99 protein-coding genes and 2 tRNA genes (1 of these 101 cut by a window edge) are annotated in these 114673 nt (G+C 67.2%); 34 read left to right on the top strand and 67 right to left on the bottom strand.

Translation table 11 applies throughout. From position 1 onward, the window contains the following. Nucleotides 1–373: the beginning of a cysteine--tRNA ligase gene (cysS, locus tag DPV79_RS21250; RefSeq protein WP_059493278.1), read on the bottom strand. The gene continues 1025 nt to the left of window position 1, outside the view; only the first 373 of its 1398 coding nucleotides appear in the window; its start codon is at nucleotides 371–373; its stop codon lies off the left edge, out of view. A 233-nt stretch (nucleotides 374–606) separates the two neighbouring features. Here cysS and DPV79_RS21240 point away from each other — a divergent pair, with 233 nt between their 5' ends. The 4 genes from DPV79_RS21240 to DPV79_RS21225 all read left to right on the top strand — a co-directional run bounded on the left by DPV79_RS21240 (nucleotide 607) and on the right by DPV79_RS21225 (nucleotide 3358). Beyond that, the gene (locus DPV79_RS21240; RefSeq protein ID WP_060060498.1) at nucleotides 607–1329 is read left to right on the top strand and encodes a tetratricopeptide repeat protein; all 723 of its coding nucleotides are present in this window, start codon (nucleotides 607–609) and stop codon (nucleotides 1327–1329) included. Between the two features lie 39 nt (nucleotides 1330–1368). Continuing rightward, on the top strand, nucleotides 1369–1950 hold the full coding sequence (locus tag DPV79_RS21235) for a peptidylprolyl isomerase (RefSeq protein WP_021162660.1): 582 nt from the start codon (nucleotides 1369–1371) through the stop codon (nucleotides 1948–1950). 88 nt (nucleotides 1951–2038) lie between these two features. Beyond that, complete coding sequence (locus tag DPV79_RS21230; protein ID WP_006751616.1) at nucleotides 2039–2530, top strand: peptidylprolyl isomerase; 492 nt, start codon at nucleotides 2039–2041, stop codon at nucleotides 2528–2530. Nucleotides 2531–2557: 27 nt separating this feature from the next. Continuing rightward, nucleotides 2558–3358 carry a UDP-2,3-diacylglucosamine diphosphatase gene (locus DPV79_RS21225; protein WP_021162661.1) on the top strand — a complete coding sequence of 267 codons (801 nt, stop codon included), beginning with the start codon at nucleotides 2558–2560 and terminating at the stop codon, nucleotides 3356–3358. A 58-nt stretch (nucleotides 3359–3416) separates the two neighbouring features. Here DPV79_RS21225 and cysE read toward each other — a convergent pair whose 3' ends face one another. Both cysE and DPV79_RS21215 read right to left on the bottom strand, forming a co-directional pair. Continuing rightward, entirely contained in the window at nucleotides 3417–4190 is a 774-nt protein-coding gene (gene cysE / locus DPV79_RS21220) for a serine O-acetyltransferase (protein WP_048020851.1), read from the bottom strand. 307 nt (nucleotides 4191–4497) lie between these two features. After that, the gene (locus DPV79_RS21215) at nucleotides 4498–5322 is read right to left on the bottom strand and encodes an RNA methyltransferase (protein WP_059589643.1); all 825 of its coding nucleotides are present in this window, start codon (nucleotides 5320–5322) and stop codon (nucleotides 4498–4500) included. Nucleotides 5323–5602: 280 nt separating this feature from the next. Between DPV79_RS21215 and DPV79_RS21210 the strand changes: the two genes are divergently transcribed. Further along, nucleotides 5603–6406, top strand: coding sequence for an inositol monophosphatase family protein (locus tag DPV79_RS21210; protein WP_021162664.1), 804 nt, complete (start codon nucleotides 5603–5605; stop codon nucleotides 6404–6406). Nucleotides 6407–6732: 326 nt separating this feature from the next. After that, nucleotides 6733–8355 carry an NAD(P)/FAD-dependent oxidoreductase gene (locus DPV79_RS21205; RefSeq protein WP_113046386.1) on the top strand — a complete coding sequence of 541 codons (1623 nt, stop codon included), beginning with the start codon at nucleotides 6733–6735 and terminating at the stop codon, nucleotides 8353–8355. A 117-nt stretch (nucleotides 8356–8472) separates the two neighbouring features. Here the strand turns inward: DPV79_RS21205 and DPV79_RS21200 are convergent, their stop codons facing one another. After that, nucleotides 8473–9168, bottom strand: a complete 696-nt coding sequence (locus DPV79_RS21200) for a methyltransferase family protein (protein ID WP_059589647.1) — start codon at nucleotides 9166–9168, stop codon at nucleotides 8473–8475. 494 nt (nucleotides 9169–9662) lie between these two features. Between DPV79_RS21200 and mutS the strand changes: the two genes are divergently transcribed. Next, entirely contained in the window at nucleotides 9663–12320 is a 2658-nt protein-coding gene (gene mutS, locus DPV79_RS21195; protein WP_113046385.1) for a DNA mismatch repair protein MutS, read from the top strand. After that, nucleotides 12301–13572: a hypothetical protein gene (locus DPV79_RS21190; RefSeq protein ID WP_059489131.1), complete on the top strand. Its 1272-nt coding sequence runs from the start codon at nucleotides 12301–12303 to the stop codon at nucleotides 13570–13572. The genes mutS and DPV79_RS21190 overlap by 20 nt, the downstream gene beginning before the upstream one ends. On the opposite strand, the gene DPV79_RS21185 is transcribed toward DPV79_RS21190, so the two are convergent. After that, nucleotides 13552–14100 (bottom strand): FKBP-type peptidyl-prolyl cis-trans isomerase, encoded by a 549-nt coding sequence (locus DPV79_RS21185; protein WP_042977234.1) that lies wholly within the window; start codon nucleotides 14098–14100, stop codon nucleotides 13552–13554. The genes DPV79_RS21190 and DPV79_RS21185 overlap by 21 nt on opposite strands. A 32-nt stretch (nucleotides 14101–14132) precedes the next feature. Here DPV79_RS21185 and DPV79_RS21180 point away from each other — a divergent pair, with 32 nt between their 5' ends. From DPV79_RS21180 to DPV79_RS21170, 3 genes are read left to right on the top strand one after another with little or no spacing between them, the layout of a single operon-like run. After that, the gene (locus tag DPV79_RS21180) at nucleotides 14133–15353 is read left to right on the top strand and encodes a cupin domain-containing protein (RefSeq protein ID WP_048020842.1); all 1221 of its coding nucleotides are present in this window, start codon (nucleotides 14133–14135) and stop codon (nucleotides 15351–15353) included. A gap of 56 nt (nucleotides 15354–15409) precedes the next feature. After that, nucleotides 15410–15655, top strand: a complete 246-nt coding sequence (locus DPV79_RS43765) for a hypothetical protein (protein ID WP_075122947.1) — start codon at nucleotides 15410–15412, stop codon at nucleotides 15653–15655. Beyond that, nucleotides 15585–15848 (top strand): hypothetical protein, encoded by a 264-nt coding sequence (locus tag DPV79_RS21170; RefSeq protein WP_034195863.1) that lies wholly within the window; start codon nucleotides 15585–15587, stop codon nucleotides 15846–15848. The genes DPV79_RS43765 and DPV79_RS21170 overlap by 71 nt, the downstream gene beginning before the upstream one ends. Nucleotides 15849–15961: 113 nt before the next feature. On the opposite strand, the gene DPV79_RS21165 is transcribed toward DPV79_RS21170, so the two are convergent. The 10 genes from DPV79_RS21165 to DPV79_RS21120 form a co-directional block, all read right to left on the bottom strand. Beyond that, on the bottom strand, nucleotides 15962–16738 hold the full coding sequence (locus DPV79_RS21165; protein WP_059688884.1) for an MBL fold metallo-hydrolase: 777 nt from the start codon (nucleotides 16736–16738) through the stop codon (nucleotides 15962–15964). A gap of 4 nt (nucleotides 16739–16742) precedes the next feature. Next, complete coding sequence (gene bamC / locus DPV79_RS21160) at nucleotides 16743–17888, bottom strand: outer membrane protein assembly factor BamC (RefSeq protein ID WP_021162673.1); 1146 nt, start codon at nucleotides 17886–17888, stop codon at nucleotides 16743–16745. A 111-nt stretch (nucleotides 17889–17999) separates the two neighbouring features. Continuing rightward, on the bottom strand, nucleotides 18000–18905 hold the full coding sequence (dapA, locus tag DPV79_RS21155) for a 4-hydroxy-tetrahydrodipicolinate synthase (protein WP_021162674.1): 906 nt from the start codon (nucleotides 18903–18905) through the stop codon (nucleotides 18000–18002). A 48-nt stretch (nucleotides 18906–18953) separates the two neighbouring features. Further along, nucleotides 18954–19556 carry a class I SAM-dependent methyltransferase gene (locus DPV79_RS21150; protein WP_113046384.1) on the bottom strand — a complete coding sequence of 201 codons (603 nt, stop codon included), beginning with the start codon at nucleotides 19554–19556 and terminating at the stop codon, nucleotides 18954–18956. 8 nt (nucleotides 19557–19564) lie between these two features. Next, on the bottom strand, nucleotides 19565–20767 hold the full coding sequence (locus tag DPV79_RS21145) for a tryptophan--tRNA ligase (RefSeq protein WP_011352534.1): 1203 nt from the start codon (nucleotides 20765–20767) through the stop codon (nucleotides 19565–19567). An 8-nt stretch (nucleotides 20768–20775) separates the two neighbouring features. Next, a complete protein-coding gene (locus DPV79_RS21140) occupies nucleotides 20776–21438 on the bottom strand; it encodes a site-2 protease family protein (protein ID WP_021157698.1) in 663 nt (220 codons plus the stop codon). Nucleotides 21439–21487: 49 nt separating this feature from the next. Then, nucleotides 21488–22120 (bottom strand): L-threonylcarbamoyladenylate synthase, encoded by a 633-nt coding sequence (locus DPV79_RS21135; protein WP_021157697.1) that lies wholly within the window; start codon nucleotides 22118–22120, stop codon nucleotides 21488–21490. Nucleotides 22121–22189: 69 nt separating this feature from the next. Further along, on the bottom strand, nucleotides 22190–23020 hold the full coding sequence (locus DPV79_RS21130) for a 3',5'-nucleoside bisphosphate phosphatase (RefSeq protein ID WP_042973646.1): 831 nt from the start codon (nucleotides 23018–23020) through the stop codon (nucleotides 22190–22192). 82 nt (nucleotides 23021–23102) lie between these two features. Then, nucleotides 23103–23993, bottom strand: a complete 891-nt coding sequence (locus tag DPV79_RS21125) for an alpha/beta fold hydrolase (RefSeq protein WP_059589654.1) — start codon at nucleotides 23991–23993, stop codon at nucleotides 23103–23105. A gap of 177 nt (nucleotides 23994–24170) precedes the next feature. Next, nucleotides 24171–25028 (bottom strand): ferritin-like domain-containing protein, encoded by an 858-nt coding sequence (locus tag DPV79_RS21120; protein ID WP_113046383.1) that lies wholly within the window; start codon nucleotides 25026–25028, stop codon nucleotides 24171–24173. 149 nt (nucleotides 25029–25177) lie between these two features. Here DPV79_RS21120 and DPV79_RS21115 point away from each other — a divergent pair, with 149 nt between their 5' ends. The 3 genes from DPV79_RS21115 (at nucleotide 25178) to DPV79_RS21105 (ending at nucleotide 27187) form a co-directional block, all read left to right on the top strand. Then, entirely contained in the window at nucleotides 25178–25702 is a 525-nt protein-coding gene (locus DPV79_RS21115; RefSeq protein ID WP_021157692.1) for a gamma carbonic anhydrase family protein, read from the top strand. Between the two features lie 25 nt (nucleotides 25703–25727). Then, nucleotides 25728–26678, top strand: a complete 951-nt coding sequence (gene hslO, locus DPV79_RS21110) for an Hsp33 family molecular chaperone HslO (protein WP_113046382.1) — start codon at nucleotides 25728–25730, stop codon at nucleotides 26676–26678. Between the two features lie 134 nt (nucleotides 26679–26812). After that, complete coding sequence (locus DPV79_RS21105; protein WP_113046381.1) at nucleotides 26813–27187, top strand: hypothetical protein; 375 nt, start codon at nucleotides 26813–26815, stop codon at nucleotides 27185–27187. Nucleotides 27188–27276: 89 nt separating this feature from the next. Here the strand turns inward: DPV79_RS21105 and ftsB are convergent, their stop codons facing one another. From ftsB to DPV79_RS21060, 9 genes are all read right to left on the bottom strand, one after another. After that, a complete protein-coding gene (ftsB, locus tag DPV79_RS21100) occupies nucleotides 27277–27702 on the bottom strand; it encodes a cell division protein FtsB (protein WP_043190303.1) in 426 nt (141 codons plus the stop codon). An 81-nt stretch (nucleotides 27703–27783) separates the two neighbouring features. Further along, on the bottom strand, nucleotides 27784–29067 hold the full coding sequence (gene eno / locus DPV79_RS21095; protein WP_113046380.1) for a phosphopyruvate hydratase: 1284 nt from the start codon (nucleotides 29065–29067) through the stop codon (nucleotides 27784–27786). A 106-nt stretch (nucleotides 29068–29173) separates the two neighbouring features. Next, a complete protein-coding gene (gene kdsA / locus DPV79_RS21090) occupies nucleotides 29174–30028 on the bottom strand; it encodes a 3-deoxy-8-phosphooctulonate synthase (protein ID WP_059688888.1) in 855 nt (284 codons plus the stop codon). 2 nt (nucleotides 30029–30030) lie between these two features. Continuing rightward, nucleotides 30031–31683, bottom strand: coding sequence for a CTP synthase (locus tag DPV79_RS21085; RefSeq protein WP_043190306.1), 1653 nt, complete (start codon nucleotides 31681–31683; stop codon nucleotides 30031–30033). A gap of 180 nt (nucleotides 31684–31863) precedes the next feature. Continuing rightward, nucleotides 31864–32709: an alpha/beta fold hydrolase gene (locus DPV79_RS21080; RefSeq protein WP_113046379.1), complete on the bottom strand. Its 846-nt coding sequence runs from the start codon at nucleotides 32707–32709 to the stop codon at nucleotides 31864–31866. Between the two features lie 49 nt (nucleotides 32710–32758). Next, nucleotides 32759–35251, bottom strand: coding sequence for a DNA internalization-related competence protein ComEC/Rec2 (locus DPV79_RS21075; protein ID WP_113046378.1), 2493 nt, complete (start codon nucleotides 35249–35251; stop codon nucleotides 32759–32761). A 57-nt stretch (nucleotides 35252–35308) separates the two neighbouring features. Next, nucleotides 35309–36097, bottom strand: a complete 789-nt coding sequence (locus tag DPV79_RS21070) for a TatD family hydrolase (RefSeq protein ID WP_048024070.1) — start codon at nucleotides 36095–36097, stop codon at nucleotides 35309–35311. Nucleotides 36098–36160: 63 nt separating this feature from the next. Continuing rightward, on the bottom strand, nucleotides 36161–36919 hold the full coding sequence (gene lolD, locus DPV79_RS21065) for a lipoprotein-releasing ABC transporter ATP-binding protein LolD (protein ID WP_021157683.1): 759 nt from the start codon (nucleotides 36917–36919) through the stop codon (nucleotides 36161–36163). Beyond that, nucleotides 36912–38165: a lipoprotein-releasing ABC transporter permease subunit gene (locus DPV79_RS21060; RefSeq protein WP_021157682.1), complete on the bottom strand. Its 1254-nt coding sequence runs from the start codon at nucleotides 38163–38165 to the stop codon at nucleotides 36912–36914. Before DPV79_RS21060 ends, lolD begins: the two co-directional genes overlap by 8 nt. 162 nt (nucleotides 38166–38327) lie before the next feature. On the opposite strand from DPV79_RS21060, the gene DPV79_RS21055 reads away from it, so the two are divergent. The 5 genes from DPV79_RS21055 (at nucleotide 38328) to DPV79_RS21035 (ending at nucleotide 45068) form a co-directional block, all read left to right on the top strand. Beyond that, nucleotides 38328–39392, top strand: coding sequence for a regulator (locus DPV79_RS21055; protein WP_113046418.1), 1065 nt, complete (start codon nucleotides 38328–38330; stop codon nucleotides 39390–39392). A 17-nt stretch (nucleotides 39393–39409) separates the two neighbouring features. Next, nucleotides 39410–41107 carry a single-stranded-DNA-specific exonuclease RecJ gene (gene recJ, locus DPV79_RS21050; RefSeq protein ID WP_021157680.1) on the top strand — a complete coding sequence of 566 codons (1698 nt, stop codon included), beginning with the start codon at nucleotides 39410–39412 and terminating at the stop codon, nucleotides 41105–41107. 152 nt (nucleotides 41108–41259) lie between these two features. Continuing rightward, nucleotides 41260–42364 (top strand): peptide chain release factor 2 gene (prfB, locus tag DPV79_RS21045; RefSeq protein WP_099318679.1). Its coding sequence is split into 2 segments (ribosomal slippage): nucleotides 41260–41340 and nucleotides 41342–42364, totalling 1104 coding nucleotides; the frame shifts between segments, so codons are not numbered across the junction. A gap of 84 nt (nucleotides 42365–42448) precedes the next feature. Further along, complete coding sequence (gene lysS, locus DPV79_RS21040) at nucleotides 42449–43975, top strand: lysine--tRNA ligase (protein ID WP_021157678.1); 1527 nt, start codon at nucleotides 42449–42451, stop codon at nucleotides 43973–43975. 349 nt (nucleotides 43976–44324) lie between these two features. Next, complete coding sequence (locus DPV79_RS21035; RefSeq protein ID WP_021157677.1) at nucleotides 44325–45068, top strand: glycine zipper 2TM domain-containing protein; 744 nt, start codon at nucleotides 44325–44327, stop codon at nucleotides 45066–45068. 138 nt (nucleotides 45069–45206) lie between these two features. Here DPV79_RS21035 and iscX read toward each other — a convergent pair whose 3' ends face one another. The 12 genes from iscX to DPV79_RS20975 form a co-directional block, all read right to left on the bottom strand. Continuing rightward, entirely contained in the window at nucleotides 45207–45416 is a 210-nt protein-coding gene (gene iscX, locus DPV79_RS21030; RefSeq protein WP_021157676.1) for a Fe-S cluster assembly protein IscX, read from the bottom strand. 19 nt (nucleotides 45417–45435) lie between these two features. Further along, entirely contained in the window at nucleotides 45436–45777 is a 342-nt protein-coding gene (fdx, locus tag DPV79_RS21025) for an ISC system 2Fe-2S type ferredoxin (RefSeq protein WP_011352558.1), read from the bottom strand. A gap of 88 nt (nucleotides 45778–45865) precedes the next feature. Continuing rightward, nucleotides 45866–47734 carry a Fe-S protein assembly chaperone HscA gene (gene hscA, locus DPV79_RS21020; protein WP_113046377.1) on the bottom strand — a complete coding sequence of 623 codons (1869 nt, stop codon included), beginning with the start codon at nucleotides 47732–47734 and terminating at the stop codon, nucleotides 45866–45868. Nucleotides 47735–47788: 54 nt separating this feature from the next. After that, the gene (gene hscB, locus DPV79_RS21015) at nucleotides 47789–48316 is read right to left on the bottom strand and encodes a Fe-S protein assembly co-chaperone HscB (RefSeq protein ID WP_059532860.1); all 528 of its coding nucleotides are present in this window, start codon (nucleotides 48314–48316) and stop codon (nucleotides 47789–47791) included. A gap of 94 nt (nucleotides 48317–48410) precedes the next feature. Then, nucleotides 48411–48734: an iron-sulfur cluster assembly protein IscA gene (iscA, locus tag DPV79_RS21010; protein WP_012492710.1), complete on the bottom strand. Its 324-nt coding sequence runs from the start codon at nucleotides 48732–48734 to the stop codon at nucleotides 48411–48413. A gap of 65 nt (nucleotides 48735–48799) precedes the next feature. Then, complete coding sequence (gene iscU / locus DPV79_RS21005; RefSeq protein ID WP_006481982.1) at nucleotides 48800–49207, bottom strand: Fe-S cluster assembly scaffold IscU; 408 nt, start codon at nucleotides 49205–49207, stop codon at nucleotides 48800–48802. 68 nt (nucleotides 49208–49275) lie between these two features. Beyond that, nucleotides 49276–50499 carry an IscS subfamily cysteine desulfurase gene (locus tag DPV79_RS21000; RefSeq protein WP_021157672.1) on the bottom strand — a complete coding sequence of 408 codons (1224 nt, stop codon included), beginning with the start codon at nucleotides 50497–50499 and terminating at the stop codon, nucleotides 49276–49278. 65 nt (nucleotides 50500–50564) lie between these two features. After that, nucleotides 50565–51104, bottom strand: a complete 540-nt coding sequence (iscR, locus tag DPV79_RS20995; protein ID WP_009691731.1) for a Fe-S cluster assembly transcriptional regulator IscR — start codon at nucleotides 51102–51104, stop codon at nucleotides 50565–50567. Between the two features lie 114 nt (nucleotides 51105–51218). Beyond that, complete coding sequence (locus tag DPV79_RS20990) at nucleotides 51219–51701, bottom strand: low molecular weight protein-tyrosine-phosphatase (protein ID WP_113046376.1); 483 nt, start codon at nucleotides 51699–51701, stop codon at nucleotides 51219–51221. A gap of 101 nt (nucleotides 51702–51802) precedes the next feature. Continuing rightward, complete coding sequence (locus DPV79_RS20985) at nucleotides 51803–52030, bottom strand: hypothetical protein (protein ID WP_027786967.1); 228 nt, start codon at nucleotides 52028–52030, stop codon at nucleotides 51803–51805. Between the two features lie 129 nt (nucleotides 52031–52159). Continuing rightward, nucleotides 52160–53569, bottom strand: a complete 1410-nt coding sequence (locus DPV79_RS20980; protein WP_059688893.1) for a lactate utilization protein B — start codon at nucleotides 53567–53569, stop codon at nucleotides 52160–52162. A gap of 34 nt (nucleotides 53570–53603) precedes the next feature. Beyond that, on the bottom strand, nucleotides 53604–54326 hold the full coding sequence (locus DPV79_RS20975; RefSeq protein ID WP_021157667.1) for a (Fe-S)-binding protein: 723 nt from the start codon (nucleotides 54324–54326) through the stop codon (nucleotides 53604–53606). 183 nt (nucleotides 54327–54509) lie between these two features. On the opposite strand from DPV79_RS20975, the gene DPV79_RS20965 reads away from it, so the two are divergent. Then, a complete protein-coding gene (locus DPV79_RS20965; protein WP_027786965.1) occupies nucleotides 54510–55319 on the top strand; it encodes an IclR family transcriptional regulator in 810 nt (269 codons plus the stop codon). Nucleotides 55320–55413: 94 nt separating this feature from the next. On the opposite strand, the gene pbpG is transcribed toward DPV79_RS20965, so the two are convergent. Next, a complete protein-coding gene (gene pbpG, locus DPV79_RS20960) occupies nucleotides 55414–56583 on the bottom strand; it encodes a D-alanyl-D-alanine endopeptidase (RefSeq protein ID WP_021157665.1) in 1170 nt (389 codons plus the stop codon). A 652-nt stretch (nucleotides 56584–57235) separates the two neighbouring features. Between pbpG and DPV79_RS20955 the strand changes: the two genes are divergently transcribed. Further along, entirely contained in the window at nucleotides 57236–57802 is a 567-nt protein-coding gene (locus DPV79_RS20955) for a phasin family protein (RefSeq protein WP_006481973.1), read from the top strand. Between the two features lie 198 nt (nucleotides 57803–58000). Here the strand turns inward: DPV79_RS20955 and lpdA are convergent, their stop codons facing one another. The 3 genes from lpdA to aceE all read right to left on the bottom strand — a co-directional run bounded on the left by lpdA (nucleotide 58001) and on the right by aceE (nucleotide 64464). Then, the gene (gene lpdA / locus DPV79_RS20950; RefSeq protein ID WP_113046375.1) at nucleotides 58001–59767 is read right to left on the bottom strand and encodes a dihydrolipoyl dehydrogenase; all 1767 of its coding nucleotides are present in this window, start codon (nucleotides 59765–59767) and stop codon (nucleotides 58001–58003) included. Between the two features lie 285 nt (nucleotides 59768–60052). Then, nucleotides 60053–61699, bottom strand: coding sequence for a dihydrolipoyllysine-residue acetyltransferase (gene aceF, locus DPV79_RS20940; RefSeq protein ID WP_113046374.1), 1647 nt, complete (start codon nucleotides 61697–61699; stop codon nucleotides 60053–60055). Between the two features lie 68 nt (nucleotides 61700–61767). After that, entirely contained in the window at nucleotides 61768–64464 is a 2697-nt protein-coding gene (aceE, locus tag DPV79_RS20935) for a pyruvate dehydrogenase (acetyl-transferring), homodimeric type (RefSeq protein ID WP_113046373.1), read from the bottom strand. A gap of 273 nt (nucleotides 64465–64737) precedes the next feature. On the opposite strand from aceE, the gene fixL reads away from it, so the two are divergent. The 4 genes from fixL (at nucleotide 64738) to DPV79_RS20915 (ending at nucleotide 71305) form a co-directional block, all read left to right on the top strand. Next, entirely contained in the window at nucleotides 64738–67254 is a 2517-nt protein-coding gene (fixL, locus tag DPV79_RS20930; RefSeq protein WP_042973631.1) for an oxygen sensor histidine kinase FixL, read from the top strand. Beyond that, nucleotides 67251–67889, top strand: coding sequence for an oxygen response regulator transcription factor FixJ (fixJ, locus tag DPV79_RS20925; RefSeq protein ID WP_006493245.1), 639 nt, complete (start codon nucleotides 67251–67253; stop codon nucleotides 67887–67889). The genes fixL and fixJ overlap by 4 nt, the downstream gene beginning before the upstream one ends. A gap of 244 nt (nucleotides 67890–68133) precedes the next feature. Next, complete coding sequence (gene folD / locus DPV79_RS20920; RefSeq protein ID WP_060063379.1) at nucleotides 68134–68994, top strand: bifunctional methylenetetrahydrofolate dehydrogenase/methenyltetrahydrofolate cyclohydrolase FolD; 861 nt, start codon at nucleotides 68134–68136, stop codon at nucleotides 68992–68994. Nucleotides 68995–69217: 223 nt separating this feature from the next. Beyond that, a complete protein-coding gene (locus DPV79_RS20915) occupies nucleotides 69218–71305 on the top strand; it encodes a M3 family metallopeptidase (protein WP_021157659.1) in 2088 nt (695 codons plus the stop codon). A gap of 60 nt (nucleotides 71306–71365) precedes the next feature. Here the strand turns inward: DPV79_RS20915 and dinB are convergent, their stop codons facing one another. Further along, nucleotides 71366–72559: a DNA polymerase IV gene (gene dinB, locus DPV79_RS20910; RefSeq protein WP_113046372.1), complete on the bottom strand. Its 1194-nt coding sequence runs from the start codon at nucleotides 72557–72559 to the stop codon at nucleotides 71366–71368. 136 nt (nucleotides 72560–72695) lie between these two features. Between dinB and DPV79_RS20905 the strand changes: the two genes are divergently transcribed. Continuing rightward, nucleotides 72696–73388, top strand: coding sequence for an aspartate/glutamate racemase family protein (locus DPV79_RS20905; protein WP_113046371.1), 693 nt, complete (start codon nucleotides 72696–72698; stop codon nucleotides 73386–73388). A gap of 98 nt (nucleotides 73389–73486) precedes the next feature. On the opposite strand, the gene DPV79_RS20900 is transcribed toward DPV79_RS20905, so the two are convergent. Next, nucleotides 73487–73563: transfer RNA gene (locus DPV79_RS20900), tRNA-Met, on the bottom strand. A 182-nt stretch (nucleotides 73564–73745) separates the two neighbouring features. Between DPV79_RS20900 and xth the strand changes: the two genes are divergently transcribed. Beyond that, complete coding sequence (xth, locus tag DPV79_RS20895; protein ID WP_048024087.1) at nucleotides 73746–74522, top strand: exodeoxyribonuclease III; 777 nt, start codon at nucleotides 73746–73748, stop codon at nucleotides 74520–74522. Between the two features lie 19 nt (nucleotides 74523–74541). Here the strand turns inward: xth and DPV79_RS20890 are convergent, their stop codons facing one another. From DPV79_RS20890 to glnA, 4 genes are all read right to left on the bottom strand, one after another. Continuing rightward, nucleotides 74542–76650 carry a prolyl oligopeptidase family serine peptidase gene (locus DPV79_RS20890; RefSeq protein ID WP_113046370.1) on the bottom strand — a complete coding sequence of 703 codons (2109 nt, stop codon included), beginning with the start codon at nucleotides 76648–76650 and terminating at the stop codon, nucleotides 74542–74544. An 89-nt stretch (nucleotides 76651–76739) separates the two neighbouring features. Then, nucleotides 76740–78257: a nitrogen regulation protein NR(I) gene (ntrC, locus tag DPV79_RS20885; RefSeq protein ID WP_113046369.1), complete on the bottom strand. Its 1518-nt coding sequence runs from the start codon at nucleotides 78255–78257 to the stop codon at nucleotides 76740–76742. A 46-nt stretch (nucleotides 78258–78303) separates the two neighbouring features. After that, a complete protein-coding gene (glnL, locus tag DPV79_RS20880) occupies nucleotides 78304–79446 on the bottom strand; it encodes a nitrogen regulation protein NR(II) (protein ID WP_021157653.1) in 1143 nt (380 codons plus the stop codon). Between the two features lie 160 nt (nucleotides 79447–79606). Beyond that, on the bottom strand, nucleotides 79607–81022 hold the full coding sequence (glnA, locus tag DPV79_RS20875) for a type I glutamate--ammonia ligase (protein WP_017331833.1): 1416 nt from the start codon (nucleotides 81020–81022) through the stop codon (nucleotides 79607–79609). 407 nt (nucleotides 81023–81429) lie between these two features. Here glnA and DPV79_RS20870 point away from each other — a divergent pair, with 407 nt between their 5' ends. After that, nucleotides 81430–81894: a rhodanese-like domain-containing protein gene (locus DPV79_RS20870; RefSeq protein WP_027786952.1), complete on the top strand. Its 465-nt coding sequence runs from the start codon at nucleotides 81430–81432 to the stop codon at nucleotides 81892–81894. Nucleotides 81895–82009: 115 nt separating this feature from the next. On the opposite strand, the gene DPV79_RS20865 is transcribed toward DPV79_RS20870, so the two are convergent. The 5 genes from DPV79_RS20865 to hrpA form a co-directional block, all read right to left on the bottom strand. Then, nucleotides 82010–82825, bottom strand: a complete 816-nt coding sequence (locus DPV79_RS20865) for a competence/damage-inducible protein A (RefSeq protein WP_027786951.1) — start codon at nucleotides 82823–82825, stop codon at nucleotides 82010–82012. Beyond that, nucleotides 82822–83649: an EI24 domain-containing protein gene (locus tag DPV79_RS20860; RefSeq protein WP_021157649.1), complete on the bottom strand. Its 828-nt coding sequence runs from the start codon at nucleotides 83647–83649 to the stop codon at nucleotides 82822–82824. The genes DPV79_RS20865 and DPV79_RS20860 overlap by 4 nt, the downstream gene beginning before the upstream one ends. Nucleotides 83650–83760: 111 nt before the next feature. Beyond that, entirely contained in the window at nucleotides 83761–84735 is a 975-nt protein-coding gene (locus DPV79_RS20855) for a sterol desaturase family protein (protein ID WP_059688904.1), read from the bottom strand. 16 nt (nucleotides 84736–84751) lie between these two features. Then, nucleotides 84752–85741: a YVTN family beta-propeller repeat protein gene (locus DPV79_RS20850; RefSeq protein ID WP_021157647.1), complete on the bottom strand. Its 990-nt coding sequence runs from the start codon at nucleotides 85739–85741 to the stop codon at nucleotides 84752–84754. Between the two features lie 181 nt (nucleotides 85742–85922). Then, nucleotides 85923–90131 (bottom strand): ATP-dependent RNA helicase HrpA, encoded by a 4209-nt coding sequence (gene hrpA, locus DPV79_RS20845; RefSeq protein WP_113046368.1) that lies wholly within the window; start codon nucleotides 90129–90131, stop codon nucleotides 85923–85925. Between the two features lie 23 nt (nucleotides 90132–90154). Between hrpA and argA the strand changes: the two genes are divergently transcribed. Beyond that, nucleotides 90155–91534 (top strand): amino-acid N-acetyltransferase, encoded by a 1380-nt coding sequence (gene argA / locus DPV79_RS20840; RefSeq protein WP_027786948.1) that lies wholly within the window; start codon nucleotides 90155–90157, stop codon nucleotides 91532–91534. A 50-nt stretch (nucleotides 91535–91584) separates the two neighbouring features. Next, on the top strand, nucleotides 91585–91860 hold the full coding sequence (locus DPV79_RS20835; protein WP_006478357.1) for an oxidative damage protection protein: 276 nt from the start codon (nucleotides 91585–91587) through the stop codon (nucleotides 91858–91860). 139 nt (nucleotides 91861–91999) lie between these two features. Here DPV79_RS20835 and DPV79_RS20830 read toward each other — a convergent pair whose 3' ends face one another. From DPV79_RS20830 to DPV79_RS20820, 3 genes are all read right to left on the bottom strand, one after another. Then, nucleotides 92000–93415 carry an MFS transporter gene (locus DPV79_RS20830; protein WP_059688906.1) on the bottom strand — a complete coding sequence of 472 codons (1416 nt, stop codon included), beginning with the start codon at nucleotides 93413–93415 and terminating at the stop codon, nucleotides 92000–92002. A gap of 89 nt (nucleotides 93416–93504) precedes the next feature. Next, nucleotides 93505–94701, bottom strand: coding sequence for a CaiB/BaiF CoA transferase family protein (locus DPV79_RS20825; protein WP_113046367.1), 1197 nt, complete (start codon nucleotides 94699–94701; stop codon nucleotides 93505–93507). Further along, nucleotides 94698–96449, bottom strand: coding sequence for an acyl-CoA dehydrogenase family protein (locus DPV79_RS20820; protein WP_113046366.1), 1752 nt, complete (start codon nucleotides 96447–96449; stop codon nucleotides 94698–94700). Before DPV79_RS20820 ends, DPV79_RS20825 begins: the two co-directional genes overlap by 4 nt. Before the next feature lie 174 nt (nucleotides 96450–96623). Between DPV79_RS20820 and DPV79_RS20815 the strand changes: the two genes are divergently transcribed. Together DPV79_RS20815 and DPV79_RS20810 are read left to right on the top strand one after the other, a co-directional pair. Further along, entirely contained in the window at nucleotides 96624–97526 is a 903-nt protein-coding gene (locus tag DPV79_RS20815; protein WP_059621483.1) for a LysR family transcriptional regulator, read from the top strand. A 99-nt stretch (nucleotides 97527–97625) separates the two neighbouring features. Next, nucleotides 97626–97700, top strand: a tRNA-Val gene (locus DPV79_RS20810). A gap of 128 nt (nucleotides 97701–97828) precedes the next feature. On the opposite strand, the gene DPV79_RS20805 is transcribed toward DPV79_RS20810, so the two are convergent. The 11 genes from DPV79_RS20805 to hutH form a co-directional block, all read right to left on the bottom strand. After that, nucleotides 97829–99223 carry an aspartate aminotransferase family protein gene (locus tag DPV79_RS20805; RefSeq protein WP_113046365.1) on the bottom strand — a complete coding sequence of 465 codons (1395 nt, stop codon included), beginning with the start codon at nucleotides 99221–99223 and terminating at the stop codon, nucleotides 97829–97831. Between the two features lie 28 nt (nucleotides 99224–99251). Further along, nucleotides 99252–100589: a glutamine synthetase family protein gene (locus tag DPV79_RS20800; protein ID WP_027786942.1), complete on the bottom strand. Its 1338-nt coding sequence runs from the start codon at nucleotides 100587–100589 to the stop codon at nucleotides 99252–99254. A gap of 12 nt (nucleotides 100590–100601) precedes the next feature. Then, on the bottom strand, nucleotides 100602–101408 hold the full coding sequence (locus tag DPV79_RS20795) for a gamma-glutamyl-gamma-aminobutyrate hydrolase family protein (RefSeq protein WP_048026185.1): 807 nt from the start codon (nucleotides 101406–101408) through the stop codon (nucleotides 100602–100604). A 168-nt stretch (nucleotides 101409–101576) separates the two neighbouring features. Continuing rightward, on the bottom strand, nucleotides 101577–101801 hold the full coding sequence (locus tag DPV79_RS20790; RefSeq protein WP_080982012.1) for a hypothetical protein: 225 nt from the start codon (nucleotides 101799–101801) through the stop codon (nucleotides 101577–101579). Between the two features lie 369 nt (nucleotides 101802–102170). Beyond that, nucleotides 102171–102968 carry an N-formylglutamate deformylase gene (gene hutG, locus DPV79_RS20785; RefSeq protein ID WP_113046364.1) on the bottom strand — a complete coding sequence of 266 codons (798 nt, stop codon included), beginning with the start codon at nucleotides 102966–102968 and terminating at the stop codon, nucleotides 102171–102173. A 60-nt stretch (nucleotides 102969–103028) separates the two neighbouring features. Further along, complete coding sequence (locus tag DPV79_RS20780) at nucleotides 103029–104405, bottom strand: formimidoylglutamate deiminase (RefSeq protein ID WP_113046363.1); 1377 nt, start codon at nucleotides 104403–104405, stop codon at nucleotides 103029–103031. Between the two features lie 12 nt (nucleotides 104406–104417). Next, nucleotides 104418–105641: an imidazolonepropionase gene (gene hutI / locus DPV79_RS20775; protein WP_113046362.1), complete on the bottom strand. Its 1224-nt coding sequence runs from the start codon at nucleotides 105639–105641 to the stop codon at nucleotides 104418–104420. Nucleotides 105642–105645: 4 nt separating this feature from the next. After that, nucleotides 105646–106296, bottom strand: coding sequence for a HutD/Ves family protein (locus DPV79_RS20770; RefSeq protein ID WP_060066297.1), 651 nt, complete (start codon nucleotides 106294–106296; stop codon nucleotides 105646–105648). 2 nt (nucleotides 106297–106298) lie between these two features. Next, nucleotides 106299–107987: a urocanate hydratase gene (gene hutU, locus DPV79_RS20765; protein ID WP_027786936.1), complete on the bottom strand. Its 1689-nt coding sequence runs from the start codon at nucleotides 107985–107987 to the stop codon at nucleotides 106299–106301. A gap of 38 nt (nucleotides 107988–108025) precedes the next feature. Continuing rightward, nucleotides 108026–108721, bottom strand: a complete 696-nt coding sequence (gene hutC / locus DPV79_RS20760) for a histidine utilization repressor (protein WP_113046361.1) — start codon at nucleotides 108719–108721, stop codon at nucleotides 108026–108028. A gap of 4 nt (nucleotides 108722–108725) precedes the next feature. Next, on the bottom strand, nucleotides 108726–110249 hold the full coding sequence (hutH, locus tag DPV79_RS20755) for a histidine ammonia-lyase (RefSeq protein WP_059486414.1): 1524 nt from the start codon (nucleotides 110247–110249) through the stop codon (nucleotides 108726–108728). 213 nt (nucleotides 110250–110462) lie between these two features. On the opposite strand from hutH, the gene DPV79_RS20750 reads away from it, so the two are divergent. Next, nucleotides 110463–111419, top strand: a complete 957-nt coding sequence (locus tag DPV79_RS20750; protein WP_113046360.1) for a glutamate/aspartate ABC transporter substrate-binding protein — start codon at nucleotides 110463–110465, stop codon at nucleotides 111417–111419. A 21-nt stretch (nucleotides 111420–111440) separates the two neighbouring features. Here DPV79_RS20750 and DPV79_RS20745 read toward each other — a convergent pair whose 3' ends face one another. Next, entirely contained in the window at nucleotides 111441–112196 is a 756-nt protein-coding gene (locus DPV79_RS20745; RefSeq protein WP_113046359.1) for a 4'-phosphopantetheinyl transferase family protein, read from the bottom strand. A 183-nt stretch (nucleotides 112197–112379) separates the two neighbouring features. After that, on the bottom strand, nucleotides 112380–113420 hold the full coding sequence (locus DPV79_RS20740) for an alpha/beta hydrolase family protein (protein ID WP_113046358.1): 1041 nt from the start codon (nucleotides 113418–113420) through the stop codon (nucleotides 112380–112382). A gap of 251 nt (nucleotides 113421–113671) precedes the next feature. Between DPV79_RS20740 and DPV79_RS20735 the strand changes: the two genes are divergently transcribed. After that, nucleotides 113672–114613 carry a LysR substrate-binding domain-containing protein gene (locus DPV79_RS20735; protein ID WP_113046357.1) on the top strand — a complete coding sequence of 314 codons (942 nt, stop codon included), beginning with the start codon at nucleotides 113672–113674 and terminating at the stop codon, nucleotides 114611–114613. Nucleotides 114614–114673: the final 60 nt, after the last annotated feature.

Raw genomic sequence — 114673 nt, 5'->3', positions numbered from 1 at the left:
CGAGCATCTGCGGAATGAACGCCGTCGCACGCGGCTCGATGTCGGGCCGCTGGATGCCGAGCGCGCTTTCGTCGTCGTGCATCGCGCCGATGAACCGGTCGGTCAGCGACTTGATCGTCTCGCCGTTCTCGACCGCGCGGCGGATGATCTTGTCGTCGATGTCGGTGATGTTGCGCACATACGTGACCCGGTAACCGATCGCACGCAACCAGCGCTGGACGAGGTCGAACACGACCAGCATGCGCGCGTGGCCCACGTGACAATAGTCGTATACGGTGATTCCGCATACGTACATCCGCACCTCGCCGGGCTGGCGCGGCACGAAAACTTGCTTGTCACGCGCGAGCGTGTTGTAGATGCGCAGTGATTCCATAGAGATGAACCGTGAGCCGAAGGAAACCGCCCTGGCGAAGCTCGCCCAGCGTGTGAAACGGACGGACCATCTGCTGCGGCACCGGGCCGAGCGTCCTCGTATCACACGGGGCGGTCAGGCTGCAAGCACAGCGGTGACGGCCACGAGAGGCTAAGAAAGACTGTCTGCCGCTCGCCGGAACGCGCAGACGTTTTGTTAGAATGGCTCGGAGTATAACATTCCGATTTACGCCTATGAAACCTCATCGCGGCCGCGCGCAGAGCGCTGCGACCCTCGTTGCGACCACCGTCATGGGCGTCGCGCTGACGCTTTTCGCGGCCCCGGCGGCGCATGCGCAGAAGGCCCCGGCCACCGCCGACGGCACGCCCGAAATCGACGCGTCGATCGCCGGCAAGCAGTGGAAGCAGGCGCTCGCGCAGCTCGACGCGCGCATCGCTTCGAACCCGCACGACCTGCAGGCACAGTTCAAGCGCGGCACCGTGCTGGCCCGCCTGAACCGCGACGACGACGCGATCCAGCAGTTCGTCGCGATCACGCAGGCGTACCCCGAACTGCCCGAGCCGTACAACAACCTTGCGGCGCTTTACGCGAAGCATGGCCGATACGACGAAGCGCGCACCGCGCTCGTCACGGCAACGCAAGCGAACCCGAGCTACTCGCTCGCATACGAAAACCTCGGCGATCTTTATCTGCGCCTCGCGGCCGAGTCGTACAAGCGCGCGCAATCGCTCGGCCGCACGAGCGGCGCGACCGCGCAGCGCCTCGCCGATCTCCAGAAGATCGTGTCGCCGCCGAAGGCCGCGCCGAACGCCCGCGCAGCCTCACCGGCCACGCGCGACTACTCCGACCGCGCCGCCGCGAACGTGAGCACCACCACGCTGCCGATGTCGCCGACGTTCCAGTTCAGCGGTCCGTCGGGCGCACTGGCGGCGCCGTACGTCGCGCCGTCGCAATAAGCGGCGCGGCCTTCTTTCCCTCCCAACCTGAGGATCGCAATGAAACGTCTGTTGCTGGCGCTTGGCGGCGCCGCCCTTCTCGCGACCGCGACCGCACCTGCGTTCGCGCAATCGGCTACCGCGCACCCCGTCGTGCAGCTGAAGACCTCGCAGGGCGACATCCGCGTCGAGCTCTACCCGGAGAAGGCGCCGAAATCGGTCGCCAACTTCCTCGATTACGTGAAGGCCGGCCAGTACAACGGCACGATCTTCCATCGCGTGATCAAGGGCTTCATGATCCAGGGCGGCGGCTACAAGACCAACTTCGAGGAGAAGCCGACCCGCGCGCCGATCCCGCTGGAAAGCCGCAATGGTCTGAAGAACCTGACGGGCACGATCGCGATGGCGCGCACGAGCGATCCGAACTCGGCCACCGCGCAGTTCTTCATCAACACGGTCGACAACAGCGGCCTCGACTACCCGAACCCGGACGGCAACGGTTATGCGGTGTTCGGCAAGGTCGTGTCGGGTCTCGACGTCGTGAAGAAGATCGAAGGCGTCGCGACGACCTCGCGCGGCCCGATGCAGGACGTGCCCGCACAACCGATCGTGATCGAATCGGCGAGCGTCGTCTCGAAGTAAGAACCTGCCGGCACGTCCGGCGCCTCACGCGGCCGCGTCGCACGACCGGCCGCGTGCCATTTAAACCGCCTCACCGAAGGAATTCATCATGGTTGAACTGCATACGAACCACGGCGTGATCAAGCTCGAGCTCGACGCCGCGAAGGCACCGAAGACGGTCGAAAACTTCCTGAACTACGTGAAGAAGGGCCACTACGACGGCACCGTGTTCCATCGCGTGATCAACGGCTTCATGATCCAGGGCGGCGGCTTCGAGCCGGGCCTGAAGCAGAAGCCGACCGATGCGCCGATCGACAACGAAGCGAACAACGGCCTGAAGAACGACAACTACACGATCGCGATGGCGCGCACGAACGATCCGCACTCGGCGACCGCCCAGTTCTTCATCAACGTGAACGACAACGACTTCCTGAACCACTCGTCGCCGACGCCGCAAGGCTGGGGCTACGCCGTGTTCGGCAAGGTTGTCGAAGGCCAGGACGTGGTCGACAAGATCAAGGGCGTCAAGACGGGCAACGCCGGTTTCCATCAGGACGTGCCGGCCGACGACGTCGTGATCGAAAAGGCCGTCGTGGTCTGACGCACAGCACGTAACGGAGGCACTTCGATGTTGCAGGAGAGTCCGCCGCGAAGCGTCTCCGCGGGCGTGCCGGGCGAGCGCGAATACGCGCAAGCCGCACGCCCGTTCCTGTTTCTCTCCGATCTGCACCTGAGCGAAGCGATTCCGAAGACGGTCGCCGCGTTCGAGCATTTCGTGAAATACACCGCCGACAGCGCCGACTCGGTGTTCATCCTCGGTGATCTGTTCGAATACTGGATCGGCGACGACATCCTCGACGACGATCCGTTCGCGGCCCGCATGGCCGCGCTGATGCACACGTTCTCGGAACGCGGAATTGCGCTCTACGTGATGCACGGCAACCGCGATTTCCTGCTCGGCCGTCGCTTCATGAAGGCAGCCGGTGCGATGCTGCTGCCCGACCCGTCGCTGATCATGGCGTTCGGCCAGCGCATCGTGCTCGCGCACGGCGACGCGCAATGCACGGCCGATCGCGGCTACCAGCTGTTCCGCCGCTTCGCACGCAACCGCGTCGCGCAATGGCTGTTTCTCGCGTGGCCGTTCCGCTGGCGCCGCGCGCTCGCGCAGCGCATGCGCTCAAACAGCGAAGCGGGCCGGATCCGCCCTGCTTCGGCGATTTACGATGTCACGCGTGAAGGGGTAGCCGCCCTGTTCCGGAAAAGCCGCGCGAGCGTGATCATTCACGGCCACACGCACCGCCCCGCGCGCCACAGCGAGCCGGGCGGCATTCGCTGGGTGTTGCCCGACTGGGATCTCGACCACGGCAAGCCGCGCGGCGGTTACCTGCGTGTCGACGCGGAAGGTATCCACGCGATGCCGCTCGACTGACGCGGCCGCCGCCGTCGAACCGACCTGTTGCGACCGTCAGCGACCCGCATCGATCACATTACGCCTGGCGCTCGACCGTCTTGCCTTCCAGCACCGCCGACAGCCGGCGCAGATCGAGGCGCGCTGCGTCGGCGCCCTGCAGCGTTTCCAGATGCGTGCCGAGCCGCTCGAGCGCCGCGACGATCTCGTCGACACGGCGGCTTTCCTTCGCAGCGTGATCGATCAACCCGTGAATGGCGAGCGACATCGGATCGTCGGCATTCGGCGTGATCCCGTACGCGGAGAACGCCGCGCGTTCGGGCTGCGGCTTCGGCTGTGCCGGCATCACGACGCGCGCCGGATTGCCGACTGCCGTGCCGCCTGCCGGCACCGGCTTCACGACGACCGCGTTCGAACCGATCTTCGCGCCCGCACCGACCGTGAAACCGCCGAGCACCTTCGCACCCGCGCCGACGATCACGCCGGCCTCGAGCGTCGGGTGGCGCTTCGCGCCGCGCGTGAGCGACGTGCCGCCCAGCGTCACGCCCTGATAGATCGTGCAGTCGTCGCCGATGATCGCCGTCTCGCCGATCACGACACCCATGCCGTGATCGATGAACACGCGCCGGCCGATCGTCGCGCCCGGGTGGATTTCAATGCCGGTCAGGAACCGGCCGGCCTGTGACGCGAAACGCGCGAGCCAGTAGCGCTTCGCGCGCCAGCATGCGTGCGCGAAACGATGCAGTACGAGCGCATGCAGCCCCGGATAACAGGTCAGCACTTCCCATGCACTGCGAGCGGCGGGATCCCGCTCGCGAATCGTTGCAACGTCTTCGCGCAGTCTCGTGAACATGATGTGGTCTGGGAAAAGGCCGGCGCGCATCGCCGGCAATGACCGGCCGTTATCGCGCCGGGTAATTTAGTTATGACGTTCGGCGATTGTAGGGCGAGTCGCGCACGGCCGCACGAGCCCGCGCGTTCACCCCGCCGACGGCGCGGGTATTCGGCCGGAACGCTTGCTGGCGTTGAGTTTGCGGGATGGCCGAACAGGCCGGACGATTCGGCCCGGCGCTTCCGGCGGCCGACGCAGCACCTGCCCGACAGGGAAACGGCCCCGCGCGCCGAGCCGTCCAGCGGCCCCTGCACTGCGCACCGGCCGCTTACGCGTCGCCGCCCGGTTTGCCCGATTTCAGCAGGACGTGCTTCGCGATACCGCGCAGGATATTGACCTCCTCACGCTCGAGGCCCGTGCGCGCGAACAGGCGCCGCAGCCGCGGCATCAGCTTCTTCGGGTTGCGCGGATCGAGGAAATCGAGTGCGATCAGCGCGTTCTCGAGGTGCACGTACATCCGCTCGATCTCGTCGCTCTGCGCGAGCGTGCCGGCTTCGGCCGGCGCTTGCGCCGACGGCTCGCTCGCCTGCTCGAGAAACGCGACGCGCAACTCGTACGCGAGCACCTGCACGGCCTGTGCGAGATTCAGCGAACTGTAGGCCGGGTTCGCCGGGATGTGCGCGAGCGCGCTGCACTGCTCGACGTGCTCGTTCGCGAGGCCCGTGCGCTCGTTGCCGAACACGAGCGCGATGTCGCCCGTGCCGACCTGTGCGCACGCCTGCGTGGCGGCCGCGCGCGGCGCGAGACGCGGCGGCCCGTATTCGCGCGTACGCGCGGTCAATGCGATCGACCAGTGCACGCCGGACAGCGCGTCGCCAAGCGTCGGCACGACATGCGCGGAGGCGAGGACGTCGTCCGCGCCGCTGGCCATCGCGATCGCCTCGGGATCGCTCTGCACGTGCGGCACACGCGGCGCGACCAGCACCAGACGCGAGAAACCCATCGTCTTCAGCGCGCGGGCGGCCGCCCCGACGTTGCCGGGATGGCTCGGCTCGACGAGCACGAAACGGGTGGACGTGAAGCCGCCGGACGGCGGCCGGGACGAGGCCGCGCCCGGCTCGGACGGCGCGGCGGTGATCTGCGGGGTTTCCACTACGATACGACTCGGTTCATCAGAATGGCAGTATGGTATCGCCATCGCCGCGGCAAACCCACTCGTCCGGACGGATAGTGGGGGTTTCCCCGTATTCCGGTCGCCTGAAACCGCCAAAAATCGGGTAAAATCATGCCTTTACGCGTCGCGCTCCGTGCGGCGCGGGTCGTACCCCGTTCTTTGTCAATTCGCGTCTCACCTCGCCTGCCACGCTTGCGCCGTGCCGGGCGGTTGTTCCACTTCGTGGCGGCCCGTGCCGCCGGCTACAGGATCCAGGCTCATGCATCCCATGCTCAACATTGCTGTCAAGGCTGCGCGCCGCGCCGGACAGATCATCAACCGCGCGTCCCTCGATCTCGACCTGATCGAGATCCGCAAGAAGCAGCAGAACGACTTCGTCACCGAAGTGGACAAGGCCGCCGAAGACGCGATCATCGAGACGCTGAAGACCGCCTATCCGGACCACGCGATCCTCGCCGAGGAATCGGGCGAATCGGAGAACGAGTCCGAATTCAAGTGGATCATCGATCCGCTCGACGGCACGACCAACTTCATCCACGGCTTCCCCTACTACTGCGTGTCGATTGCGCTCGAGCACAAGGGCGTCGTCACGCAGGCCGTCGTCTACGACCCGAACAAGAACGACCTGTTCACGGCCACGCGCGGCCGCGGTGCGTACCTGAACGACCGCCGCATCCGCGTCGGCCGCCGCGACCGCCTGTCGGACGCACTGGTCGGCACGGGCTTCCCGTTCCGCGAAAAGGACGGCCTCGATGCATACGCGCGCCTCTTCACCGAAATGACGCAAGCCTGCACCGGCCTGCGTCGTCCGGGCGCAGCAGCACTCGATCTCGCGAACGTCGCGGCCGGCCGCCTCGACGCGTTCTTCGAGCAAGGTATCAACGTGTGGGACATGGCAGCGGGCAGCCTGCTGATCACCGAGGCCGGCGGCCTCGTCGGCAACTACACCGGCGACGCCGATTTCCTGCATCGCCATGAAATCGTCGCGGCGAACCCGAAGATCTACGCGCAGATGATCCCGATCCTGAACCGTTACACCCGCGTGCATCCGGCGGCGGAGTAAGCCCCGGCCGCGCCCGTGCGGCGAGGCTTTCGCGCACACCGCTCGCGGGCATCGTCACGACGGCGCACCGTTCGCCTCCCGGTTGCCGGGAGGCGGGAACATCGTCCCGCACAAGGGTCGCTTCGTGCGCCTATCCTGAAGTTGCTTGAGTTTGTCGGGGCCGGTCAGCGTACTGCCGCCCACACCGCCGTTCCCGCAATGACAATAAATGGTTTGCGTGCGGGTTTGCATGCGGCACGCCCGCGCGGCGGACGACCCCGCCGGCCTGCCGGCCCCCGACCGTATCAACACCGCCACGACGCCGTGGCAATCGCATCCGAGTCCCCATGTTACGGCTAAGCGAAATTAAACTCCCCCTCAACCACCCCGAAAGCGCACTCGAGGCCGCGATTCGCGCGCGCCTCGCGGAGCTTGGCGTGGCCGCGGACGAGCTCCTCCGTTACACCGTGTTCCGTCGTGCGCACGATGCGCGCAAGCGCGCCGACATCAAGCTCACGTATATCGTCGATGTCGAAGTCGCGGACGAAGCGGCCGCGATCAAGCGCCTCGCCGGGAAACCGCATTGCGGCGTGACGCCCGACATGGCGTACCACTTCGTCACGAAGGCGCCCGAGCACGGCAATTTCCTGCGCCCGGTCGTGATCGGCATGGGGCCGTGCGGCCTGTTCGCAGGGCTGATCCTCGCGCAGATGGGTTTCCGTCCCATCATCCTCGAACGCGGCAAGGCCGTGCGCGAGCGCACCAAGGACACCTTCGGCCTGTGGCGCAAGAGCGTGCTCAACCCCGAATCCAACGTGCAGTTCGGCGAAGGCGGGGCCGGCACGTTTTCCGACGGCAAGCTGTACAGCCAGATCAAGGATCCCAACCACTATGGCCGCAAGGTGCTGGACGAGTTCGTCAAGGCAGGCGCACCGGAAGACATCCTGTATCTGAGCCGGCCGCATATCGGCACGTTCCGCCTCGTCAGCATGGTGGAAAAAATGCGTGCGTCCATCCACGAACTGGGTGGTGAAGTGCGTTTCGAAACGCGGGTCGACGACATCGAGATCGATCAGGGCAAGGTGCGCTCGCTAAAGCTCTCGAACGGAGAAACGCTGCGGTGCGACCACGTGGTGCTGGCCGTGGGCCACAGCGCGCGCGACACCTTCCAGATGCTGCACGATCGCGGCGTCTACATCGAAGCCAAGCCGTTCTCGCTGGGTTTTCGCATCGAGCATCCGCAGGGGCTGATCGATCGCAGCCGCTTCGGCAAGTTCGCGGGCCACAAGCAGCTCGGCGCCGCCGACTACAAGGTGGTCCACCACTGCAGCAACGGCCGCGCCGTCTACAGCTTCTGCATGTGCCCTGGCGGCACCGTGGTCGCGGCGACCTCCGAGCCGGGGCGCGTGGTCACCAACGGCATGAGCCAGTATTCGCGAGCCGAGCGCAACGCGAATGCGGGCATCGTCGTCGGCATCACGCCGGACGATTATCCCGGCGGCCCGCTGGCGGGCATCGCGTTCCAGCGCAAATGGGAAGAGCGCGCGTTCGAACTCGGCGGCGGAGATTACCGCGCGCCGGGTCAACTGGTCGGCGATTTCATCGCAGGCCGGCCGTCGACGTCGCTGGGCTCCGTGGAGCCGTCGTACAAGCCGGGCGTGAACCCGACCGATCTCAGCACCGCGCTGCCGGACTATGTGATCGAAGCGATCCGTGAAGCCCTGCCCCAGATCGACAAGAAGATCGCCGGCTTTGCGATGCACGATGCCGTGCTCACCGGTGTGGAGACGCGCACGTCGTCACCGATCCGGATTCGACGCAAGGACGATTACCAGAGCATGAACGTCGAAGGCCTGTATCCGGCCGGCGAAGGCGCCGGGTATGCGGGCGGCATTTATTCGGCGGCGATCGACGGCATCGAAGTTGCGCAGGCGGTGGCCCTCAGCCTGACGTCGGGACACGCGTCCTGACACGCAGGACAGAGTCGGCGTGCGAAGGTCCGTGACCCGAGTACGCCGACTTTTGCACGTTCGCCGCGCCAATCTGTTTCATCGGCGCACCACCGCGGCGCGCTTTGGGCACGCCCGTCAAAACACCCCGGGAATCAGCCGGTACCGGACCTTCGTCTTGTACGCACGATAATCGGCGTCTTCCGACAGCACCCGCTCTTCCAAACTGATTCGCCCGATCTGCAACAGCATCCAGATGCCGATCGCGAGCAGGTTTCGCGTACTGAAGTTTGCAAGCAGGAAACCGATTTCGGACAACAGGTAACCGGCATAGATCGGGTGGCGCATGAACCGGTACGCTCCTGTCGAAACGACGCCGCGATTCGCCGGCAGCAAGCCGAACGAGCGCCCGAGCGACAGTTTCGCGAACAGTTGCCACGCAATCCCGCATATTTGCCAGGCGCCCCCTGCCCACTCCGGGATCAGTTGGGTACTGGCAGTCAGCTGATAGGTCAGGCAGTAGAACGAACCACCAAGGGACAAACACACTGCAACGGGATGCCAGTCGCGCCGTTTCGGCAATTTGGCAAAAGCCGACATGCCGACGGTCAGTACCGCGGATACCAGCAGCAGGATCAGCGTGATCCGGCTCGGATCCAATCGCCACGGCATATAAATCAGATAGGCAAATACGCCCAGCACGGTCACTGACGACACGCGAGCACCAAGCTCGATCAGATTGATCCGCTCCGACTCGTCCGCAACCGTTGTAACGTGCGGCACCAGGGTACTTTGCGCGCACGCGCCCCCCGCATCCTGTATGGCCTGCTTCATGTTTGTGCCCCGAACTTACTGCGTTTTTATATATTGCCGTTTCAGACTAGCACGCTCCATTCATTGAAACTTGCCTAAGTTTCAGTTTTACGAGGTTGATTGGTGTAAGTCCCGAGAGCGTGGGCAAATATAAAGACCGACTAACTGGATTACGCGGTCTGCCAAACGTTTCACAGTTCGTAGTGTTGCCCGGACGGACGAAATCGTCTGCAGTCGATGGTAACGAGTGGCTAGTCTCCCAGGCGAAAAAGGGGCCGAATGAGAGCCGCGGATCGGGTCGCCATGCTCGAAACCGACCGGCGACGCCACGCAGCCGGGTTCGAAGCCGCCGCACGCCGCCTGACGTCCAACCACACGCGCTGATATGCGGGGCGGCGTCAGCACGCAAGGGTTCGCGCGATCGTCCGCACCTGGCCAAACGGCGAACTTCGCGCGTGCACATGGAAGCGACTGGTAAACTCGGGCAACCCAAGCAACAACTTCATGCCTGACCTATGACCACGCTGTCGCCCGAAGCCTTCGCCGGCCATACTCCAATGATGCAGCAGTACCTGCGCATCAAGGCCGACCATCCCGACACGCTTGTCTTCTACCGGATGGGCGACTTCTACGAGCTGTTCTTCGAAGACGCGGAAAAGGCCGCACGCCTGCTCGACCTGACCCTCACGCAACGCGGCGCATCCGCCGGCACGCCGATCAAGATGGCCGGCGTGCCGCATCATGCGGTCGAACAGTATCTCGCCAAGCTCGTGAAGATGGGCGAATCGGTCGCGATCTGCGAACAGATCGGCGATCCCGCCACGTCGAAGGGCCCCGTCGAGCGCAAGGTCGTGCGCGTCGTCACGCCCGGCACGCTGACCGATGCAGCACTGCTGTCCGACAAGAACGATGTCTACCTGCTCGCGATGTGCACGGGCCACAACAAGCGTGGCGTCGCGGTCAATGTCGGCCTCGCGTGGCTGAACCTCGCAAGCGGCGCGCTGCGGCTCGCAGAAATCGAACCCGAGCAGCTCGCTGCCGCGCTCGAACGCATCCGGCCGGCCGAGATCCTGACGCCGGACGGCGCAACCGACGCCGTGCCGGCAGGCGCAGGCGCAAGCAAGCGCGTGCCGGCGTGGCATTTCGACATCGCGTCGGGCACGCAGCGCCTGTGCGACCAGCTCGATGTCGCGAGCCTCGACGGCTTCGGTGCACATTCGCTGACGAGCGCGTGCGGCGCGGCCGGCGCGCTGCTGCTCTACGCAGCGGCCACGCAAGGCCAGCAGTTGCGGCACGTGCGCAGCCTCAAGGTCGAAAACGAAACCGAGTACATCGGGCTCGATCCGGCCACGCGCCGCAACCTCGAACTGACCGAGACGCTGCGCGGCACCGAGTCGCCGACGCTGTATTCGCTGCTCGACACCTGCTGCACGACGATGGGCAGCCGCCTGCTGCGTCACTGGCTGCATCACCCGCCGCGCGCGTCGGTTGCCGCGCAATCGCGCCAGCAGGCGATCGGCGCGCTGCTCGATGCACCGGCAAACGCAAGCCTCGATGCGCTGCGCAGCGCACTGCGCCAGATCGCCGACGTCGAACGGATCACCGGGCGCCTCGCACTGCTGTCCGCGCGCCCGCGTGACTTGTCGAGCCTGCGCGACACGTTCGCCGCCCTCCCGGCGCTGCGTGAGCGTATCAGCGCGATCGTTGCGAACGCGGACGCCCTCACCCGCGTCGACGCGGCACTCGCACCGCCCGCCGAATGCCTCGACCTGCTGACGAGCGCGATCGCGCCCGAACCGGCCGCGATGGTGCGCGACGGCGGCGTGATCGCGCGCGGTTACGACGCCGAGCTCGACGAGCTGCGCGACATCTCGGAGAACTGCGGACAGTTCCTGATCGATCTCGAAGCGCGCGAGCGCACGCGCACCGGCATCGCGAACCTGCGCGTCGAATACAACAAGGTGCACGGCTTCTACATCGAGGTCACGCGCGGCCAGACCGACAAGGTGCCCGACGACTATCGCCGGCGCCAGACGTTGAAGAATGCCGAGCGCTACATCACACCCGAACTGAAGACTTTCGAGGACAAGGCGCTGTCCGCGCAGGAACGCGCCCTGGCGCGCGAGCGAGCGCTGTACGACGCAGTGCTGCAGGCACTGCTGCCGTTCATCCCCGAGTGCCAGCGCGTCGCATCGGCGCTCGCCGAACTCGACCTGCTCGCCGCATTCGCCGAACGCGCCCGTGCGCTCGACTGGGTCGCGCCGACCTTCACCGACGAGATCGGCATCGAAATCGAACAAGGCCGCCACCCGGTCGTCGAGGCGCAGGTCGAACAGTTCATCGCGAACGACTGCCGGTTCGGCACCGAGCGCAAGCTGCTGCTGATCACCGGCCCGAACATGGGCGGCAAGTCGACGTTCATGCGGCAGACCGCGTTGATCGCGCTGATGGCTTACGTCGGCAGTTACGTGCCGGCCAGGTCGGCATGCTTCGGCCCGATCGACCGGATCTTCACGCGCATCGGCGCGGCAGACGATCTCGCAGGCGGCCGCTCGACGTTCATGGTCGAGATGACCGAAGCCGCGGCGATCCTCAACGACGCGACACCGCAAAGCCTCGTGCTGATGGACGAGATCGGCCGCGGCACGTCGACGTTCGACGGCCTCGCGCTCGCGTGGGCCATCGCGCGCCACCTGCTGGCGCACAACGCGTGCTACACGCTGTTCGCGACGCACTACTTCGAGCTGACGCAACTGCCGGCGGAATTTCCGCAAGCGGCCAACGTCCACCTGTCGGCCGTCGAGCACGGCCACGGCATCGTGTTCCTGCACGCGGTCAACGAAGGGCCGGCCAACCAGAGCTACGGCCTGCAGGTCGCCCAGCTCGCAGGCGTTCCGGCGCCCGTGATCCGCGCCGCGCGCAAGCACCTCGCGTACCTCGAACAGCAATCGGCTTCGCAGCACACGCCGCAGCTCGACCTGTTCAGCGCGCCGCCGGTGGCCGCCGACGATCTCGAATGCGCGGACTCGCCGGCGCTGCCCGACACAGCGCATCCGGCGCTCGAAAAGCTGCGCGACATCGATCCCGACGATCTCAAGCCGCGCGAGGCACTCGACCTGCTGTACGAACTGCGCACGCTGGTCCGGTCGCACGATGCAGACGGACACGCGTAAGCGCGTCTCGCCGGGCCTGCCGGCCCGTGCGGCCGCCGCGCTCGTCGCGGCGTTGATCGCGTTCGCGCCGGCCGGTGCGCAGGCGGCACCGCCGAAGCGCAGTACCGCGCCCTACTCGTTCGCGGTCGTGTCGGGCGTGATCAACACCCCAGCGGACGAACCGGCTGCACAGCGGCTGCTCGACGCGATCGCGCGCGAGCGCAATCTCGCGTTCGTGGTGTATGCGGGCGATCTCAAGGGTTCGAAGGAAGCGTGCCGCGATGCACTGTATTCGCAGCGCGGCGCGATCCTGGATGCGGCACGCGTGCCGCTCGTATTCATTCCCGGTCACGACGACTGGGCAACGTGCAACACCGTGGCCGGCGGTAGCTACGATCCGGTCGAGCGGCTCGACTTCCTGCGGCAGACACTGCTCGCCGATTCGGCACTGCCCGACCCCGGCGCGCTGCCGATCACGCGGGAAAGCGAAGTCGCACGGTTCCGGCCGTATCGCGAGAATGCCCGCTGGATGCGCGACGACATCGTCTACGTCGCGCTCAACGCGCCGGCGCCGAACAACCATTACCTGACGGCCGGCGGCCGCAATGGCGAATTCGAGGACCGCATCATCGCGAACGGTTTCTGGATCGACCACGCGGCCGAATACGCGAAGCGGCGCGAGGCGCGTGCGATGGTGGTGATGTTCGAAGGCGATCCGCAGTTCGAACGCTATGAACGCGCGGAACGCTTCGCATGGCTGCGTTTCAACCGGCCGCGCGTACGCGACGGCTTCCGCGAGTTGAAACGAACGCTGGTGAAGGCGGCGGCGACGTTCCGCGGCCCGATCCTGGTGATGCACGCGAGCGGCGAACCGCTGGCGAACGGCTTCCTGATCGACCGGCCGCTGCGTGCCGACGATGGTGAGCTGATAGGAAACGTGACGCGCGTCGCGATCGGACCGCGCCATCCGGCGAATCAGTGGGTCAAGGTGAGCGTGTCGCCGTCACGGCAGACAATCTTCAACGTCAGCCTGCAGGAGGTGCCGAAGAACCTGCCGGTGCCGCCCGCGCTGCCGCTCGTGCCGCACGACGACGTGCCGCTGCCACAGATGCCGGAAATCCCCGCGTTGCCGGCGCTGCCCGACTCGTCGTCGGTCGCGCCGCCGCTGCAGGGTGACGGCGCCGCCCCGGGCGGCGCGTCGTGGCCTGCGCCGCCCCCTGCATCGGGGCCGGCGCCCGGCGTGCCTGCAAGCTCAGTGCAGAGTACGCCCTGACGGCGCTTCGCCGTCTTCGTCTTCGTCATCGTCCTCGTCGACGATCTCGAGCCCTTCCGCGCCATGTGCGTGCTCATGCTCGATTTCGTCTTCGGTGGCTTCGCGAACGTCCTTCACGGTCAGCGCGAAACGCAGCGCCATGCCTGCCAGCGGGTGATTGCCGTCGAGCACGACCTTGTCTTCGGCGACGTCGGTGACCGTGTAGATCAGCGAATCGACTTCCTCGTCGCCGTCTTCCGGCGTGCCCTCGAACTGCATGCCCACTTCGAGCGGCTCGGGAAAACGATCGCGCGGCTCGATCTTCACGAGTTCGGGATCGTAGTCGCCGAACGCGTCCTGCGGCTCGAGCTGGACCTGCGCCTCGTAGCCCGGCTCGTGGCCGTCGAGCTGTTCCTCGATCTTGGGGAACGTGCCATCATAGCCGCCGTGCAGATAAACCATCGGCTCGTCGCTTTCCTCGATCAGATTGCCCTGTGCATCCGACAGCTTGTAAGTGACCGACACGACGGTGTTTTTTGCGATTTTCATCCAATTCTCCCAAATACAAGTCTCATTATACGATGCGCAACCGGTCTCAAGCCGAACCGCGGGATGCCGCTGCCGCCCCGTTCGGCGCGCCGCCCTCCGATCTTCCCACACCGCTGCTCGGCGGTCTTACGCCGACGCAATTCATGCGCGGCTACTGGCAGAAGAAGCCGCTCCTGATCCGCCAGGCGATCCCCGGCGTCGCGTCGCCGGTCTCGCGCGACGCGCTGTTCGAGCTCGCCACCGACTATGACGCGGAATCGCGACTGATCACCCATTTTCGTAACAAGTGGCAACTGGCTCACGGCCCGTTCGAACCGGGCTCGCTGCCGGCCGTCACGCGCAAGGCCTGGACCCTGCTCGTACAAGGGCTCGACCTGCACGTCGACGCGGCGCGCGCGCTGCTCGACCGCTTCCGCTTCATCCCCGACGCGCGGCTGGACGACCTGATGATCTCGTACGCGACGGACGGCGGCGGAGTCGGCCCGCATTTCGATTCATACGACGTCTTCCTGCTGCAGGTCGAGGGCCGGCGCCGCTGGCGCGTCGGCGCGCAGAAGGACCTGTCGCTGCAGCCGGACGTGCCGCTGAAGATCCTCGAAAACTTCGAGCCCAGCGACGAATGGGTGCTGGAACCCGGCGACATGCTGTACCTGCCGCCGCACATCGCGCACGACGGCGTGGCCGAAGGCGAATGCATGACCTGCTCGATCGGCTTCCGGGCGCCGTCCGCAGGCGAACTGGGCGCCCAGTTCCTGTACTATCTCGCGGAGCGTGGCGGCCTGCGGGACGGGTGCGGCGACGACCTCTACCGCGACCCGAAGCAGCCGGCCGTCGACACGCCCGCGCAACTGCCTCCGGCGATGGTGGAGCGCGTCGCGGAGATCGTCGACGCGATTCGCTGGCGCAAGCGCGACGTCGCAGAGTTTCTCGGCTGCTACCTGAGCGAGCCCAAACCGAACGTCGTTTTCGACCCGCCCGCGCGCCCGCTGTCCGAGGCCGCGTTCGTCACGCAAGCGTCACGTCGTGGCGTGTGTCTCGACAGAAGGGCCGCATTGATGTATAACGCGCGCTCGTACTTCATTAATGGCGAGGAAGGACCGCTCGAGCAGGCCAGCGAATGGCTGCCCGAACTGGCCAATCAACGCCAGATGGAGGCGAAACGGTTTGTAACACTATCCCGGGCTCCCTCAATGACAGCTTTATTGCACGAGTGGTATCGTGCGGGCTGGATACGGGTCGGAAACCGGAATTAGTGTGAGTCGCCCCGTATGCCCGTACAGATCAAATTCTGTATGGGAAAGACAACGTATTGACCCCGCATTTGTCGACGGTCGATAGGAAAGTGCATATAATTTCCGCCCAAGCCGTAGGGAAGATTCACGCTCTAGAAGTGCATCTCCACCAGCGGCCCAGGTCGGTGTTGGAGCACATTACCGGTATTGTTTCGCGCTGTTGCTTACCTTTAACCATAAAAGGACGTGATCATGAAGAAATCCCTCCTCGTAGCTTCCCTGTTGGCTGCTGTTGCACTGGCTGCTTGCAACAAGAGCGCTGATCAAGCTGCTTCGTCGGCTGCAAGCGACGCGGCTGCTGCTGCTTCGACGGCTGCTTCGGCAGTTGCTGGTGCAGCGAGCGACGCTGCTGCCGCTGCTTCGTCGGCAACGGCTGCTGCGAGCGACGCTGCTGCTGCAGTGGCGTCGGCTGCTTCGGCAGCGACGGCTGCTCCGGCTTCGGGCGCAAGCCAGTAAGCCTCAGCGTCAGCTGAAAAAAAACCGGCCCGAGGGCCGGTTTTTTTACGTCTGCCGTTTTCGCGCCTGTCGTCCGGCAGTCGTACCGGGCCGCCGCAACGGCCCTGCCCCGCTCATCCGAGCGCCAGCCAGTCGAAGCCCGCGTCCTGCGTGGCCACGATCACGTCCTCCCCGTTCGTCCCCAGTACGCCGCCAAACGCCTGACGGACCAGTTCCGGCAGGTTGTTCTGCTGGCTCAGGTGCGCCCCGACCAGGTGCCGAAGGCGGCTGCGCTCAAGCGATGCGAGGATGGCCGCCGCTGCGTCGTTGCTCAGGTGGCCGTGGTTGCCGCCGATGCGCGCCTTCAGCGACTGCGGATAGCGGCTCGCGGCCAGCATTGCGGTGTCGTGGTTGGATTCGAGCACCAGCGCGTCACAGCCGCTCAGTACCGTCGTGATGTGCGGCGTGGCCATGCCGACGTCCGTCAGCACGCCGAGCCGGCTGCAGCCGTCCAAAAAGACGAACTGGAGCGGCTCGCGCGCGTCGTGAGGAACCGTATAGGGCATCACGGCCAGATCGCGTATCGCGGCCGTCTCGTCGCCCCACAGCACGTGGAGGTCGACATCGGCCTCGTCCGCGCCGACCGCGCGCGCGGTGCCCCAGCTCATGTAGAGCGGCAGCGACGCCCGGCGGGCGAGCGTCAGCGCACTGCCGACGTGGTCGCTGTGTTCGTGGGTAATCAGGATCGCATCGAGATCGCCGATGCAGAGATTCAGACGGCCGAGCCGACGCTCGACCTCCTTGGCGGAAAAGCCGCAGTCGAGCAGCACGCGGGTGGTCGTCGTGCCGCTCGAGGCCTCGACGACCAGCGCGTTGCCTTCGCTGCCGCTTCCGAGGCTGGCGAATCGCACGCGATCAGTTCAGCTGCGCGTGGAGCAGCGAAATGATCCGCTGCGCGTCCGACGAGTTGTCGACCTGGCCGTTTGCGCCGATCACCGCGACCTGCGTGCCGCCGTTGCCTTGCGCACGCACGTTGACGAGGAATTCCTTGCCCGGCTTCGCGGCGGCCGGGCCGCCGTAGAACAGCTTGCCGAACAGGCCGTCACGCTTCAGCTCTTCCATCGAATTTGCATAGCGCACGGTGTACACGCCCTTCTCGCGGTCGCGATTGTCGACCGTGAAGTTGGTCCGGTCGAGCGCCAGGCCCACCCGCAGCCATGCGCGGTCGAACGACTCGGCCAGCTGCAGCGTTGCCGCGCCGTTGCTCGTGTCGCTGACCTGCGCCGGCGCCGTCGCGGGGCGTGCATCGGTCAGCAGCTGCTTCGCCTGCGCATCGGTCAGGCCGAACTTCTGCATCAACTTCGACAGGAACACAGCTTCCAGCACCGGGTTGCGCGGACGCTCCTCCCAGCGCGACGACGTGCCGCCCTGCGGGCCGACCATCATTTCTTCCATCGCGCTGTGCGTGATCGAGATGTCGGTGTTGCCGTCCGACGTGCGGTTCACGAGCGTACGGAAGCGGTCGCGCGTACCGGACGAGTAAGCGAAATCGATGACCTTGCCGATCGTGCGGCGGAACCAGTCGTCGGGAATGTTCGCGCGGTTTTCGGCCCAGTCGGTGGCCATGATGCCCGTCGACGGCGCGTCGGTCTTCAGCGAGAAACCGTTCTCCTGCCAGAACTCCTTCAGGATCGGCCACAGCTGCTCGGGCGTCCGGCCGTCGACGACGAGCCAGCGGCGGTCGCCGTCGCGCTCGATGTGCATGCCGAACGGATCCTGCGCGCTCGGGATGCCGTCGGTCGCGTTGCCGGCCTGGGTCGTGGCCCGCGGCGGCAGCGTGCCGAGGCCGGCGTTGCTCGGCGGCGCGACGAACTGCTGCGTCGTCGGTACCGGCTTCAGGTCGCTCGGCACCGCGAGCGGCGGCGCCGAACCGGTGTTCTTGTAGTTGACCCGGTCGGGGGCCAGATAGTCGTTCAGCGTATCGCAGCCGGCGAGCGCGCCCAGCGCCAGCGCCACCACCGACATCTGGATGGCGCGAGAGGAAAAGGCGAAACGTTTCATGAAATCCTTCGTCTTGCTAGAACGCTCGTCAGGAGCGGCGCCGGACGGAGCCGGCCGGTGCGGGTTGATCAGGGTACGAGCCGGCGGCCGCAGGACGCGGCCGCCTCGGCATCAGGCGAGGACGCCGGCCTCGACGAGGGCCGAACGCACGGCATCGTGGCAGCGCTCGTCGAGCGCCGTGAGCGGCAGCCGGATGCCGCCCTGCATCTTGCCCATCGCCTGCAGCGCCCACTTCACCGGAATCGGGTTCGCCTCGATGAACAGGTTCTTGTGCAGCGACAGCAGCTTCATGTGCAGTTCGCGGGCCGTCTGGACGTCGCCGGCCAGCGCTGCACGGCACAGTTCGCTCATCGCGCGCGGTGCGACGTTCGCCGTGACCGAGATGTTGCCGTGGCCGCCGAGCAGCATCAGCGCGATTGCCGTCGGATCGTCGCCGCTATAGATCGCGAAATGCTTCGGTGCAGCCTTGATCAGGTGCGCGGCGCGATCGATGTTGCCGGTCGCTTCCTTCACGCCGATGATGCCCGGGACTTCCGCGAGGCGCAGCATCGTCTCGTTCGCCATGTCCGCGACCGTGCGGCCCGGCACGTTGTACAGGATCACCGGCAGGTCGACCGCTTCGGCGATCGTCTTGAAGTGACGGTACATGCCTTCCTGCGTCGGCTTGTTGTAGTACGGCACGACCTGCAGCGTCGCGTCCGCGCCGACGGCTTTCGCGTGCTTCGTCAGCTCGATCGCCTCGGCGGTCGAGTTGCCGCCCGCGCCCGCGATGATCGGGATGCGTTTCGCCGCATGCTCGACCGCCGTGCGGATCATCAGGATGTGCTCTTCGACGTTGAGCGTTGCCGACTCGCCGCTCGTACCGACCACGACGAGCGCATCGGTGCCTTCCGCGATATGCCAGTCGATCAGTTTGCGAAACGCCGGCAGGTCGAGACTGCCGTCTTCGAGCATCGGGGTGACGATCGCGGGGATGCTGCCGCGGATTTGAATGCCGTCTTGGGTGCCGTTAGCCATGAAACGCGATTGAGATTATGTACCGGTAAACGTTGAGATTGTAGCGGATTAGCCGGGCAGTTCGTAACGTGGAATTCCCGCCCCCGCCTTCGGGGTCGCGCCCTCGCGCACTGCGCAGAGACGCTGGACGAACGCCTCGCGCGGCGCGGCAACGAACCCGTCCTCGTACGCAACCACCCGCAGGCGGCCGTGCACGGCGTCCAGCAGCTCGCCCGGGGCGAGCAGGAACGCGGGGTTGGACGGTTTACCGACCGATTCGTTTCCTTGCGCGAAGGTTTCGTAGATGAGCACGCCGCCCGGCGCCACCGCATCGAGCAGATGGGGCCAGAGCGGACGATGCAGATAATGGGTGACGATCACCGCCGAAAACTGCTTGCCGGCCGGCAATGGCCACGGCGCGCCTTCGAGATCGGCGTCGCGGGCGTCGACGCCCGGAATCGCGCGCAACGCGGCCAGCGCGACCGGGTCGCGGTCGAGTGCGACGACCGGATGCCCGCGCGACGCGAACCAGCGCGCATGGCGGCCGCCGCCCGCGGCGACATCCAGCACCGCGCCGCCTGCCGGCACGAGCCGCGACCATTGCGCGACCCAGCGCGACGGTTCGGCCTGGGCGACGTGGCCGCCCGCGGCGGCGATGATGGATGCGCTCATGCGGTCGATCAGTTGTACGACAGGCCCATCGCGTCGCGCACGTCGCGCATCGTTTCCGTCGCGTACTTGCGTGCCTTGTCGCAACCGTCCGCGACGATCGCGCGCAGCAGCGACGGGTCGTCCATGTACTTCTGCGCACGCTCGAGCATCGGCTGCTGCTCGCGCAGGATGCCTTCGACGACCGGCTGCTTGCAATCGAGGCAGCCGATGCCCGCCGAACGACAGCCCTTCTGCACCCAGTCGTGCGTCGCTTCGTCCGTATAGACCTGGTGCAGCTGCCACACCGGGCACTTGTCGGGATCGCCCGGATCGGTGCGGCGCACGCGCGCGGGATCGGTCGGCATCGTGCGGACCTTCTTCGTGATCGTCTCGGCGTCTTCACGCAGCCCGATCGTGTTGCCGTACGACTTGGACATCTTCTGCCCGTCGAGACCCGGCATCCGCGATGCTTCGGTGAGGAGCGCCTGCGGCTCGACGAGGATGATCTTGCGCGCGCCTTCGAGATAGCCGAACAGGCGCTCGCGGTCGCTCATCGACAGACTCTGCGATTCCTGCAGCATCGCGCGCGCCTGTTCGAGCGCCTCGTCGTCGCCCTCCTGCTGGTATGCATTGCGCAGCTCGTGATAGAGCTTCGCGCGCTTGCCGCCGAGTTTCTTCGCGGCATCGAGCGCCTTCTCCTCGAAGCCCGGCTCGCGGCCGTACAGGTAGTTGAAGCGGCGCGCGATCTCGCGCGTCATCTCGACGTGCGGCACCTGGTCTTCACCGACCGGCACGAGCGAGCCGCGATACAGCAGGATGTCGGCCGCCATCAGCACCGGGTAGCCGAGGAAGCCGTAGGTCGACAGGTCCTTGTCCTTCAGCTTCTCCATCTGCTCCTTGTAGGTCGGCACGCGTTCGAGCCAGCCGAGCGGCGTGCTCATGCCGAGCAGCAGCGCGAGTTCGGCATGTTCGGGCACCTTGCTCTGGATGAACAGCGTCGCCTGGGCCGGATCGATGCCGGACGCCAGCCAGTCGATCAGCACGTCCCACACGTTCTTCTCGATGACCTCGGGAGTCTCGTAGTGCGTCGTCAGCGCATGCCAGTCGACGACGCAGAAGAAGCACGGGTACTCGGACTGCAGCTTCACCCAGTTTTTCAGCACGCCGTGGTAATGACCGAGGTGCAGCGACCCGGTGGGTCGCATGCCGGAGAAAATACGTTCAGGGAACATGGTTGTCGTTAGAAAAGCGAGGCGAATGGAGACAGGATGGCGCTCAGGACGGCGTAGCCGACGTTGACGAGCGGGCGCAGCCAGAAGTTCGTCAGCACGCCCGTCGCGACCAGCACGAGGACGATGATGAAACCGTACGGCTCGATGCGCGACAGCGCGATCGATTGTTTCGTGGGCAGCAGCGCCGCCAGGATGCGGCCGCCGTCGAGCGGCGGCAGCGGAAACAGGTTCAGCACGCCCAGCACGAGGTTCGCGCTGACGCCGGCAAACGCCATCCGCGTGAAGAACGGCTCGTCGATGCCGACGGCCGGCAGCACGAGCGTCAGCACGCCCCAGATCAGCGCCTGCACGAAGTTGCAGGCCGGCCCCGCGAGCGATACCCACAGGCTGCCCCAGCGCGGATCGCGCAGGTTGCCGAACGACACCGGCACCGGCTTCGCATAGCCGAACAGGAACGCGCCGCCCGTCAGGAAATACATCGCGAGCGGGATCGCGATCGTGCCGAGCGGATCGATGTGGCGCATCGGGTTGAACGATACGCGCCCCATCATGTAGGCGGTGTTGTCGCCGAGCAGGCGGGCGGCGTAGCCATGCGCGGCCTCGTGCAGCGTGATCGCGAAGATCACGGGCAGCGCGTAGACGGCGATGGTCTGTATCAGGGAAGCATCCATATCGCGTTATTGTAACAAGCGCACTCGCGCAAAAAATGGAACGGCGCGCTTACGGCGCCGAGAGGCCGAACGGCTCGAGCGCGCCGCGCCCCGCACGCACGAGCTCGGGTTCGTCGCCGGTGAGGTCGATCACCGTCGACGGCTCGCGCGGGCACGCGCCACCGTCGATCACGAGATCGACCTGTTTCTCGAGCCGCGCGCGAATGTCTTCGGGATCGTTGAGCGGCTCGTCGTCCGGCGGCAGGATCAGCGTCGTGCCGAGCAGCGGCTGGCCGAGCGACTCCAGCAACGCGAGCGTGATCGCGTGATCGGGCACGCGCAACCCGATCGTCTTGCGCGACGGATGCGACAGCCGGCGCGGCACTTCCTTGGTCGCCTGCAGGATGAACACGTACGGGCCGGGCGTCACCGACTTGATCTGGCGGTACTGGCGGTTGTCGACCATCGCGAAGTTGGCGAGCTCCGACAGGTCGCGCACGAGCAGCGACAGGTGCTGCTTCTCGTCGAGGCCGCGAATCCGGCGCACCCGCTCGACCGCGTCCTTGTCGTCGAGATGGCACGCGAGCGCATAGCTCGAATCGGTCGGCATCGCGATCACGCCGCCCTTGCTGACGATCTCCACGGCCTGCTTGATCAGGCGCGGCTGCGGATTATCCGGATGAATCCTGAAGAACTGGGACATGGGGGTACGTAAAGAGGGAAGAATCGGCAACGCATGATGGCGGCACGGGCGGCGGTCAGCCGCCCGGCGTCAGAGCCAGCGTTCCCAGACCGGTGTGAGATCGGACGGCAACGGCGGCAGGCTGCCGAGCTCGACGCGGCCCTCGCCCGGCGCATGGAAATCCGAGCCGCGCGACACTTCGAAGCCGAAGCGGCGCGCAACATCCGCGTATTCGCGGTACTGGTCGGGCGTATGACTGCCCGTGATGACTTCGATCGCGCGGCCGCCCAGATCGATGAATTCACCGAAGAATGCGTCGAATTCGACCGGCGTGTAGCGGTAGCGGCCCGGATGCGCGACCACGGCCTCGCCGCCCGCCGTACGGATCCAGCCGACCGCGTCGGACAGCGATGCCCAGCGATGCGGGACGAAACCGGGCTTGCCGTCGCCGAGCAGCCGGTCGAACACGTCGGACGTCGATTCGGCGTGGCCGTTCTCGACGAGAAAGCGTGCGAAATGCGTGCGCGAGATCAGGTCCGGATTCGAGACGTACTTCAGCGCGCCTTCGTACGCGCCGGGAATGCCGAGCGTGGCGAGCTGCTCGCCGATCGCCACTGCGCGCGCCGCGCGGCCGTGGCGCGTGCGGTACAGGCCGTCGACCAGCGCCGGGTTCGCGGGATCGATGTTCAGGCCGACGATGTGCACGGTGCGCGACGCCCACGTGACCGAAATCTCGACGCCGCTCAGGTAGCGCATGCCGAGCGCTTCCGCCTCGCTGCGCGCCGCCGCCTGGCCGCCGATTTCATCGTGGTCGGTCAGCGCCCACAGGGTCACGCCGCCCGCATGGGCGCGGCGCGCGACGTCGGCAGGCGACAGCAACCCGTCGGAAACATTCGAATGGCAGTGGAGATCGGCGTTCATTGTCGGCATGGCAGGTAAGGCTTCATTCTACTGCAACGCGGCAATGCGCCGCCCGCCTGCCCCGCCGCTGCCACCGCATGGCTTACGCGCAGAACGCCTCGATCAGCGCCGCGATCTGCTCGGGCTGGTCGTGATGCACCATGTGGCCGGCATCCTCGACGAGCTTCTCGCGCCAGTCGGGAAACGCGTTGAAACGCGCCTTGAATTCGGGCAGCGGGATATCGCCGGCGATGTGTGCGAGCGTCGGCGAGTTGACGGCCTCGACGTGCAGCACCTTCGCACGCACCTGCGCCCAGGTAGCCATCACTTCGTCGAGCCGGTACAGCAGCGGACCCGGCATCTTGTGAGCGGGGTCGGCCAGCAGGTGGTAGAGGCCGTCGTCGCCGCGCTTCGACCAGTGCTCGGCGAGGAACGCGGCACGGCGCGGGGCGAGCCGCGGATTGGTCTTGATCAGGCGCGCCGCCACGTCGTCGAGTGACGCATAAGGGCGCAGCGCGGGCGGTTCGCGCAACTCGTCGAGCCAGCCGCGCAGCCGGCGCGGCGCCTGCTCGGCCCGCGCGGGCGCGAGCCCGAACCCCTCGAGATCGACCACGCGCCGCACGCGCTCCGGCCGTGCGCCGGCATACAGGCACACGACGTTCGCGCCCATGCTGTGCCCGACCAGGTTGACTTCGCCGGCCGGCGCATAGTGGTCGACGAGCGCATCGAGGTCGCCCAGGTATTCGTGGAACCAGTAGTGGCCGCCACCCTGCCGCGCGACCGGCCAGTCTGACAGCCCGAAGCCACGCGCATCGGGCGCGATCACCTGCCAGTCGCCCGCGAGCGCGTCGACGACGAACTGGAACGACGCCGCGACGTCCATCCAGCCATGCAGCATGAACAGCGTCGGCGCATCGGGCCGGCCCCAGCGCCGGACATGCAGCTGGACGCCGCGCACCATGACGAAATCGGAAACAGAACTCGAGGCACTCATCGCAGCCGCTCAAAAAAAGAATGGTCGTTCGATTATAGCGGCGGCGCTTTCTTTCCGGCGTCCGGCAGTCGAGGCGCCGCTCTAGCGGTGCCGGCGCGCGCGGGCCACCGGGGTGCGCCATCTGCCGGGTGCCCTGAACAGCCGGCGGTGGTCGAAACGCAGCCGAACCCGAGCGGGTCAGCGCGGCGCGCTTCCGTCCGCCGCGTCCTGCGCGGCCAGTTCGTCGAGTTCGGCCTGCTCGAATCCGGCATCGCGGCGTGCGTCGAAATTGAACGGGCCGCGCAGCCGCGGGGCATGGTATTGCTCGGCGAGCTGCCGATAGGTCGGCACGGGATCGCGGCCGGCTTCGTCGCACAAATGCCGGAACCAGCGGTTGCCGATCGCGACGTGGCCGATTTCGTCGCGCAGGATCACGTCGAGGATTGCGGCCGACGCCTCGTCGCCCGCCTGTACGAGCCGCGCGCGGATCGGCGGCGATGCGTCGAGCCCGCGGGCCTCGAGCGTACGCGGCACGAGCGCCATGCGCGCCAGCACGTCGCCCTTGGTTCGCTCGCACATCTCCCACAGGCCGTTGTGCGCGGGAAAATCGCCGTACGCATGCCCGAATGCCGCCAGACGCTCGGACAGCAGCGTGAAGTGGTACGCCTCCTCGGCCGCCACCTTCAGCCAGTCCGAGTAGAACGCGTTCGGCAGGCCCGCGAAGCGCCAGACGGCGTCGAGCGCCAGGTTGATCGCGTTGAACTCGATATGGGCGAGCGCGTGCAGCAGCACGGCGCGCCCTTCGGGCGAACGCATGCTGCGTCGCTCGAGCTGGCGCGGCTCGACGAGCGGCGGGCGCGCCGGGCGCCCGGGCAGGTCGGCCGGCTCGGGCAATTCGAGCGATGGGGCGATCGTCGCCCGCCCGGCCAGCAGCGCATCGTGTAGCGAACGCACCTGGGCGGCCTTGGCCGCGGGTTCCGCGTCACGCAGTGCGACAAGCGCGGCGCGGCGCACGCAGGCACGCGCCTCGCCGAAAGAAGAAGACTCCATGCTCATAAACGGGGACACCCTGCGCGCGCATCGCGGGAGCGCACGCACGCGACGGTTTACAATAGGCGATTGTTCCGCGGCGCAATGCGAACGCGCCGGGCAAACCGGACGCGCCATTCTACCGGCGCCCATCATCGAAGAGACAAGGAGACTCCGTGACGATCTACAAGCTGGGCGATACGGCCCCGACGATCCACGAAAGCGTATTCGTCGCCGATACGGCGGCCATCATCGGCAAGGTCGTGCTCGAGGAGAACGCGAGCGTCTGGTTCGGTGCGACGATTCGCGGCGACAACGAGACGATTACCGTCGGCGCGGGCAGCAACGTCCAGGAAGGCGCGGTACTGCATACGGACCCGGGCTTTCCGCTGACGATTGCCGAAAACGTGACGATCGGGCACCAGGCCATGCTGCACGGCTGCACGATCGGCGAAGGATCGCTGGTCGGGATTCAGGCGGTGGTCTTGAATGGAGCGGTGATCGGCCGCAACTGTCTGGTTGGTGCCGGCGCGGTCGTGACGGAAGGCAAGACGTTCCCGGACAATTCGCTGATTCTCGGCGCACCGGCGAAAGTCGTGCGCGAGCTGACGGCGGAAGACATCGCGCGGCTGCGCACGAACGCGAAGACGTACGTCGAGCGGCGTGCGCATTTCAAGGAGCAACTCGTGCGAATCGGATGATTCGCACGGATTTCAAGGAAGAAGAGTGAGCGACCAGTTACAGAAATTCATGTTCAATGCGGCGCCCGTGCGCGGCGAGATCGTTTCGCTGCGCAATACGTGGCAGGAAGTGCTCTCCCGCCGCGACTACCCGGCCCCCGTGCGCACGGTGCTCGGCGAGATGATGGCCGCATGCGCGCTGCTGTCCGCGAACCTGAAATTCAACGGCACCCTGATCATGCAGATCTTCGGCGACGGGCCGGTCCAGATGCTGGTCGTCCAGTGCAGTTCGGATCTGTCGATGCGGGCCACCGCGAAGTTCGCCGGCGACGCCGCCCAGACGATCGGCGACGACACGAGCTTCGCATCGCTCGTCAATGCGAGCGGTCACGGCCGTTGCGTGATCACGCTCGACCCGGCCGACAAGCTGCCGGGCCAGCAGCCGTACCAGGGCATCGTGCCGCTGAACGGCGTCGACGGTCCGCTCGAATCCGTCTCGCAGGTGCTCGAGCACTACATGCATCACTCGGAGCAGCTCGACACGCGGCTGTGGCTCGCGGCCGATCGCGACCGCGCGGTCGGCATGCTGCTGCAGAAGCTGCCGGGCGACGGCGGCATCGTGCCGCGCAACGCCGAAACCGATACCGATACGTGGGAACGCGTCTGCACGCTCGGCGGCACGCTGTCCGCCAAGGAACTGCTCGAGGTCGAACCGGAAGTCGTGTTCCGCCGGCTGTTCTGGCAGGAAAACGTGCAGCACTTCGAGCCGGCCGGCACGCGCTTCCAGTGCTCGTGCTCGCGCGAGAAGGTCGGTGCGATGCTGCGCATGCTCGGCCGCGAAGAAGTCGACAGCGTGATCGTCGAGCGTGGCCACGTCGAGATCCATTGCGAGTTCTGCAATCAGCGCTATGAATTCGATCCGGTCGACGTCGCGCAGCTGTTCGCGGCACCCGGCGTCGAGACGGGCATCGCACCCGCGACCGAACAGCGTCACTGAGCGGCGACCCGATGCCCGCCGTCCGGGCACGGGCGCATAATGACGCACGAGCGTCGCACGCAAGGCTCGCGCGCCGAAGTCCCGCACTTCGGTGCAAGCCGCTTCCCGTCGTCGGCGCGCTGCAGGAGAAACACATGAATCGCCCGCTTCGTCTCCCGTTTCGTCTCCCGTTTCGTACCGTCGTCCTGACGAGCGTTGCCGCCTGCACGCTCGCGCTTGCCGGTTGCGCGATGCCGCCGCCGACTTCCTCGATCCTGAGCCGCCTGCCCGAACCCGGCGCATCGGGCGGCCAGCCGCCCGCGCTGTCGAGCGCCGAACGCAAGCGTTATGACGAGATCGACCAGCAGGTGCTGCGCGAACAGAACAGCGCGATGGCAGCCGAGGCAGCCGCGCGCGCGTGGGCCTATTACTCGCCGCCGCCCGTGACGGTCTACGGCGGGTATTACGGCGGATGGGGCAATCGCTGGGGCACGGGTATCAGCTACGGCTACCCGGGATGGTGGTGGTGAGCATCCGTCGCCCAGCCGATTGACTACCGGCAGGAAATAAAAAAGCGCGGCATTTCCCGCGCTTTTCCAATGGGTTCGAACGATCGTGGTCAGTGATGCGCGGCCTTGCCCTTGTCGCCGCCATGATGCCGCGACGGCTTCGCGATCGACTGCGGATTCGGCACGACGCGCACCGGCGCCGCGGACACGGCGCCGCGCGTCGACGTATTCGACGGCGTGTTGTTCAGCGGCGCGGCCGGTGCATTCGGCGACACGAACTGCACGAAAACCTCGCCGTCCTTCACCATGCCCATCTCGTAGCGCGCGCGCTCCTCGATGGCCGCGGTGCCGCTCTGCAGATCCTGCACTTCGCCGGCAGTGCGCTCGTTGCGCAGCTTCTCGTCCGCATTCTTCTGGAGCTGGTCGTCGAGCTGCTGACGCAGTTCATGCACCCGCAGCCAGCCGCCGTGTCCCCACCATAGGGGGTACTGAATGAGCGCCAGCAAGGCAATCAGGACGACAGTGACAAGCCGCATGTAGGAAACGCAGATATAAGAAGCGCCGCTCCGCGCACATGCACAGAGCGGCGTCGATATGACGAACCCGATAGTAGCGCGTTAGCGCAGGTTATAGAAAGCCGATTTACCCGGGTAGCTCGCGATGTCGCCGAGATCTTCCTCGATGCGCAGCAGCTGGTTGTACTTCGAGATACGGTCGCTGCGCGACAGCGAACCCGTCTTGATCTGACCGGCGTTCAGGCCGACCGCGATATCCGCGATCGTCGAATCTTCCGTTTCGCCCGAGCGGTGCGAGATCACGGCCGTGTAGCCTGCGCGCTTCGCCATTTCGATGGCCGCGAACGTTTCGGTCAGCGTACCGATCTGGTTGATCTTGATGAGGATCGAGTTCGCGATGCCCTTCTCGATGCCTTCCTTCAGGATGCGCGTGTTCGTGACGAACAGGTCGTCGCCGACCAGCTGCACCTTCTTGCCGAGGCGGTCGGTCAGCAGCTTCCAGCCTTCCCAGTCGCTTTCGTGCATGCCGTCCTCGATCGACACGATCGGGAACTTGTCGGCGAGCGTCGCGAGGTAGTCGGTGAATTCGGCCGACGACAGTTGCAGGCCTTCGCCCGCGAGCTGGTACTTGCCGTCGTGGTAGAACTCGGATGCCGCGCAGTCGAGCGCGAGCAGCACGTCTTCGCCCGCGCAGTAGCCGGCCTTCTCGATCGCCTGCAGGATCGTCGACAGGCACTCGTCGTTGCTGCCGAAGTTCGGCGCGAAGCCGCCTTCGTCGCCGACTGCCGTGCTCATGCCGCGGTCGCTCAGGATCTTCTTCAGTGCGTGGAACACTTCCGCGCCGCAACGCAGGGCTTCACGGAACGTCGGCTGGCTCACCGGGACGATCATGAATTCCTGGATGTCGAGGCTGTTGTTCGCATGCGCGCCGCCGTTGACGATGTTCATCATCGGCACCGGCAGTTGCATCGCGCCCGAACCGCCGAAATAGCGGTACAGCGGCAGGCCGGCCTCTTCAGCCGCTGCCTTCGCGACGGCCATCGACACGGCCAGCATCGCGTTCGCGCCGAGGCGCGACTTGTTGTCGGTGCCGTCCAGCTCGAGCAGCGTCTTGTCGAGGAACGCCTGTTCCGACGCGTCGAGGCCCATGATGGCTTCGGAGATTTCGGTGTTGATGTGCTCGACCGCCTTCAGCACGCCCTTGCCGTTGTAGCGGCCGGCTTCGCCGTCGCGCAGTTCGATCGCTTCACGCGAGCCGGTGGACGCGCCCGACGGCACGGCCGCGCGGCCCATCGTGCCCGATTCGAGCAGCACGTCGCATTCGACGGTGGGGTTGCCGCGCGAATCCAGAATCTCGCGGCCGATGATATCTACGATTGCACTCATGGGTTTCCTCTGAGAATGACGATGGATTCTTCAAACTGCGACGGCGCACGCGCCTGAACCGCTTTCGCTACTGACGCGCGAAGCCGTCGCAAGGTTCATTCGATCTTTAATTGAAATCGTTTTCCAGGAACGGATGGCGCTTCACCGCCTGGTCGAGCGTGACGAGGGTCTCCAGCAGCGCGCTCATCCGGTTCAGCGGTACCGCGTTCGGGCCGTCCGATTTTGCCTCGGCCGGATTCGGGTGCGTTTCCATGAAGAGGCCCGCAACGCCCGTCGCGACTGCCGCACGGGCAAGCACCGGCACGAATTCGCGCTGGCCGCCCGAGCTCGTGCCCTGCCCGCCCGGCAACTGCACCGAGTGGGTCGCGTCGAACACGACCGGGGCGCTCGTCTCGCGCATGATCGCGAGCGAACGCATGTCCGACACGAGATTGTTGTAGCCGAACGAGACACCGCGCTCGCACGCCATGAAGCGGTCTTCCGACAGCCCCGCTTCACGTGCGGCGTCGCGCGCCTTGTCGATCACGTTCTTCATGTCGTGCGGCGCGAGGAACTGGCCCTTCTTGATGTTGACGGGCTTGCCCGAGCGCGCGCACGCCTGGATGAAATCGGTCTGGCGGCACAGGAACGCGGGCGTCTGCAGCACGTCGACGACCGACGCGACCTGCTCGATCTCGTCGATCGAATGAACGTCGGTCAGCACCGGCAGGCCGAGCTGGCGCTTCACCTCGGACAGAATCCGCAGGCCCTCGTCCATTCCGAGGCCACGAAACGACTTGCCCGAGCTGCGGTTCGCCTTGTCGTAGGACGACTTGTAGATGAACGGAACGTTCAGCTTCGCGCAGATTTCCTTCAGGCGGCCTGCCGTGTCGATCGTCATTTGCTCCGACTCGACGACGCAGGTACCCGCGATCAGGAAGAAAGGCCTGTCGAGACCGACCTCGAAATCGCACAGCTTCATGCTTACACTCCGCGCGCTTGCTTGTTGGCGAGCGCGGCTTCGACGAACGACTTGAAGAGGGGGTGACCGTCACGCGGCGTGGACGTGAATTCCGGGTGGAACTGGACGCCGACGAACCACGGGTGCATCGAACGCGGCAGCTCCATCATTTCCGGCAGATCCTCGCTCGGGGTACGGGCGCTGATGATAAGGCCGCCGGCTTCGAGCTGGGGCACGAAGCGGTTATTGACTTCATAACGGTGGCGATGGCGTTCGTTCACGTCCTTGCCATAGATTTCTTCGGCCATCGTGCCCGGCTTGATCGGGCAACGCTGCGAACCGAGGCGCATCGTGCCGCCAAGGTCGGATTCCTCGGTGCGCGTCTCGACCTTGCCGTCGCGGTCATACCATTCGGTGATCAGCGCGACCACGCGTTCCGGCGTGTCCGGCTCGAATTCCGTGCTGTTCGCCTGCTTCAGGCCGACGACGTCGCGTGCGAATTCGATCACCGCGAGCTGCATGCCGAGGCAGATGCCGAGATACGGCACCTTGGCTTCACGCGCATAGCGGATCGCCGCGATCTTGCCTTCCGTGCCGCGACGGCCGAAACCGCCCGGCACCAGCACGGCGTCGAGGTGCTTCAGGCTGTCGACACCGTTCGACTCGATCTCTTCCGAGTCGATGTATTCGATGTTGACCTTGGTCGACGTATGCAGCGATGCGTGGCGCAGCGCCTCGATCAGCGACTTGTACGACTCGGTCAGGTCGACGTACTTGCCGACCATGCCGATCGTCACTTCGTGCTTCGGGTTCTCGAGCTTCTCGACGAGCTCCGACCACATGCTCAGGTCGGCGTCCTTCGGCGACAGCTTCAGTTCCTCGCAGATGATCCGGTCGAGGCCCTGGTCGTGCAGCATCTGCGGAATCTTGTAGATGCTGTCGGCGTCCCACACCGAGATCACGGCGTCTTCCGGCACGTTCGAGAACATCGAGATCTTCTTCGATTCGTCGTCCGGAATGCGGCGGTCCGCACGGCACAGCAGCACGTGCGGCAGGATGCCGATCTCGCGCAGCTTCTGCACGCTGTGCTGGGTCGGCTTCGTCTTCAGCTCGCCGGCCGTCGCGACGTACGGCACCAGCGTCAGGTGCACGAAGCACGCGCTGTTGCGGCCGAGGCGCAGGCTCATCTGGCGCGCGGCTTCAAGGAACGGCAGCGATTCGATATCGCCGACCGTGCCGCCGATCTCGACGATCGCGACATCCGGCTCGCCGCAGGTGGCCGATGCCGCCCCGCGCTCGATGAACGCCTGGATTTCGTTCGTGATGTGCGGAATCACCTGCACGGTCTTGCCGAGATAGTCGCCGCGGCGCTCCTTGCGGATCACCGATTCGTAGATCTGGCCGGTCGTGAAGTTGTTGGCCTTGCGCATCTTCGTGCTGATGAAGCGCTCATAGTGGCCGAGGTCGAGGTCGGTCTCCGCTCCGTCTTCCGTCACGAACACTTCGCCGTGCTGGAACGGGCTCATCGTGCCGGGGTCGACGTTGATGTAGGGATCGAGTTTGAGGAGGGTGACTTTCAGACCGCGCGATTCTAGGATCGCGGCGAGGGAGGCGGCGGCAATACCCTTGCCGAGGGAAGAAACTACGCCGCCGGTGACGAAAACATATTTGGTCATCGCTGAATGCTCGCGGGAAAAACGGATTATACCGTAAAGCCCGCCCTTCTCTCAGCAATTGACTCGATGATCGCGCCCTTTCGCACCGCCCCGCACCAGCCGTGGGCGCCGGGGCGAAGCCCCCCACCGGCCGGCGCAGCCGCATGCACTGGCGGCGCGGCCCGGTCGCCCGGCCCGGGGTCAGGCGCGCTTCGCGAGCGGGGCACCGCCCTGCGACACGTCGCCCTCGGCCGCCCTCAGCGAATTCAGCATCCGCTGCAATGCACGGGCAGTCTCGAGCGGCCGCTCCATCGGGAACAGGTGGCTGCCTTCCAGCCATTCGACGCGGCCGCGCGCCGCGCGGCGCGTCGCATCGAGCCCGACCTGGCGCACCTCGCGCGAACGCGTGCCGGCGAGAAAACCGAGCGGCACCGGCGCGCCGTGCGCGAGCCTCGGGCCGAGCGTGTGCGGCAGCGTCCGGTAGATCAGGTATTCGACCTGCCGGTCGAACGCGAGCGCCCGCTCGCCGTCGGCCCCGGCCTGCGGAATTCCGTAGTCGATGTAGTCGGCCAGCATCCGTTCGTCCCAGCGGGCGAACGCCGGTTTCTCACGAAAGTGCCGCCAGACTTCGTCACGGCTCACCCAGCGCGTGCGCCGGTTGCGCGTCGCGGCCGCCGGCGACAACCGCTCGTCGAGCCCCGCCCACTGGCTCGCACGCAATGCGCCGGCGCGCCAGCCCGCGATGATCGGCGAATCGATCATCACGACGCCGCGCACCCATTGAGGCTTCTTCAGCGCAGCCATCAGCGACAGGTAGCCGCCGAGCGAATGGCCGACGAGCCAGACGGGACGCTCGTAGCGGCTGCCGATGTCGTCGAGCAGTTGCTCGACGAGATGCGGCCAGTCGCGCGTCACCGGGTAGCGGCGGTCGTGGCCGATCCGTTCGATGTAGCGCAGCTCGTAGTCGTCGGCCAGTTCGGCGAAGATCGTGCGGTACGTCGACGCCGGAAAGCCGTTCGCATGCGAGAAATGGAGGATGTCCTTCAAACGCCGATGTCTCCCTTGTCGACCGGAATTGACGCGGCCCTTGCCGCGATCACCGATCCATCCAGTATCGCCGCCGAACGTCGCGATGACGCTCGAAGGCAAACCCGCCGTCGGCCGGCGCGACGTCGAACCGCACGGCGCCGTCGCGATCGGTGCGCGGCAGCGGAATCCCGCGCGCCTCGTAACGTGCGAGAACCGCCCGGTGCGGATGTCCGAAACGATTGCGATAGCCTACAGGAAATACCGCGACGCGCGGCCCGACCGAATCGAGGAAAGGCTCGACCGACGACGTGCGGCTGCCGTGGTGCGGAACGACCAGGATCTGCGCGGCCAGCGTGTCGCGCGCAGTGTCCACGAGTTGGCGTTCGACGGGCGCTTCGATGTCGCCCGTCAGCAGCGCGGACGTCCCGCCCGCGTCGATACGCAGCACGCAGGACTGCCCGTTCGACGAACCCGCGCCCGGACCGCCCGATGGCCAGAGCATCGTGAACACCACGCCGTCCCAGGTCCAGCGCTGCCCGGCCGCGCACGGCAGCCGGTCGGCAACGCCGGCGGCCGTCGCATCGCGCCACAGCCCGCTCGTCGGCGGAATGCCCGCCAGCAGTTGGCGCACGTCGGCAGCCGCATAGACGGCCGGTGCGCCGCCCGCGTGATCGGCGTGCGCGTGACTGAGCACGAGCGAATCGACCACCGCGATGCCTCGCGAGCGCAATGCCGGCACGACGATCCGCGCACCGGCATGCGTCGACTCCGCGCCCGGTCCCGCGTCGAACAGCAAGGTCCGTCGGGCGGTCTCCACCAGCACCGACGCGCCCTGCCCGACGTCGAGCACGGTCAGCCGGAAACCGCCCGGCGGCGGCGCATCGGCTGCCGGCGCGACGAGCGGCAGCCACGTGAGCGGCGCAGCCCAGCGCAGCGGCCAGCCGCGCGGCATCAGCGCCCATGCGACGCCCACGCAGGCCAGCGCCAGCACCGGCCAGTCGGGCATGCGCAACCAGAACACGCCGGCCGGCCAGTCGGCGAGGTATCCCAATAACGTCATCATCGGTTCGAGCGCCGCGTGCGCAAGCCGGAACGCATAGGCGTCGAACGGCGCCGGCAGCGCGATGCCGGCCAGCACGACCGGCGTCACGACCGAGCTGACCCAGGGAATCGCGAACGCATTGCCGAACGGGCCCGACAGCGATATCTGCGCAAACCAGGCGGCCGTCAGCGGCGCGAGGCCGATCGTCACCGCGTACTGCACGCGCGTGGCCTCGGCGATGCGGCGCCCGGCGCGTGCACCCCACGCGCGCAACCGGCTGGACAAGCCGGCCGGGCCGTCGCCTTCGTCACCGTCATCGCCTTCCGCATCGGCCTCGCGCGCGGCGCGCCAGCCGGCAACCGCCAGCAGGATCACAGCAACCGCACCGAACGACAACCAGAACCCGGCCGACAGCACCGCCCACGGATCGGCGAGCAGGACGCCGCCGAGCGCCGCGCACAGCACCGCCGACGTCGGTACGCTGCGTCCGGCCAGATACGCGATGCCGCCGCCCGCGATCATCCACCACGCGCGCTGCGCCGGCACGTTGAAGCCGGCGAGCGCCGCATAACCGGCCGCGGCCACCAGGGCGGCGAGCGCGGCCGCGTACGGCGCCGGCAACACGAGCGGCGCGGCCCGCGCGCGCCACCGCAGACGGCGCCAGACCATCGACACGAGCCCGCCCGCGATCGCGCCGACGAGCCCGACATGGAGGCCGGAGATCGCGACGAGGTGGCTCGTGCCCGTGTTGCGCAGCACACGCCAGTCGTCGTCGCCGATGCCCGACTGGTCGCCGATCGCGAGCGCGGCGACGATGCCGCGATGGCCGGCGTCGCCGCCAAGCGTCTCGCCGATACGCGAGCGCAGCACGTCGCGCAGCCGATCGATCGATGCACGCCATCCCGACGCGCGCGCATCGAGCAATACCGCCCGCCGGGGCGCGCTGACGTAACCGACGGCGCGAATACCCGCGGCAAGCCAGGCCGCCTCGCTGTCGCGCACGCCGGGATTGGATTCCGCATGCGGGCGCTTCAGGCGCACGACGAAACGCCAGCGCTGCGCGGCGCGCAGATCGGGCAGCGCGTCGCGCGTCGCGGCCGCGTCATACGCGCGCCACGACAGACGGATCAACGGCGGGAAACGGGCCAGCCCCGCATCGTTCGACTCGACCGCGAACAGCAGCCGCGCACCGGTGTCGTCGACCACGGGCAGCCCCCGGATCACACCGGTGACGACGATGTCGCGCCCTTCCCATTCGACGGGCAGGCTGTCGCCCAGCCGCCATTCGGCCCGCGCGGCCGCGTAGCCGAATCCGGCGACGCAGGCCGCGAGCGCGCAAAGCATCCATCCGAGCGCGACGGTCATGCGCATACGCCGGCGGCGCACGCACCATGCGCCCAGGATCACGCAGCCCGCGAGCACGGCCGCACCGATCGTCCATGCGAACGCACCCGGCAGCGTCGCCTGCCGCTGCAGTACGACCACGCCGAGCGCGAACGCGATCCACCACACGCGCATCGCCCCTCCTCGTCGATCCGGCGCCGCCATTGCGAATACGGCGCCTTCCGGCAACGATTATGCGGACGAAAGGGCGAGTCGCGGCAGCGCGGCGAGCGCGTTAGCCGAAGTGCATAGGGAGAGCGCGCCGGTGTCGATCCCGCGCAGTTCCGCGAGCACGTCGCCGATGCGCGGCACCTGGTCGGGCGTGTTGCGGGATTTGTATGCCCATTCGGGCGCGATGTCGGGCGCGTCCGTCTCGACGACGATCGCATCGAGCGGCAACTGCGCCGCGAGCCGGCGGATCTGCAGCGCCCGCGTGAACGTCACGTTGCCGCCGAAGCCGAGATGCAGCCCATGCGCGAGATACGCTTCGGCCTGCTGAAAACTGCCGTTGAACGCATGCGCGATGCCGCGCCGCACGCCGAAGCGGCGCAGCCCGGCCAGTACGCGGTCCTGCGATTTGCGCACGTGACACAGCACGGGCAGGTCGAATTCGCGCGCCAGCTTCAGCTGCCCCTGGTAGAAGAACTGCTGCCGCGCGTCGTCGAGCCCCGGCACGAAATAGTCGAGTCCGATCTCGCCGATCGCGACGAAGCGCGGATCGTCGAGGCTCGCCTCGATTTCCATGCGCAACAGGTCGAGATCCTCGTCGCGTGCGCGCGGCGTGTACATCGGATGGATGCCGAGCGCATAGACCGCGCCCGGCGTGCGTTGCGCAAGCTCGCGCACCGTCGTGAAGTTGTCGCGCCCGACGCTCGGAATCACGATGCGCGACACGCCGGCCGCGTGCGCCGCCTGTACGACCGCATCGCGGTCGGCGTCGAACTCGGCGGCATCGAGATGGCAGTGCGTATCGATCCACATGGCGATGTTCCAGCACGCTGGCGCCGCGCCGGGACGAACCCGGCACCGGCCAGCGGCGTTCACTTACACCGGCAACGCCGGCTCCTCGTGCAGCACGCCGTCGCGCAGCCGCATGATGCGGTCGCAGCGCGCGGCGAGATCGGGATCGTGCGTGACGATCACGAAGCTCGTTTCGAGCGTTTCCGACAATTCGAGCATCAGGTTGAACACCGTATCGGCCGTCGTGCCGTCGAGGTTGCCGGTCGGCTCGTCGGCGAGCACGCACGCAGGCTTCGTGACCAGCGCGCGCGCGATCGCGACGCGCTGCCGCTCCCCCCCCGACAGCTCGCCCGGCCGATGCTTCGCCCGCGGCCCGAGACCGACGCGCTCGAGCATCGCCTGGGCCTCGGCACGCGCGGCCTCGGTCGTCATCCGGCGGATGCGCAGCGGCATCGCGACGTTGTCGAGCGCGGTGAACTCGGGCAGCAGGTGATGGAACTGGTAGACGAAACCGAGCGCACGGTTGCGCAATTCGTTGCGCTCGCGCTCGGCGAGTTGCGTGAACGGCTTGCCGAGCAGCGACACCTCGCCCGCGCTCGGCTCGTCGAGCCCGCCCAGCACGTGCAGCAGCGTGCTCTTGCCGGAGCCCGACGCGCCGACGACCGCAAGCTTCTCGCCGCGCCGCACCGTCAGCTCGGTATTGTCGAGCACCTGCACGTTGAAGCCGCCCTGCACGAACGCCTTCGTGATCCCGCGCGCCTGAAGCACGTATTCCTGCATACCTGCCGAATCCTGTCTGTTGTGTTGTCGTGAATCCGCGAATGCGGTCGCGCGATCATTCATAGCGAAGGGCCTCCGCCGGCTTCACCTTCGCGCCGCGCCAGCTCGGGTAGAGCGTCGCGACAGCCGACAGCGCGAACGCGATCAGCCCGATCCGGATCACGTCGCTCGCGACGAGTTCCGACGGCAGCTCGCTGATGAAGTACACGGACGGCGGCAGGAACTGCACACCGAACAGGTGCTCGATCATCGGGATCAGCCACGGGATGCTCCATGCGATCAGGCAGCCGAGCGCGACGCCCGACGCCGTGCCGACGAAGCCGATCGTCACGCCCTGCACGACGAAGATCTTCATGATCGACCCCGGCTGCGCGCCGAGCGTGCGCAGGATCGCGATGTCGGCCTGCTTGTTGGTCACCGTCATCACGAGCGACGACACGAGGTTGAACGCGGCCACCGCGATGATCAGCGTGAGGATGATGAACATCATCCGCTTCTCGATCTGCACGGCCGAGAACCACGTCTTGTTCTGCTGGGTCCAGTCGCGGATGTACAGGCTGCCCGACAGCGTATGCGACAGCTCGACCGCCACGTCCGGCGCCTTCTGCATGTCCTTCAGCCGCAGCCGCACACCGGTCGGCGCGGCCATCCGGAACAGCGCCTCGGCATCGCGGATGTTGATCATCGCGAGCGTGCTGTCGTATTCGTAGTGCCCGGACTCGAACACGCCGACGACCGTGAACTGCTTCAGCCGCGGCATCATGCCGGCCGGCGTGATCGAACCCTCCGGCGCGACGAGCGTCACCTTGTCGCCGACCGTCACGCCGAGGTTGCCGGCAAGCGCATCGCCGAGCACGATGCCGAACTGGCCCGGCACGAGCGCGGCGAGCTGGCCGGCCTTCATGTCCTTGCCGATGTCCGACACCTGCGGCTCGAGCGTCGGCTCGACACCGCGCAGCATCACGCCGCTCACCGCGTCCTGGCGCGTGAGCAGCGCCTGCGCGTCGACGTACGGCGCCGCGCCGATCACCGACGGATTGCGGCGCGCTTCCTGCGCGGTCAGTTGCCAGTCGGGCATCGAGCCCGTCGGCGAGAACACCTCGACGTGCGCGAGCACCGACAGCATGCGGTCGCGCACTTCCTTCTGGAAGCCGTTCATCACCGACAGCACGACGATCAGCGCCGCGACACCGAGCGCGATCCCGAGCATCGACACGAGCGCGATGAAGGAAATGAAGCCGTTACCGGTCGTGCGTTTGCCGGCGCGCGTGTAGCGCCAGCCGATCTGCCATTCGTACGGAAGTTTCAAGCGAATCCTTTCTGCTGGTTACGGCGGGGAGGCGCCCCGCTGCCGGACCGCCGCCCGGTGGCGGGCACCGGCCCGGGCACGGTCGAAAAACGGCCGCCGGACGCGAACGGGCCGTCAGCCGGCCCGATCACGCGCGCAGTTTGCCATACAATGCGCACCATCATGCACGACCGACGCCTCCATTTTCTCGTTCCGTTCGCGCTGCCGTCGGCGGCCGATGCGGCCTCGTCCCTGCACACGCTGGACAGCCCCGCGCTCGAAAAGTTGCTCGCCCGCGCGAGCCTCGTCGAGCGCGTGGCCGGCGAGGACTTCCAGCGCACGCTGCCGCACGAGCGCTGGCTGGCCCGTCAGTTCGGCGCGACCCAGGGCAACGCCGCCGACGAGGCGCCGCTCGCGCCCTACATGCTGCTGGCGGACGGCGGCGATCCGGGCACCCGGGCCTGGGCCTGCGTCGAGCCCGTCCACGTCGAAATCGCGCACGATCACCTGGTGCTCGTCGATCCGGCGGCCCTTGCGCTCGACGACGGCGACGCGGCCGCGCTGCTCGCGGTCGCCCGGCCGCTGATCGAGGAACTCGGCGTACGGCTCGAAGCGCCGAACCCGTCACGCTGGTACCTGTCGAGCGAGCAGCTCGCCCGGCTCGCCGGCGCCGCGCCGCTGCGCGCGAGCGGCCGCAACATCGAAATCTGGCTGCCGCACGAGGCGCATACGGGCGAACGCTCGCGGATGTGGATGAAGCTGCAGAACGAAGTGCAGATGGCCTGGTTCCAGCACCCGGTCAACGAAGCGCGCGAAGCGCGCGGGTTGCCGGCCGTCAACTCGATCTGGTTCCATGCGCAGGGCACGCTGAAATCGGTCGGCCAGCCGTTCGCGCGCGTGCTGTCCGCATCGCCCGCGGCGCTCGGCCTTGCGCGTGCCGCGCGGATCGACGCCTCGGGCGTGCCCGCCGCATTCGGCGCACTGCCCGCTGCCGACGGCGCGACGCTCGTCGAACTGCCGGCGCTGACCACCCCGTTCATCGAGCAGGACTGGGCGCGCTGGCACGACGGACTCGCCGCGCTCGAGCGCGACTGGTTCGCGCCGGCCCTCGCCGCGCTGCGGAACGGCGAACTGGCGGGCGTCGATTTCACGCTGTGCGGCGACACGAGTTCCGTGACGCTGCGTGCGACGCGCTCAGACCTGCGCAAGTTCTGGCGCCGCCGCGCGCTGGCCTCCCTGTTCGAATAACAACAAGCACACCCCGTATGACCCGGATCGTTACCCGCCCCGTCGCGCCCGCCGACGCCGAAGCGCTCGCGCGCCACGGCCTGCATCCCGTGCTCGCGCGCCTGTACGCGTCGCGCGGCGTGCAGTCCCCCGCCGACATCGAGACCGCGCTCGCGCGGCTCGTCCCGCCCACCGAGCTGAAAGGCTGCGCCGACGCGGCGTCGCTGCTCGCCGACGCGATCGCCGACAAGCGGCGCCTGCTCGTCGTCGCCGACTACGACTGCGACGGCGCGACCGCTTGCGCGGTCGCGGTGCGCGGCCTGCGGATGTTCGGCGCGCAGATCGACTACCTGGTGCCGAACCGCTTCGAATACGGCTACGGCCTCACGCCCGAGATCGTCGAACTCGCCGCCGCGCGCAAGCCCGACCTGCTGATCACCGTCGACAACGGGATCGCGAGCGTCGCGGGCGTCGAGGCCGCGAACGCACGCGGCATCGACGTGCTCGTGACCGATCACCACCTGCCCGGCGACGCACTGCCCGCCGCACGCGCGATCGTCAACCCGAACCAGCCGGGCTGCGCGTTCCCGAGCAAGCACCTCGCCGGCGTCGGCGTGATGTTCTACGTGCTGCTCGCGCTGCGCGCCGAGCTGCGCCGCCGCGGCGCCTTTGCAAGCAAGGAAGCCGAGCCGCGCCTCGACGGCCTGCTCGACCTCGTCGCGCTCGGCACCGTCGCCGACGTCGTGCGGCTCGACGGCAACAACCGCGTGCTCGTCGCGCAGGGGCTGCAGCGCATCCGCAACGGCCGCATGCAACCGGGCGTCGCCGCGCTGTTCCGCGCCGCCGCGCGCGAGGCGCGCACGGCATCGGGCTTCGACCTCGGTTTCGGCCTCGGCCCGCGCCTGAACGCCGCCGGGCGGCTCTCCGACATGTCGCTCGGCATCGAGTGCCTGATCACCGACGACATCGGCCGTGCCTGGGACCTGGCGCAGCAGCTCGACGTGATGAACCGCGAGCGCCGCGAGATCGAGGCCGGCATGCAGCAGCAGGCGCTCGCCGATCTCGCCGACGTCGACCCGGCCGACGCGTGCACGATCACCCTCTTCAACCCCGAGTGGCACCAGGGCGTGATCGGCATCGTCGCCGGCCGGCTCAAGGAAAAATTCCACCGCCCGTCGTTCACGTTTGCGCACGCGGACGACGAAGGCAAGCGGGTCAAGGGTTCGGGCCGGTCGATCCCGGGCTTCCACCTGCGCGACGCGCTCGACCTCGTGTCGAAACGCGAACCGGACCTGATCGTCGCGTTCGGCGGCCACGCGATGGCGGCCGGCCTCACGCTCGACACCGAGAACGTGCCGCGCTTCGCCGCCGCGTTCGAGGCGGTCGCGCGCGAATGGCTGTCCGACGACGCGCTCGCCCGCGTGATCGAGACCGACGGCGAACTCGAGGACGCCTACTTCACGCCGCAGTTCGTCGGGCTGCTCGACGAGGCCGTCTGGGGACAAGGTTTTCCGGCCCCGCTTTTCTCGGGCGAATTCGACGTCGTGTCCCAGTCGCTCGTGAAGGAAAAGCACCTGAAACTGCAGCTGGCACGCGGCCGCCAGCGCTTCAACGCGATCTGGTTCAACCACACGGAGCCCCTGCCGGAAAGCGCGCTGGTCGCGTACCGGCTCGTCGCCGACACGTGGAACGGCGTCACGCGCGTCCAGCTGATCGTCGAACACGCGGCCGGCTGAGCGCGGGCCGCCCGGCCCGCGACGCCCGCCGATGCATGCGCGCCGCGCCGGACGGGGCCGCGGTACGCGTGCGAGCACCGTTTGCGTCACCGGGCAACCCTGCCGATCGGCTATAATTCCGCTTTTTTACGAAGCAAGAATAGCGAGCGATCATGGAAGCGGAACGTCTCAACGCGATCGAAAGCTCCCTGCTCGACCTGCGCAATCGCGCGGGCGAGCTCCGGGGGTATCTTTGACTACGACGCCAAAGCTGCGCGTCTGACCGAAGTCAACAAGGAACTCGAAGACCCGAACGTCTGGAACGATTCGAAGAACGCCCAGGCGCTCGGTCGCGAGAAGAAGCTGCTCGAAGGCGTCGTCACGACGCTCACCGCGCTTGATGGCGACCTGCGCGACGCGCTCGACCTGTTCGAGCTGGCCCGCGAGGAAGGCGACGAAGACACCCTCATCGCGTCGGAAGAAGACGCCGCGAAGCTCGAGGCGCGCGTCGGCGACATCGAGTTCCGCCGGATGTTCTCGAACCCGGCCGACCCGAACAACTGCTTCATCGACATCCAGGCCGGCGCCGGCGGTACCGAGGCGTGCGACTGGGCATCGATGCTGCTGCGCCAGTACCTGCGCTACTGCGAGCGCAAGGGCTTCAAGGCCGAAGTGCTCGAAGAGTCCGACGGCGACGTCGCCGGCATCAAGAACGCGACGGTCAAGGTCTCGGGCGAATACGCATACGGCTTCCTGCGCACCGAAACGGGCATCCACCGCCTCGTGCGCAAGTCGCCGTTCGACTCGTCGGGCGGCCGCCACACGTCGTTCTCGTCGGTGTTCGTCTATCCGGAAATCGACGACTCGATCGAAGTCGAGATCAACCCGGCCGACCTGCGCATCGACACGTACCGCGCATCGGGCGCGGGCGGCCAGCACATCAACAAGACCGACTCCGCGGTGCGGATCACGCACATGCCGACCGGTATCGTCGTGCAGTGCCAGAACGACCGCTCGCAGCACCGCAACCGCGCCGAAGCGATGGCAATGCTGAAGTCGCGCCTGTACGAAGTCGAGATGCGCAAGCGCCAGGCCGAACAGGACAAGCTCGAATCGAGCAAGACCGATGTGGGCTGGGGCCATCAGATCCGCTCGTACGTGCTCGACCAGAGCCGCGTGAAGGACCTGCGCACGAACGTCGAAATGAGCAACACGAGAGCCGTCCTCGACGGCGACCTCGACGACTTCATCAGCGCGAGCCTCAAACAGGGCGTGTAAGCGCCGCGGCGCGGCCTGGCCAGGCCGCGCCCCCTTGCCCTTCCCCCGTTTGCGTTGCCGCACCCACTCCGAATTCCGACCATCATGACCGAACCGACCCAAACGCAGCCCGCCGTCACCGCGGACGAAAACCAGATCATCGCGGAGCGCCGCGAGAAGCTGCGCGCCCTGCGCGAGCAAGGCGTCGCCTACCCGAACGATTTCCGGCCCGAGCACCACGCAGCCGACCTGCAGGCGAAATTCGCCGACTCGGACAAGGCCGCGCTCGAAGCGAACCCGGTCGAGGTGTCGGTGGCTGGCCGCATGATGCTCAAGCGCGTGATGGGCAAGGCGAGCTTCGCGACGGTGCAGGACGGGTCGGGCCAGATCCAGTTCTTCGTGACGCCGAACGACGTCGGCGCGGAAACCTACGACGCATTCAAGAAGTGGGACCTGGGCGACATCGTCGCCGCGCGTGGCGTGCTGTTCCGCACCAACAAGGGCGAACTGTCGGTCCAGTGCAAGGAACTGCGCCTGCTGTCGAAGGCATTGCGCCCGCTGCCGGACAAGTTCCACGGCCTGTCCGACCAGGAAATGCGCTACCGCCAGCGCTACGTCGACCTGATCGTCACGCCGGAAACGCGCGACACGTTCCGCGCCCGCACGAAGACGATCGCATCGATCCGCAAGTTCATGGACAACGCCGAGTTCATGGAAGTCGAAACGCCGATGCTGCACCCGATCCCGGGCGGCGCAGCGGCGAAGCCGTTCGTCACGCATCACAATGCGCTCGACATGCAGATGTTCCTGCGCATTGCGCCGGAGCTGTACCTGAAGCGCCTGATCGTCGGCGGCTTCGAACGCGTGTTCGAGATCAACCGTAACTTCCGGAACGAAGGCGTGTCGCCACGTCACAATCCGGAATTCACGATGATGGAGTTCTACGCAGCGTACACCGACTACCGCTGGCTGATGGACTTCACCGAGCAACTGATCCGCCAGGCGGCGATCGATGCGCTCGGCACCGCGACGATCCAGTACCAGGGCCGCGAGCTCGACCTCGCGAAGCCGTTCCATCGCCTGACGATCACGCAGGCGATCCAGAAGTACGCACCGGACTACACCGACGGCCAGCTGTCGGACGACGCGTTCCTGCGCACCGAACTGAAGCGCTTCGGCGTCGACGTGTCGCAGCCGGCGTTCCTGAACGCGGGTACCGGCGCACTGCAGCTCGCGCTGTTCGAGGAAACGGCCGAAGCGCAGCTGTGGGAGCCGACCTTCATCATCGATTACCCGGTCGAAGTGTCGCCGCTCGCACGCGCATCGGATACGGTGCCGGGCATCACCGAGCGTTTCGAGCTGTTCATGACCGGCCGCGAAATCGCGAACGGCTTCTCGGAACTGAACGATCCGGAAGACCAGGCCGCACGCTTCAAGAAGCAGGTCGAGCAGAAGGATGCGGGTGACGAGGAAGCGATGTTCTTCGACGCCGACTACATCCGCGCGCTCGAATACGGGATGCCTCCGACCGGCGGCTGCGGGATCGGCATCGACCGTCTCGTGATGCTGCTGACCGACAGCCCGACGATCCGCGACGTGCTGCTGTTCCCGCATCTGCGCCGCGAAGACTGATCGCCGCGCCCGCGTGTGCGCCGCCCCCTGCGGCGCGCACGCGTCAGCTTTGTAACGACGCGTAAATCCCTTCAGCCGGCGTTCGCCGACTCTCGATCCTCCCCCGTTTTATTCCCCCGTCGCGACGGCCTTCTCCGGGTTTTCCCTGTCATGGTCGCCAGCGCCCCGCTGCAATTCGTTACACCTTGATACGGCGCGCCGCTTGCCGGTGGACGACACTCCGTTTGCGTCACCACGCATGACCACGGGCCCAGAACGAGGCGCAGGAACGCCAAGTCTGCTCGAGCCCGAAGCGTGGGATCAGGCCCGGCGCCGCAGTGCCGATCCGGATCGACATCGGAGAAAAAAAATGGACAACCAGAATCAGACCACGCCGCAAAAGCAACGCCTTCACCCGCTTATCGCCACCGCCGCCGGCGCCGTCATCGTCGCCAGCCTCGCGGCGACGGCTGCGATCACGGGCATCTTCCCGAAGGCCAGCAGCAGCAACGCACAGAACGGCCAGACCCAGGCCGCGCTGATCGCATCGCAGCCGGCCGTCGATACGGCCGCGGCCGCCAGCGCCGCGCTGGCCGCGCAAGCCCAGCAGCAGGCAGCCGAACAGGCCGCCGCGCAGCAGAAGGCGGCCGAACAGAAGGCTGCCATCGCGCAGGCCGAGCCGAAGCCCGCGCCGCGCCCGGCCGCACCGCATCGCCGTCATACGACGGCACCGCAGCCGCCGCAATACGCGCAGCAGCCGTCGGCGCCGGCCCAGACCTACTGCCAGAGCTGCGGCACGGTCGTCGCGATCACGCAGACGCGCACGCCGGGCCAGAGCTCGGGGATCGGCGCCGTGGGCGGCGCTGCAGCCGGCGGCCTGCTCGGCAACCAGTTCGGCCACGGTAACGGCCGCACCGCGATGACGATCATCGGCGCGCTGGGCGGCGGTCTCGCCGGCAACCAGGTTGAAAAGCAGGTGCGCGCGGAAACCGACTATCAGGTGCAAGTGCAGATGGAGAGCGGCGCGACGCGCACGTTCACGTACCACAACCCGCCGCCTTTCGGCCAGGGCCAGCGCGTGCGGATCGAGAACGGCACGCTGGTCGGCGCGTGATCGCCTGATCGCATCGGTGCCCCTGCCCGCGTGTCGTGCGCGGGCAAGCGGCCTGAAAACGAAAACGGCTCGTGAGCGATTGCTCACGAGCCGTTTTTTCATGACCGGCCGTCTGCGCCGTTGCGACGCACGCGGTGTTCAGTCTTCGTCGTCGAAATCCGATTCGTCGATCCAGTGGGCCTGGATCGCTTCGAGGATCTTCTCGCCCGAGTGCTTGGGATCGTCGTCGAAACCGTCGAGTTCGAGCACCCACTGGCGCAGGTCGACGAAGTTGATCCGCTGCGGGTCGATGTCGGGGTGCTTGTCCGCCAGCGCAATGGCTATTTCACGCGAATCGGTCCATTTCATCGCCTGCCTCCGGTTCCTGTCAGTGATTTTCCTTCGCGTGGTTGATCGAGTACTTCGGAATCTCGACCACCAGGTCAGAATCTTCCTTCACGATCGCCTGGCACGACAGGCGCGACGTCGGCTCGAGGCCCCACGCCTTGTCCAGCAGATCGTCCTCGTCCTCCTCGGACGGTGTCAGATCGTTGAAGCCTTCGCGGATCACCACGTGGCACGTCGTGCACGCGCACGACTTCTCGCATGCATGCTCGATCTCGATCCCGTGTTCGAGCAGGTTGTCGCAGATACTCTTGCCGGGCGTCGCGTCGATCACCGCGCCGTCCGGGCACAGTTCGACGTGAGGCAGCACCACCAGTTGAGGCATGTCCGTTCCGTCAGTCAGGGTGCGGCGCCAGGCGCCGCACGGTTCAATATCGCGCGGGCCGTTACCGGCCGATGCGCAGTTCGTGAGTTCAGATCTCGTCGAGCCGGCGGCCCGACAACGCGCGCTTGATGCTCTTGTCCATCCGGCGCGCCGCGAATTCGTCGGTGCCGTCGGCCAGCGCCTTGGTCGCGGTTTCGATCGCGTCCGTGTCGTCGCCCTGCGCGATCGTGCGCAGCGCCGCGGCCAACGCATCGACCTGCGTGCGCTCGTCCGTGTCGAGCAGCTCGCCGTCGGCCGCCAGCGCAGCCTGCGTCGCCTCGAGCATCCGCTCGGCCTCGACCTGCGCTTCGCGCAGCGCGCGGGCGCGCATGTCGATTTCGGCAGTCTTGAAACTGTCCTCGAGCATCTTCGCGATGTCGTCGTCGGCAAGACCGTACGACGGCTTCACGACGACCGACGCCTCGACGCCCGAATGCTGCTCACGCGCGAACACCGACAGCAGCCCGTCCGCATCGACCTGGTAGGTCACGCGAATGCGCGCCGCACCGGCCGTCATCGGCGGAATGCCGCGCAGCTCGAAGCGCGCGAGCGAGCGGCAGTCGGCGACGAGCTCGCGCTCGCCCTGCACGACGTGAATCGCCATCGCGGTCTGGCCGTCCTTGAAGGTCGTGAATTCCTGTGCGCGCGCGATCGGAATCGTCGAGTTGCGCGGGATGATCTTCTCGACGAGGCCGCCCATCGTCTCGACACCGAGCGACAGCGGAATCACGTCGAGCAGCAGCCAATCGTCGCCGGTGCCGCGATTGCCTGCGAGCAGGTCGGCCTGGATCGCCGCGCCGAGCGCGACGACCTGGTCCGGATCGAGGTTCACGAGCGGCGGCTGGCCGAAATACTTCGCGACCGCGTCGCGGATCACCGGCATGCGCGTCGCGCCGCCGACGAGCACGACGCCCTTGATGTCGGCCGGCGTGACCTGCGCGTCGCGCAGCGCCTTGCGGGTCGGCGTGAGCGTGCGCTGCACGAGCGGCTCGACGAGCGACGCGAACGTATCGTGCGAGATCGTCTGCACGAGATGCGCACCACCCGACAGCGTGACGTCGAGCGACGCCTGCGGCGCGGACGACAGCGCTTCCTTCAGCACGCGCACACGGTCGAGCAGCAGGCGCACGTCCTCTGGCGCGAGCGTCTTCGCATCGATGCCGGCCTGCGCGAGCACGTGACCGAACAGCGCGTGGTCGAAATCGTCTCCGCCGAGCGCGGAATCGCCGCCCGCGGCCAGCACTTCGAACACGCCTTTCGTCAGCTTCAGGATCGACAGGTCGAACGTGCCGCCGCCGAGGTCGTACACCGCGTAGAGGCCTTCGGCCCCGTTGTCGAGGCCATAGGCAATCGCCGCGGCGGTCGGTTCGTTCAGCAGGCGCAGCACGTTGAGGCCGGCGAGGCGCGCGGCGTCCTTGGTCGCCTGGCGCTGTGCGTCGTCGAAATACGCGGGCACCGTGATCACCGCGCCGACGAGGTCGTCGCCAAGCGAATCTTCCGCGCGATAGCGCAGCGTCGCGAGAATCTCGGCCGACACTTCGACCGGGCTCTTCACGCCGTCGACGGTGCGGATCTGCACCATGCCCGGCGCGTCGACGAATTCGTACGGCGCGTTCGCCGCGCCTTCGACCTCGGCCTTGCCGCGGCCCATGAAGCGCTTGACCGACACGATCGTGTTGCGCGGATCGGTCGCGGCCTGCTCCTTCGCTTCGTGGCCGATACGCCGGCCGCCCTTCTCGAGATAGCGGACCACCGACGGCAGCAGCACACGGCCCGCTTCGTCCGGCAGCACCTCCGGCACGCTGTTACGCACGGCCGCGACGAGCGAGTTCGTCGTGCCGAGATCGATCCCGACGGCGAGTCGCCGCTGATGCGGCGCCGGCGCCATGCCCGGTTCGGAAATTTGCAGTAAAGCCATCTTGGTTCGTTCGGGCGCTCGGCCCGTTTGCTGCGCGTGCCGCGAGGCACGCGGTTAAGTTTCGAGGCGCTCGATCTGCGCGCCCACTTCCGACGCGACCCGTTCGATGAACATCAGCTGGCGCACGGCCTCGGCGGCCGCCTGATCCGCGCCGCTGTCGAGCAGCGTGCCGAGACGTTCCACACGAATGCGCCGCTCTTCGCGCAACTCGGCGAGCAGCGCGTCGAGCGCGTCGACATTGCGGGCGGCTGCGGCATCCTCGATGCCCTCGCGCCACTCCATCTGCTGCATCAGGAACGCGGGCTCCATCGCGGTGTTGTTTTCCGCACCGATGTCGACACCACGCAGGGACAGCAGATACGACGCGCGCTTCAGCGGATCGCGCAGCGTGCGGTACGCCTCGTTCGCGCGGGTTGCCCATTGCATCGCGATGCGTTTCTGCGCATCGCCGGCCGCCGCGAAGCGGTCCGGATGCACCTGCGTCTGCACCGTCCGATAGGCGGCGTCGAGCGCCGTCTCGTCGAGCGCGAATTGCGCCGGCAGGTGAAACAGGTCGAAGTGGCTGTCTTTCAGCGAGACCATCGTCGCGTTCAATTCCGGTTCGTCGCACGGCAAACGCCGCACATTAAAAAGGCGGCCCGTGCCGCCTCTTGCCCGCATCGCGCGGAGATCCGCGTCACACGCGGAACGATTCGCCGCAACCGCACTCGTCCTTCACGTTCGGGTTGTTGAACTTGAACCCTTCGTTCAGGCCTTCGCGGGCGAAGTCGAGTTCGGTGCCGTCGATGTACGCAAGACTCTTCGGATCGACGATCACCTTCACGCCATGGCTCTCGAACACCTGATCCTCGGGAGCCAGCTCGTCGACATACTCGAGCTTGTACGCGAGCCCCGAGCACCCGGTCGTGCGAACGCCAAGCCGCAGGCCCATACCCTTGCCGCGACGGACGAGGTATTTCTGGACGTGCTGTGCTGCTTTTTCGGTCAGTGTAATTGCCATGATGTCCTTGCCGCGGCGCGCCACCGGGGCCCGCCGCGTTTCCTTCTCTAGCCGCTCGATGCCGCTCAGGCTGCTGCCTGATCGCCTTCCTTGGTGTCGTGGCGCTTCTTGTAGTCGGCCACGGCTGCCTTGATCGCGTCTTCCGCGAGGATCGAGCAGTGAATCTTCACCGGCGGCAGCGCGAGTTCTTCGGCGATCTGCGTGTTCTTGATCGACAGTGCTTCGTCGAGCGTCTTGCCCTTCACCCACTCGGTGACGAGCGAGCTCGACGCGATCGCCGAACCGCAACCGTACGTCTTGAACTTCGCGTCTTCGATCACGCCGTCCGCGCCGACGCGGATCTGCAGCTTCATCACGTCGCCGCAGGCCGGCGCGCCGACCATGCCCGTGCCGACCGTGTCGTCGTCCTTCGCGAACGAACCGACGTTGCGCGGGTTTTCGTAGTGATCCAGAACCTTGTTGCTGTAAGACATGACTCAGACTCCTTGACTCGTTACGTCTGCGTGCGCGAATCCGCCCGCGGGTATGTTCAATCCGGCGCTCAGTGTGCGGCCCATTCGATCGTCGACAGATCGATGCCTTCCTGGTGCATTTCCCAGAGCGGCGACAGTTCGCGCAGTTTCGCGATCTTGCTGTTCAGCAGGTTGATCACGAAGTCGACTTCCTGCTCCGTCGTGAAGCGGCCGACCGTGAAGCGGATCGAGCTGTGCGCCAGCTCGTCGTTGCGGCCGAGCGCACGCAGCACGTACGACGGCTCCAGCGACGCCGACGTGCACGCGGAGCCCGACGACACCGCGACGTCCTTGATCGCCATGATCAGCGACTCGCCTTCGACGAAGTTGAAACTGATGTTGAGGTTGTGCGGGACACGGCGTTCCATGTCGCCGTTCACGTACGTTTCCTCGATCTGCGACAGGCCGCGCAGCAGCTTGTCTCGCAGCATGCGGACGCGCTCGTTTTCCGTCGCCATTTCTTCACGTGCGATGCGGAACGCTTCGCCCATGCCGACGATCTGGTGCGTCGGCAGCGTGCCCGAACGCATCCCGCGCTCGTGGCCGCCGCCGTGCATCTGCGCTTCGATGCGCACACGCGGCTTGCGGCGCACGTACAGCGCGCCGATGCCCTTCGGGCCGTACGTCTTGTGTGCCGAGAACGACATCAGGTCGACCTTCAGCTTCGCGAGATCGATCCCGACCTTGCCGGTCGACTGTGCGGCGTCGACGTGGAACACGATGCCCTTCTCGCGGCAGATTTCGCCGATCGTCTCGATGTCCTGGATTACGCCGATCTCGTTGTTCACGTGCATCACCGACACGAGGATCGTGTCCGGACGCAGCGCGGCCTTGAACACGTCGAGGTCGATCAGGCCGTCATCCTTCACGTCAAGATAGGTGACTTCGAAGCCGTCGCGCTCGAGCTCGCGGCACGTGTCGAGCACGGCCTTGTGCTCGGTCTTCACCGTGACGATGTGCTTGCCCTTGCCCTTGTAGAAGTTCGCGGCACCCTTGATCGCGAGGTTGTCCGACTCCGTTGCGCCGGACGTCCAGATGATCTCGCGCGGATCCGCGTTCACGAGCGCGGCCACCTGTTCGCGTGCTTCCTCGACCGCACGCTCGGCATCCCAGCCGTACGCGTGGCTGCGCGATGCCGGGTTGCCGAACTGCTCGCGCAGGTACGGCACCATCTTGTCGACCACACGCGGGTCGACCGGTGTCGTCGCGCTGTAATCCATGTAGATGGGCAGGTGGAGAGTCTCTTGGGTCATCTGTCGCTCCGGGAATTCTGTGCAGGGACTATGTGCGTTATGGGGGTTGGCGGGCGCCTTCGCGCTCACGAACTCGCGATGTTGAACACCGAATTGGGACCGAGCGGCATCGTGCGCACCGGCTCGGCCGGTGCGGCGACGGGCTCCGGCGTGCGGCGATCGCGCAACACCGCAGGGGCGCCCTCGCGTGCGCGCTGCTGATCGACGAGATCCTGCAGCGACACGGAGTCGAGGTATTCGACCATCTTCTGGTTCAGCGTCGACCACAGCTCGTGCGTCATGCAATGGCCGTCGGGCTGCTTCGAGCCGTCGCACGTGCCTTTGCCGCCGCACTGCGTGGCGTCGAGCGGTTCATCGACCGCGATGATGATGTCGGCAACGGTGACGTCCTGCGCGCGACGCGCGAGGTTGTAGCCGCCGCCCGGGCCGCGCACGGATTCGACGATTTCATGCCTGCGCAGCTTGCCGAACAGCTGTTCGAGATACGAGAGCGAAATCCGCTGGCGCTGGCTGATGCCTGCAAGCGTCACCGGGCCCTGCTCCTGGCGCAGTGCCAAGTCAATCATCGCCGTGACGGCGAAACGGCCTTTGGTGGTGAGTCTCATGGTGTCTAGGGGACTGCAATCTTGACGATTTTGGTCAAGTATAAATATTTGACGTTTTTAGTCAAGTATCCATGTCTTTGAAAGGGTATTCGCAGACCGCTGAATACCGCGCGATCAGCGCTCCGTGCGAGCCCGGAGCGTCTCGAGCAGGCCCGCGCACGCGCGCTCGACCTGGTCGAGCACCTGCTCGAAACCCTGCGCGCCGCCGAAATACGGATCGGCCACTTCGGTTTCAGTCGAATCCGGCGCGAATTCCATCAGCAGGCGCACCTTGTCGACATGCTGCGGCGGACAGCGGCGGCGCAGCTCCGCGAGATTCGCGTCGTCCATCGCGAGCAGCAGGTCGAAGCGCTCGAAATCCGCCGCGCTCACCTGTCGTGCGCGCAGCGCCGACAGGTCGTAGCCGCGGCCGCGAGCGGCCGCCTGCGCACGCGTATCGGGCGGCTCGCCGACATGCCAGTCGCCGGTGCCGGCCGAATCGATCGCGATCCGGTCCGCCAGCGCGGCCGCATCGACCTGATGACGCATCACGCCTTCCGCGGTGGGCGAACGGCAGATGTTGCCGAGACAGACGAAACAGATCGAAACGCGGGTCATCGCACTATCGGAAAGCCGCGGCGAACCGCGCGGGAGAAGAACACGCCATTATACAAAGGCGACCGGAATCGCGCCGCCCGGCAAAGCGACGGCGCCGTGCATTACAGCGCCTTCGGCGCGACGAGCGCGACGTCGCCGGATGCCGCCGGCAGCGGCTTCGCCGCGTCGTCGACCAGCCCGAACGACACCGCACGCGCCAGTTCGGCAGATGCCTGGTGAACTGCGAGCGGGCCACGCGACGGCGCATCGGCCATCGCATGCAGATAGGCAGCCGCAGCCAGCGGAACGACGATTGCCAGCGGCCAGTACATCGATATTGTCTTTTTCATGATGCGGACCTCCTTGACCTCGTACCCCGAAACCCAATTCCGGGGACTACAGACGAGATTCTATAGATCGCATCTATCGAGATAAATATCCAAATAGCGAACGCACTGTTGTCGCCGGATGAACAGTCGTCAGCCGAGATGGCTTTGCGACGCCGCGTACAGTTCGCGGAACGTGCGCCCGGTCGGGGTCGGCATGTCGCGCGTGTCCATCCAGCCGCCCATCATCGGCAGGCGCCGCAGCGTGCCGCCGGCGCCCAGCCGCTCGAGGATGCGCACCGCGAGCTTCGTCGTCAGCGCGTACAGCATCGGCCGCCGCGCGACGAAACCCCATGCAGCGAGCGCCGCCCGCTCGCGCCACGGCCGCAGGTGCCGCTCGACCTGCTTCTCGCGCAGCGTGCGCAACAGGTGCGACAACGGAATCCCGGCCGGGCAGACGCTGTCGCATTCTCCGCAAAGCGTCGCGGCCTGCGGCAGATCCAGCGCGCGATCGAGCCCGACGTAACTCGGCGTCAGCACGGAACCCATCGGCCCCGGGTAGACCCAGCCGTACGCATGGCCGCCGACCTTCTGGTAAACCGGGCAATGGTTCATGCATGCGCCGCAGCGGATGCAACGCAGCATCTCCTGGAACTCGCCGCCGATCAGCCCCGTGCGGCCGCCGTCGACGAGCACCACGTAGTTGTGCTCGGGGCCGTCCTCGTCACCCGGCCCGCGCGGCCCGGTCAGCAGCGAGAAATAGTTCGACGTCTTCTGCCCCGTCGCGGAACGCGGCAGCAGGCGCATCGCGGTCGCGAGATCCTCGAGGGTCGGCAGCACCTTCTCGATGCCCGTCACCGCCACATGCACGCGCGGCATCACCGTGCACATCCCCTCGTTCCCTTCATTCGTCACGATCGCGACCGAACCGGTCTCGGCGATCACGAAGTTGCCGCCGGTCACGCCCATGTCGGCCGACATGAAATGCGGGCGCAGCACCTCGCGCGCCTCCCGCGTCATGTCCGGAATCTCGGTGAGCCGCTCGCGGTGGTGCGTGCGCGCGAACAGGTCAGCGATCTCGTCCTTGTCCTTGTGGACGACGGGCGCGATGATGTGGCTCGGCGGCTCGTTGTCGTTGATCTGCAGGATGTATTCGCCGAGGTCCGTCTCGATCGATTGCACGCCCATTTCCGCGAGCACCGCGTTCAGGCGCATTTCCTCCGACACCATCGACTTGGTCTTGATGACCTTCTTCACGTCGTGACGGCGCGCGATGTCGGCCACGAGCCGCGCGGCGTCCGCCGTCGTCTCGGCGAACAGCACGGTCGTGCCGCGCCGCGTCGCCTCGCGCTCGAAGGCCTCGAGCCACACGTCGAGGTTCTCCAGCGCGCGGTTGCGGCGCGCCTTCAGCGCGGCCCGTGTGGCCGGGAAGTCGATCGCGGTCATCGCGTCGGCACGCGCTGACACGAACTTCGTCGACAGCTTCTTCAGGTTCTGCTGCAGGCGCTGGTCGGCCAGCTTCTGGCCGGCGCGCGCCTTGAAATGCATCGATTGGACTTGCATCGCGGTATCGGGGAAAAGTGAGCGGAACCGGGCGTCAGACGTCGCCCGCCAGCACTTGCGCGACGTGCAGCACGCGCGTGTCGCGGTCGCCGGTGCGGCGCAACCGCCCTTCGATGTTCAGCATGCAGCCGAGATCGCCGAGCACGACGGCGCCCGCGCCCGACGCGCGCACGTTCGCGCACTTTTCGTCCGCGATGGCCGCCGAGATGTCGCCGTACTTCACCGCAAACGTGCCGCCGAAGCCGCAGCAGTGCTCGCAGTCCTTCATCTCGGTAACCGCGATGCCGCGCTGCGCGAGCAGCGCGCGCGGCTGCGCCTTCACGCCGAGTTCGCGCAGGCCCGAGCACGAATCGTGATAGGTGACGGGCCCCGTGAATTCACCCGGCGCGAGCGAGACCTTCGCGACATTCGCCAGGAAATCGGTCAGTTCGTAGACCTTCTGCTGGAACCGCGTGTAGCGCCCCATCAGCTCGGGGTCGTCGCGGAACAGGTCGCCGTAGTGCGCGCGGATCATCCCGCCGCACGAACCCGACGGCGCGACGACGTAATCGAACTGCTCGAACTCGCGCAGCGTCTTTTCCGCGAGATCGCGGGCGAGCGCGCGGTCGCCCGAGTTGTAGGCCGGCTGGCCGCAGCAAGTCTGCGCGGGCGGCACGATCACCTCGTAGCCGGCGTCGCGAATCAGCTTGAGCGCCGAAAAACCGATTTCCGGACGCATCAGATCGACCAGGCAGGTCACGAACAAACCGACTCGCATACGCGCTCCTTCGAGAAAACGGCGCTCATTATCCGCCGTTTGGCCGGCGAGACCAACGCCGGCTCGCGCGCAAGCCCGCACTGCGCGAAACGAGGACTTCCTCGAACGGCGTTCGCTTTTTTCACGATACGAGATACAATCGTTGCAACACCGCTTGCCGCGTCAACCGATTTCTCCCCCGACATGAGCCAACCCACCCCGGATTCCAAAACGTCGATCCAGGTGATCGAACGCATGATGCGGTTGCTGGACGCGCTCGCCGCGCACAGTGACCCCGTGAGCCTGAAGGAACTTGCGCAGCGCACGGAGCTGCACCCGTCTACGGCGCACCGCATCCTCAACGACATGGTGACCTGCCGCCTCGTCGACCGCTCCGATCCCGGCACGTATCGCCTCGGCATGCGGTTGCTGGAGCTCGGCAACCTCGTGAAGGCACGCCTGTCGGTACGCGACGCGGCGCTGATGCCGATGCGCGAGCTGCACCGCCTCACCGGGCAGACCGTGAACCTGTCGGTGCGCCAGGGCGACGAGATCGTCTACATCGAGCGCGCGTATTCGGAGCGCTCGGGGATGCAGGTCGTCCGTGCGATCGGTGGCCGCGCGCCGCTGCACCTCACGTCGGTCGGCAAGCTGTTCCTTGCAGCCGACGAAACGTCGCGCGTGCGTGCCTATGCGACGCGCACGGGGCTGTCCGGCCATACGCAGAACAGCATCACCGACATCGCGAAGCTCGAGCGCGAGCTGACGATCGTCCGCCAGCAATCGTGCGCACGCGACAACGAGGAACTGGAGCTCGGCGTGCGCTGCATCGCGGCCGGCATCTACGACGATTCGGGCAAGCTCGTCGCGGGCCTGTCGCTGTCGGCGCCGGCCGATCGTCTCCAGGATGCGTGGCTCGGCCAGTTGAGCCGTACTGCCCTCACCATTTCGGAATCGCTCGGCTACCGGCCGGCGCCCACGAAGGATGCGGACGGGCTCCAGCGGCAGGCGTAAGCCGCTCCCGCGCGCCCGCAGTAAAAAAGCCCCGCGATTGCGGGGCTTTTTTTCGGCCATCGGCGCGGCGGCGAACCGCCACGCCGCCGTGCGATCAGGTCCCGCCGTTCGGCGTGTTGGCCGCCGTCAGGCGCTCGCCGCCGCCGGCGTCGAGCCAGTTGCGCAGGCGTGCCGCGTCGGCGAATCGCGAATACTTGCCGAACGAATCGAGCAGCACCATCACCATCGGCCGGCCGTGGATCGTCGCCTGCATCACGAGGCATTCGCCCGCTTCGTTGATGAAACCCGTCTTCTGCAGACCGATGTCCCACGAGCCGTTGCCGCGGATCAGCGCGTTCGTGCTGTTGTAGGCGAGATTGCGCTTGCCCGTGTACACCTCGTAGCTGCGATCGGTCGAGAACTGACGGATCATCGGGTACTGGTACGCCGCATTGACCATCTTCACCAGATCGCGCGCGCTCGACACGTTCGAGCTCGACAGGCCGGTCGAATTCTCGAAATGGGTATCGGTCATGCCGAGCGACTTCGCCTTCGCGTTCATCGCGGCGATAAACGCCGGACGACCGCCCGGGTAATAACGCGACAACGCGGCGGCCGCGCGGTTTTCCGACGCCATCAGCGCGATGTGCAGCATGTCTTCACGCGACAGCACCGAGCCGACCGACAGGCGCGAGCCCGTGCCCTTCTCGTAGTCGCGGTCTTCGTCGGTGACTTCGATCTGGTCGGCCATCGGCGCCTTCGAGTCGAGCACGACCATCGCCGTCATCAGCTTCGAGATCGACGCGATCGGCACGACGGCGTGCGAATTCTTGTCGAACAGCGGCTCGCCGGTGTTCTGGTCGACGACGTACGCGACGCTCGAACGCAGCGCGAGTGCGTCCGGCGTATCGTGCAGGCCGAACGCCTGGCCGACGCTCTGCCGGCGCGGCTGGAACGCGACCTTGCGAACCGCGCCGTGATGGCCGGCACGCACGCTGTTCGCCGCGAGCGTCACGCGCTTGCGCGACGCCTTTGCGCGCGGCGCATCGGCCGCGGCGACCTTGGCGGATTTGTCGGAGGTGGCCTTGGCCGACTTCTTCTTCGCGGACGAAGCAGGAGCGACAGCCTTTTTCTTGGCGGCTTGTTGGGTCTTCGCAGTGGCGGCAAAGGCGTCAGCGGGCGTGACGGACGCGGTGGTCGCCAGCAAGGCGACAGCGACCGACACAGCCGTGCCGAGCGTCATGCTCTGCAACAATCTGCGCGGTGAAAACGATTCGGCTTTCATTGGGGTCTGGACAAAGCGGGCGGGAGGTTTCCGCAAGTGTAGTTAAAGCTGAAAAAAAGAGCAATATTAGGCACTTACCGATCGTCGTTAAACCGGAATGTAAGGGTTGGCCAACCTCTGACCAATGAACCCTCCCGCTCCCATCGAAAAAATTCATGGGATGCGCTGCCCGACAGTACCCGTCTCCCGATTACACACGGTTAATTGAGATAACGTCACTTCGGAGGCGATTTAAAGCGGGGAAACTACGTATCCGGCGCTCGGGGTGCCTGGGAGCCGGTCTCGGCCGTGGCGGCGGCACGTCGCCACGGTACGCGCATCGAAACGGCGCGTTTTCGACAGGAACAGAAGGATAACGTTCCATGACCCTGTCAGGTTTACCTGTGCATGATCATGGTGCGCCGCGTGCGCCCCGCGTCCGTGCGCACCATCTGGGAGACGCGCATGAAACCGATTCCGAACGGGCACGATAACTTGTTGTTTTATCGATAATTTGTCGCGATTGTGCAACGCACAAAAAACACTTGACATCCGTTTTCTCTGCCCTAAAATAGGCCTCATTGCTGCGTTGCACAAAGCACGCGCATCCGAGGTTCCCCGTCGTAGTGCCCTTTACCCTGCGATCGACGCGATCGCTTTTCAGGAGCTGGACATGTCCTTGCTGACCCCCGAGCAAATCGCCGCTGCACAGAAAGCCAACCTCGAAAGCCTGTTCGGTCTGACGACCAAGGCGTTCGAAGGCGTCGAGAAGCTGATCGAACTCAACCTGCAGGTCGTGAAGTCGACGCTGGCCGAAGGCCAGGAAAACGCACAGCGCCTGCTGTCGGTGAAGGACGCACAGGAACTGATCGCACTGCAAGCCAGCCTGTCGCAGCCGGTCGCGGAAAAGGTGCTGTCGTACGGCCGTCACCTGTACGAAATCGCATCGTCGACGCAAGCCGAGTTCGCGAAGGTTGCAGAAGCGCAATTCGAAGAGCAGAACAAGAAGGTCCAGGCACTCGTCGACAACGTCGCGAAGAACGCCCCGGCTGGTTCGGAAACGGCTGTCGCCGCACTGAAGTCGGCACTGAACGCTGCGAACACCACGTACGAAACGGTTCAGAAGGCCACGAAGCAAGCCGTCGAAATCGCTGAAACGAACTTCAACGCTGCTGCTGCCGTCGCAACGAAGGCTGCTACCGCCGCTGCCGCACGTCGTTCGAGCAAGCCGGCCGCGTAAGCGTCCCCTGCTCCTGAAAGAGCCGCGCACAGCGCGGCTTTTTCGTTTCTGGCGCCGCACTACGCCGGAATCGCCAAGCCGCCTGACTTGCCCGAACGGTCGTTTGAGCATCGGCCGCCAGCAAAAGAAAACGCCGCCGCCCGGATGGCCCGGGAGGCGGCGTTTTTTGTGGCCGGCAACATGCCGGCTCCGCTCGCGTTACTTCTTGCGCTGCGGCGGCAGGTCCGTGCAGACGCCTTCGTACAGTTCGGCGGCCATGCCGACCGATTCGCCGAGCGTCGGGTGCGGATGAATCGTCTTGCCGATGTCTTCCGCGTCCGCGCCCATCTCGACGGCGAGGCACACTTCGCTGATCAGGTCGCCCGCGTTCAGGCCGACGATCGCGCCGCCGATCACCCGATGGGTTTCCTCGTCGAAGATCAGCTTCGTGAAGCCTTCGTCGCGGCCGTTCGCGATCGCGCGGCCCGATGCGGCCCACGGGAACACGGCCTTGCCGTACTTGATGCCTTCGGCCTTGCACTGGTCTTCCGTCTTGCCGGCCCACGCCACTTCCGGATCGGTGTACGCCACCGACGGGATCTGCAGTGCGTCGAAGTACGCCTTCTCGCCGTGCGCGGCTTCCGCTGCGACGTGGCCTTCATGCACGGCCTTGTGCGCGAGCATCGGCTGGCCGACGATGTCGCCGATCGCGAAGATGTGCGGGACGTTCGTGCGCATCTGCTTGTCGACGTCGATGAAGCCGCGATCCGTGACGGCGACGCCTGCCTTGTCGGCGCCGATCTTCTTGCCGTTCGGGCTGCGGCCCACCGCGACGAGCACGAGGTCGTAGCGCTGCGCTTCCGCTGGCGCCTTCTCGCCCTCGAACTTCACGTAGATGCCGTCTTCCTTCGCTTCCGCGCCGATCGTCTTGGTCTTCAGCATCACGTTGCCGAAGCGCTTCGCGTTGTACTTTTCCCAGACCTTCACGAGATCGCGGTCCGCGCCCATCATCAGGCCGTCCATCATTTCGACGACGTCGATCTCGGCGCCGAGCGTCGAGTACACCGTCGCCATTTCGAGGCCGATGATGCCGCCGCCGATCACGAGCATGCGCTTGGGCAGCTGGCGCAGTTCGAGTGCACCGGTCGAATCGACGACGCGCGGGTCTTCCGGCATGAACGGCAGCTTCACGGCCTGCGAGCCCGCCGCGATGATCGCCTGCTTGAACTTGACGACCTTCTTGCCGTTTTCGCCCTGCACTTCCATGTGGAACGGATCGACGAATGCGCCGACGCCCGTGACTACTTCGACCTTGCGCGCCTTGGCCATGCCGGCGAGGCCCGTCGTCAGCTTCTTGACGACGCCGCCCTTGAAGTCGCGCAGCTTGTCGAGATCGACTTCCGGCTTGCCGAACGTGATGCCGTGCGACGCGAGCGCCGCGGCTTCCTCGACGACGAGCGACGTATGCAGCAGTGCTTTCGACGGGATGCAGCCGACGTTCAGGCACACGCCGCCGAGCGTCGAGTAGCGTTCGACGAGCACGGTCTTCATGCCGAGGTCGGCTGCGCGGAACGCGGCCGAGTAGCCGCCGGGGCCGGCGCCGAGCACGAGCATGTCGCATTCGATGTCGGCGGCACCGCTGTAGCTGCCGGCTTGCGGCGCGGGCGCCGGGGCGGCTGCGGCCGGTGCCGGCGCAGTTGCCGCGGGCTTCGGCGCTTCGGGTGCTTTCGCGGGCGCGGCGGCGCCTGCCGATGCTTCGACGATGGCGATGACGGTGCCTTGCGAGACTTTCTCGCCGGCCTTGACCTTGACTTCCTTGACGGTGCCGGCGACGTCGCTGGGCACTTCCATGGAGGCTTTGTCCGATTCGAGCGTGATGAGCGTTTGCTCTTTTTCGATCACGTCGCCCGGCTTCACGTTGACTTCGATGACATCGACGCCGCTGAAATCGCCGATATCCGGAACCTTGACTTCGATGAGACTCATTACTGTCCCCTTCTTGATTAGCTGCAGACAGAGAGGGAGAAACCCGCGGAAGAACCCACTACTGCGACTACGGCCTGACAAGAGAACGTGACGTTGGGCAGGACCACCTTTGCCGTCCGCCCAAGGACGCGCCTTTCTTTTGGTTACTTTTCTTTGGAAGACAAAGAAAAGTGACCGCCGCCCCGCGCAGGGGCGACGCTAATAGACCGTTAGCGCAACAGGTTCAACGACAAGAGCGTGGAGAACCAACCAAAAACCACGCCCCCGCGAGCCCCACCCCGCTCATCAAAGAATGATGCGACGGAAATCCGCGAGCAACGCGCTGAGATACGCATTGAACCGCGCGGCTTCCGCGCCATCGATCACGCGATGGTCATACGACAGCGACAGCGGCAGCGTCAGACGCGGCACGAACTGCTTGCCGTCCCACACCGGCTTCATCTGGCCGCGCGACAACCCGAGGATCGCGACTTCCGGCGCATTGATGATCGGCGTGAAGTGGGTGCCGCCGATCCCGCCGAGCGACGAGATCGAGAAGCAACCGCCCTGCATCTGGTCCGGCTTCAGCTTGCCGTCGCGTGCGGCCTTCGACAGCTCGGCCATTTCCTTCGCGATATCGACGAGCCCCTTCTTGTCCGCATCGCGGATCACCGGCACGACGAGGCCGTTCGGCGTGTCCGCGGCAAAACCGATGTGGTAGTACTGCTTGAACACCAGGTTGTCGCCGTCGAGGCTCGCGTTGAAGGTCGGGAATTTCTTCAGCGCGGCGACGACCGCCTTGATCACGAACGCGAGCATCGTGAACTTCACGCCCGCCTTTTCGTGCTCCTTGTTCAGCTGCACGCGCAGCGCTTCGAGCTCGGTGATGTCCGCTTCGTCGTTGTTCGTGACGTGCGGGATCATCACCCAGTTGCGATGCAGGTTCGCGCCCGAGATCTTCTTGATGCGCGACAGCGGCTTCGCCTCGAACGGGCCGAACTTCGAGAAGTCGACCTTCGGCCACGGCAGCAGGTTCAGCTCGCCGCCGCCGGCCGGCGCGGCTGCCGCGCCCGGTGCCGCGCGCTGGCCGGTCATCACGCCCTTCACGAAGCCCGTGACGTCTTCCTTCGTGATGCGGCCCTTCGGACCCGAGCCCTGCACGCGCGCGACTTCGACGCCGAGTTCGCGCGCGAACTTGCGTACCGACGGCGATGCGTGGCTGGCGCGGTATTCGCCCGACGGTGCCGCGGCCGGAGCCGGCGCAGCAGCGGCCGGTGCGGCCTTCGCGGGTGCCGGAGCGGGTGCTGCCGGCGCCGGCGCTGCAGCGGCGGGCGCCGGTGCGCTCGCCTGCGGTGCGGCAGCCGCTGCACCTGCGGCTTCGAGCAGCACGATCAGCGTGCCTTCCGACACCGAATCGCCCACCTTGACCTTGATTTCCTTCACGACGCCCGCTGCCGGGCTCGGCACGTCCATCGTCGCCTTGTCCGACTCGAGCGTGACGAGCGACTGTTCCTTCTCGACCGTGTCGCCGACCTTCACGCCGATCTCGATCACCGGCACGTCCTTGTAGTCGCCGATGTCAGGTACCTTCACTTCGAGCGTGCCGCCGGCGGCTGCCGGTGCGGCAGCCGGTGCCGCTGCGGCCGGAGCAGGCGCTGCCGCCGGAGCCGGTGCTGCGGCCGGCGCGGCCGCGCCGTTGGCCTGCGCCGCGGCGCCGCCTTCGAGCAGGATGATCAGCGAGCCTTCCGACACGGAATCGCCCACCTTGACCTTGATTTCCTTCACGACGCCGCCTACCGGGCTCGGCACGTCCATCGTCGCCTTGTCCGACTCGAGCGTGACGAGCGACTGCTCCGGCTCGACCGTGTCGCCGACCTTCACGCCGATCTCGATCACCGGCACGTCCTTGTAATCGCCGATATCCGGCACCTTCACTTCGATCGCTTGACTCATCTGTTTCTGTCTCCATGACCGCGCGCGCTTCTCGCGGAAGCGGCGCGCGGCATCACACGGCGTGTGCGTTAAACGGTCATCGGGTTGGGCTTCGACGGATCGAGGTTGTACTTGGCGATCGCTTCCGCGACCACCTTGCGCTCGATCGTGCCCTCGTCGGCCAGCGCGTTGAGCGCGGCGACGGTGACCCAGTGACGGTCGACTTCGAAGAAGTGACGCAGCTTCTCGCGGGTATCCGAGCGGCCGAAACCGTCGGTGCCCAGCACGACGAAGCGGCGATCGATCTGGCCGCGGATCTGGTCGACCAGCGCGCGAACGTAGTCGGTCGATGCGATGACCGGGCCCTGCGTGTCCTTCAGGCACTTCTGCACGTGCGACAGGCGACGCTCCTCGGTCGGATGGAGCAGGTTCCAGCGCTCGACCTGGTGGCCTTCACGCGCCAGCTCGGTGAAGCTCGGCACGCTCCACAGGTCGGCGGCGACGCCCCAGTCGTTCTTCAGCAGGTCGGCGGCAGCGATCACTTCGTTGAAGATCGTGCCCGCGCCGAGCAGCTGGACGCGCGGCGCCTTCTTGTCGGCGTCGGCCTTCCTGAACGCGTACATGCCCTTGATGATGTCGGCCGCCACGTGCTCGCCCTGCGGAATCGCCGGGTGCTCGTAGTTCTCGTTCATCACCGTGATGTAGTAGTACACGTCTTCCTGGTCCTGCACCATGCGGCGCAGGCCGTCCTGGACGATCACGGCGAGCTCGTAGCCAAACGTCGGGTCGTAGCTCACGCAATTCGGCACCGATGCCGCCCACAGGAGCGAGTGGCCGTCTTCGTGCTGCAGGCCTTCGCCGTTCAGCGTCGTGCGGCCCGCGGTACCGCCGAGCAGGAAGCCGCGCGAACGCATGTCGCCCGCGGCCCATGCCAGGTCGCCGATCCGCTGGAAGCCGAACATCGAATAGAAGATGTAGAACGGCACCATGATCTCGCCGTGCGTCGAGTACGACGTCGCCGCCGCGATCCAGTCGCACATGCCGCCCGCTTCGTTGATGCCTTCCTGCAGGATCTGGCCGGTTTCCGATTCCTTGTAGAACATCAGCTGGTCGGAATCTTCCGGCACGTACTTCTGGCCCTGCTGGTTCCAGATACCGATCTGGCGGAACAGGCCTTCCATGCCGAACGTACGCGATTCGTCCGGGACGATCGGCACGACGCGCTTGCCGAGCGCCTTGTCCTTCAGCAGGATGTTCAGGATCCGTACGAACGCCATCGTCGTCGAGATCTCGCGGCCTTCGCCCGTGCCCTTCAGCAGCGGCTCGAACGCGTCGAGCGCCGGCACCGGCAGCGACGTCGCCTTCTCGCGGCGATGCGGCAGGTAGCCGCCGAGATCCATGCGCTGCTTGCGCATGTATTCGAGTTCCTTCGAGCCTTCCTCGAACTTCAGGTACGGCACGTCGGCGATCTGCTCGTCGGTGATCGGCAGGCGGAACTGGTCACGGAACTTCTTCAGTTGCTCGACCGGCAGCTTCTTCTGCTGGTGCGTGATGTTCATCGCCTGGCCCGACTCGCCCATCCCGTAGCCCTTGATGGTCTTCGCGAGAATGACGGTCGGCGCACCCTTCGTGTTCGTGGCTTCGTGGAACGCCGCGTAGATCTTGTGCGGATCGTGGCCGCCGCGGTTCAGCGCCCAGATGTCGTCGTCGGACCAGTCGGCGACGAGCGCCTTCAGTTCAGGCGTGTTGAAGAAGTGCTCGCGCACGAACGCGCCCGACTCCGACTTGTACGTCTGGTACTCGCCGTCGACGACTTCCATCATGCGGCGCATCAGCGCGCCCGTCTTGTCGCGTGCGAACAGCGCATCCCAGCGGCTGCCCCAGATGACCTTGATCACGTTCCAGCCGGCACCGCGGAATTCCGATTCCAGTTCCTGGATGATCTTGCCGTTACCGCGCACCGGGCCGTCGAGACGCTGCAGGTTGCAGTTGATCACGAACACGAGGTTGTCGAGCTTTTCGCGGCTCGCCATCCCGATCGCGCCGAGCGATTCCGGCTCGTCCGTCTCGCCGTCGCCGAGGAATGCCCACACCTTGCGGCCTTCCGTCTTCGCGATGCCGCGCGCTTCCAGATACTTCATGAAACGTGCCTGGTAGATCGCCATGATCGGGCCGAGGCCCATCGACACGGTCGGGAACTGCCAGAAGTCCGGCATCAGCCACGGGTGCGGGTACGACGAAATGCCGTTGCCGTCGACTTCCTGGCGGAAGTTGTCGAGCTGCTCTTCCTTCAGGCGGCCGAGCAGGAATGCGCGCGAGTACACGCCCGGCGACGAGTGGCCCTGCACGAACACGAGATCGCCGCCGTGCTGCTCGGACGCTGCGTGCCAGAAGTGGTTGTAGCCGACGTCATAGAGCGTCGCGGCCGACGCGAACGACGCGATGTGGCCGCCGACGTTCGTGTCCTTGCCTGCACGCAGCACCATCGCCAGCGCGTTCCAGCGCGTGTACGAACGGATGCGGTGCTCGATGTCCTGGTCGCCCGGGATCTTCGCCTGGGCTTCGACCGGGATCGTGTTGATGTACGGGGTATTGGCGGAGAACGGCAGGTGTTCGCCGTGCATGCGGGCGAACTCGATCTGCTTTTCGATCAGGTAATGCGCGCGGCCGGTGCCCACGGAGGAGATCACGCCATCGAGCGACTCCAGCCACTCGACGGTTTCTTGCGGGTCGTCGTCACGTTCGGCGGCGACATATTTCATCACTTCGTTCGGTACAGCGGACATTCTCGTCTCCTGGGTCCTGGAATGTGAGGATCGCTCTCGTGCAGACGACGCGACGCGACCGGCTGCGGGCAAGCTCCAGCGGATTGTAATGAGCGTGCGCGGGCCTGCGCAACAAAATTTTCGAATTGTGAGATCTTTTCTCGCAATACGAAATATTGCTGCGCTGCACCCATATTTCGGGGCTCTCCGGCGCGTCCCGGCGGAACAAATCCGTTTCCGTTCAACATATCCGGTATAGGTTTTCCATGTATTGCGCTGCGCTACAATCCTGCCATGTTGACCGATCGGCTTTTCGCACGCTCGGCGCGACCGTCGGGCCCGCCGGCGGAGTCGCAGCCGTCCCGTTGGCACCACGGACCGTGGTGGTCCAATTCCTATTTGCTGACGCCACTGCTGTCGATCCTCGTGTTCCTGGTGGTGATGAGCCTCATCCTGTGGAGCCTCAACCGCCGCGAACAGCAGCAGCAGGAAGACACCCTCTTCCGGAACGTCGCGTGGGCGCAGCAGCAGATCCGCCTGTCGATGACGGGCGCGCAGGAACAGCTCCAGGCAGTGTCGCGCGACCTCGCGTCCGGCCGTCTCGACCAGAACGCGTTCCAGATGGCCGTCGCGGACGTGATGCAGACGCACCCGGAAATCCTCTACCTGAACTGGTACACGTCGCCCGGCGTACAGCGCTGGCCGACCGTGCATCCGCCGCTGCTCGGCCAGCGGCTCGCGAAGCCCGGCGAAGCGCAGATGCAGGACGCCGTGCGCGGCGCGTACGACGAGGCGCGCAGCACGCGGCGCCAGGCCTATTCGCCGCTGATCTACGACGACTTCGGCAACGGCTTCATCACGCTGCAGACGCCCGTCATGCGCGGCGACCGCGAGTACCTCGGCTCGATCGCCGCGGTGTTCTCGGTCGAAGGCATCCTGAAGCACGACATTCCGCAGGAACTGTCGTCGAAGTACAAGATCTCGATCACCGACGCGAACAACCGCGAGCTGTCGTCCACGTCGACGCGCCCGCGCCTGCCGCGCGACTCGCACTACGACCTGCCGCTCGATCCGCCCGGTCAGGGGCTGACCGTGCGCGTGTACGCATTCCCGCAGCTCACGAACCTCACCAACAACACGCTCGTATGGCTCGTGGCGGGCCTGTCGTGCTTCGTGCTGTGGAGCCTCTGGAGCCTGTGGAAGCACACGCGCCAGCGCTTCGAGGCGCAGCAGGCGCTGTACGCGGAGGCGTTCTTCCGCCGCGCGATGGAGAATTCGGTGCTGATCGGCATGCGCGTGCTCGACATGCACGGCCGCATCACGCACGTGAACCCCGCGTTCTGCCGGATGACGGGCTGGGACGAAACCGACCTCGTCGGCAAGGTCGCGCCGTTCCCGTACTGGCCGCGCGACGCTTACCCGGAAATGCAGCGCCAGCTCGACATGACGCTGCGCGGCAAGGCGCCGAGCTCGGGCTTCGAGCTGCGCGTGCGGCGCAAGAACGGCACGCTGTTCCATGCGCGCCTGTACGTGTCGCCGCTGATCGACAGTTCGGGCCGCCAGACCGGCTGGATGTCGTCGATGACCGACATCACCGAGCCGAAGCGCGCGCGCGAGGAACTCGCGGCCGCGCACGAGCGCTTCACGACGGTGCTCGAAAGCCTCGACGCCGCGGTGTCGGTGCTGGCCGCCGACGAAGCCGAGCTGCTGTTCGCGAACCGCTACTACCGCCACCTGTTCGGCATTCGCCCGGACGGCCATCTCGAGCTGTCGGGCGGCGGCTTCGACCGCGCGCAGGCATCGTCCGACTCGATCGACATGGTCGACGCGTTCGCGGGCCTGCCGGCCGCCGCGCTGACGAGCAGCACGGCCGATGCGCAGGAGGTGTACGTCGAGAGCATCCAGAAGTGGTTCGAGGTGCGCCGCCAGTACATCCAGTGGGTGGACGGCCACCTCGCGCAGATGCAGATCGCGACCGACATCACGACCCGCAAGAAGGCGCAGGAGCTCGCGCACCAGCAGGAAGAGAAGCTGCAGTTCACGAGCCGATTGATGACGATGGGTGAAATGGCGTCGTCGATTGCTCACGAATTGAACCAGCCGCTCGCCGCGATCAACAACTACTGCTCGGGCACGCTCGCGCTCGTCAAGAGCGGCCGCGGCACGCCCGAGACGCTGCAGCCCGCGCTGGAAAAGACCGCGCAGCAGGCGCTGCGCGCCGGGATGATCGTCAAGCGGATCCGCGAATTCGTGAAGCGCAGCGAGCCGAAGCGCCAGCCGGCCCGGGTCGCGGACATCGTCGCCGACGCGGTCGGGCTCGCTGAAATCGAGGCCAGGAAGCGCAGGATCCGGATCGTCACGGAAATCCTCGCAAGAATGCCTATTATTTATGTCGACCCCGTGCTGATCGAGCAGGTGCTCGTGAACCTGATGAAGAACGCGGCCGAGGCGATGGCCGACGTGAAGCCGGCGTCGGCGGACGGCGTGATCCGCGTCATCGCCGACATCGAGGCGGGATTCGTCGACATCCGCGTGATCGACCAGGGCCCGGGCGTCGACGAAGCGACCGCCGAGCGCCTGTTCGAACCGTTTTACAGCACCAAGTCCGATGGCATGGGCATGGGGCTGAACATCTGCCGTTCGATCATCGAATCGCATCGGGGGCGTCTGTGGGTGGTCAACAACGTCGAGCCGGATGGCCGCATTTCCGGCGCGACGTTCCACTGCAGCCTGCCCATTGGGGAACCCGCTGATCTCGGCCAAGGGGGGCGCGAGGCATCGGCATCACATACCGTTACGGGAGAACTATGAATAGCCCTGTCACCACCACTCAGGAAACCGTCTTCGTCGTCGACGACGACGAGGCCGTACGGGACTCGCTGCGCTGGCTGCTGGAGGCGAACGGCTATCGCGTGCAATGCTTCTCGAGCGCCGAGCAGTTCCTCGATGCGTACCAGCCGGCGCAGCAGGCCGGCCAGATCGCGTGCCTGATCCTCGACGTGCGGATGTCGGGCATGAGCGGTCTCGAGCTGCAGGAACGCCTGATCGCCGACAATGCCGCGCTGCCGATCATCTTCGTCACGGGTCACGGCGACGTGCCGATGGCCGTGTCGACGATGAAAAAGGGTGCGATGGACTTTATCGAGAAACCGTTCGACGAAGCCGAGCTGCGCAAGCTCGTCGAGCGGATGCTCGACAAGGCCCGAAGCGAAAGCAAGAGCGTCCAGGAGCAGCGTGCCGCGAGCGAACGCCTGTCGAAGCTGACCGCGCGCGAGCAGCAGGTGCTCGAACGGATCATCGCGGGCCGCCTGAACAAGCAGATCGCCGACGATCTCGGCATCAGCATCAAGACGGTCGAAGCGCACCGCGCGAACATCATGGAAAAGCTCAACGTCAATACGGTGGCCGACCTGCTGCGCCTCGCGCTGTCGAAGAAGCAGGCCTGAGCGGCGCGCGCGGCTCCGGGCAGCCCTGCCCGGCCGGCCGCACCATCGGCTACCGCGCCGCGCGATGCGGCCCACTCGCGCGGCATGGCCCGGCGCTTCCTCCCGGAGCGCCGGCACCGGCGCCATGACGCTTTCCTTGTATTCACTGTCGGACGACGGCAGGCGACCGGTATAATTGCGTGCTTTGCTGCGGCGCTTCGCGTGCCGCACGCCCGCATTCCAACTTCCCGGCAGGACCACCACCATGACAGCCCTCCTCATCGACGGCAACGCCCTCTCGAAGACCTTGCGCGCGCAGGCCGCCGAACGCGCCGCCGCCCTGACCGCACGCGGCCACCAGCCCGGTCTCGCGGTGATCCTCGTCGGCGCCAACCCGGCGAGCGAAGTCTACGTGCGCAACAAGATCAAGGCGTGCGAGGACAACGGCTTCTTCTCGCTGAAGGATGCGTACCCGGCCACGCTATCGGAAGCCGACCTGCTCGCGCGCATCGACGAGCTGAACCGCGACCCGAAGATTCACGGCATCCTCGTCCAGCTGCCGCTGCCCGCGCACATCGACAGCCACAAGGTGATCGAGGCGATCGCGCCGGAGAAGGACGTCGACGGCTTCCACATCGCGAACGCCGGCGCGCTGATGACCGGCAAGCCGCTGTTCCGGCCGTGCACGCCGTACGGCGTGATGAAGATGTTCGAGGCGCACGACATCCCGCTGCAGGGTGCGAACGCGGTCGTGATCGGCCGCTCGAACATCGTCGGCAAGCCGATGGCGATGATGCTGCTCGACGCCGGCGCGACCGTGACGATCTGCCACAGCAAGACGCGTGACCTCGCCGCGCATACGCGGCAGGCCGATGTCGTGGTCGCCGCGGTCGGCAAGCGCAACATCCTGACCGCCGACATGGTGAAGCCCGGCGCGACGGTGATCGACGTCGGCATGAACCGCGACGATGCGGGCAAGCTGTGCGGCGACGTCGACTTCGCGGGCGTGAAGGAAGTGGCCGGCCACATCACGCCGGTGCCGGGCGGCGTCGGCCCGATGACCATCACGATGCTGCTGATCAACACGATCGAAGCCGCCGAGCGCGCGGCCGACGCAGCCGCCTGACCCTGCCCGTTCAGCCGGCGTGCGGTTCCGCGCGCCGGCGCCTCGCCGGCTGCACCTCGCCGGCCACCCCATCCCGCATTCGACCCCGCACCAATCGCGTCGTTAGAAACTAACGATTGGAAAGCGCGCGATGCGCCCCAATAATGTCGATATCGGGCGCCGCGCTGCCGTGCGCGCCTTACCCTTTTCACTCCGGTTCATCCGGCAACAGACAGGGAGTCTTATGTCCGCCAGCGCCAACACCAACCCGCTTCTCGACTTCTCGGGCCTGCCCCGCTTCGGCGAGATCCGCCCGGAACACGTGACGCCCGCGCTCGACACGCTGCTCGATGCCGCCAGCCGCGCGGTCGAGACGGCAAGCGCCGCCGCGACGCCGGCAACCTGGGCGGATGTCGTCGAGACGGTCGAGCACGCGACGGAGCCGCTCGGTCGCGCGTGGGGCATCGTCGGCCACCTGAACGCGGTCGCCGATACGCCCGAACTGCGAGCCGCCTACGGCGAAAACCTGCCGCGCGTGACCGAATTCTGGTCGAGCGTCGGCCAGAACCTCGCGCTGTACGAGAAGTACAAGGCGATCGCCGCGAGTGCCGAATACGCAACGCTGTCCACCGAACGCAAAAAGATCCTCGACAACGCGCTGCGTGATTTCCGCCTGTCGGGCGCCGAGCTGCCCGAGGACCAGAAGCCGCGCTTCGCCGAACTGCAGGAACAGCAGGCCGCGCTGTCGAAGGCCTTCTCCGATCACGTGCTCGACGCGACCAACGCGTACGCGTACATCGTGCAGGACGACGCCGAACTGGCCGGACTGCCCGGCGACGCGATCGAGGCCGCCCGCGAAGCCGCTCAGAAGGACGGCAAGGAAGGCTGGAAATTCACGCTGCACTTCCCGTCGTACTTCCCGGTGCTGCAATACGCCGACAACCGCGCGCTGCGCGAGACGCTCTACCGCGCCTATGCGACGCGCGCGTCGGAACTCGGGCCGCAGTACGGCGACGGCAAGGCCGAATGGGACAACACGGCGATCGTCGCCGATGCGCTGAAGCTGCGCCGCGAAGAGGCGCAGATGCTCGGCTACCGCAACTTCGCCGAAGTGTCGCTCGCGCCGAAGATGGCCGAATCGCCGCAGCAGGTGATCGCGTTCCTCGAGGATCTCGCAACGCGCGCACGCCCGCACGCGGACAAGGACTGGGACGAGCTGCGCACGTTCGCCGCGAAGGAACTCGGCCTCGCCGAACTCGCGCCGTGGGACGTCGCATACGCGGCCGAGAAGCTGCGCCAGCAGCGCTACGCGTTCTCGGAAAACGAGGTCAAGCAGTACTTCCCGGAGCCGGCCGCGCTGAAGGGCCTGTTCACCGTCACCGAGACGCTGTTCGGCGTCCAGATCAAGCCGGACGATGCGCCGGTGTGGCACAAGGACGTGCGCTTCTTCCGCGTCGAGAACCGCGACGGCTCGCTCGTCGCGCAGTTCTATCTCGACCTGTACGCGCGCGAAGGCAAGCGCGGCGGTGCGTGGATGGACGACGCGCGGTCGCGCGCGAAGCGCGGCAGCACCGTGCAGACGCCGGTCGCGTACCTGACCTGCAACTTCTCGGCACCGGTCGGCGGCAAGCCCGCATGCTTCACGCACGACGAAGTCATCACGCTGTTCCATGAATTCGGTCACGGGCTGCACCACATGCTCACGCGCGTCGACGAGCTCGGCGTGTCGGGCATCAACGGCGTCGAATGGGATGCCGTCGAGCTGCCGTCGCAGTTCATGGAAAACTTCTGCTGGGAATGGGACGTGCTGTCGTCGATGTCGTCGCATGTCGATACAGGCGCCGCGCTGCCGCGCGAGCTGTTCGACAAGATGATCGCCGCGAAGAACTTCCAGAGCGGGCTGGGCACGCTGCGCCAGATCGTGTTCTCGATGTTCGACATGCTGCTGCACGTCGACTTCGATCCGGCAGGCGCCACCGGCGTGACCGCATTCGCGCGCGAGATCAACGAACGCTATCACGTGATTCCGCAAGCCGCGTTCTCGCGCTGGCCGAACACGTTCAGCCACATCTTCGCGGGCGGCTACGCGGCCGGCTACTACAGCTACAAGTGGGCCGAGGTGCTGTCGGCCGATGCGTACGCGGCGTTCGAGGAGGCGGCCGCCGCGAGCGGCAGCGTGCTCGACGCAGCGACCGGCACGCGCTATCGACGCGAAATCCTCGAGGTCGGCGGCAGCCGCCCGGCGATGGACTCGTTCAAGGCGTTCCGCGGCCGCGAGCCGCAGATCGATGCGCTGCTGCGCCACAACGGGATGGCCGCACCTGCGCACTGAGCGCCCGCTGTCCGGCTCGTCCGGCTGCATCGAAAGGCACCGCCGCGGCGGTGCCTTTTTTCATGGTGCCGGGGGTTCGTCGGCTGCGTCGCCGGCGTGTCCGGTTTCGTCGTCGAACAGCAAGAACTGCCCGTGGCGCTCGGCGGTATCCTCGTCGATGCGCACGCCGACGCCGAGCAGCCGCACCGCCTGCGCACGCCGTTGCAGCCCCTTCGCGAGCAGCGTGACGGCCGTATCCGCATGCGTCGCGTCGGCCACGCACTCGACCGTCGTCCGCTGGAAATCGGCGAAGCGGATCTTCACGTACAGCTTGCGGATCGACCGCGCGGCGCCCGCCCGCGCGATACGCGCGTCGAGCTGCACGACGAGGCGGCGGATTTCTTCCGCGCACTGCTCGAGCGTCGTCAGATCGGTGACGTAGGTCGTCTCGACGCTGACCGACTTGCGCTCCTGGTCGGCCTGCACCGGCCGCTCGTCGATCCCGCGCGACAATTCGTACAGCCGCCGCCCGAACGCGCCGAATTCGCGGTGCAGGTCGATCAGCGGCCAGTCGCGCAATTGCGCGCAGGTCTGGATGCCGAGCCGGTCGAGCCGCGAGGCCGTCACCTTTCCGACGCCGTGCAGCTTGCGCACCGGCAGCGCCGCGACGAATGCGTCGATCTCGTGCGGCCGCACGACGAACAGCCCGTCGGGCTTGTTCCAGTCGGACGCGATCTTCGCGATGAACTTGTTCGGCGCGACGCCGGCCGACACGGTCACGCCGACCGTATCGTGCACGCGCTGGCGGATCTCCCGCGCAATCAGCGTCGCACTGCCCTGGCACCGCTCCGACCCGCTGACGTCGAGGTACGCCTCGTCGAGCGACAGCGGCTCGACGTCGGGCGTGTAGTCGCGATAGATCGCCATGATCTGCCGCGATGCCGCGCGGTACTTGTCCATCGCGGACGGCAGGATCAGCAGGTCCGGACACTTGCGCATCGCCAGCGCCGACGACATCGCCGAATGCACGCCGTAGCGCCGCGCCTCGTAGTTGCAGGTCGCGATCACGCCGCGCTGGTCGGGCCGGCCGCCGACCGCGAGCGGCCGGTTGCGCAGCGACGGGTCGTCGCGCATCTCGACCGACGCGTAGAAGCAGTCGCAATCGCAATGAATGATCTTGCGCATGCGCGGCAGCACGTCGCCCGGCGGCGGCGCGTGCGGATCGGCAGGCGGAATGATGGTCGGGTTCACGGTGCCGATACTGTACAAAAACACAGTGCCGGTTTCAACTGTCGCGTGCGGTCGCGCCCGGCTGTGCCGTACCGGCCCGCTTTGCACGGATCGTACCGGCCGGCGCGGGCAGCGGCGCCTATACTCGTCTGCCGCAATACACGAAACGCAAAGGTGACGGATGAAGACGATCGGACTGATCGGCGGGATGAGCTGGGAATCGTCGGCCGAGTACTACCGGATGATCAATCGCCATTCGAAGGCGCTGCACGGCGGGCATCACAACGCGAAAAGCGTGCTGGTCACGGTCGATTTCGCGGAGATCGAAACGCTGCAGCGCGCGCACGACTGGGCCGCGCTCGGAGAGCGGATGGCCGGCGCCGCGCGGCAGCTCGAAGCGGCCGGCGCCGATCTCGTCGTGCTGACGACCAATACGATGCATCGCGTTCACGCCGCGATCGAAGCCGCGGTGACGCTGCCGTTCCTGCACATCGCCGATCCGACCGGCGCCGCGCTGCGTGATGCGGGCATCGAGCGCGTCGCGCTGCTGGGCACGCGCTACACGATGGAGTTGCCGTTCTACGCGGAGCGGTTGCGCGACAGGTTCGGCATGGAGGTACTCGTGCCGGACGAACGCGGGCGCGACGACGTGCACCGGATCATCTACGACGAGCTGTGCCACGGCATCATCGCGCCGGAATCGCGCGCGACGTACGTGACGATCATCGAGGAACTGGCGACACGCGGCGCCCAGGCGGTGATCCTCGGCTGCACGGAAATCACGCTGCTGATCGGCGCGGACGACTCGCCGCTGCCGGTGTTCGATACGACCGCGCTGCATGCGAAGGCGGCGGTCGAGTGGGCGGCGCAATAGCGGCGCCGCGCGCAGAAAACAAAAAACCCGGCACGGAGCCGGGTTCCTGTCGACGAAGCGCGCATCGGTCACTTGCGCTGCACATCGTCTGGTGTGCTTGGTTGCGGGGGTAGGATTTGAACCTACGACCTTCGGGTTATGAGCCCGACGAGCTGCCAGACTGCTCCACCCCGCGTCAGAGAAATAAATTATAGGGTGAGGAAGTACTCACGTCAATACTTTTGTCACAATTTCTTCCCGATTCCCCGTGACGGCGGTGCGACGCACCGCCCCGCCCCGCACGACGGGCGCGTTCGCACCGCGTGCTCGCGGTAAGATGGCGGCCTTCGCATTTACCCCGCACGCACACTCCCGTTCATGAAAATCGCCACCTGGAACGTCAACTCGCTCAACGTCCGCAAGCAGCACGTACTCGACTGGCTCGCGCAAAGCGGCACCGACGTGCTGTGCCTGCAGGAACTGAAGCTGCCGGACGAGAAATTCCCGCGCGCCGATCTTGAAGCCGCCGGCTACCGCAGCTGGTTCACGGGCCAGAAGACCTACAACGGCGTCGCGATCCTCGCGCGCGACACGTTGTCCGTCGACGAATCGGACGTCGTGCGCAACATTCCAGGCTTCGACGATCCGCAGCAGCGCGTGATCGCCGCGACGGTCGACGGCGTGCGCATCGTGTCCGCGTATTTCCCGAACGGCCAGGCGCCCGACTCGGACAAGTTCGTCTACAAGATGCAATGGCTCGACGCGCTGCAGGCGTGGCTGCGCACCGAGCTGCAGCGCTACCCGAAGCTCGCGCTGCTCGGCGACTACAACATCGCGCCGGAAGACCGCGACGTGCACGACCCCGCGAAATGGGAAGGCCAGAACCTCGTGTCGCCGCAGGAGCGCGCCCACTTCGCGCAACTGATCGAACTCGGCTTCGTCGATGCGTTCCGCCGCTTCGAACAGCCGGAGAAGACCTTCACGTGGTGGGACTACCGGATGATGGCGTTCCGCCGCAACGCGGGGCTGCGCATCGACCACGTGCTGCTGTCGCCGGCGCTCGCGCAAACCTGCACGTCGTGCGAGGTCGATCGCACGCCGCGCACGTGGGAACAGCCGTCCGACCACACGCCCGTGGTCGCGGTCGTCGGCTGACCGGGCCGCCCGCGCGCGTTCAGCGCCGCGCGGGCGCCGGCCCGAGATGGGCCCACAGGAACCCGAATTCCGCCGCGTCGGCTTCCGCGCGTTCCAGATCGTCGGCACTGCCGTGGCCGCCGTCGGTGTTCTCCCAATACCACACCCGTTCATGACCGAGCGCATGCATGCGCGCGGCCATCTTGCGCGCATGCGCGGGATGCACGCGGTCGTCGCGCGTCGACGTCGTCAGCAGCAACGGCGGATACGCGACGCCTTCGCGCACGCGGTGATACGGCGAATACGCGGCCAGCGCCGCACCTTCGTGCGGATCCTCCGGGTCGCCGTATTCGTCGAGCCACGCGGCGCCCGCGTGCAGCTTCGGATAACGCCGCATGTCGAGCAGCGGCACGCGACAGAGCACCGCGCCGAACAGCTCCGGCCGCTGCACCATGCACGCGGCAACCAGCAGCCCGCCGTTGCTGCCGCCCTCGATGCCGAGCTGAGCGGCGCTCGTCACGCCGGTCGCGGCCAGATCCTCGGCCACCGCGATGAAATCGTCGAACGAGCGCTGGCGGTGTTCGCGCTGCGCGTCGACGTGCCAGCGCGGCCCGAACTCGCCGCCGCCGCGGATGTGCGCGAACGCCATCACGCCGCCGCGCTCGAGCCATCCGATGCCGAACGCGTCGCTGTAGCCCGGCAGGTTCGGGATCGCAAAACCGCCGTAGCCCGACAGCAAACACGGCCGCGCGACGCGCGTGGCGCCTTCGGCCGGATCGAGTGCATCGCGCGGCCCGATCAGCGTGTACGGCACCATCGTGCCGTCTTGCGAGCGCGCGCTCGCGCGGCGCACGACGAGCCCCGTCGCGTCGAACTGCACCGGCGGCCGGTCGAGCAGCACGCGGCGCGACGACGCATCGTCCGCGCGGTCGGCCAGATCCGCCAGCCAGCATTCGGGCGGATCGAGATAGGTGTCGACGTCGACGTACACCTCGTCATTCAGCGTCGCCTCGACGGGCTCGACGTCGATCTGCGCGTCGCCCGCCCACTCGAACGGCCGCGCATCCCATGTCCACGTACCGTCGTCGACCTGTCGCGGTTGCCACAGCATCGTGCGGTTGTGCACGTCGTCGAGCCAGCTCGCGATCAGCGTCGTGCGCGTGTGCGTCCACGTGCATGCGGACGTCGTCGGCTGCGGCGCGAACAGCGTCGTGAGTTCGCGCGACCCGGCCAGGAACGCCTGCTCGCGGATCGCCAGCAGCGAGCCGCCCGCATGGCGCACGCCGCCGCAATCCCAGTCGAGGCGCGGCTCCAGCATGAGCCAGCCTTCCCAGAACCCGACCTCGACATGGGGCGGCACGTCGTAGCGCACCCACTCGCCCGCATCGGTCAGCCGGTACGCATGCGCGTCGAAGAAGTCGACGCTGCGCCACGCGACGTGGCGGTTGTCGATCGGATCGAACCCCGCGCCCGCGCTGATGTCGTCGGGTTCGCCGCTGAAGACGACGGGCGCATCGGCAAGCGCGGTGCCGCGAACCCAGCGCCGCGCTTCATACGGATAGCCGGCCGCGGTGGCATGCGCGTCGCCGCGATCCCAGCTCACGTAGACGGTATCGCGATCGATCCAGCCGACCGTGTGATGCCCCGGCTCGTCGATCGTGAAGCCGCCGTCGACGAAACGACGTTCGACGAGATCGAATTCGCGCACGACGACCGCGTCGGCACCGCCCGGCGACAGCGACAGCAGCGCGCGATCGCCGTCCGGATACAGGATCGCGTCCTGCTCGAACACCCACGATTCGCCCTCCTCCGCGCCGAGCGCATCGACGTCGAGCAGCGTTTCCCACGCCGGCCGGCCCGCACGCCAGTCGTCCCAGCGCGTGCGGCGCCACAGCCCCTTCGGATGGAGATCGTCCTGCCACAGGTCGTAGGCCCAGTCGCGCCAGCGGGTTGGAATCACCGGGCGTTCGCGCGGCAGGTACGCTTTCGCGAGGCGCGCCGTGAGCGCGCGATAGGCATCGTCGTCACGCAGCGCGGCGCGCGTGCGCGCGTTCTGCTCGTCGACCCACGTGCGGGCGCGCTTGCTGTCGAGCGCTTCGAGGAAACGGAATGGGTCGGCCCCGGCGGGCCAGCGGAAGGAATCGGACATTGCGGATGGGCGGAATGGCAAACGGCGTGCAAACCGCGATTATGTCCGATCGCGGCATGCGCGATGCCCGCGCATGCCGCAAATCGTGCTCAGGGCTCCAGATGGAGTTCCTGGATCTTGCGCGTGATCGTGTTGCGGCCGATGCCGAGGCGCTCCGCGGCCTCGACCTTGCGACCGCGCGTGAAGTCGAGCGCCTCGCGGATCACGGCCGCCTCGAAGCGGCGTGCAAGTTCGTCCATCACGTCGGCCGAGTTCTCGCGCAACAGCCGTGCAACCTCGGTGCGCAAACCATGCTCCCACACCGGATAGCCGGCCGGCGCGCTGCCGTTCGGCGCGGCCGCGACTGGCGCGGACGCCACCGGCGCCGTGCCCGTCACCGGTGCCGAGAGTGCCGTATCGCCACCACCGACGTGCGTGCCCGCACCTTCGCCCGCAGCGACGACCGGCGCGCCGGCCGGCACGAGGTCGGGCGGCAGGTCCTTGATCTCGACCGTCTGCGCGGGCGCCATCACGGTCAGCCAGTTCGCGAGGTTCTCGAGCTGGCGCACGTTGCCGGGAAACGCGAGCGACGTCAGGTAGGCCAGCGCCTCGTCGGACACGCGTTTCGGCTCGACGCCGAGATCACGCGCGCTCTTCTGCAGGAAGTGGCGCGTGAGCAGCGCGATGTCCTCGCTGCGCTCGCGCAGCGGCGGCAGCCGCAGCCGGATCACGTTGAGCCGGTGGTAAAGGTCTTCGCGGAACAGGCCCTGCCGCACGCGCGATTCGAGATTCTGGTGCGTCGCGGCGATCACGCGCACGTTCGCGCGCAGCGGGTTGTGCCCGCCGACCCGATAGAACTGCCCGTCCGACAGCACGCGCAACAGGCGCGTCTGCAGGTCGAACGGCATGTCGCCGATTTCGTCGAGGAACAGCGTGCCGTTCTCGGCCTGCTCGAAGCGGCCCTGCCGCGTCGACTGCGCGCCGGTGAACGCGCCGCGCTCATGGCCGAACAGCTCGGATTCGAGCAGGTCCTTCGGGATCGCCGCGGTGTTCAGCGCGATGAACGGCCCGTTCGCGCGCGGGCTGTGACGGTGCAGCGCACGCGCGACGAGCTCCTTGCCGGTGCCCGATTCGCCGGTGATCAGCACGGTCGCGGCCGAGTGCGACAGGCGGCCGATCGCGCGGAACATGTCCTGCATCGCGGGCGCCTGGCCGAGCATCTCGGGCGCCTCGGCCACGCGCTCGTCCTGCGGCACGCCGCCGCGCAGGCTTTCCTCGACGGCGCGGCGGATCAGCTCGACCGCCTTGTCGACGTCGAACGGCTTCGCGAGATATTCGAACGCGCCGCCCTGGAACGCCGCGACGGCGCTGTCGAGATCGGAGAACGCCGTCATGATGATGACGGGCAGGCCCGGCAGGCGCTCGTGCATCGCCTGCAGCAACTCGAGGCCCGAGCCGCCCGGCATCCGGATGTCGGATACGAGCACCTGCGGCGTCTCGTGGTCGAGCGCGGCCAGCGCTTCGCGCACGTTCGCGAAGCTCTTCGTCGCGAAGCTGTCCCGGGCAAGCGCCTTTTCAAGCACCCAGCGGATCGATTGGTCGTCGTCTACTATCCAGATCGGCTTCATAGGTCGGTCAGATATTGGTGAATCCGGTGAATCGCCATGCCGCCGCTCAATGATCGAGCGGCAGCAGGATCTGAAATTCGGTACGTCCGGGCCGGCTTTCGACCTCGATCGTCCCGTCGTGCTGCTGCACGAACGTCTGCGCGAGCGTCAGGCCGAGGCCGCTGCCGTCGTCGCGCCCGGACACGAGCGGGTAGAAGATCCGGTCGCGGATGTCTTCCGGGATGCCGGGCCCGTTGTCGATCACGTGCAAGTCCAGTGCCAGCCGGTACAGGCGCTTCGCGATCGTCACCTTGCGCGCGATGCGCGTGCGCAACTCGATCTTCGCGTCGCCCTGCGCGATCCGTTCGCGCAGCGCCTGCGCCGCGTTGCGCACGATGTTGAGCAGCGCCTGGATCAGTTGCTCCTTGTCGCCGCGCAGGTCCGGCACGCTCACGTCGTAGTCGCGCTCGATCGTGAGCCCGCGCGGGAATTCCGCGAGCATCACCGCGCGCACGCGTTCGCATACTTCATGAATGTTCACGTCGCCGACGATGTGCGGATGCCGGTGCGGCTCCAGCAACCGGTCGACGAGCGTCTGCAGGCGGTCGGACTCCTTGATGATCACCTGCGTGTATTCGCGCAACTCGCCGCGCTCGCGCTCGCCGAGTTCGAATTCGAGCAGCTGGGCTGCGCCGCGAATGCCGCCGAGCGGATTCTTGATCTCGTGCGCGAGGTTGCGGATCAGCTGCTTGTTGACCGCGGTCAGGTCGTGGATGCGCTCCTCGCGATCGGTGCGCGACTGCCGTTCGTTCTCGAACAGCTCGACGAGCACGAAATCGGGCGCGGTCTCGAGGAAGCCGACGATCGCGTGCACGTGCAGCGGTTCGCGGCCGGGCCGGTCGAGCACGGTATCGAGGTGCGTCGCGTGAAAGCGTTCCTCGCCGATCGCGGTGATCGTCGACGCCAGTTCGTTCGCGTTCGGAAAAATCTCGCCCCACGGCCGCTGCGCGAGCTGCCGGCGCGAGATGTCGAGCATCGCCTCCGCGGACGGGTTCGCGAACGCGATCCGCAGCGTCTTGCGGTCGAGCACGAGCACGACCGTCGGCAGCGCTTCCAGCCCCGCCAGCAGGCCCGAGCGTGCGAGCCGCTCGTCGTCCGTCAGTCGCTCGGGCTGCCCCGTTTTCGCCTTGATCAGATTCTTCAGAACCATCTGCGTGCTTGTCGCGCCTCAACGGGCCAGAAAAGGAAAATCACCGGAACAAAAAAGGGACGGCTGAACGCCGCCCCTTTCAGACTCCGCCGCCCCCGCCGCCAACCGCGCGGCGGGAACGAACCGGCAAAACGGCGCTGAATCGAAGCGCCATCGCCGATTACAGCGAGTAGTACATCTCGAACTCGATCGGGTGCGTCGTCATGCGGAACTTCGCCAGCTCCTGCTCCTTCAGCGCGAGGTACGCGTCGATCATGCCGTCCGTGAACACGCCGCCGCGCGTCAGGAACTCGCGATCCTTGTCGAGCGCTTCGAGTGCCTGGTCGAGGCCCGCGCAGACGGTCGGGATCTTTGCATCTTCTTCCGGCGGCAGGTCGTACAGGTTCTTGTCCGCTGCTTCGCCCGGATGGATCTTGTTCTGGATCCCGTCGAGGCCGGCCATCATCAGCGCCGTGAAGCACAGGTACGGGTTCGCCATCGGATCCGGGAAGCGCGTTTCGATACGGCGGCCCTTCGGGTTCGACACGTGCGGAATGCGGATCGATGCCGAACGGTTGCGCGCCGAGTACGCGAGCTTGACCGGTGCTTCGAAGTGCGGGACCAGACGCTTGTACGAGTTCGTCGTCGGGTTCGTGATCGCGTTCAGTGCACGGGCGTGCTTGATGATGCCGCCGATGTAGAACAGCGCCAGTTCCGACAGGCCGGCGTAGCCGTTGCCCGCGAACAGGTTCTGGCCGTCCTTCCAGATCGACTGGTGAACGTGCATGCCCGAACCGTTGTCGCCGACGACCGGCTTCGGCATGAACGTCGCCGTCTTGCCGTACGAGTGCGCGACGTTGTGGATGATGTACTTCGACCATTGCGTCCAGTCGGCGCGCTGAACCAGCGTCGAGAACTTCGTGCCGATTTCGTTCTGGCCCTGGCCCGCCACTTCGTGGTGGTGCACTTCGACCGGGATGCCGAGCTGTTCGAGCAGCAGGCACATTTCCGAACGCATGTCCTGGAACGTGTCGACCGGTGCGACCGGGAAGTAGCCGCCCTTCGTGCCCGGACGGTGGCCCGTGTTGCCGCCTTCGAATTCCTTGCCTGCCGACCACGGCGCTTCTTCCGAATTGATCTTCACGAAGCAGCCCGACATGTCCGTGTTCCACTGGACCGAGTCGAAAATGAAGAATTCCGGTTCCGGACCGAAGTAGGCCGTATCGCCGATACCCGTGCTCTTCAGGTACGCTTCGCCGCGCTTCGCGAGCGAACGCGGATCGCGCTCGTAGCCCTTGCCGTCGGCCGGCTCGACCACGTCGCAGGTCAGCACGAGGGTCGACTCTTCGTAGAACGGGTCGACGAAAGCGGCGCTCGGGTCCGGCATGAGCAGCATGTCCGACGCCTCGATGCCCTTCCAGCCGGCGATCGACGAGCCGTCGAATGCATGGCCGCTTTCGAACTTGTCTTCGTCAAACGCCGAAACCGGCACCGACACGTGCTGCTCCTTGCCGCGCGTATCCGTGAAGCGGAAATCGACAAACTTGACGTCCTCGTCCTTCACGAGCTGCATGACGTCGGCGACGGTTTTACTCATAACCTCTTCTCCTGATTAGAACAATTCCGGCGGACTGGGAACCGCCTCGTTTATCGAGCTGACCGGGGTCTTGCTTTGGCGCAGCGCGCCCCGATTCGACCGAATTCTATATAGCAGCTTCCGTGCCACCTTTGCGAACGACGGGCGCAAATCGCGCCGGGGCTCGCCACGACAGGGCCGGGCTGCGCGATTCCGGGGCCTTGCGCCGCACCGGTCGCTCGCCGAAAGCACTGCGATGGTGCAATTCCGGCAACCCACCGTAGCCAAGGAATCATTTTGGTGCATGCGTGCCATTCTGCACTTTTTTGGTGAACGCGTGGGCCGCGCGTGCACCGCACCGCACGCGGCCATCCGTGCCGCGACGCCGCGCTAGAATGCTCGTTTGACCGATACGGAGACTCCCTGCCATGAGTACGCTCGACCAGCTTTACGCGAAGGCCGACGAACGCCGCGCCCAAGGCGCGCTCAACTACGCCGGGGCGCTGCTGCCGGCCGAAGCCTTCGAACTGCTGCAACTCGATCCGTCGGCACGCCTCGTCGACGTGCGCACCCGCGCCGAACTCGACTGGATCGGCCGCCCGCTCGTCGGCGACGGCCAGTACCTGCACCTCGAATGGACGCGCTACCCGGGCGGCGTGCCGAACGCCGAATTCGTCAACGAACTGAAGGCGGCCCTCCCGGCCGATACCCCCATCCTGTTCCTGTGCCGCAGCGCCGCGCGCTCGAAGCTCGCCGCGGTCGCCTCCACGCAGGCCGGCTTCACGAAGGCGTTCGACCTGCTCGAAGGCTTCGAGGGCGCGAAGGACGCCGAAGGCCACCGCAAGACGGTCGACGGCTGGTGCTTCCGGAAACTGCCGTGGATCGGCGCCTGACGGCGCGCCGCGCCCGCCGGTGACGACAGCCTCATCGTCGAGCCGGGCGATGACATGCCGATGACGGGCCGCGTTGCGCGGCCCGTGGTTTTTGTGCGGCCGGCTGGCGCGCCGCTCAGGCGCGCGACGTCTCGGCTTCGACGACGTCGCCGCCGAGCAGGTGCACACCCTCGCGCAGCTTCACGTACGCGGCCGCGACCGCTTCCGGCTCGCCCTTCACGCCGAGGTCGATGTGACGGCGCGCGAAGATCCCGCCACGCTCCGCATCGCCCACGCTCGGCAGGCTGAACACGCGCACGCCCGGGAAATCGCGCTCGATGCGCTCCATCAACGGCGTGAGCGTCGATTCCGGCAGCTCGAACACATACAGCGAACGCTCCGCGTGCGGCGTCGCGTGATGCAGGTGCGCGTACTTCGTATCGAGCACCCATTCGATCATCGGCCACGCCATCACCGGGAAGCCCGGCACGAAGTGCAGGTCGCCGACCGAGAAACCGGGAATCCGGTTGTAGCCGTTCGGGATGATCGTCGCGCCCACCGGAAACACGCCCATGTTGAAGCGGTGCTGGTTCTCCGGGGAATCGAAATCGACCGGCGTGGCCGGGTCGGTGTGGGTTTCGCGGATCCGCTCCGAAATCAGCACCTTCGCTTCCGGATGCAGCTCGAGCGTCACGCCGAGCGCGGCGGCCGCGCACTGGCGCGTGTGGTCGTCCGGCGTCGCGCCGATCCCGCCCGTCGAGAACACGATGTCGCCCGACGCGATCGCGCGCGCGAGCGTCGCCGTGATGCGCGCCGGATCGTCGCCGACGTATTCGGCCCAGTCGAGCGCGAGGCCGCGTGCGCCGAGCAGCTCGATGACCTTCGCCAGATGCTTGTCCTGCCGGCGGCCCGAAAGGATTTCGTCGCCGATGATGATGATGCCGATGCTCATGCCTGCCCCATGTCGATTGCGGTGGCGCGCGAACTCGCACGCAGGTCCTCCAGCGCGCGCAGGCAATAATGCCCGAACCACAGCGCCGAGAAGACGAGGATGAAAGCGTAAACCCAGATCATGGCCGCCGCGACGAACGGGAACAGCACCATCATCCAGACCGACGATACCCACACGAAGGTCGGCACGGTGCCGAGCAGCCCGGTCGCGACGCCGATGCCGATCAGCGGCCAGCGGTGCCGGCGCACGAGCGCCCGGCGCTCGTCGCGGCTCGCGTGCAGCGCGAGTGCGTCGTAGGTCATCACGCGGTACGTGAGCCAGCCCCAGATCACGGGCGGCAGCAGCGCGAAGAACGGTGGAATCAGCCACAGCGGGATCGTGACGACCAGCACGACGACGCCGGCCAGCGCCGCCCACAGCGAGTTGAACACGCTGCCGAAGAAGGTGCCGCCCCGCTTCGGCTCGAGCGCCGCGAACTGCCGGTTCGACAGGTGCTTGATCACGACCGGCATCGAAATCGTCGCGATCAGCAACAGCACGGTCAGCACGATCAGCGGAATCGCGAGCGACACGACCACGAACGGCGCGACGACCGCATGCAGCTGCGACATGCCGATCGCGTCGAACGCGCGGTACAGCAGGGCCGTCAGCACGAAGCCGTCGAGCGCGCCGCGTGCGAGGTCCAGCAGCGTCTGCCACGAGAACCACAGCACGACGCCCCACAGGACGGCCGAGACGAGAAACGGCATAAGGGTGAGCCAGAGCATGCGCGGATGCAGTGCGCTCGCCAATGCCCGGACGAAGGAACGCAGCAAGTCGTTCATGCGAGCCTGTATCGACGGAGAAAAACGGGGAAAGGATAAACCACGCGGCCCGCATGCGCCAAAGCACATGCGGGCCGCGTGGGAGAGCCGCTCAACGTGGGAATGGCCGGATCAGGCCGACGCCGCGCCGCGCTTGGCGGGGAACAGGCGCCGGAAGATCCGCACGAACGCGAGGCCGTGCTGCGCCCAGAAGCCTTCGCCGTAGGACACGCCCTCGACCTGGTCGCGGATGCCGGTCGGCTCGACCGTGCGGTTCCACGACGCGGTGCCGAACATCATGTCCCACCACGGGAACAGCACGCCGAAGTTGCAACCGTACTTCGTGCCTTCGTGGCCGTAGCCGACCGCGTGGTGGCGCCGGTGGAAGATCGGGCTCACGAACAGGCGCTCGCCGAGCCAGCCGAACGACAGGCGCGCATTCGTATGCTGAATGCTCTGCATGAAGTTGGTGAACGCGGTCAGCACGACGAACTGCGACGGCGTCACGCCGATCACGAGCGCGATCGCCGCGAAGAAACACGACTGGATCACGTCGTCGAGCACGTGGTTGCGGTCGTCGCACCACAGCGACATCTGGCGCTGGCTGTGATGCACGGCGTGCAGTTCCCACCAGACGCCGAACTTGTGCTGCCAGCGGTGATACCAGTAGCCGGCGAAATCGAGCACGACGAGATAGATCGCGAACGCGATGATCGGCTTCGAGGTCACGCCCGGCCACAGGTAGTCGAGGTTGACGTTCGCGACCCCGTGCAGGCGCAGCCACGCCTGGAAGTTGTCGAACAGCGGCTGCAGCGCGAAGAAGAAGAACAGCGAATAGATGCCGAGCTTCGCGATCGCGGTGTAGATCACGTCGACCCGCACGGCACGGCGGTTCGTCCAACGCTCGACGGGCCGCAGCGCCTCGAGCGGGCGCAGCAGCACGAACATCAGCACCATCTGCAGCGCGCCGACGATCACCCAGTACAGCGCGTCGTAGGTGTCCTCGTCGTAGTCCATCAGGTTGAACTTGAAGAGGAGCGGCTGCACGACGTCGACGTACAGCCAGGTCTGGATGTCCGATACGAACGCATCGATCAGGTGCAGCATCGTTCTCCCCCGCCCGTCACGCGCCGTTCGCGGCGCGCCACGGCGCGCGGTCGTAGAAGTAGATCCCGTGCGGCGAACGGCCGACGGCGATCGTCTGCACCAGCTTGCGCGACGCCAGGTCGATGATCCCGACCTTCTTCGCGAAGCGGAACGTCACCCACAGCGTCTTCTTGTCGGCGGACAGCTCCATGTCGTCCGGGCCCGGCAGCAGGCCGGTGATGTCGCCGACGTTGGTGAGCGTGTTCTCGTCGATGATGCTGATCGTGTTCGCGACCCGGTTCGTCACCGCGACGTGGGTGCCGTCGGCGAGCGAACGGAAGTTGTGCGCGCCCTTGCCGGTGTAGATCTGCTTGACGACCTTCTGGTTGCGCCAGTCGACCACCGCGACGTAATCCGCGCCCGTCATCCCGACGAGCAGGTACTTGTCGTCAGGCGTGAGCCACAGGCCGGCCGGCACCTTGCCGACCTTCATCTTCCACTTGACCGTCTGCGTCGGCAGGTCGATCGCCGCGATCTCGCCGGACACCTGCAGCGACACGAGCAGCGTCTTGCTGTCCTTCGTGAACGCGAGGTGGCTCGGCATGACTTCGAGCGGCACGCGCTTCACGAGCTTCAGGTCGCGGCCGTCGTAGCCGTAGATGTCGACGCGGTCGAGGCGCAGGCCGGCGGCCGCGAACCACTTGCGGTCGGGCGAGAAACCGAGCTGGTAAGGATCGTCGATCCCTTCGACGGTGCGCTGCAGCTTGCCCGTCTTCGGATCGAGGAACATCAGGCTGTTCGAGACCGAATTTGCAACGATCAGCGACGAATTGTCGGGCGTTGCCATCAGGTGGTGCGGTTCCTTGCCGGTCGGCATCGTGCCGACGACCTCACGGGTCTGCTGGTCGATCAGGGAAAGCGTCGCTTCGGCCGAATTGAGGATGATCACGTTATTCGCGTGGGCGGCGGGCGCCAGCACGGCGGCGGCCAGCGCGAGCGTGCGGCCGAGGGAAAGGAAAGTGCGCATGAAGACTCACGTCGTGGAACAACCGTCATTGTAAAACGTTCAACCGGCCCGGCCGGTTGACCTGGGCCGGCATTGCGCCACTTCGACGCACGCGGCGGCGGCCCGGCCGGGCGGCGCGGCAAGCGCCGCGCGGCCGGCCGGGGCCCGCCGCCGGCGCGGCGCCCGGGAAGCCGATGTTGCGCTAGCGCTGCATCGACTCCCAGACCTTGTGCAGACGCTTGACAGAGACAGGCATCGGCGTGCGCAGTTCCTGCGCGAACAGCGAAATCCGCAATTCCTCGAGCAGCCAGCGGAATTCCGCGAGCCGCGGATCGGCGACGCCGCCGCGCTGCGACACCGCGCGCTGGTACTGCTGGGCGAGCGGCAGCAGGTCGGCCGACTGCTTCGCGTCACGCGCCGGATCGGCCTTCAGCTTGTCGATCCGCAGCGCGATGCCCTTCAGGTAGCGCGGGAAGTGCGCGAGTTGCGCGTAGGGCGTATCGATCACGAAGCGCTTGCCGACCAGCGCGGCGAGCTGCTGCTGCAGGTCCGCATGCGCCTGCGCGAACGGCTTCGCCTGCGCGAGCTTCTTCACGAGACCCGCGTATTCGGCCAGGACCTGCCCGACCAGCCGCGCGATTTCCTGCGCGAGCAGGTTCAGGCGGCTTCGGCCCTCGTCACGGCGCGCGTGGAAGCTCGCGTCGTCGTCGGGCAGCGGGTCCTGCAGGCACGCGCGGTCGAGCGCCGTGTCGATCAGCTGGTCGCGCAATTCGTCCTGCGTGCCGAGCGACATGTACTGCATCGCCATCTCGCGCAGGCCCGGCAGGTTCTTCTCGAGGAACTTGATCGGCTCCTTCAGCTGCAGCGCGAACAGCCGCCGCAGGCCGGCCCGGTGGATGCGCGCGGCCTCCTCCGGCGAATCGAACACCTCGACGTCGCAATGCGTGCCGCGATCGACGAGCGCCGGGTAGCCGTACAGCGTCTGGCCGCGCCGGCGGATCTCCAGCAGCTCGGGGAGCTTGCCGAAATTCCACGTCGTCAGGTTCTCGTACAGCGCCGTCGCGCCGGCTTCCGCCGGAGCGGACGTCTGCGGCGCCGCGCCCTTCGCGGGCTTCGGGCCGCGGCCGGGTGCGCCGGCCGTACCCGCCGCCGCCGGCGCCTGGCCGACCGGCTGACCCACATCGGCATCGCCGCCAGCCGCGATCGTCGATGCCGCCGCGATCTTCTGGAACTGCTGCTGCGCCTGCGCGCCCAGCTCCTGGCGAAGCTGCGCGAGATTGCGCCCCATCGCGAGCTGGCGGCCGTGCTCGTCGATCACCTTGAAGTTCATGAACAGGTGCGCGGGCAGCGTCTCGAGCTTGAAGTCGGCCGTTTTCATCGCGACCTGCGTCTCGCCGCGCACGTCGGCGATCAGTGCCTCGACGAGGCCGCCCGCGCCGAAGCGCTCGCGGCCCATGCGCTCGACGAAGCCGGCCGCGTATTCGGGCAGCGGCACGCAGTGCCGGCGCAGCTTCTGCGGCAGCGACTTCAGCAGCAACTGCACCTTTTCCTTCAGCATCCCCGGCACGAGCCACTCGCAACGGCGCGCGTCGACCTGGTTCAGCGCGTACAGCGGCACCGCGAGCGTCACGCCGTCGCGCGGCGTGCCCGGCTCGAAGTGATACGTGAGCGCCATCTCGACGCCGGCCATCGTCGCGCGCTTCGGGAACAGCTCGGTCGTCACGCCGGCCGCCTCGTGGCGCATCAGGTCGTCGCGCGACAGGTACAGCAGCCGCTGCTTGTCCTCCGGCTGGCCGCCCTTCTTCACTTCGTCGCGATACCAGCGCTCGAATGCGGCGCCCGTGTGGATGCCCTCCGGAATCGCCTGGTCGTAATACGCGTAGATCAGCTCGTCGTCGACCAGCACGTCCTGCCGGCGCGACTTGTGCTCGAGCTGCTCGATGTCGGCGAGCAGCTTGCGGTTGTGCGCGAAGAACGGCAGCTTCGTGTCGAATTCGCCTTCGACCAGCGCGCCGCGGATGAACAGCTCGCGCGCCCGCGCCGGATCCTGCTTGCCGAACGCGACGCGCCGGCGGTGGTAGATCGGCAGCCCGTACAGCGTCGCGCGCTCGAACGCGCTGACCTGCGCCGGGCGCTTCTCCCAGTGCGGCTCCGACAGCGATTTCTTCAGCAGGTGCGCGCCGATCTTCTCGACCCACTCCGGCTCGATCTTCGCGAGGCAGCGCGCGTACAGCCGGCTCGTCTCGACGAGCTCGGCCGCCATCACCCAGCGGCCGGCCTTCTTCGCGAGCACGGAGCCCGGCCACAGGTAGAACTTGATCCCGCGCGCGCCGAGATAGTGCGGATCGTCATCGGCCTTCAGGCCGAGGTTGCCGAGCAGGCCCGTCAGCAGGGCCAGATGGACCTGTTCGTACGTCGCCTCGGCTTCGTTGAGCCGCCAGCCGTGCTCGCGCACGACGGTCAGCAGCTGCGAATGGACGTCGCGCCACTCGCGCAGCCGCAGGTGCGACAGGAAGTTCTGCCGGCATGCGTCGACGAGCTGGCGGTTCGACTTCTTGTGCGCGACCGCCTCTTCGAACCACGCCCAGATCTTCAGCCACTGCAGGAACTCGGAACGCTCGTCGGCGAACCGGCGGTGCGCCTGGTCGGCCTGCTCCTGCGCCTCGATCGGGCGGTCGCGCGGGTCCTGCACGGACAGCGCGCTCGCGATGATCAGCACCTCGCGCAGCGACTGCTGGTCGCGCGCGGCGAGAATCATCCGGCCGACGCGCGGGTCGAGCGGCAGCCGCGCGAGTTCGCGGCCGAGCGGCGTCAGCGCGTTGTCGTCGTCGACCGCGCCGAGCTCGTTGAGCAGCTGGTAGCCGTCCGCGATCGCGCGGCCGGGCGGCGGCTCGAGGAACGGGAACGATTCGATCGCCGTCAGGTGCAGCGACTTCATCCGCAGGATCACCGACGCGAGCGACGAGCGCAGGATTTCCGGGTCGGTGAAGCGTGCGCGCGCCTGGTAGTCGCTTTCCTCGTACAAGCGAATGCACACGCCGTCGGCCACGCGGCCGCAGCGGCCCGCGCGCTGGTTTGCGGCCGCCTGCGAGATCGACTCGACCTGCAGCTGCTCGACCTTGTTCCGGTACGAATAGCGCTTCACGCGCGCGAGGCCGGTATCGACGACGTAGCGGATGCCCGGCACCGTCAGCGAGGTTTCGGCCACGTTGGTCGCGAGCACGATCCGGCGCGCGTTCGATGCCTTGAACACCTTGTCCTGGTCGGCCGCCGAGAGCCGCGCGAACAGCGGCAGGATCTCGGTATGCGGCGGATGATGCTTGCGCAGCGCCTCGGCCGCCTCGCGGATCTCGCGCTCGCCGGGCAGGAACACCAGCACGTCGCCGGGGCCTTCGCGGCACAGTTCGTCGACCGCGTCGACGATCGCGTCCATCAGGTCGCGCTCGGCTTCGCGCGCGGTCTTCACGCGATCGCGGCCGCCCGTGCCTTCGGCATTTTTCACGGCCGGGCGATCCTCGGCCACCGGCCGGTAGCGCATCTCGACCGGATACAGCCGCCCGCTCACCTCGATCACGGGCGCCGGACGCTGGTCGGTGCCGAAATGGCGCGCGAAGCGATCGGCGTCGATCGTCGCGGACGTGACGATCAGCTTCAGGTCCGGCCGCCTCGGCAGGATTTCCTTCAGGTAGCCGAGCAGGAAGTCGATGTTCAGGCTGCGCTCGTGCGCCTCGTCGATGATCAGCGTGTCGTACGCCTTCAGCAGCGGATCGGTCTGCGTCTCGGCGAGCAGGATCCCGTCCGTCATCAGCTTCACGGACGCGCCCGGCGCGAGATTGTCGGTAAAGCGCACCTTGTAGCCGACCACCTCGCCGAACGGCGTGCCGAGTTCCTCGGCGATCCGCCGGCCGGTCGACGATGCAGCCAGACGGCGCGGCTGCGTATGGCCGATCAGGCCCGTGCCGCCGGCGCCGAGGCCGCGGCCGAGATCGAGACAGATCTTCGGCAACTGCGTGGTCTTGCCCGAGCCGGTTTCGCCGCAGACGATGACAACCTGATGACCGGCGATCGCGCGCGCGATTTCGTCGCGCTTGCCCGACACCGGCAGGCTTTCGGGGTACGTGATCGGCGGGACGGGATTCGGTGCGACGACGGCGCGCGGCGGACGCTCGCGGCGCGGCGGGCGCTCGCCCGTTGCCTGCGGTGCGCCCTTCGCGGCCGGCTGGCGCGCATCGCCGCGCCGTTCGTCACCGCGCGGTGCGCGCGGCGCGTCTGCCGGTTTGCCCGCCGGCTTTTCCTGCTGCTGGCGCGCTGGCTGGCCCTGCTGCTCGCGTGCGTCGGCCGCACCATCCGGGTGCCGGGCCGACGGCGTATTGGCCCGCGTCGGCGCGGGACTTTTAGAAACATTCGACATGGGGGCGCATTATAATCCCGCCCATGAATTCCCAAACCGACCTCCCCCCCGCCCAGACCGGCGCCGCGACGCCGCCGGCCGCCGACGATTCGGCCGCCAGTCACGCGCAGTTCGTCGACTGGATGCGCTCCGTCGCGCCCTATATCCACAAGTTCCGCAACAGCACGTTCGTCGTGGGGTTTGGCGGTGAGGTGGTGCAGCAGGGGCTCCTGAACGCGCTCGTGTCCGACATCGCGCTGCTGCAGGCGATGGGTATCCAGATCGTGCTGGTGCACGGTTCGCGCCCGCAGGTGGAGGAGCAGCTGAGCCTGCACGGTGTCGAATCCGAGTTTTCGCACGGCCTGCGCATCACCGATGCGCGCGCGCTCGAATCCGCGAAGGAAGCGGCCGGCGAAGTGCGTCTCGACATCGAGGCCGCGATCAGCCAGGGTCTGCCGAACTCGCCGATGGCGCACGCGCACATCAGCGTCGTGTCGGGCAACTTCGTGACCGCGCGGCCGGTGGGGATTCTCGACGGGGTCGATTTCGCGCATACGGGCATCGTGCGCAAGATCGACGCCGAGTCGATCCGTCATTCTCTCGCGAGCCGCAAGCTCGTGCTGCTGTCGCCGCTCGGCTTCTCGCCGACCGGCGAAGCGTTCAACCTGTCGATGGAAGACGTCGCGTCGGCCGCCGCGATCGCACTGCGCGCCGACAAGATCATCTTCCTGACCGAAGCACCCGGCATCGTCGACGACGAAGGCGGGCTGGTGCGCGAAATGTCGCTCGACGCGGCCGCCGAGCTGCTCGATTCCGGCAACGTCCAGGGCGACGACGCGTTCTTCCTGAAGCACTCGATCCGCGCATGCCGCGGCGGCGTGACCCGGGCCCACCTGATCCCGCAGTCGCTCGACGGCAGCATGCTGCTCGAACTGTTCCTGCACGACGGCGTCGGCACGATGATCTCGTACGAGAACCTCGAGAGCCTGCGCGAAGCGACGCCGGACGACGTCGGCGGCATCCTGTCGCTGATCGAGCCGCTCGAGTCGGACGGCACGCTGGTGCGCCGCGGCCGCCACCAGATCGAACGCGACATCGACCACTTCTCGGTGATCGAGCACGATGGCGTGCTGTTCGGCTGCGCGGCGCTGTATCCGTACCAGCAGGAGAAGATCGGCGAGATGGCGTGCCTGACGGTCGCGCCGGAAGCGCAGGGCTCGGGCGACGGCGAACGCCTGCTCAAGCGCATCGAGCAGCGCGCCCGCGCGCGCGGCCTCACGCACATCTTCGTGCTCACGACGCGCACCGAGCACTGGTTCCTCAAGCGCGGCTTCGTCAAGGTCAGCGTCGACGACCTCCCCGAAGACCGCCGCAAACTCTATAACTGGCAGCGCAAGTCGCTCGTGCTGATGAAGCAGCTCTGAGCGCAGGCACGACTGCCCTCCCCCCAGTTCGATTACAGGAGAAGTACACGATGGCTCGAATGATTCAATGCGCGAAGCTCGGCAAGGAAGCCGAAGGCCTCGATTTCCCGCCGCTGCCGGGCGAACTCGGCAAGCGCATTTACGAGAGCGTCTCGAAGGAAGCGTGGCAGGGCTGGCTCAAGCAGCAGACGATGCTGATCAACGAGAACCGCCTGAACATGGCCGACCCGCGCGCGCGCCAGTACCTGATGAAGCAGACCGAGAAGTACTTCTTCGGCGACGGCGCGGACCAGGCGTCCGGCTACGTGCCGCCGACGGAAGGCTGATGATGCGATGCGCGCGGCCGGCAGCCTGCCGGCCGCGTGCTCCGGGAAAGACGGCACCGTGTTTCGCGCGGTGCCGTTTTCTTTTGGCGACATGCGCTCGGGGCGTTCCCGCCTCCCGCGCGGCGGCATGGCGTGCCGCTCAGCCGGCCGGCTTCAGCGCGCCGCCGTCGCCCGGCTGCGCGCTCCCGTCGGCCGCGGGTGCCGTGCTGCCGCCTTCGGTGCCCCATTCGGCCGCATCGCTGCGTTCGGCCGTCGACAGTTCGTCCGCGCGATACCCGGTGCGATTCAGCAGCGCGAGCATGCAGACGAGCGACACGAGCGCGTAAAGCCCCGATGCGACCGCGACGCCGACGATGCTGCCGGTCGTGTTGAGGATCGCCTGCGCGAGCACGGGCGTGCCGCCGCCGACGACGAGCGCGCTCAGCTGATACGCGAGCGACAGGCCCGTGTAGCGGATGTTCGCCGGGAACACGCGCGCGAGCACGCCGCCGACCGCGCCGTAGAACATCGCCGACGGAATCGTCGAGATGCACATGCCCGCGACGGCGACCCAATACGAACGCGTCGCGAGCGCATGGAACATCACCGGCATCAGCACGATTTCCGGGATCAGGATCCAGCACATCGCGCGGCGCATGTCGACCTTCGACACGAACCACGCGCCGACCGGCTGCATCAGGAACTGCACGACGAGCGAGATCGACAGGATGCCGAGGAACGTGCCCTGCGCGTAGCCGAGTTCCTTCGTCGCCCACGACAGCGCGAACGTGCTGCGGAAGTACGTGACGTTGATCACCGGCAGCGTGCCGGCCGCGAGCAGCACGACGACCCGGTGATCGCGCACGACGTCGCGCAGCGGCAGCTTCACGGTGCGCTTGCGCGCGAGCACGCGCTGCATGTCGGCCGACTCCTCGAGCTTCAGCCGGATCACCATGCCGATGATCACCAGCACGGCCGACAGCAGGAACGGAATGCGCCAGCCCCACATCAGGAACGACGGTGTCGGCAGCGCGCTCAGCGCGAAAAACGCGGCGGTGGCCAGCAGGTTGCCGGTGGGCGAACCCTGCTGCGCGAACGCCGCGTACAGGATGCTGCGATGCTTCGGCGCGTTCTCGCTCGCGATCAGCACCGCGCCGCCCCACTCGCCGCCAACCGCGATCCCCTGCAGCACGCGCAGCGCGACGAGGCCGGCCGGCGCCCATACACCGATCCGCGCATAACCGGGCAGCAGGCCGATGCCGGTCGTCGCGAGCCCCATCATCACCAGCGTGATCACGAGCGCGGTCTTGCGGCCGACACGATCGCCGAGATGCCCGAACACGATGCCGCCGAGCGGCCGCGCGGCGAAGCCGGCCCAGAACGTGACGAACGCAAGCAGCGTCGCGACGCCGGGATCCATCCTGCTCGAAAAGAACACCTTGCCGAACACGAGCGCCGCGGCGGTGCCGTAAATGTAGAAGTCGTACCACTCGATCGTGGTGCCGACGAACGCCGCGAAGGCGGCGCGGCCGGGCCGCGGCTGCTGTGCGGCGGGCGGGGATGGCTGACGGCTCATCGATGTCTCCATGTTTGTGTTTCCGGGGCGCGACTGCCGCGCGCCTTTCCCGGATGGCCGGCATGGCGCCGCCGGCCGGCGGCGTCGTGTCAGCCGGGGGCTTCCCTCAGCACGCCGGCGTCGAGCAATTGCTGCTGGAGCGCGGGATCGACGCCGAGGCGATCGAGCACCGCGCGCGTGTCGCCGCCCAGCGCGGGCGGCGGCGAACGATAGGTAGCCGGCGTGCGCGACAGCTTCACCGGCGATGCGGTGCCGCGATACGCGCCGATCTCGACGAACAGGTTCCGGTGCAGCGCATGCGGATCGTGCGCGACGTCGGCCACCGTTCGCACCGGCCCGCACGGCACGCCGGCCGCCATCAGGTCGCGCGCGAGCGGCTCGCATGCGTGCGCGGCGAGCCGCGCTTCCAGTTCGGCCTTCAGCTCGGGACGGTGCGCGCAGCGGTTGCGGTTGTCGACGAAACGTGGATCGCCCGCGAGCGCCGGCACGCCGAGATGCGCAACGAGCCGCGCGAACTGCCGGTCGTTGCCGATCGCGAGGAAGATCGGCACGGTCGCCGTGCGGTAGCTGTCGTATGGCGCGATGTTCGGATGCGCGTTGCCGCTGCGCGCCGGCACGCGCCCCGAACCGAAGAAGTTCGGCAGGTGCGGATGCAGCAGCGACACGCCGCAGTCGTACAGCGCGATGTCGATCGATTGCCCGAGCCCGCTCTTCCCGCGCTCCGCGAGCGCCAGCAGGATGCCCGCGAGCGCATTGAGGCCCGTGACCATGTCGACGATCGGCAGACCGATGCGCGTCGCGTCGCCGTCGCGCTCGCCGTTGACGCTCATCAGCCCCGCCATCGCCTGGATCACCGCGTCGTAGCCGGGCAGCCCGCCGAGCGGACCGTCCGCGCCGAAGCCCGTCACCGCGCAGTGGATCAGCCACGGGAAGCGCGGCTGCAAGTCGCGTGCATAGTCCATCCCCCAGCGCGCGAGCGTGCCCGGCTTGAAGTTCTCGACGAGCACGTCCGCCTCGTCGAGCAGGTGCCACAGGATCGCGCGCCCCTCGTCGCGCGACAGGTCGAGCGCGAGCCCTTCCTTGTTGCGGTTCACGCCCATGAAGTACCACGCGGTGTCGCCGAGGAACGGCGGCCCCCAGCCGCGCGTCTCGTCGCCGTCCGGCGGCTCGATCTTGACCACCGTCGCCCCGTGGTCGGCGAGTGCCTGCGTGCAGTACGGGCCGCCGAGCACGCGGCTCAGGTCGACGACCTTCAGGCCGTCCAGTGCACCACGCGGGGCGGTCATCGTTCGACCTCCGGCAGCAGGTCGAGCGCGGTATCGAGCGCGATGGGCGTGCCGCGCAGCAGCGCAGCGCAGGCGGCGGATTCGTCGTCGCGCGATGCCGGCGCAAGCGGGTCGACCGGCAGCAGCTTGTGGCGCACGACCAGGTGCGCGAGCGCGAGACGCCGGAAATCCGGCGCGAGCCGCGCGCCCTCGCACGCCATCAGCACGGCCGCGCTTGCGTAGTACAGCGCGGACGCGGCCTGCCGCACGCGTGCGTCGTCGCCTTCCGCCGCGACCCGCGCAAGCGCGTCGCACGCGCGCGCGAGGATGCGCCGCAGTGCCGCGCGGCTCGCGTCGGGCAGCGGTGCCGCGCCGAGGCGGTCGCCGAGAAAGGTACGCAGCGCGTCGAGCGCCTGCTCGCGCTGCGCGGCCCGCGCGACGTCCAGCGCGACGATGTTGCTCGTGCCTTCCCAGATCGAGCCGAGATGCGCATCGCGCACGATGCGCGCGTCGCTCCATTCCTCGATGTAGCCGGTGCCGCCGCGCACTTCCATCGCATCGCCCGTCACGCGCCGCGCATCGCGGCACGCGCGGAACTTGATCAGCGGCGTCAGGATCCGCACGCAGCGCGCGGCCTGCTCGTCGCCGGCATCGGCCTGCGGCAGCAGCAGCGCGATCTGCATGAACATCGCGCGTGCGGCCTCGGCCGGCAGCAGCATCTTCAGCAACTGGCGCTGCATCAGCGGCATCTCGATCAGCTTGCGGCCGAACGCCTCGCGGTGCGCGGCGACGTGCAGCGCCTCGTTCAGCGCACGCCGCATCAGCCCCGCCGCGCGCACGCCGTTCGACAGCCGCGACATGTTGATCATGTCGGCCATCTGGTGGAAACCGCGGCCGATCTCGCCGATCAGGAACGCCTGCGCGCCTTCGAGCGCGATCTCGCCGCTCGCCATCGACCGGCTGCCGAGCTTGTCCTTCAGGCGCACGATCCGGTAGCGGTTGCGCGTGCCGTCCGGCAGCGTCTTCGGCAGCAGGAACAGCGCGAGGCCCTTGATGCCGTCCGGCGCGCCGTCGGGCCGCGCGAGCACCATCGCGAGATCGGCGTCCGCGTTCGAGCAGAACCACTTGTCGCCGGTCAGGCGCCAGACGGTCTCGCCGTGCGCGTCCGTCTCGCGCGTCGCCCGCGTGGCGATCCGGCCGACATCGGAACCCGCCGCCTGCTCGGTCATGAACATCGCACCCTGGTACAGCGTGTCGAAGTCGCGCGACGCGAGCCCCGGCAGGTAGCGCGCGACGAGCGCCGGATCGCCGAAGCAGCGCAGCGTCCGCGTCAGCGAATCGGTCATGCTGACCGGGCAGCACAGCCCGAATTCGGCCTGCACGAACAGGAACGTCAGCGCGTACTTGACGAGCGGCGCAACGGATTCCGCCCCGTGGCTCAGCGACGCGAGCCCGAGCTCGGCATACGCGACACGTTCGAGCGCGACATACGCGGGATCCTTGTCGATCCGCTGCACGGCCTCGCCGCGCCGGTTGCGCTGTTCGAGCACGGGCGGGTGCTTGTCCGCGCGCGACGCCCATTCGTCGAGTTCGCCCGACACGCGTGCGCCGAGCGCGCGCAGCCGAGGCTCCAGTTCGGCATAGTGCGCGTCGCCGAGATGCAGCTTCAGCAACGCGCCGAGATCGGGATCGACCGTGAAGAAATTGAGGCCCCGGCTGTCGGGGATGTTGGATGCGCCGGCGTCCGGCGTGCGAGCGGTGTCGTTCATGCGTGCGTCTCCTGGGTTGCCTGCACATCGGCCGGCGGGGCGCGCCGCGGCGCCCGGCCAGTCCCGTGCAAAGCCTTCCGCAGAGCGTAGGCGCGCGATCGATAAGCGTCCAATACAGGATTTGTCCGGTACGATAGATACCGCTTATCGATGCCGACGCCGCGAGGAGACACCATGGAACTGAGGCAGTTGCGCTACTTCGTGGCGGTCGCCGAGGAACTGCATTTCGGGCGCGCGGCAAAGCGCCTGTTCATCTCGCAGCCGGCGCTGAGTTTCGATATCCGCAAGTTCGAAGGCGCGCTCGGCGTCCAGCTGTTCTCGCGCACCAACAAGACCGTCGCGCTGACCAATGCGGGCGAGGTGCTGCTCGGCGAAGCGCGCCGGCTGCTGCTGCAGGCGGCCGAGGCCGAACGCCTGACGGTGCGCTCCGCGTCGGGCCTCGCGGGACGGCTGCGGATCGGCTTCGTTCATTCGATGCTGTATCGCGGGCTGCCCGATGCGGTGCGGCGTTTCGAGGCCGACTATCCGGGCGTCGAGGTCGTGCTGAGCGAGATGAACACGCACGCGCAGGTGCAGGCGATCCAGCGCGGCCAGATCGATCTCGGCTACGCGCACTGGGGCCACTTCCCGCCCGAGGTCGAATCGGTACCTGTCTATGCGGAACCGTTCGTGTGCTGCCTGCCGGCCGCACATCCGCTCGCGCGGCGCAGGCAGGTCGCGCTTGCCGCGCTGGCCGCGGAACCGTTCATCCTGTTTCCGCGCGAAGCGGCGCCGCATTATCACGACCTGATCATCGCGCAATGCGTGAACGCCGGCTTCAGCCCGCTGATTCGCCACGAAGCGCGGCTGTGGCAGACGATCCTGTCGATGATCGAGTTCGGGATGGGCGTCGCGCTGGTGCCGCGCGTGCTGCAGCAGGCGAAGAGCGACCGGCTCGCGTTCCGGCCGCTGAAGGATGCGTCGCTCGAATCGCGCACGCTCGCACTGAAGCGCAGCGGCACCGCCGAGCCGGTTGCGCTGCGCTTCGCCGACTACGTGCGCGCGTCGATCGACGCACTGCCCGCGCTCGCGGGCTGAGTGCACGGCCGGCTGGCAGGTATTTGCGGGTATCTGAAAAATATTTGCAGAAAGGGCTTTACGAACCCCAAAAGCTCTGACATAATTTGATTCTTCTTTGGGCGGTTAGCTCAGCGGTAGAGCACTGCCTTCACACGGCAGGGGTCACTGGTTCGATCCCAGTACCGCCCACCAAAGAATTCAAGGGCCTGCGTCTCACGACGCAGGCCCTTTTCGTTTTGGTGTCGCGCGTGCTTCGAGCGACGCGGGCACCATGTCATTCGACGACGCCCGCGTCCACACGCAGCTACCCAGATACCGGCTTACCGTGCGTACCCCACCCGCTGCGCCGTCGCATCGAACGCCCGTTTCGCCTTGTCGACGATCTCGTCGACCTCCGCCTCGCGAATCACGAGCGGTGGCGACAGCAGCATCCGGTCGCCGGTCGCACGCATGATCAGGTTGCCGTTGAAGCAGAAGTCGCGGCAGATCGTCCCGATATCGACGTTCGCACCGAACCGCTCTCGCCGGCGCCGGTCGCGCGCAAGCTGAACGCCTGCCACGAGCCCCGCTCCCGAAATCTCCCCGACGATCGGACGGTCGCCCAGCGCATCGCGCAGCCTGCGCTGGAAGTACGGCCCGATGTCGTTCTTCACGCGCTCGACGATCCCTTCGTCGCGCAGCAGCTTCAGGTTCGCGACCGCGACGGCTGCCGCCACCGGGTGGCCCGAGTACGTGAGGCCATGGTTGAATTCGCCGTTGTCGATGATCGGCTGTGCCACGCGCTCGTGAATGCCGACGGCACCCATCGGCACGTAGCCCGACGTGAGGCCCTTGGCCATCGTGATCAGGTCCGGCTCGAAGCCGAAGTGCTGATGCGCGAACCATTCACCGGTGCGCCCGAAGCCGCCGATCACTTCGTCGGCCACCAGCAGGATGTCGTACTTGCGGCAGATCCGCTGGATTTCCGGCCAGTACGTCGACGGCGGGAAGATCACGCCGCCCGCGCCCTGGAACGGCTCGCCGATGAACGCCGCGACGTTTTCCGCGCCGAGTTCGAGGATCTTCGCCTCGAGCTGCTGCGCGCGGGCCAGGCCGAACGCTTCCGGCGTTTCGCCGGCCGCCGCCTCGCCGAAGAAATATGGCTGGTCGATGTGCACGATGTTCTCGACCTTCGACGGCATCTGCTCGTGCATGTAGCCCATCCCGCCGAGCGTGCCGCCCGCGATCGTCGAGCCGTGGTAACCGTTCTTGCGCGAGATCACGAACTTCTTCTGCGGCTGGCCCTGCACGCGCCAGTACTGGTGCACGAGGCGCAGCACGGTGTCGTTGCCTTCCGAGCCGCTGTTGCAATAGAAGAAGTGGTTGAAGCCGGCCGGCGTGACTTCCGCGAGCATCGCGGAGAGTTCGATTACCGGCGGGTGCGTGGTCTTGAAGAAGGTGTTGTAGAACGGCAGTTCCTGGATCTGGCGATACGCGGCGTCGGCGAGTTCCTTGCGGCCGTAGCCGACGTTCACGCACCAGAGGCCGGCCATCCCGTCGATGACCTTGTTGCCGTCCGAGTCCCACAGGTAGACGCCGTCGGCCTTCACGATCACGCGGCTGCCCGCGCGGTTCAGCGCGCCCATGTCCGAGAACGGGTGGATGTGGTGCGCGGCGTCGAGCGCGCGGTATTCGGCGGTCGAATGCGGTGAGAAGGCTTCGTTTCGATCGGTCATGTTTCCTCCGGATAACGCTGCCGCACGCTCAGACGTGCAGCAGCAGGTGCCTGCGCTCCCACGAGCTGATCACGCGGAAGAACGCTTCGTATTCGGTGTCCTTCAGTGCCAGGTAGGCCTTCACGAACTTGTCGCCGAGAATGCCGGCCAGCGGCGTGCACGCCGCCATCAGCGAGATCCCCTCCTCGAGATTGCGCGGCAGCTGGTACGGCAGGTTGTAGCCGTCCGACGCGATCGGCTCGGTCGGCGCGAGCTGCTGCGACAGGCCGAGATAGCCGGCGGCGAGCGTCGCCGCGAACGCAAGGTACGGGTTGCAGTCGACGCCCGGAATCCGGTTCTCGATGCGGCGCGCCGATGCACCCGACTGCGGGATGCGGAAGCCGACCGTGCGGTTGTCGTAGCCCCACTGCACGTTGATCGGCGCGGCCATGAAGCGCGACAGGCGGCGATACGAGTTGATGTACGGCGCGAAGATCGGCATCAGCGCGGGCGTGTACTTCTGCAGCCCCGCGAGATAGCTGTGGAACATCGGCGACACGGCGCCGTCTTCGCCCGAGAACAGGTTGCGCCCCGTGCGCGCGTCGGCCAGGCTCTGGTGGATGTGCATCGCCGAGCCGGGCTCGTCCTGCATCGGCTTGGCCATGAAGGTCGCGTACATGTTGTGGCGCAACGCGGCCTCGCGCACCGTGCGCTTGAACAGGAACACCTGGTCGGCCAGCGACAGCGCATCGCCGTGCACGAAGTTGATCTCCATCTGCGCGGCGCCGACTTCATGGATCAGCGTCTCGATATCGAGCCCCTGCATCTCGCAGTATTCGTAGATGTCCTCGAACAGTGAATCGAACTCGTTGACGGCCTCGATCGAATACGACTGCCGGCCGGTTTCCGCACGCCCGGTGCGGCCGACCGGCGGACGCAGCGGCAGGTCCGGATCGGCGTTCATGTCGACCAGGTAGAACTCGAGCTCGGGCGCAACGACCGGCTGCCAGCCTTTCGCCTTGTACAGGTCGAGCACACGGCGCAGCACGTAGCGCGGCGAGATCTCGACCGGCGAACCGTCGAAGTGCACGCAGTCGTGAATCACCTGCGCGGTCGGATCGACGGCCCACGGAATCAGGCAGATCGTCGACGGATCGGGCACGCACACCATGTCGGGATCGGTCACGCCGGTCAGCGTGCCGTCCTCCGGATAGTCGCCGGTGACGGTCTGCACCATCACGGCCTGCGGCAAGCGCATCGATTCGCCGGATTCGAACTTGTTGCGCGGAATGATCTTGCCGCGCGCGATGCCGGCCATGTCGGGAATGATCGCCTCGACCTCGGTGATGCGGTGCTGTCGCAGGAATTCGCTCAGTTCGGGTTGCATGATCGGCCTCTATCAGTCGACGTCGGATGCGGCCGGCGACGGCATCGCGCCGCCGGCCGCATGAATGCGATGGGTCATGCGCGCGCGGCACGCCGCGCCGAATGCCGCGAAGATGTCGCGCGACAGCGGCTGTTCCGCGTAGCGCCATTCGGGATGCCACTGCACGCCGAGCGCGAACGCCCGCGCGCCGCGCACGCTGACGGCCTCGACCAGCCCGTCGGGCGCGCTGGCTTCGACGACGAGCCCCGCGCCGAGCTGCGCGATGCCCTGGTCGTGCAGCGAATTGACCGTCGCTTCAGGTGCGCCGTGCGCGATCCGCTGCAGCAGGCCGCCCGGCGCGAACTGCACGACGTGCGCGGGGCCGTACTGCCGTTCGAGCGGATCGGCCGGCCGCTCGCGGTGATCGTCGAAGCCGGTCGTCGCGTGCAGCCGCTGATGCAGCGTGCCGCCGTAGGCAACGTTCAGCTCCTGCATGCCGCGACAGATCGCGAGTACGGGCACGCCCGCGTCGATCGCCGCGCGGATCAGCGGCAGCGCGGTCGCATCGCGCGCGGGATCGTGCAGCGTGTCGGGCGCGCTCGCGGCACCGCCGTAATGATGCGGCTCGACGTTCGAATAACTGCCGGTCAACAGCAACCCGTCGACCGCCGCGACGATCGCATCGGCCGGCTGGCGCGCGCCGAGCGCGGGCAGCACGAAGGCAAGCGCACCCGCGCCGTCGACCAGCGCGGCCAGGTACTTCTCCCCCGCCGTGTGGTTCGGATGCGCACCGCGCAGGATGCGGTCGGCGGTCACGGCTACGATCGGTCGCGCATGCATGGGTGTCTCTCCGGCAATCGCGCGCGACACATTCGCACGCGGGACGATGAAGGTTCGCGCCGGCACCGCACGCGCGCACCACGATGCGCCGCATGCCCAAACGCGATCGTGCCGCGCGGACGATGCGGCAACAGGCGGTGCGGCCCGGAACGGACGTGGAAAGGGACGCTAGGGCAACAACGATGCGCTGCCGTCGCACTGCACCGCGCTGAACACGCGGGCAGCCACGAGATTGAAGCGGCGCAGGCCGCGACGGGAAATGGCGAAGAAACGAGGTTCGCGCAAAGAGGCGGCACGCGTGCCGCGATCAGCATGCCGGATCGGCCCGGCCTGAGGCGGCGCGCCCGCCGACGGACTTCGCGTCCGGCGTATCGAAGGGCTGGCGGCTTTCACGATCGTACTCGACTGACGAATGCAGGACACGTGTCGCGATGAAGCGCATGCGGCAATGCCGCGCGGCGACACGTCGGCAAGGTGTCTCGCCGCGCATTCCGGTGCGGTGCGGCCACGATAGATGGCCCGCCGCCGGTGCGCGCGTGACGACTTCCTGACATTCAGCTTATATCACCCAAAAATTGCGTCAAATTTTCAGGTGCGGATGACGACATCGATCAGACGAAACCCGGACGAAAAAAAACGGCACCGATCTCGTGGATCGATGCCGTGTTGTGCAGTGCATCGGTGGGGCACGCTGCGTGCCGGCGGGCCGGCGGGCCGTCGCGCACCTGCTCCGCCGCGCTGCCGCATCCGTGCGGCCCGGGTTCAGCGATGCGCGAGCGCGGTTTCGACGAGCGTCTGCAATAGCGGCACAATCCGCGCCGCACGCGTTTCGTCGTACGCGTAGGGGCGCGTCTCTTCCATGTAGGTGATCTGCGAGAGCTCGAGCTGCACGGCCTCGACGCCCGTTTCGGGCACGCCGTAGTGGCGCGTGATGTAGCCGCCCTTGAAGCGCCCGTTCGCGACGGCCGTATAGCCGCCATGTTCGAGCACGCGCGCGGCGAGCGCCTCCGCCAGGCCCGGCGCGGCACTTGCACCGCTCGACGTGCCGAAGTTGAAGTCCGGCAGGCGGCCGTCGAAGAAGCGCGGCACGTGCGAGCGGATCGAATGCGCTTCCCACACGAGCACGCGGCCGTGCTCGCGCTTCAGGCGTGCGACTTCGCGTTGCAGCGCGTCGTGGTACGGCAGCCAGTAGCGATCGCGGCGACGCATGATCTCGTCGTTGCCGGGCAGCGCATTCGCCGGATACAGCGGCGCCTTGTCGAACGTATCGACCGGCACGAGCCCCGTCGTGTCCTGCCCCGGGTACAGGTTCTCGTTGTCGGGCGGACGGTTCAGGTCGACGACGTAGCGCGCATGCGACGGGACGAGGATCGATGCACCGAGGCCGGCCGCGAAGCCGTACAGCCGTTCGAGATGCCAGTCGCAATCGTCGACGAAACGCGCGTCGGCCGTCATCGTCGCGGCGATGTCGTCGGGGATGTGCGTGCCTGCGTGCGGAATCGAGATCAGCAGCGGCAGCGAGCCCTGCTTCAGCGTGAATACAGCCGGTTGTTCAGTCATGTCGCATCACCGTTGAAGGTCTGCCGGCGCACGCAGGCGGCGTGCGCCGGTTGCCGCGCGTCAGCGCAGCAGTTGCGCCAGCGCGGCGCGGTAGTCGGCATACGCAGCGGCTTCGTCGCGATGGCGGCGGCCGCTCACGACGCGCTCGCCGCCCGTGTAGACGTCGAGCACCGGCGTCTCGCCGTGCTCCGCGAACACGATACCCGACAACCACGACGTGCTGTCGTGTTCGGCGATCGCCGGATGATCGGGATCGAGCACGAGCCAGTCGGCGCGGCACCCTTCGCGCAGCGCACCGACGCGCCGCCCGCTGGCCTGCGCGCCGCCCGCGAGCGACGCGTCGAACAGGCGATCGGCGACATGCGCCTGCGTGTCGCTCGACAGCACGTTGCGCGCGCGGTGCACGAGCCGTTGCCCGTATTCGAGCAGGCGCAGCTCGGCACGCCAGTCGACCGACGCGTGGCTGTCCGAGCCGACGCCGATCACGCCGCCTTGCGCGAGATAGTCGACGGCCGGGAACACGCCGTCGCCGAGGTTCGCCTCGGTCGTCAGGCACAGGCCGGCGACCGCGCGACGCCGCGCGAGCGCCGCCGTTTCGGCCGCGTCGACGTGCGTCGCGTGCACGAGGCACCAGCGTGCGTCGACATCGAAGCGATCGAGCAGCCATTGCACGGGGCGCGCGCCGTAGGCACGCACGCAGTCGTCGACTTCGGCCGTCTGCTCGGCGATATGGATATGCACGGGCGCGTCGTCGGGCAGCCCGTCGAGCAGCACGCGCAACCCGTTCTCGGACACCGCCCGCAGCGAGTGCGGCGCGACGCCGTAGCGCAGGCCGCCGTGCTCCGGCGCCGCGCGACGCATCGCGTCGAGCAGCTCGAGCAGGCCGTCGGGCGTATTGATGAAGCGGCGCTGGTCGTCGCGCGGCGGCTTGTTGCCGAAGCCGGCGAACTGGTACGACACGGGCAGCATCGTGATGCCGATGCCGGCCGAGCGCGCGGCGTCGACCACGCGCGTGCCGAGTTCCGCGATCTGCGGATAACGCGAGCCGTCCTGCGCGTGATGCACGTAGTGGAATTCGCACACCGACGTATAACCGCACTTGAGCATCTCGACGTACAGCCAGCGCGCGATCGCGGCGAGCGCGTCGGGCGTGATCTTCAGCGCGAAGCGGTACATCAGGTCGCGCCAGCTCCAGAAGCTGTCGGCCGGATTCGCGCGGTATTCGGTGAGCCCCGCCATCGCGCGCTGGAACGCGTGCGAATGCAGGTTCGGCATGCCGGGCAGCACCGGCCCGGCCGCACGCGCAACGCCTGCCGGGGCGTCGGTGTCGGGCGTCACGCCGGTCAGCGTGCCGGCCGCGTCCCAGCGCAGCAGCACGTTACGGCGCCAGCCGTCGGGCAGGTACGCATGGTCTGCAAACAACAGGGTGTCGGTCATAAGGCTATCTATCTATCCATTCATCCGGCGAAACACGGTCGTGCCGCCGCGTACGACCTGCTCGCACAGCGGCCGGCCGATCCAGTAGGCGAGCTCCGCCAGCGAGCCGACCGACCATGCGGCGAAGTCGGCCTGGCGACCGACCTCGAGCGCGCCGTGGCGATCCGCGCGGCCGAGCGCCGCGGCCGCGTGGCGCGTCACGCCCTGCAGCACTTCGGGCACCGTCATGCGGAACAGCGTGCAGCCCATGTTCAGCGTCAGCAGCAGCGATTCGAGCGGCGACGTGCCGGGGTTGTGATCGGTCGCGAGCGCGATCGGCACGCCGTGCTTGCGCAGCAGCTCGATCGGCGGCAGTTGCGTCTCGCGGATGAAGTAATACGCGCCCGGCAGCAGCACGGCGACCGTGCCGGCCGCCTTCATCGCCACGATACCGGCTTCGTCGAGGAATTCGAGGTGGTCGGCGGACAGTGCCCGATAGCGGGCGGCGAGCGCCGTGCCACCCGCGTTCGACAGTTGCTCCGCATGCAGCTTCACCGGCAGCCCGCGCCGTGCCGCGGCTTCGAACACGCGCTCGGTCTGTGCAAGCGAAAAGCCGATGCGTTCGCAGAACACGTCGACCGCGTCGACGAGCCCCTCGTCGGCCAGCGCCGGCAGCATCCGGTCGCACACTTCGTCGATGTAGTCGTCCGCGCGGCCCGCGTATTCCGGCGGCAGCGCATGCGCGCCGAGAAAGGTCGTGTAGACCGTGACCGGGAAACGCTCGCCGAGCTGGCGCGCGACACGCAGCATCTTGCGTTCGCTCGCAAGGTCGAGCCCGTAGCCCGACTTGATCTCGATCGCGGTCACGCCTTCGGCCAGCAGCGGCTGCAGCCGCGCGGCGGCCTGCACGAACAGCGTCGTCTCGTCGGCCGCGCGCGTCGCGCGCACCGTCGACACGATCCCGCCGCCCTGCCGCGCGATCTCCTCGTAGCTGACGCCCGCGAGGCGCTGCGCGAATTCGTCGGCACGCGTACCGCCGTACACGAGGTGCGTATGGCAGTCGACGAGGCCCGGCGTCACCCACGCGCCGTGCAGGTCCTCGCGCCGCCAATGCGCATAACCGTGCGGCAGCGCGGACATCGCGCCGAGCCAGACGATCGTGCCGGTTTCGTCGACGGCGATCGCCGCGTCGTCGATCGTCTCGTCGGGATGGCCGTGCGGACACAGCCTCAGGTGATGCCAGACAGTCGGTTTCATGCGTTCAGTCTCGTTCGCCGATGGCGAGCGACACGGCGAGCAACGCGCCGCTACCGCTCACGACGACGTCAAACGCACGCCGCGGCCCGTCGAGCCGCAACGTGTCCATTTCTTCCAGTGTGTAGCGCGTGCCGTCGATTTCAACAGCGGCCTCGCCGGTCGCGCAAAACAGCAGCACGGTATCGGCATGCCCGATGCGGTGCGCGCCTGCGCGCCACACGTCGAGCGTGCCGCGCGCGGCCGAACGGCGCGTCATCAGGTTGAAGTCGCGCGTCGCGCCGTCGTGCAGCGTCGCGTCGATCGCCGCCTCGCCCGCGAAATCCGCGCGGGCCAGCGGTGCGTCGAGCACGTGGCGTGCGCCGCCTTCCTCGGCGAGCGTCATGCCTGCGCCGGACAGCAGCACGAGCGTGCGGTCGACGCCGTCGAAACGCGAGAACGGGCCGTCCGTGCCGACGTCCGCGACGCTCACGCGCCACGCGAACGCGTCGAGCGCGGCGCCCGGCGGCGCCCCGAAGGAAGTCCCCTTGGGGGAAAACGCCGCGATCTCGCGCGTCACGCCGCCGCCGTTCTTCCATGGCGACGCGACGAGATCCGCTGCGCGGATCATCGCGGCGGCCAGCGTCGCGTTCGCCGGCGCCTGGTGGAGCGCCGTCATGCTCAGCGGCCGAGCATCGGCAGCTTCAGGCCGGCTTCGCGGGCCGTCTGCTGCGCGAGTTCGTAGCCGGCATCCGCATGGCGCATCACGCCCGTCGCCGGGTCGTTCAGCAGCACGCGGCCGAGACGCTCGTGCGCTTCGGCGGTACCGTCGGCGACGATCACGACGCCCGAGTGCTGCGAGAAGCCCATGCCGACGCCGCCGCCATGGTGCAGCGACACCCACGATGCGCCGCCCGCGGTGTTCAGCAGCGCGTTCAGCAGCGGCCAGTCGCTCACGGCGTCCGAACCGTCCTTCATCGATTCCGTCTCGCGGTTCGGGCTCGCGACCGAACCGGTGTCGAGGTGGTCGCGGCCGATCACGATCGGGGCCTTCAGTTCGCCGTTCTTCACCATCTCGTTGAACGCCTGGCCGAGGCGATAACGATCCTTCACGCCGACCCAGCAGATCCGCGCCGGCAGGCCCTGGAACGCGATGCGCTCACGCGCCATGTCGAGCCAGTTGTGCAGGTGCGGATCGTCGGGGATCAGCTCCTTCACCTTCTGGTCGGTCTTGTAGATGTCTTCCGGATCGCCCGACAGCGCGACCCAGCGGAACGGGCCCTTGCCTTCGCAGAACAGCGGGCGGATATAGGCCGGCACGAAACCCGGGAAGTCGAACGCGTTCTCGACACCCATTTCCAGCGCCATCTGGCGGATGTTGTTGCCGTAGTCGAGCGTCGCCGCGCCGCGCTCCTGCAGCGCCAGCATCGCGCGCACCTGGACGGCCATCGACTGCTTCGCGACCTTCACGATGCTCTGCGGATCGACCTTCTGCGCTTCGCGCCATTGCGCGACGGTCCAGCCTTGCGGCAGGTAGCCGTTGATCGGGTCGTGCGCGCTCGTCTGGTCGGTCACGCAATCCGGCGTGATGCCGCGCGTGACGAGCTCCGCGAACACGTCGGCCGCGTTGCCGAGCAGGCCGACCGACACCGGCTTGCCGGTGCGCTTCGCTTCCTCGATCATGCCGAGCGCCTCGTCGAGCGTCGTTGCCTTCTTGTCGACGTAGCGCGTCTTCAGGCGGAAGTCGATGCGCGTCTCGTCGCATTCGACCGCGATCATCGAGAAGCCGGCCATCGTCGCGGCCAGCGGCTGCGCGCCGCCCATGCCGCCGAGGCCGCCCGTCAGGATCCAGCGGCCCGACGGATCGCCGTTGAAGTGCTGGTTCGCGACCGAGAAGAACGTTTCATAGGTGCCCTGAACGATGCCCTGGCTGCCGATGTAGATCCAGCTGCCGGCCGTCATCTGGCCGTACATCATCAAGCCCTTGCGGTCGAGCTCGTGGAAGTGGTCCCAGTTCGCCCAGTGCGGCACGAGGTTCGAGTTGGCCAGCAGCACGCGCGGCGCATCCTTGTGCGTGCGGAACACACCGACCGGCTTGCCCGACTGGATCAGCAGCGTTTCGTTTTCCTCGAGATCCTTCAGCGACGCGAGGATCTGGTCGTAGCATTCCCAGTTGCGCGCCGCGCGGCCGATGCCGCCGTACACGACGAGCGCATGCGGATGCTCGGCGACTTCCGGGTCGAGGTTGTTCTGGATCATCCGGTAGGCCGCTTCGGCCAGCCAGGTCTTGCAGACCTTCTCGCTGCCGCGCGGCGCGCGGATCGTGCGCGTCGGATCGAGACGGGGATCGATGTGTTTCGGATGGTTCATGACGACTGCTCCCGAGGGAAATGAATATCAAATAGGAATCAGAAATGCCCGGTGAAGCGATAACGGCTGCCGGGATGCCACAGATTCGCCACCGAGGCGACGACGCCCTGCGACCAGGTGCGCCGATGTAAAACCAGACACGGCTCGACGTCGTCCATCCGCAGCTGCTCGCGCCGCTCCGGCGCCGGGGCCGCCGCTTCGATCCGGTACTCGACGCGCTGCAGCGGAGCCGCGCGCATCAGGTACAGGTTCGGCGTCGTGTTCGTGAAATCCTGCTCGGCGTAATCCGGCGCGACCACCGGATTCACCCACCGCTCTTCGAGCTGCACCGGCTCGTCGTTCTCGAAGTGCAGCACCTGCGAATGAAACAGCTTCGTGCGCACGGCCACCTGCATCTCGTCGGCGAGCACCTCGTCGGCGCGGATCGTGTCGAGGCCGAGCACGCTCGCGCGATACGCATGCCCGCGCGCGCCGACCTCCTCCGAGATGCTGCGGATCGCCACCAGCGTCGACTCGTACTTCGGCCGCGCGACGTAGGTGCCCGCACCCTTCATGCGCGTGAGCACCTGCTCGGCCGTCAACTCGCGCAGCGCGCGGTTGACGGTCATGCGCGCCACCTTGAACTCGCGCGCCAGCTCGTTCTCGGACGGCACCTGGTCGCCCTCCTCCCACTCGCCTGCGTGAATGCGGGCCAGGATGAAATCCTTGATCTCCTGGTAGACCGGCGCGCTCATGGGCTTACTGTTCCGACGCGAACGAGAACGGCGCGACCTTCGCGAACGCACGCTCGCCGACCAGCTTCGCGATCACCGCGATGTCCGGTGCGAAGTAGTGGTCGAGCTCGTAGTGCGCGACCTTGCTGCGGATCGTTTCCATCACCGGCGCGAGCTTCGGGCTGGTGTGGTGCGGCGCGCGCAGGTCGACACCCTGGGCGGCGGCCAGCAGTTCGATCGCGAGGATGTGCTTCGTGTTGTCCGCGATGTCGGCGAGCTTGCGTGCGGCGAACGTCGCCATCGACACGTGGTCTTCCTGGTTCGCCGAGGTCGGCAGCGAGTCGACCGACGCCGGGTGCGCGAGCGTCTTGTTTTCCGATGCGAGTGCGGCAGCCGTCACGTGGGCGATCATGAAGCCCGAGTTCACGCCGCCGTCCCGCACGAGGAACGGGGGCAGGCCCGACAGCGTCGCGTCGATCAGCAGCGCGATGCGGCGTTCGGCCAGTGCGCCGATTTCCGATGCGGCCAGTGCGAGGTTGTCGGCCGCGAACGCGACGGGCTCGGCGTGGAAGTTGCCGCCCGACAGCACTTCGCCGGTATCCGGGAAGATCAGCGGGTTGTCCGACACGGCGTTCGCTTCGATCAGCAGCACGTCGGCCGCGTGACGCATCTGGTCCAGGCACGCGCCCATCACCTGCGGCTGGCAGCGCAGGCTGTACGGGTCCTGCACCTTGTCGCAATCGCGGTGCGACTGGTTGATCGGCGAGCCTTCGAGCAGGTCGCGATACGACGCTGCCGCGTCGATCTGGCCTTGATGGCCGCGCAGTTCATGAATGCGTGCGTCGAACGGCTTCACCGAACCGGCAGCCGCGTCGACCGACAGCGCGCCCGCGACGAGCGCGGTGCGGTACAGGTCTTCGATCGCGAACATGTTGTCGAGCGCGAGCGCGGTGGATGCCTGCGTGCCGTTCAGCAGCGCGAGGCCTTCCTTCGCCTGCAGCGTCAGCGGCGCGAGGCCCGCGACGCGCAGGCCGTCGAGCGCGCTCGCGCGCTCGCCGCGGATGAACACTTCGCCGACGCCCAGCAGCACGGCCGACATGTGCGCGAGCGGCGCGAGGTCGCCCGATGCGCCGACCGAGCCCTTCACCGGGATCAGCGGCAGCACGTCCGCGTTGAACAGCTTGATCAGCGCGTCCATCACTTCGCGGCGGATGCCCGAGTGGCCGCGGCCGAGGCTCGACAGCTTCAGCGCCATCAGCAGGCGCACCGACGAACGTGCCATCGGCTCGCCGACGCCGACCGCATGCGACAGCACGAGGTTCTTCTGCAGCAGTTCGAGCTGGTCGTGCGGGATGTGCGTGCTCGCCAGGCGGCCGAAGCCCGTGTTGATGCCGTAGGCCGGCTCGCCCTTCGCGGCGATGTCGGCGACGGCCTTCGCGCCGGCGTCGATCTTCGCGAAGCTGGCCGGGTCGAGCGCCAGCTGAACGGATTCGCGTGCGATCTGGCGCAGTTGCGGGAGGGTCAGGTGGCCGGGGGTCAACGTAATCATGTGAGCAATCCTGTCTAGACAAGTTCGGAGTGGTTTGAAGTGTAGCCACCTGAACTTGTCTAGACAACCCGTTTTTCACCGATTTCGACTTGGGAGTTTCCCTGATGCCCGGTGCGGCCCGCCGGAGCGGTCGGCGGGATCCGGTTCTTAACATATGTTGCGGTTATTTTGTCCTTGGCAACATACGAATCGCCACTTGCCACGGAGCCCGTCATGCCCTTCCCGCCCCGTTTCATCGCCCGGTTCATCGCCCGGTTCATTGCCCGGTTCATTGCCCGGTTCGGCCGCCCCCTGCTCTTCGCCGCGTGCGCATTCGCATGCGGCGCCTCGTTCGCCGCGGAGCCGCTCTCCGGCACGCTCGAGAAAATCCGGCAAAGCAACCTGATCTCGATCGGCCACCGCGAAACGTCGGTGCCGTTCTCCTACGTCGACGCGAGCGGCAAGGTCATCGGCTTCTCGCAGGACCTGTGCGACCGCGTGATCGCCGCCGTGAAGGCGCGCATCGGCAAGCCCGACCTGCAGGTGCGCTTCATCCCCGTCACGTCGCAGAACCGCATCCCGCTCGTGCAGAACGGCACCGTCGATCTCGAATGCGGCGTCACCACGAACCTCGCCGCGCGCCACGCGCAGGTCGCGTTCTCGACCACCTTCTTCGTCGCGACGACGCGCCTGCTCACGCGCACGAGCTCGGGCATCCGCGACTTCCCCGACCTCGCCGGCAAGACGGTCGTGACGAACCAGGGCACGACGTCCGAGCGCCTGCTGCGCAGGATGAACGAGGAAAGGAAGATGAACATGCAGATCATCAGCGCGAAGGACTACGGCGAAGGACGCCTCACGCTCGAATCGGGCCGCGCGGCCGCGTACATGATGGACGACGTGCTGCTCGCGGGCGTGCGCCAGCTCGCAGCGAAGCCGGCCGACTGGCAGATCGTCGGCACGCCGCAGTCGTCGGAGGCCTACGGGTTCATGCTGCGCAAGGACGATCCGCAGTTCAAGGCGCTCGTCGACGGCGTGCTCGTGCAGTCGATGAAGCGCGGCGAGATCGATGCGCTGTACGACAGGTGGTTCATGAAGCCGGTGCCGCCGAAGGGGCTCGCGTTCGACTTCCCGATGAGCGACGTGATCAAGGCGCGCTACGCGGCACCGAACGACGCGCCGCTCGAATGAGCGCCGCGCGCTGACGCCGGCTCACGCACGCGTCCACGCGATGCACGCCGCGTAGCCGGGCGCCGCGTCGAGCCACGCCGCGTCGAACGCCGCGACGCCGGCGGCGGGCGCGGCCGGTTCGACGATCGTCGTCGCAGGGGTCGCGGCATCGCGCGGCGGCACGACCGCGAACGCTCGCAACCCGCCGACGATGCCGGTGCCGAGCGCCTTGAGCAACGCTTCCTTCGCCGCCCACACGCGCATGAACGCCGCCGCGCACGCGGCGGGCGACAGGCTGTCGAGCCACGCAGCCTCGGCAGGCGCGCAGACTTCGCGTGTCAGCGCACGCCAGTCGGCCGCGCGGTCGCAGCACTCGATATCGACACCGACACGGCCCGCGGGCGCCCACGCGAGCAAGGCATGATCGCCCGCGTGCGACACGTTGAAATCGAGTGACGTCCGATGCGCGGGGGCCGGCGACGGCCGCCCCGATGCGTCGACGACGATCGCGACCGCACGCGGCGCGACACCGAGGGCCGCGCCGAGCACGTCGCGCAGCGCGGCACGCGTCGCGGCACTGCGCACCGCATCCTCGTGACGCATGAAGCGCGCGGCGCGCGCGCGCTCGTCATCGCTCAGCGCCGCATAGGCCGGCGACGCGAGCGGCACGCTCCAGTCGAAATCGATACGCGCGACCCGCACACCCGCGCGTGCAGCGGCGGGCGGCACATCGAGCGCGCGCACGCGCCATGCGCGGGCGGTGTCGGCCGGAGAGGCGGAATCGGACGGAATGGACATCGGTGCGCAGCAGCCTGTGCCGTGAAAGGAAACGCCCGATGTTAATCGATCGCGCCGGCGTATGAACCGGCCCGGATGCGACTCGCCGCGGCCGCATCGAATCGGAGCGGCTTCATGAGCCGCATGCGAAGGCCGCGCACGACAGCACGCCATGCCCGCGACGCACCGGGCAGCCGCCGCGCCTCACCCGTTCGCGGCGACGCCCGGCACGCCGCTGCCCGCCCCTCGCCCGCGCGACGCCGGGTGAAGCGCATGCACGTGGCCCGGCGCATCGGCCGGCAGCACGCCGTGCTGCAGCCAGTACAACGCGAGCGGCCACAGCGTGTCGGTGAAGCGGCTGTGGAAAAACGCGAAATGGCCGATCGCATCGACGCCGATGTCGGCCGGCGCGATCCGCAGGTGCGTGACGTCGCTGCCCGTGTAGTAGCCGACCAGCCGCTCGATCGCCTCGACCGTGCCGAACCCGTCGTCGTCGAGGCCGATCGCGAGCATCGGCGCCGACAGTCCCGCGAAGCGGGTGGGCAACGCGGCGCGGCTTGCGACGGGTTCGGCGAGCAGGCCGCGCGTATAACCATCCTCGAAGCGGGCCTGCGAGCGCACCCACGACAACGCGACGCCGCGCGGCGTGTCCTCCATCCAGCCGAGCCGCTTCGCGGGCACGTAGCCGAACACGGCCGCGAGCAGCGGCATCGCAACGTGCCACTTCCACCACATGCGCCGCCGTTCGGCCGGCAGGTAATCGCGCCAGTACGCGTACTGCGCACCGACCGTCACCGCGTGCCGCACGTGAGCGTTCGATGCCGCGAGCCCGAGCGCGAACCCGCCGATGCTGTGCGCGACCACGTCGATCGGCTGGCCCGGAAACGCGTCGCGCGCGTACTGCAGCGCGGCGTCGCAATCGAGCCGCCCCCAGTCGAGCCAGTTCGCGCGCAGCTTCGCGAGCTGCGCCGGGCGCGACCCGCCGATGCCGCGATAGTCGTAGACGAGCACGTCGCGCCCCTGTGAGAACAACCAGGCCGCGAAACGAAAGTAGTAGTCGCAACGCACCGATGTCGCGCAATTGATGATCGTCACGGGCCGCGCGGCGCTGCCGCCGCGATGGCGCCATACATGGCCGCGCAATTCGTAGCCGTCGGCCGCGCGCAGCGTCACGGGCTCGGGCGGCAATGCGCCTGCCGCACGGCTGCCCTGCGTCGTCCCGCTGCTTTCGTTCGAAATCGTCATCGAGTCTCCTGTCGGTCCGAGTTGGCGCTTCAGCGCTTACTCGGACCCCATGCTTCGCGGTCGGTCCGAGTTAGCGCTTTGGCGCTTACTCGGGCCCCATGCTTCGCGGTCGGCCCGAGTTGGCACTTCAGCGCTTACCCGAACCCCATGCTTCGCGGTCAGCCCCGCACTCCCCGCGCCAGCCTCCATTGAACTTGACGCGCCCCGCGTTCTCAACCAATCTTGCTGCTCCGTTCGCATGAGTCACGCGCATGTCAACGCCACTCGTCCGCCTCCCGTCGCTCGACCTCGTCCGCGGTTTCGTCGCCGTCGGCCGCCGCATGAGCATCACGCTCGCCGCGCAGGATCTGTGCGTCACGCAATCGGCGGTCAGCCGCCAGGTGCACGCGCTCGAAGCGCATCTCGGCGTCGCGCTGCTGCAGCGCGGCTACCGGAAGATCGCGTTCACGCCGGAAGGCGAACGGCTGTTTCGTGTCGCCGATGCGGCCCTGCACAGCCTGCAGGACACCGTCGCGTCGCTCGCCGCCGCACGCGAGCGCCAGCCCGTCACGATCACCGCGAGCATCGGCGTCACCGCGCTGTGGTTGCTGCCGCGGCTCGGGCGGCTGCAGGCGCGCCTGCCGGAGATCGACCTGCGCGTCGCCGCGAACGACAAGGTACTCGATTTGCGCGCCGAAGGCATCGACCTCGGCGTCCGCTATTGCCCGCGCGAGCGCGCGCCGGCCGGCGCGCTGCACCTGTTCGACGAGATCGTCGTGCCGGTCGCCCATCCCGCGCTCGCCACACGGCCCGTCACGAACGCGGCCGCGATCGCCGAGCACGTCCTGCTCGAATTCGACGGGCCGCCGCAGCCGCAACTGCAATGGCGCACGCACCTGCTCGCGGCCGGGCTCGGCGACGCGCGCCCGAAAGGCGTGCTGCGCTTCAACCAGTACGACCAGGTGATCCAGGCCGCGATCGCGGGCCAGGGTGTCGCGCTCGGGCGGCTCGCGCTCGTCGCGCCGATGCTCGCGGACGGGCGGCTCGCGGTGCTCGGGCCGCACACGCAGGCGCTGTCGGAGGCTTACGGCTACTGGCTGTTCCAGCACGATCCGGCACCGCGCCGCGAAGTCGCCCAAGTCCGCGACTGGATGCTCGCCGAAGCAGCCGAATGCGATATCGCGATGCGTGCGCACGATACGGCGTCGGCATAGGCCGGAGCCGGAGCCGGAGCCGGAGCCGATTCAGCGAATGCCGCCGGCCCCGGCCTATGC

It is taken from the genome of Burkholderia reimsis, from assembly GCF_003294055.1.
Classification (GTDB): domain Bacteria; phylum Pseudomonadota; class Gammaproteobacteria; order Burkholderiales; family Burkholderiaceae; genus Burkholderia; species Burkholderia cepacia.
Note: the sequence above shows the minus strand (reverse complement) of the source record. Positions and strands in the feature narration are given on the sequence as shown.

What these genes read in the sequence shown, in the direction of transcription:
- DPV79_RS21240 (WP_060060498.1), top strand. Translation starts at nt 607, where the DNA reads ATGAAACCTCATCGCGGCCGCGCGCAGAGCGCTGCGACCCTCGTTGCG.
- DPV79_RS21235 (WP_021162660.1), top strand. Translation starts at nt 1,369, where the DNA reads ATGAAACGTCTGTTGCTGGCGCTTGGCGGCGCCGCCCTTCTCGCGACC.
- DPV79_RS21230 (WP_006751616.1), top strand. Translation starts at nt 2,039, where the DNA reads ATGGTTGAACTGCATACGAACCACGGCGTGATCAAGCTCGAGCTCGAC.
- DPV79_RS21225 (WP_021162661.1), top strand. Translation starts at nt 2,558, where the DNA reads ATGTTGCAGGAGAGTCCGCCGCGAAGCGTCTCCGCGGGCGTGCCGGGC.
- cysE (WP_048020851.1), bottom strand. Translation starts at nt 4,190, where the DNA reads ATGTTCACGAGACTGCGCGAAGACGTTGCAACGATTCGCGAGCGGGAT.
- DPV79_RS21210 (WP_021162664.1), top strand. Translation starts at nt 5,603, where the DNA reads ATGCATCCCATGCTCAACATTGCTGTCAAGGCTGCGCGCCGCGCCGGA.
- DPV79_RS21205 (WP_113046386.1), top strand. Translation starts at nt 6,733, where the DNA reads ATGTTACGGCTAAGCGAAATTAAACTCCCCCTCAACCACCCCGAAAGC.
- DPV79_RS21200 (WP_059589647.1), bottom strand. Translation starts at nt 9,168, where the DNA reads ATGAAGCAGGCCATACAGGATGCGGGGGGCGCGTGCGCGCAAAGTACC.
- mutS (WP_113046385.1), top strand. Translation starts at nt 9,663, where the DNA reads ATGACCACGCTGTCGCCCGAAGCCTTCGCCGGCCATACTCCAATGATG.
- DPV79_RS21190 (WP_059489131.1), top strand. Translation starts at nt 12,301, where the DNA reads ATGCAGACGGACACGCGTAAGCGCGTCTCGCCGGGCCTGCCGGCCCGT.
- DPV79_RS21185 (WP_042977234.1), bottom strand. Translation starts at nt 14,100, where the DNA reads ATGAAAATCGCAAAAAACACCGTCGTGTCGGTCACTTACAAGCTGTCG.
- DPV79_RS21180 (WP_048020842.1), top strand. Translation starts at nt 14,133, where the DNA reads ATGCGCAACCGGTCTCAAGCCGAACCGCGGGATGCCGCTGCCGCCCCG.
- DPV79_RS21170 (WP_034195863.1), top strand. Translation starts at nt 15,585, where the DNA reads ATGAAGAAATCCCTCCTCGTAGCTTCCCTGTTGGCTGCTGTTGCACTG.
- bamC (WP_021162673.1), bottom strand. Translation starts at nt 17,888, where the DNA reads ATGAAACGTTTCGCCTTTTCCTCTCGCGCCATCCAGATGTCGGTGGTG.
- dapA (WP_021162674.1), bottom strand. Translation starts at nt 18,905, where the DNA reads ATGGCTAACGGCACCCAAGACGGCATTCAAATCCGCGGCAGCATCCCC.
- DPV79_RS21150 (WP_113046384.1), bottom strand. Translation starts at nt 19,556, where the DNA reads ATGAGCGCATCCATCATCGCCGCCGCGGGCGGCCACGTCGCCCAGGCC.
- DPV79_RS21145 (WP_011352534.1), bottom strand. Translation starts at nt 20,767, where the DNA reads ATGTTCCCTGAACGTATTTTCTCCGGCATGCGACCCACCGGGTCGCTG.
- DPV79_RS21140 (WP_021157698.1), bottom strand. Translation starts at nt 21,438, where the DNA reads ATGGATGCTTCCCTGATACAGACCATCGCCGTCTACGCGCTGCCCGTG.
- DPV79_RS21135 (WP_021157697.1), bottom strand. Translation starts at nt 22,120, where the DNA reads ATGTCCCAGTTCTTCAGGATTCATCCGGATAATCCGCAGCCGCGCCTG.
- DPV79_RS21130 (WP_042973646.1), bottom strand. Translation starts at nt 23,020, where the DNA reads ATGAACGCCGATCTCCACTGCCATTCGAATGTTTCCGACGGGTTGCTG.
- DPV79_RS21125 (WP_059589654.1), bottom strand. Translation starts at nt 23,993, where the DNA reads ATGAGTGCCTCGAGTTCTGTTTCCGATTTCGTCATGGTGCGCGGCGTC.
- DPV79_RS21120 (WP_113046383.1), bottom strand. Translation starts at nt 25,028, where the DNA reads ATGAGCATGGAGTCTTCTTCTTTCGGCGAGGCGCGTGCCTGCGTGCGC.
- DPV79_RS21105 (WP_113046381.1), top strand. Translation starts at nt 26,813, where the DNA reads ATGAATCGCCCGCTTCGTCTCCCGTTTCGTCTCCCGTTTCGTACCGTC.
- ftsB (WP_043190303.1), bottom strand. Translation starts at nt 27,702, where the DNA reads ATGCGGCTTGTCACTGTCGTCCTGATTGCCTTGCTGGCGCTCATTCAG.
- eno (WP_113046380.1), bottom strand. Translation starts at nt 29,067, where the DNA reads ATGAGTGCAATCGTAGATATCATCGGCCGCGAGATTCTGGATTCGCGC.
- kdsA (WP_059688888.1), bottom strand. Translation starts at nt 30,028, where the DNA reads ATGAAGCTGTGCGATTTCGAGGTCGGTCTCGACAGGCCTTTCTTCCTG.
- DPV79_RS21085 (WP_043190306.1), bottom strand. Translation starts at nt 31,683, where the DNA reads ATGACCAAATATGTTTTCGTCACCGGCGGCGTAGTTTCTTCCCTCGGC.
- DPV79_RS21075 (WP_113046378.1), bottom strand. Translation starts at nt 35,251, where the DNA reads ATGCGCGTGTGGTGGATCGCGTTCGCGCTCGGCGTGGTCGTACTGCAG.
- DPV79_RS21070 (WP_048024070.1), bottom strand. Translation starts at nt 36,097, where the DNA reads ATGTGGATCGATACGCACTGCCATCTCGATGCCGCCGAGTTCGACGCC.
- lolD (WP_021157683.1), bottom strand. Translation starts at nt 36,919, where the DNA reads ATGAATGATCGCGCGACCGCATTCGCGGATTCACGACAACACAACAGA.
- DPV79_RS21055 (WP_113046418.1), top strand. Translation starts at nt 38,328, where the DNA reads ATGCACGACCGACGCCTCCATTTTCTCGTTCCGTTCGCGCTGCCGTCG.
- recJ (WP_021157680.1), top strand. Translation starts at nt 39,410, where the DNA reads ATGACCCGGATCGTTACCCGCCCCGTCGCGCCCGCCGACGCCGAAGCG.
- lysS (WP_021157678.1), top strand. Translation starts at nt 42,449, where the DNA reads ATGACCGAACCGACCCAAACGCAGCCCGCCGTCACCGCGGACGAAAAC.
- DPV79_RS21035 (WP_021157677.1), top strand. Translation starts at nt 44,325, where the DNA reads ATGGACAACCAGAATCAGACCACGCCGCAAAAGCAACGCCTTCACCCG.
- iscX (WP_021157676.1), bottom strand. Translation starts at nt 45,416, where the DNA reads ATGAAATGGACCGATTCGCGTGAAATAGCCATTGCGCTGGCGGACAAG.
- fdx (WP_011352558.1), bottom strand. Translation starts at nt 45,777, where the DNA reads ATGCCTCAACTGGTGGTGCTGCCTCACGTCGAACTGTGCCCGGACGGC.
- hscA (WP_113046377.1), bottom strand. Translation starts at nt 47,734, where the DNA reads ATGGCTTTACTGCAAATTTCCGAACCGGGCATGGCGCCGGCGCCGCAT.
- hscB (WP_059532860.1), bottom strand. Translation starts at nt 48,316, where the DNA reads ATGGTCTCGCTGAAAGACAGCCACTTCGACCTGTTTCACCTGCCGGCG.
- iscA (WP_012492710.1), bottom strand. Translation starts at nt 48,734, where the DNA reads ATGGCAATTACACTGACCGAAAAAGCAGCACAGCACGTCCAGAAATAC.
- iscU (WP_006481982.1), bottom strand. Translation starts at nt 49,207, where the DNA reads ATGTCTTACAGCAACAAGGTTCTGGATCACTACGAAAACCCGCGCAAC.
- DPV79_RS21000 (WP_021157672.1), bottom strand. Translation starts at nt 50,499, where the DNA reads ATGACCCAAGAGACTCTCCACCTGCCCATCTACATGGATTACAGCGCG.
- iscR (WP_009691731.1), bottom strand. Translation starts at nt 51,104, where the DNA reads ATGAGACTCACCACCAAAGGCCGTTTCGCCGTCACGGCGATGATTGAC.
- DPV79_RS20990 (WP_113046376.1), bottom strand. Translation starts at nt 51,701, where the DNA reads ATGACCCGCGTTTCGATCTGTTTCGTCTGTCTCGGCAACATCTGCCGT.
- DPV79_RS20985 (WP_027786967.1), bottom strand. Translation starts at nt 52,030, where the DNA reads ATGAAAAAGACAATATCGATGTACTGGCCGCTGGCAATCGTCGTTCCG.
- DPV79_RS20980 (WP_059688893.1), bottom strand. Translation starts at nt 53,569, where the DNA reads ATGCAAGTCCAATCGATGCATTTCAAGGCGCGCGCCGGCCAGAAGCTG.
- DPV79_RS20975 (WP_021157667.1), bottom strand. Translation starts at nt 54,326, where the DNA reads ATGCGAGTCGGTTTGTTCGTGACCTGCCTGGTCGATCTGATGCGTCCG.
- DPV79_RS20965 (WP_027786965.1), top strand. Translation starts at nt 54,510, where the DNA reads ATGAGCCAACCCACCCCGGATTCCAAAACGTCGATCCAGGTGATCGAA.
- pbpG (WP_021157665.1), bottom strand. Translation starts at nt 56,583, where the DNA reads ATGAAAGCCGAATCGTTTTCACCGCGCAGATTGTTGCAGAGCATGACG.
- DPV79_RS20955 (WP_006481973.1), top strand. Translation starts at nt 57,236, where the DNA reads ATGTCCTTGCTGACCCCCGAGCAAATCGCCGCTGCACAGAAAGCCAAC.
- lpdA (WP_113046375.1), bottom strand. Translation starts at nt 59,767, where the DNA reads ATGAGTCTCATCGAAGTCAAGGTTCCGGATATCGGCGATTTCAGCGGC.
- aceF (WP_113046374.1), bottom strand. Translation starts at nt 61,699, where the DNA reads ATGAGTCAAGCGATCGAAGTGAAGGTGCCGGATATCGGCGATTACAAG.
- aceE (WP_113046373.1), bottom strand. Translation starts at nt 64,464, where the DNA reads ATGTCCGCTGTACCGAACGAAGTGATGAAATATGTCGCCGCCGAACGT.
- fixL (WP_042973631.1), top strand. Translation starts at nt 64,738, where the DNA reads ATGTTGACCGATCGGCTTTTCGCACGCTCGGCGCGACCGTCGGGCCCG.
- fixJ (WP_006493245.1), top strand. Translation starts at nt 67,251, where the DNA reads ATGAATAGCCCTGTCACCACCACTCAGGAAACCGTCTTCGTCGTCGAC.
- folD (WP_060063379.1), top strand. Translation starts at nt 68,134, where the DNA reads ATGACAGCCCTCCTCATCGACGGCAACGCCCTCTCGAAGACCTTGCGC.
- DPV79_RS20915 (WP_021157659.1), top strand. Translation starts at nt 69,218, where the DNA reads ATGTCCGCCAGCGCCAACACCAACCCGCTTCTCGACTTCTCGGGCCTG.
- DPV79_RS20905 (WP_113046371.1), top strand. Translation starts at nt 72,696, where the DNA reads ATGAAGACGATCGGACTGATCGGCGGGATGAGCTGGGAATCGTCGGCC.
- xth (WP_048024087.1), top strand. Translation starts at nt 73,746, where the DNA reads ATGAAAATCGCCACCTGGAACGTCAACTCGCTCAACGTCCGCAAGCAG.
- DPV79_RS20890 (WP_113046370.1), bottom strand. Translation starts at nt 76,650, where the DNA reads ATGTCCGATTCCTTCCGCTGGCCCGCCGGGGCCGACCCATTCCGTTTC.
- ntrC (WP_113046369.1), bottom strand. Translation starts at nt 78,257, where the DNA reads ATGAAGCCGATCTGGATAGTAGACGACGACCAATCGATCCGCTGGGTG.
- glnL (WP_021157653.1), bottom strand. Translation starts at nt 79,446, where the DNA reads ATGGTTCTGAAGAATCTGATCAAGGCGAAAACGGGGCAGCCCGAGCGA.
- glnA (WP_017331833.1), bottom strand. Translation starts at nt 81,022, where the DNA reads ATGAGTAAAACCGTCGCCGACGTCATGCAGCTCGTGAAGGACGAGGAC.
- DPV79_RS20870 (WP_027786952.1), top strand. Translation starts at nt 81,430, where the DNA reads ATGAGTACGCTCGACCAGCTTTACGCGAAGGCCGACGAACGCCGCGCC.
- DPV79_RS20865 (WP_027786951.1), bottom strand. Translation starts at nt 82,825, where the DNA reads ATGAGCATCGGCATCATCATCATCGGCGACGAAATCCTTTCGGGCCGC.
- DPV79_RS20860 (WP_021157649.1), bottom strand. Translation starts at nt 83,649, where the DNA reads ATGAACGACTTGCTGCGTTCCTTCGTCCGGGCATTGGCGAGCGCACTG.
- DPV79_RS20855 (WP_059688904.1), bottom strand. Translation starts at nt 84,735, where the DNA reads ATGCTGCACCTGATCGATGCGTTCGTATCGGACATCCAGACCTGGCTG.
- DPV79_RS20850 (WP_021157647.1), bottom strand. Translation starts at nt 85,741, where the DNA reads ATGCGCACTTTCCTTTCCCTCGGCCGCACGCTCGCGCTGGCCGCCGCC.
- hrpA (WP_113046368.1), bottom strand. Translation starts at nt 90,131, where the DNA reads ATGTCGAATGTTTCTAAAAGTCCCGCGCCGACGCGGGCCAATACGCCG.
- argA (WP_027786948.1), top strand. Translation starts at nt 90,155, where the DNA reads ATGAATTCCCAAACCGACCTCCCCCCCGCCCAGACCGGCGCCGCGACG.
- DPV79_RS20835 (WP_006478357.1), top strand. Translation starts at nt 91,585, where the DNA reads ATGGCTCGAATGATTCAATGCGCGAAGCTCGGCAAGGAAGCCGAAGGC.
- DPV79_RS20830 (WP_059688906.1), bottom strand. Translation starts at nt 93,415, where the DNA reads ATGAGCCGTCAGCCATCCCCGCCCGCCGCACAGCAGCCGCGGCCCGGC.
- DPV79_RS20825 (WP_113046367.1), bottom strand. Translation starts at nt 94,701, where the DNA reads ATGACCGCCCCGCGTGGTGCACTGGACGGCCTGAAGGTCGTCGACCTG.
- DPV79_RS20820 (WP_113046366.1), bottom strand. Translation starts at nt 96,449, where the DNA reads ATGAACGACACCGCTCGCACGCCGGACGCCGGCGCATCCAACATCCCC.
- DPV79_RS20815 (WP_059621483.1), top strand. Translation starts at nt 96,624, where the DNA reads ATGGAACTGAGGCAGTTGCGCTACTTCGTGGCGGTCGCCGAGGAACTG.
- DPV79_RS20805 (WP_113046365.1), bottom strand. Translation starts at nt 99,223, where the DNA reads ATGACCGATCGAAACGAAGCCTTCTCACCGCATTCGACCGCCGAATAC.
- DPV79_RS20800 (WP_027786942.1), bottom strand. Translation starts at nt 100,589, where the DNA reads ATGCAACCCGAACTGAGCGAATTCCTGCGACAGCACCGCATCACCGAG.
- DPV79_RS20795 (WP_048026185.1), bottom strand. Translation starts at nt 101,408, where the DNA reads ATGCATGCGCGACCGATCGTAGCCGTGACCGCCGACCGCATCCTGCGC.
- hutG (WP_113046364.1), bottom strand. Translation starts at nt 102,968, where the DNA reads ATGACTGAACAACCGGCTGTATTCACGCTGAAGCAGGGCTCGCTGCCG.
- DPV79_RS20780 (WP_113046363.1), bottom strand. Translation starts at nt 104,405, where the DNA reads ATGACCGACACCCTGTTGTTTGCAGACCATGCGTACCTGCCCGACGGC.
- hutI (WP_113046362.1), bottom strand. Translation starts at nt 105,641, where the DNA reads ATGAAACCGACTGTCTGGCATCACCTGAGGCTGTGTCCGCACGGCCAT.
- DPV79_RS20770 (WP_060066297.1), bottom strand. Translation starts at nt 106,296, where the DNA reads ATGACGGCGCTCCACCAGGCGCCGGCGAACGCGACGCTGGCCGCCGCG.
- hutU (WP_027786936.1), bottom strand. Translation starts at nt 107,987, where the DNA reads ATGAACCATCCGAAACACATCGATCCCCGTCTCGATCCGACGCGCACG.
- hutC (WP_113046361.1), bottom strand. Translation starts at nt 108,721, where the DNA reads ATGAGCGCGCCGGTCTACCAGGAGATCAAGGATTTCATCCTGGCCCGC.
- hutH (WP_059486414.1), bottom strand. Translation starts at nt 110,249, where the DNA reads ATGATTACGTTGACCCCCGGCCACCTGACCCTCCCGCAACTGCGCCAG.
- DPV79_RS20750 (WP_113046360.1), top strand. Translation starts at nt 110,463, where the DNA reads ATGCCCTTCCCGCCCCGTTTCATCGCCCGGTTCATCGCCCGGTTCATT.
- DPV79_RS20745 (WP_113046359.1), bottom strand. Translation starts at nt 112,196, where the DNA reads ATGTCCATTCCGTCCGATTCCGCCTCTCCGGCCGACACCGCCCGCGCA.
- DPV79_RS20740 (WP_113046358.1), bottom strand. Translation starts at nt 113,420, where the DNA reads ATGACGATTTCGAACGAAAGCAGCGGGACGACGCAGGGCAGCCGTGCG.
- DPV79_RS20735 (WP_113046357.1), top strand. Translation starts at nt 113,672, where the DNA reads ATGTCAACGCCACTCGTCCGCCTCCCGTCGCTCGACCTCGTCCGCGGT.